This is a genomic window from Nostoc sp. ChiQUE02, assembly GCF_034531305.2.
GTDB lineage: Bacteria > Cyanobacteriota > Cyanobacteriia > Cyanobacteriales > Nostocaceae > Nostoc.
Map to the genome: position 1 here is coordinate 1 of NZ_JAVRBN020000008.1, position 115,343 is coordinate 115,343.

Here is a 115,343-nt window from a genome sequence, read left to right on the forward strand (position 1 = left end):
AAAGCCTTCGGACGGTGCGTTAGCCAGAGGCATAACGCACCCTACGTATATTTCAAAAATCAAATATGAGTCCTATAGTTCAAATCGTTAGAAAGACGCAAAGACACAGAGATGGAATTTAAATGACGATTAGCTTACACAATTGCTTGACATAATAAAGCAAATAACAGCATCCTCTAGTAAATAACTAGTATGAGCGCATCCTTGTTAATTAAAACGGAAATTACCAGACGAGCGCGATTGCAACGTATATACCAACATAAAATATTGTTTTTTGACTGAAATAGTTTCTAAGCAATTGCTTTATGTGTATTTAATATGATAATGTTATATACGCTTGATTTTAAGAAACATCTATGCATCATCAACAAAGCTTTTTCTCAAAATATAAGTAAATTAATGGGTAAAAACTAGTGTATTTTGATAATACTCAAAAAACGAACAAATTTTAAGATCATTTAATAAGTTTTGTAGGTACAGCATGGTTTCTCAGCGCTGCTTCGTTGCATCTGGCTTGATAGTTTTCTTGGCATTTGGCTGTAGTGGTGGGGCAAACTCATCGACAGAAAACACCAAACAAGTTGTGCAAGAAAGTAATGTAACTCAGCTTTTCATAGAAGCGAAGGCTACCCAAAAAGCAGAAGATTTCTTTCATCAAGGTAATAATTTATTAGATGAACAACATTATGAAGATGCCATAAAAGCATACGACAAAGCGATCGCCATCAAAGTTGAGAGTCCTGAAGCTTGGATTAACCGTGGCATAGCCTTAACATCATTGCAACGTTACAAAGATGCTCTCACATCCTACGATACAGCGATCGCGATCAAACCCGACAAATATGAAGCTTGGTATAATCGTGGCATCGCCCTAACATCGTTGCAACGCTACAAAGACGCTCTTGCATCTTACGACAAAGCGATCGCCGTCAAACCAGGCAAATATGAAGCCTTAATTAACCGAGGCATTGCTCTAACCAAGCTACACCGCTACCAAGATGCGATCGCGTCTTATAATAGAGCGATCGCTATTAAGCAAGATTTACACCAAGCATATTACAACAAAGCTTGCTCTTATGCTTTACAAAGCAATCTGGAATTAGCAATTGAGAACCTAGACAAAGCAATCGAGCTTGTTCCTGATAAATACAAGAAATTAGCCAAAACTGACCCTGACTTTAGCAAAGTACGTAGTCAAAAGCAGTTTCAGGAATTACTGCAATAGGATTTTATCACCACCTCTCAGTGTAAAATATAAGCCTGCTGTAGAAAGTATTTTTTCTTGAGCGGTTTACGATTAGACATGAAAAAATTGTTAATCACCGGAGCAAGTGGTTTTTTGGGATGGCATCTTTGCCAGCTTGCCAAACAAGAATGGGATATTTATGGCACTTATTTTTCCCATCCTTTAGAGATTCCTGGCATGAAAATTTTAAAAGCGAACTTAACAAATTTTCAGGAATTGAAACGTATATTTAGTGATGTAAAACCAACAGCAGTTATGCATACTGCCGCACATTCACAACCAAATTTTTGTCAAACCCACCCCGAAGAATCGCACGCAATTAACGTTATAGCATCCTGCAATCTTGCTGGACTTTGCGCGGATAATTCTATTCCTTGTGCTTTTACCTCAACCGACTTAGTTTTTGATGGCTTAAATGCCCCTTATCGAGAAACAGATGCCGTGTGTCCTGTCAATCTTTACGGTGAGCAAAAAGCGCTCGCAGAAGCGGATATGCTAGAAAGATATCCCATGACCGCAGTGTGTCGAATGCCATTAATGTTTGGTGCAGAAACACCTACAGCAAAAAGCTTTATTCAGCCATTTATTCAAACTTTAAAAGCCGAAGAAAAACTAAGTTTATTTATTGATGAATTTCGCACACCAATAAGTGGAACAACTGCCGCCAAAGGACTTTTATTAGCATTGGAAAAAGTTAACGGCATCATTCACTTAGGTGGCAAAGAGCGGATTTCGCGTTATGATTTTGGGCAGCTATTAGTTGAGGTATTTAAACTTCCCACCACCGGACTTAAATCCTGCCGACAACAAGATGTGAAAATGGCAGCACCTAGACCAGCAGATGTTTCTTTGGACAGTTCTAAAGCTTTTGCATTGGGGTATCAGCCTTTATCTTTACGAAAAGAATTGGAAGAGTTAGGAATTAAAACTCCTAACTCCTAACCCTTGTACAGACGCGATTAATGAGCCAGCGCGTTGCGGGGGTTGCCACGCCACTTCCTTCAAGTCGGCAAAGCCGCCCAACGGAGTGGCTCCCCGTTGTAGCGACTGGCGTCGCGTCTCTCCTAACTCCTAACTCTTCACTTCGTACTTAATAAGCATCCATTGGCAGACAAGAGCAAACAAAATTCCTATCGCCAAAGGCTGCATCAATGCGACCAACAGCAGGCCAGAATTTATATTCACGAGTCCAAGGCGCAGGATAAGCAGCTTGTTCGCGAGAATAGGGATGATTCCATTCTCCAGTAATCAGACTTTCGGCAGTGTGGGGTGCGTTCTTCAAAACATTATCTTGGATATCCACCTTGCCAACTTCTATTTGGGCAATTTCTTGACGAATAGAAATCAATGCATCGCAGAAACGATCTAACTCTTGTTTAGATTCACTTTCTGTAGGTTCCACCATGATTGTACCTCCTACAGGCCAAGAGACAGTTGGCGCATGGAAACCGTAGTCCATGAGACGCTTGGCAACATCATCGATTTCGATGCTCGCCGATTTTTTGAGCGATCGCAAATCTAAAATACATTCATGGGCAACTAGACCATTTTTGCCCTGATACAAAACTGGATAGTATGATTCCAGTTTCTTGGCGATGTAGTTAGCGTTGAGAATCGCCACCTTAGTTGCATGGGTTAAACCATCTGCACCCATCATGGCGATGTACATCCAAGAAATCACCAAAATACTTGCACTACCCCAAGGTGCAGCAGCCACAGCACCAATACGTTGGGAATTAGAAATTTTTTCGTGATTGCCCACAACAGGGTGTCCAGGCAAAAAGGGCACGAGATGAGAAGCAACACCAATGGGCCCCATACCAGGGCCACCGCCACCATGAGGAATGCAGAAGGTTTTGTGCAAGTTTAAATGGCAGACATCCGCGCCAATATCTCCAGGACGGCAAATCCCCACTTGGGCATTCATATTCGCCCCATCCATGTAAACCTGTCCACCGTGACTATGGACTACAGCGCAGATTTCCTGAATTGGCTCCTCAAAAACACCATGAGTTGAGGGATATGTCACCATTAAGGCGGCTAGTTCATTGCTGTGTTTTTCTGCCTTACTCTTCAGGTCATCAACGTCAATATTACCTTGTGAGTCACAGGCAACTGCCACCACCTTCATCCCGCACATCACCGCACTCGCAGGGTTCGTCCCGTGTGCAGAGGTGGGAATCAAACAGACATTGCGGTGTGCTTCACCCCGACTTTTGTGATATTGACGAATCACTAAAAGTCCAGCGTATTCGCCCTGAGAACCAGCATTTGGTTGCAGAGAAATTCCGGCAAAACCAGTAATTTCAGCTAACCATGCCTCAAGTTGCTCAAACAGAATTTGATAACCTTGCGTTTGCGACGCAGGGGCAAACGGGTGAATCTTGCTAAATTCCTCCCAACTTACCGGAATCATTTCAGCTGTCGCATTCAACTTCATTGTGCAAGAACCCAAAGGAATCATCGATGTCGTTAGCGACAAGTCCTTGCTTTCCAGCTTGTGCAGATAGCGCAATAACTCAGTTTCAGAGTGATAGCGGTTAAAAACTGGGTGGGTAAGATATGGACTTGTACGGGAGAGGGAGAGATGGGAAAAAGAGGGAAAAGTTAATTCTTTTAGGGTAAAAGGTAAATCATCTGTACCAGCGAAAATCTGCCAGAGGTCGATTAAATCTTCTGGTGTAGTTGTTTCGTCCAAGGAGATGCCAACAGCAGTTGCATCAAAAACCCGCAGGTTAATTTGAAGCTGTTCGCTAGCTGCCAGAATACCTTTTAAATCGCGTGTTCCTAGTTCTACTTGCAGCGTATCAAAGAAAGATTCTGAAACAACCCTGTAACCTAAACGCTTTAGTCCTTCTGCCAGCAACACCGCCAAAGAGTGGATATTTTCGGCAATTTGCTTCAGTCCGGCAGGGCCATGATAAACAGCGTACATACTCGCCATTACCGCCAGCAGCACCTGGGCAGTACAAATATTACTAGTAGCTTTTTCGCGGCGAATGTGCTGTTCGCGGGTTTGCAAGGCGAGACGCAATGCAGGCTTACCTTGGGCATCTTTTGATACTCCTACAATTCGCCCTGGAACCAGCCGCTTATACTCTTCCTTCGTCGCAAAGTATGCCGCATGAGGCCCCCCAAACCCCAACGGAATACCAAACCGTTGAGTGCTACCGACAGCAATATCAGCGCCAAATTCCCCAGGAGGGGTCAGCAAAGTTAAACTTAAAGGATCTGCTGCTACCGTCACCAATGCACCCTTAGCATGGGCTTTTTCTATAAAAGCGCGGTAGTCGTAAATGGTGCCATCACTTGCAGGGTATTGCAGAACAGCCCCAAAAATTGCTCGATCAAAATCAAATGTTTGATGATCGCCGACAATAATCTTAATCCCCAATGGTTGAGCGCGTGTTTGTAACACGTCGATAGTTTGGGGATGGCAATCACGAGACACAAAATAGGCATTTGCCTGATTTTTGGAGACACCATAGCTTAGGCTCATCGCTTCAGCGGCAGCTGTGGCTTCATCAAGTAAGGAAGCATTGGCGATTTCTAAACCTGTGAGGTCGATAATTAGGGTTTGAAAATTCAGCAGCGCTTCTAGTCGCCCTTGGGCAATTTCTGGCTGATAAGGAGTGTAGGCAGTATACCAACCGGGGTTTTCTAGGATATTACGCCCAATCACTGGTGGGGTAATACTGTCGTAATATCCCATACCGATGTATGAGCGGAAAACTTGATTTTTGGCAGCAATTTTTTTTAAGGATGTCAGTGCTGCATACTCACTTTCTGCTTCTGGTAACTTTAGCGGTTGCTTCAGACGAATTGTCTGTGGAACTGTTTGGTCGATTAGGGCATCCAGGCTAGGAAACCCCAAAATCTTAAGCATTTGCTGAATGTCATCAGAGTTTGGGCCAATGTGCCTTGGCGCAAAACTACTTAACTTTTGACTTTTTTCGTCCAGCACTTGCTGCTCATTAGATTTGAGAATAGGGGCGTTCAATACCACAAATTACTCTCCAGATAGTACTATTTCATATTTTGCAATAAATACTCATGATAAGTAGGTGTAACTTTTCATTTCATCTAAATTTCATGACTTATTTTCGGGTGGAGTGGAAAGAGACAGGGGAGCAGAGGGGAATTTGCTGTAAGTCTTTCCCCTCTGCCCCCTATCCCCTCTGCCCGTTTGCCTCTTTCCTACTCTCCTTCTACTTGGGCGCGATACTCATCCGCTGTCAAGGCATCCTCAACTTCGCCAGGGTCATTGACGCGCACTTTCAAAAACCACCCTTCCCCGTAGGGGTCTTCTGATACTTCTTCGGGAGAATTAATCAAGGCTTCATTGCGTTCTATAACTGTGCCTGTTACTGGTGAATTCAGTTCTTCAACGGCTTTTACTGATTCAATTGTGCCAAAGTTTTCTCCCCTAGTAAGAGCGTCGCCAATTTCTGGCAGATCCAAAAAGACGATATCACCCAATTCATGTACGGCAAATTCAGTAATGCCAATAGTGGCAATTTCACCATCTATTCGCACGTATTCATGAGAATCCAGGTATCTGAAATCTTGAGGATATTCAAAAGACATATCACTTCCTCTCCCTTATCAAAAAAATTATTGCCCTAACAGTCATCCAAGCCATATCTGGTAATGAACCTTACTGTAGATTGAGTAACTCACAACACATTATTCCTCAAAAACCTTGGCGCTTGTTAGTTGGTGACACGATTTTTTGACCGGTAAAAGGGACGTTTAACTACAACTGCTGGATAAGCTTTGCCACGAATTTCGATTTCTAGCTGCTGACCAACAGTTGCTAGCTGGGTGGGAACGTAGCCTAAGGCAACGGGATAACCAAGTGTGGGTGACAGAGTACCACTGGTAACTTCTCCCACTACTTTACCTACTGATAACACTTGATAGCCGTGACGGGCAATGTTGCGTCCTTGGGTTTGCAAACCGACCAATCGGCGATGCACTCCAGCAGCTTTTTGCTCTGCCAAAACTTCCCGACCAATAAATTCGCCTTTGGTATCTAAGTGAACTAGCCACCCTAACCCTGCTTCTAAGGGTGTGGTGGTGTCATCGATATCTTGTCCGTAAAGTGCCATCGCCGCTTCTAGCCGCAGAGTATCTCTGGCACCAAGTCCACAGGGCATAACGCCAGCTTTATAGAGACTTCGCCACAATTCTACCCCCACATCTGGGTCTACCATCACCTCAAAGCCATCTTCTCCGGTGTAACCTGTGCGGGCCAGGAAGGCAGGTTTACCCAGTAGGGTTGCTTCTAAATGTCCGAAGGCTTTGATTGGTTGTAAGTCTTCTTGCACTAAGGGCTGGAGATATTTAATCGCTTTTGGCCCTTGGACGGCGATTAAGGCTTTTTCTGGTGAAAGGTCTTGGAATTGCAACTTATCCAGGTCAAGGTGTTGCAATAGCCATGCTTTATCTTTACCAGAGGTTGCCGCATTGACTATGATGAATGCCCTCTGTATACCAGTGGTGTCTTCACCTTGGTAATAGATAATGATGTCGTCAATAATTCCGGCTTGGGGATTTAATAAGACGGTGTATTGTGCTTGACCAGGTTGCAAACGACTCAAGTCGGAAGGCACTAGTGGCTGGAGTTGGGAAATCAGGTTTTTACCTTGGAGGGTAAATTTGCCCATGTGGGAAATATCGAACATTCCGGCTGTATTTCTGACAGCCTCGTGTTCTCGGCTAATGCCACTAAATTGCACAGGCATTTCCCAGCCGCCAAAGCTGGTAAACCGTGCTTTGAGTTCTACACCCAATTGATATAAAGGGGTTCGCGCCAGAGATTGGGCGTTGTCTTCTTGATTAGCCACAGGTAATTTTGCGATCGCACCTCAACATCTATCATCCTACGAGATGCTTTCTGGTTTTACAGTCTTGTGTATCGAATTAGGGTATGGGGCATTGGGCATGGTTATTCTCCTTGTCTCCTTGTCCTCTTCTGTGAGGTTTAATAGTTAATGATGCAAGTGTTGAGATTTATTAAGAAGACATTATGAAATATTGGCGACTTTTAGCTAGCTTTGTTTTAGCTATGGTTCTTTTTTTCTTTCCCCTATCGGCACAAGCTGCAAGTTCTTCCAGTATTACCCGTTCTGTAGGTAATGATGAGCTTAAGGGCAAGGATTACTCTGGTCAAAGTTTAGTTGGCACTGAGTTTACCAATCTCAAATTAGAGAATGCTAATTTTAGCAATGCTGACTTACGTGGTGGCGTGTTTAACGGTACCGTTTTGGAGGGAGTAAATCTGCATGGTGCTAATTTTAGTGAAGGCATAGCCTATCTAACAAGATTTAAGGATGCTGATTTTACTGATGCTGTGTTGGTCGATGCAATGATGCTGCGTTCTACTTTTGATGATGTAAATGTCACAGGTGCTGATTTTACGAATGCAATTTTAGATGGGACGCAAGTGAAAAAACTTTGTGTTAAGGCAAGTGGTGTGAATTCTAAAACTGGTGTGGATACTCGCCAGTCTTTAGGATGTAAGTAGAATGTAACCCCTTCTTCGCTGGTGAAGAAGGGGATATTATTTTAACTAATTCGTAATTCGTAATGACGTTTGTGGACTCGCTACCGCTGCGCTAACGTAATTATTGGGTTAATTCCGCGATCGCTAGTGATATGTTTCTCTTAAAAAGCTGGCATAATTTGCCCGAATCGTCATAGTAGTAGGATGACTTACGCCTAAAGTTTGTTCACAAATTTTCAAAGCTTGCTCAAATAAGGGTTTGGCTTTCCTGTAGCGTCTTGTTTGACGGTAGAGTGCTGCGAGATTGTTCAGGCTAATGGCGACATCCGGATGATTGTCTCCCAGCAGGCGTTGACTCAGTTCTAAAGCTTGCTTGTACAAGGGTTCGGCTTTGCTGTAGCGTCTTGTAGATTCGTAGAGTTGTGCTAAATTGTTCAGGCTAGTGGCGACATCAAGATGGTTTTCTCCCAGCAAGCGTTTTCTCAGTTCTAAAGCTTTTTTAAGCAAGGGTTCGGCTTTGCTGTAGCGTCCTGTATAACAGTACAATGCTGCTAAATTGTTCAAGGTAGTGGCGACATGGGGATGTTCTTCTCCCACTAGGCGTTTCCACAGTGCCAAAGCTTGCTGATATAAAGGTTCGGCTTCGCTATAGCGTCCTGTAGATTCGTAGAGTAATGCTAAATAGCTCAGGGTAGTGGCGACATCGGTATGTTCTTCTCCCAGTAGCCGTTTTCTCAGTTCTAAAGCTTGTTGATACAGCGGTTCGGCTTCGCTGTAACGTCCTGTAGAATCGTAAAGTTGTGCTAAATTATTCAGGCTAGTAGCGACATCAAGATGGTTCTCTCCCAGCAGGCGTTTACTCAGTTCTAAAGCTTGCTGATACAGGGGTTCGGCTTCGCTGTAGCGTCCTGTAGATTCGTAGAGTCGTGCTAAATTGTTCAGACTAGCAGCGACAGGTGAATATTCTAAACCAAGACGATTTTGAGTCAGTTCTACACACTGCTGCAACCAATGTTCTGCTTGCTGATAAAGTTCTTGAGCCTGGTAAAACCAGGCTAATTTGGTATATAGAATAATTAGATTTTCAGCACTGAGATACTGGGATAGGTGGGTTGCAACTTCTGTAATATGCGGAATATGTGGAGTGAGGTTAAGAATATCTTCAGGGTTAGGCTGTTGCGGAATTAGCTTTGCTACTTCTAACATCATCACTGCAAAGTTAGTTTTTGCTTTATCCGCCTCACTTGATTTATCCAACTTCATTTGGAAAAGTTGTCGAATCAGTGGATTTAGACGATAAATTCCTTTACTTTTCTGTTGTAGTAAATGTAGTTCCAGTAAGTCGGCTATAGCTTTCTCATTGAGTTCTTGTTTTTTGTCATCTTGTATTATCTCAACAGATAAGGGAATGTCAGCTAAGGCACACAAACTTAGCAAACAGCCAAAGCTTTGTGCATTTTCATCCAACTGTTCCCAATTTAATTCAAAAGCTTCAGCTACACCCGATTCATAAGGCATCAATGAGTTAGCATCGACTACTGGTTCATGTTCCACTCGTTTCTTCTCTAGCCGCTTCAGCAGTGTTTTCAGAGACAATTCTGGCATTTTATCCAGATATCCTCCCACTAACTCTAACGCTAATGGCAAATATCCCAAAAATTTACAAATTCTTCTCGCAACCCAAGCTTCTTGTTGCAGTCGTTCCCGAACCACCAGCGATTTTAATAATTTCATCGCTGCCAATGGTCTGAGGGCATCCAATTCGCTATTATATTTTGCCCCTAGGTAAGCTTGTAACTTTTCTAGTTCGTCCCGATTGTTGGAAGTTGTGAATTCAGGATAATTCTGGGCAAACTTGTCATATACCTCACTAATCAACTTTTTGAAAGCAGCAACATCAACATTTAATTCGCTGGCAAGTTTAGCTTCACTTTTACCTAAGTTTTCAGTCTTAAAATACTTTGCAAAAGCTGCCGTTTGCTTTAGAGATAAGCCATTCTTAGCAGCTTCTTTGGCTAGAAAATTAGCCCATTGCATAAACAGCTTGTGAAGTTTATTTTTAATTCTACTTTCTCTTTATTTGGAAATCTCCTCTCTCTGGGGTAGAAATACCATTTGCATAGAAACATCTAAAAGCAATGGCTGCCTTTAGGCATTGCCATTTGAAGCCTTTAAAGCAATACGCTTGGGTTATGAGTTATTGGTGTAGATGATTGGTCTTTAAAGACGCGATAAATCGCGTCTCTACATCAGGGTTTTGGGCTTATCTAAACTGTATTGGACTGTAAACCTCAATTTTCGAGTTTTGTACTCAAAATGGCTATGCGATGTCTACGACGGGCTACGCTTACGCTCTATTTTTCAATGTATTTTGGATATGAGGGGCTATTTCTACTACAGATTAGGCTCACGCACGTTGTCAATTAGCATGAGAATCGAACCGCGTCGCGTCTTGCAGAGAAGGACGCAAAAAATCCAAAGGAAGAGAGAAGAGGAAGCGTTAGCGTTCGCGCAGCGTTCCGTAGGAAAGCTTACCGTACCCCTACGGGGAAGCAAGCTACGCGTAGCGTCTCGTAGAGAAGGTATCGCTGTTTGAAGTTACAATTAATGGCGATCGCTATTCTCCTGCTTGTTGTTTGAGTAAATTGACCAAACTATCGGATAACCACAAACCAGCGTCACGTAAAGCTTGAATTCCAGGAGATATGCTTGGGATTAGTCCACGTCTTTTTGCTAATATCAGCAAACCTCCTGTTCCAATAGTAGTAATACCTAAAGCTTGACCACAACGCCGTGCTGCTCTATCGTCAACAATAGCGGCACAGTCGGAATTTTCTAGTGCCAAACTCAATACTTGTGATTCTCCTTTTCCCAAATCCCAAGCTGCGACTTCAGGAACAATAGCATTAACTTCTACTGTTTGTATCCAAGAAATACTGGGTAATTGTGTTGATACCACATCATCTTTTGTTGTGACTTATTCAAAAACACCTAATGGAACTAAAATTTCTGTGAATAATTGTGGAAGTAATTGTGCTTGCTGACTTTTTAAAAGAACAATCAAAGGTGAAGAGTTAATAATTACACAATTAATCGGCATTTGCCAGTTCCTGGGCTAACTCTTGGGCAGTATATTGCATAAAATCTACTTGGTAGCGTGATAAAGCATTAATAAATTCAGCACGAGTTAGCCCAGCAATTTCTGCTGCTTTAGCTTGTGATATGTCGCCTAATTCATACCATTTAACTGCTGCTGCAATTCGCATTTCTTGGATAAATTCTTCAGGATTTTTACGAAGTGCTGAAAATACTGTTTCTGGTAATTGGATTGGTATTGTTCGCATAAATTGATCCTCAATTTATTAGAAAGCATTACTCAGCTTAGAGTCAAGACGCCAAGAACGCCAAGGAAAAGAGAAGAGGGAGTGATCGCTATTTGAAGTTAGAATTGATGGGCGATCGCTCCTAAAATTTAAACTACAACTGTTGTGTGGCATTAATTTGGTGCGATTTTGGGAGAAAGGGTGCGATCGTTAGCGATATGCTTCTTTTAAAAACTTGGCATAATTTCCCCGAACCGTCATTGTAGTGAGATGACCTACACCTAAAGTCTGCTCACTAATTGCCAAGGCTTGCTTATACAAGGGTTCGGCTTTACTGTAGCGTCCTGTATGAAAGTAGAGTTCTGCCAGATTGTTAAAGTTATTGGCGACATCAGGATGTTCTTCTCCCAGCAAACGTTTGCTCAATTCTAAAGCTTGCTGTAACAGTACTTCGGCTTCGCTGTAGCATCCTGTATGAAAGTAGAGTAACGCAAGATTATTCAGGGTAGTACTGACATCGGGATGTTCTTCTCCCAGCAGACGTTTTCTCAATTCTAAAGCTTGCTGATACAAAGGTTCGGCTTCCCCGTAGCGTCCTGTAGAACTGTACAGTCCTGCGAGACTGTCCAAGCTAGTGGCGACATCGGGATGTTCTTCTCCCAGCAGGCGTTTTCTCAATTCTAAAGCTTGCTGATAAAGTGGTTCGGCTTCTCTGTAGCGTCCTGTAGATTTGTAGAGTTCTGCGACATTGTTCAGGCTAGTGGCAACATGAGGATGTTCATCTCCTAGCAAACGTTTGCTCAGTTCTAAAGCTTGCTGATAAAGTGGTTCGGCTTCCCTGTAGCGTCCTGTAGATTTGTAGAGTCCTGCAAGATTGTGTAGACTAACGGCGACAAAGGGATGTTCTTCTCCCAGCAAGCATTTGCTTAGTTCTAAAGCTTGTTGATAAAGTGGTTCGGCTTCCCTGTAGCGTCCTGTAGATTTGTAGAGTCCTGCAAGATTGTGCAGGCTAGCGGCGACAAGGGGATGTTCTTCTCCCAGTAAGCGTTTGCTCAGTTCTAGAGCTTGCTGATACAGCGGTTCAGCTTTCCTGTAGTGTCCTGTAGATTTGTAGAGTCCTGCGAGATTGTTCAGGCTAGTGACGATATGAGGATGTTCTAAACCAAGACGATTTTTAGTCACTTCTACACACTGCTGCAACCAAGGTTCTGCTTGCTGATAAAGTCCTTGACCTTTATAAAACCAGCCTAAGCGTGTGAACGGTGTGATTAAATCCTCGTCGCTAAGATACCGAAATAAATCAGTTGCAAGTTCTGCAAGGTGCGGAATATATAAAGTGAGGTTGAGAATCTCTTCACGGTTAGACTGTTGAGGAATTCGTTTTGCCACCCCTACCGCTTGCGCTGCAAAGGAGGTTTTTACTTCATCTGCCTCACTTGACTCATCCAGCTTCATTTGGAAAAATTGCCGAATCAATGGATGTAACTTATAAATTCCTTTACTTTGTCGTTGTAGCAAATGCAATTCCAGCAAATCGGCTATGGCTTTTTCCCATACTTCTTGTTGTTCATCATCTTCTATCGCCTCAACAGGTAAAGGAATGTCAGCCAACGCAAACAAACTTAATCCACAACCCTTCTTTTGTGAATTCTCATCCAACTGTTCCCAACTCAATGCAAAAGCTTCAGCCACACCGTATTCATAACGCATTAATGGGTTAGCTTTGGCTACTGCTTCGTGTTCCAGTCGCTTTTTCTCTAGCCGCTTTAGCAGTGTTTCCAAAGACAAATCTGGCATTGTATCCAGATATCGCCCCACTAACTCTAACGCCAAAGGCAAATATCCCAAGGATTTACAAATTTCTCTCGCAACCCAAGGTTCGCTTTTCAGTCGTTCTCTATCAACAACCAGCAATTTTAATAATTTCATCGCCGCCAATGGTTTGAGAACACCCAAAGGTAATTGCGGCAAAGTTCTATCAAAGCCCAGGCGCGTTGTTAGCAATACTTTAAACCGGGGTGATTCTGGGGGTAGATTACGCTGAACCTGTGTTTTGTAGTCAGTGACATCATCAAACACCAGCAGTACTTCACCTTGTTGCCAATTATGCCAGCAGTATCTCAGCCTATCTGCTAATTCCCAATCTTCCGGTGCAATGAGTTTAAATTTCAGTTCCGCAAATCTGAGAATCTGAATTCCGACATCTATTCCCTGTGCTGATAACCAACAAACCCCACCTTGATAATTCTGCAAATGCTGTTTGGCGTATTGGGTAGCGAGTTCAGTTTTGCCAACTCCACCCATACCCGCCACAGCTACAATCGCAACTTGGCGAGATGTTTGTAATGAGGAGTGCAGATTTTGTAGTTCCGCTTCACGTCCCACAAATTTTTCAAATGGGACAGCAGGGGGAATATTTTGATGAATTTCTTTAATTGTGAGGTGAACAGCGTTCGACTGAGCGCTCACGCCGAAGTCTTGCCCGCCATTATATTTCGCTGTCAGGTAAGCCCGTAACTTTTCTAACTTACCCCGTTTAGAAGTGGCTAACTCAGGATAACTCTTGGCGAACTTGTCATAAACCTCAGTCATCCGCTTTTTAAAAGCAGCTGCGCCAATTCGCAACTGCTCTTCGTTGGCAAGTTTTGCCTCACTCTTCCCTAAGTTTTCAGTCTTAAAACGCTCTACAAAAGCTGCCGTTTGCTCTGGGGATAAGCTATTAGTAGCAGCTTCGTTAGCTAGAAAATCAGCCCATTGCATAGACAGCTTGTGAGATTTCTTCTCGATTCTACTTAATTTCTACTTTGTCTCCATTTCTAGGGTATCTCCTCTTCTTCTTGCAGAAATACCATTTGCATAGAAACATTTAGAAGAGGTTCAGCCGTGAAAACTGCCTTAATAACTCCAGTCAACGCTAATCAAACCACCCAAACTTTACAATTAATCCCCGCCTCACCAACATTAGTAGAGAATCCATCTACCTGGATGCGAGATGGATATAGTCCCACTGAAATTATTCTTGCCGCGGCAATTTTGACTTCATTGTCCATTGGGGGAATTGCCTCTGTGATTGTTGCAATTACGGGTTTAGTTAAAACTTTAGTGCCTGTAATGGTTCAGCAGACAAGGGAAAATAAGAAGTAGTCAATTTAGAGCCAGGGCGAAAAGTCGGCCTTCGCGGACTAACGAAAAATTGAAGGTTTGAAACCCACGAAGGTGGGTTTTGCCTGTGTAGATGCGGTTTATAACCGCCAATTTAACCCACCATATCAGAGAACAAGAATTCTGCGTAGGCGTAGCCCGTCGTAGACATCGCCACTTGAGCCTCTGAACCTCGACGTTGAGCCTCTGAACCTCAACGTTGAGCCTTTGAACCTCAACGTTTAACCTCTGAACCTCAACGTTGAGCCTTTTAGCCTCGAAGTTGCGCCTTTGAACCTCGAAGTTGCACCTTTTAGCCTTGAAGTTGCACCTTTTAGCTTCAAGTTTGGAATTTAGTACTCAAAACAGCCAGGTAAATACTTTATTCTTCCTGCCTCCTAATACTAAGGTGACTGATTTAACACCCACTTCAACCACTGCCTAAAAGAACTTATAGTATTCAACCTTTGAACTCCAGGCGCACGGGCGGCGGCGAGTCCATCAACGGCCACTAATGCGGCGTACTGCAAGCCCAAGAAACTATCAACTGCTGCATAAGGGCCACCTAAAGTAATAGCCCCAGCAGCATACATTTGACCTCTATCGCTACGCATTTCTACCAATTCAAAATTGTTCGCTACAGTCAATCGCCCCAGGTGATTGACTGGGAGATTGTAATGTTTCACCAAATCTGCCAGCAGGGGATTAGCATCTACCTTGGCATCCAGTCCGGTAGCATCAACAATAAAGTCAGCTAACAATTTCATTTCCCCAAAGCTTTGCTCTCGGATACGGGTAATAGTGCGGTTTTGGGCATCTCGTTCTACATCCAGAACCTCACCGAAGGTAATTTGATACCAGCCTTCGCTTAACCCTTGGGCAGTAATTTGCTGCCAGTCTTGGCGGTCGGCGGTGGTAGTTCCACCCCAGTCTGCTAGTAAACGCTTGCGTTCATCAGGACTGGCTTTTTCTAACATTGCCCGGAGTTCACCGCCCCAACAGGCTTTCGGCCAGTTAAAGGGTTGAAATTCGTAATGATTTTTGACTAGGCGCGTGGCTTTTTGAAATTTGTTACCTTGCGGTTTAGGCGATCGCATTAAATGCAAAACTGCAATATTCCGATTTCGTTTTCTAGCTTCGTAAATCCGCTGCACAATCCGCGAAGCCACAATTCCCCGCCCCCGAATCAATACCGTACCACCATGTTGCTCTAGTTGCTCATAAACATGATCGTGGGCTTCATAAGCATTGACTACAGATTTAAAATCTTGATATTTTTCTCTATAAGCTTGCAAATCTGGGAGAAACTGAATTGCTGGATACCCAGTAGCTAAATGTAAATAACGACTAACTAAAAAAGCATAATTTCCTGGGCCGCGAGAATAGGCTATGCAATACCTGCCATCATCAGTTTTGCGAATTCCCCTAACTCGCCCATAGCGATAAATTTGATTCCAGCCAATGCGCTTCGCTTCCCGGTCTATGGAATCAAAGACATTACCCGCACGGGGAGTATAAGTTTCTGCAAATGTTGGTTCAGCAAACACTTGCCACAAATACTTGAATGCTGACTTCATCTCCCCTTTGCTGCAATCGTGCCAAGCCTCACGCAAGGCATAACTAGGCCAGCCCCAAATGTTATCAGGACAAGAGTCAGAATTAGAACGCAGTCTTTCATATAAGGGAATTTGCGAATTCAGACAGAGGCGCTTGTAACGAGCATAGGGCTGCGCCTCTAATCCCAAAGCCACAATCTTGTCAGCACCCACACCACTAATTCGCAGCAAATCAGCCCAGAAAAAGCTACCCAGTCCCGCCCCGATCGCTAGATAATCAGATTCATCTACTGGCAATCCCGTAGCATGAAGTACTTGCACAGCGACCTTTTGTGCCTGAAATGCTAATGGCGGGAAATTACTTGCCACGGGCGTTAGCGGCTGGACTACAGGCAACCTGGGGTCTGGGAGATTGGTATTTGCGTTGAAATGAATCGTTGAAGGAGGGCTAGTATCTGGTGCAGAGGCGCTAGCAACAAATGTCACCATTATCACATAGGGGCCAATTTGCAACGTATCGCCATTAGCCAGAACACTGCGTGTTTGTGGTTGACCGTTGACACATACACCGTTAACGCTGCCTTGGTCAATCACCACCACATGGTCTTGTTCCCAGTCAATTAGGGCATGGTAGCGAGAAACTTCGTTACTGTTAAGCAGCATCCTAGAAACGCGCACTCCCCTAAGTTCAGCAGGTAAGCGAGCGAATTCTCGACCAAAAGCGATCGGCATATTCAACCTTGGTTCTCGCCGTTCTCCCGTCGCTGGATCGTCCCAACTCAATTGGATTTGTAAGTCATTTGTCATTGGTCATTTGTCATTCGTCAAGAGTTAGAAAATCTTCCCATGCTCCCCCTGCCTCCCCTGCTCCTCAACTACTTGGTGCTACTAACACACTCACAGCCGCAGCTAAAGATGTCCCACACCAATGACAGCCAATTTGTAGATTCTCTCCTGGGGAAACTTTATGACATTTGGGGCATTCTAAGCCATAAACTCCTGGCGGTGGTGCGGGGGGTGTTGATGGATGGTGGTGATGTCCGAGGTTTACTGGTGGATGGGGTGGCAGCAAAATTGTTGCTGGAATGCTACCCGTGGAAACGCTAGTAACGTTGAGTTTTATTTGTCCCAAAGTGATACTAGTGCCCTCAGTTAAAGGCATTTCACCTTGAACTAATTGCCGTCCATCGACAAGGGGGGGATTTTGCGATCGCAAATTCCTGATATAAAAGCGCTGTTGCTGTTGATGAAAAAATATTTCAACGTGTAAACCAGAGACAGTGGGGTGACTCAGAAGAATATCGCACCGGAGTGGGTCGCGACCGATGCGGACAGTGCCAGGATTTTGACTTGGCTGTTGTTCGTAAATGTTCTGAGTTTTATCTTGGCCTGCATCGTGCCACTGTAAAGTTAGTGCGTTCATTGTTCTAACTTCGTAAATCGTATTTAGCTACTTCAACTTCTTCCTGTGCGATTCCTAACATGATTGAGTAGGTGCAAGCAAGTATTTAGAAAAAACTTCAACAAGCTTTATCTATCCGATGCTAATTTATCAGCAATGCGCGTAGTTTCTGGCAGCCGATATTTTGGCGTGCAGCGTAATACATAGTCAATTGCTGTCGGTAAACTAATTCGATGTCCACTGGAGATGTACAGAGGTTTTACTCCTGTGCGCGATCGCAAAACTGCGCCAACTGTTTCACCGTCATATATCAGTGGTTGCGTACTGCCTTTGGTTTCTGGCAATTCCTCATACTTACCTACTAACCTGGATTTGGCTACACCAATTGTCGGCATATCTATAAGTAACCCTAAATGGCTAGCTATACCTAATCTGCGGGGATGAGCAATTCCCTGACCATCACACAGGATGATATCTGGTGTTGTTTTAATCTTCTCTAGGGCATCGAGGACAGCTGGAATTTCCCGAAATGAGAGAAACCCAGGAACATAAGGAAAGGTCGTAGGACGGTGTGCTAGGCTTGTCTCGACTACTTGCAAATCAGGAAAACTCAGTACTGCGACAGCTGCACGGCTAATGGTTCCATCAGCTTCAAAACCCATATCTACTCCAGCAACGTACTGGATAGGTTCTTGCAGTTGATCTTCAGTAATTACTTGATCTCGCAGCTTTTCTTGGATAACTATGGCTTCTTCCAACGTTGAAGGCCAAGCATGATCTCGATAAAACTTCATATTTAAAATTGGAATTAAACTGATTGATATTAATCCTGTTAATTTTGCAAGCACAAAAACAAGAGCTTTTGATGTTGATACAGGGAAAATATATTTTTTGCAAAAGTCTGTGAAAGACTATCTTTATACTAGACATTTTAGCCCAGATTAGCTGATATCTTGCATCATAATGTTACTTAAGGCTGTCAAGAGGGAATCCTGAGAATATAAGTTTATTTTCCTAGATTTTCTCTTTTACTGGTTATGACACAGCCAAATATTCTCAAACTTGCAAAACAGGGAGATACAGAGGCGATCGCATCTCTGATGAACCGCCACCTACACCCCAAAGGGATCGCTGCAAAAGTTGCCTTTCAAGATGCTTGCTTAGAGGTAATACTAGAATCTACTCAAGTACCAAATCAGCAAATTTTAGTTCCATTTATCCGCAAAGGCTTAACTGCTTTAGGGGCTGCATCTGTTGAAATAGTGAAAGTTTATGGACAACAAACTGGTAAAGAGTTTCCAGCTTGGAGTAAAGAGTTTGATTTGGGTATGGCAGAAGCTGAATTAGAAGCACTAGACAATGAACAGTCTTCTAGTAATCTTCAAAACCTAACTATTTATATTAACTTAAGTGGCGATACTGCACAGGGATTAACAAACCAAGATTTCGAATTTATTGCTAATCAAATCAGCGCTGATATTTTATCATCTTGTACTGATGTTTTTATTCAAAAAGTAAGTATTACTAATGGAAGTTCTGTGATTATAAAGGAACGCTAGTGTTTGATTTGTCTCACGTATAAGCGCAGACAAAGAGTTTAAAATCGGGATTTTTGCAATAATTATAATAAATTAAGCTATTTTCAACTTTCGCCCAAAATATGTTAGATTTTGGGCTATTTTTATCGGCTTTTTCTTAACATTCAACACTTCTGGATTTTGACCTATACTGATGGAGTGTGGTGGATCTATGCTTTAGAAGGATACCCACCTAATTCTCCCTAGCTAAAATTTTATAATAAAAGTAATTTCGCTCCCGAAGCCAATCATGACAGAAGGAAAGACGCGGCGTAATTTCCTAATTACCAGCATCGCTGTGACTGGAGGTATTGTGGCAACTAATGCTTTAGAGCAAAATACTACCAACACCGCAACACCGCCAGCAACTATGCCAGAACAGGTGCTGGGACGCACGGAAGTAAATCTGCCTATCTTTGGGTTAGGAGGAGCAGGACAAACGCCGCTATCCTGGGAAGGAAAAGAGGGTGATGCTGCGGCAATTATTCAAAAAGCGCTGGAACTTGGCATTCGCTACTTTGATACAGCCGCTAGTTATGGGCCGAGTGAAGATTATTTAGGCAAAGTGCTACCACCCCATCGCTCAAAGGTGTTTCTAGCAAGCAAGACTGATCAAGGAGCAAGAATTGACAGCGATCGCTCAACGAACTGCTAATATCTGGGAAGATAGTACATTCTTCCGTGCTTGGACTTAGCCAACTTTGCACATATTACAGAGTGTATTCTTACTATTCACGCTGATAATATTGTGCCGCTTGCGACATATTAAATTGTAATAGCTTCTCCTCTGGCAACTTGTATCGGAAACTCGGCTTAAAAGGCGAAATATTCAAATTGCGAATAATTTCCGCCGCCACAGCCTTTGCTAGTAATGGTGGTACAGAGTTACCAACTTGCCGAAATCCGTGCCATTTAGTTACATGAAATCTAAACCAATCTGGGTAAGAATGCAATCTCGCTGCTTCTCTAACTGTGATACAGCGCGGCGTAATTGGATGAATCGGTCTAGGAGATGTGAAAGAACCCCTATACTTGTCTGTTCCGGCTCTTAAAGTATTACAGACACCATCAGGATGCAGCTTATAAAAACGACTAATTTTTTCTCTCTCGCCTTGTTGAGTCTCCTGAAAACGTTTAATAGTTTCCGCTGAATGTTTTGTTCTTAAACTTGAAGAAAGTATTCGCAAATCATATTCACGTTTATAAGAATAATCATCATTTAGGCATTTGATACCCCGAAGCACAAGAGCATAGTTACTAGGCTTTTCGTATTCTGCTACAACCCAATCTGTTGTTAGTAACTCTGGATATTTTTCTATTTCAGGTAAATCTCCAATTGCATCCAATACTGTAGGACTCAATGACACATCAGATATTTTTTTAGAATTTAAATTATTCGGTAATGCTTTTTTAGTAATCGCCTGAGGGTACTTTGGTAAGTCTACATCCTCTCTTGCACCTATGAGAAATAATCTCTCACGGGACTGTGGTACTCCGTAATGTGCGGCGTTGAGAACTTGGTAATTTTCTTCTACTTTATAACCGTAAATTTGAAATTCGCTAATTAAGCTTTGGAGGATTTGTTTGTGTTCGCCAACTGTGATCCCCCGAACATTTTCCATTACAAAAAATTTTGGTTTTAGCTCAAAAACCAGCCGATGAAAGTGAAATACCAAAGAGTTTCGTGGATCATCAACAGCCCGTTTACCAATTAGAGAAAATCCTTGACATGGTGAGCCACAAATTACCACATCTATTTCGCGATCGCCAATTTTAGACCGATTTCTAATTTCTTCCCCGGTTGTATCCACAACACTTTTACATAACACTGAGCAATAAGGAAAGTTAAACTCATGTGTTGCACAGTGGATGGGGTCAATTTCCACAGACGCCAGCACATCAAAACCAGCTTGTTCAAAGCCAAGAGTCATACCGCCCGCGCCCGCGAATAAGTCAACTGCGATCGCTCTTTGTTTTTTCATCTCATAAGCCATGACACCTCTAAAAGGATTGGGTATTGGGTATTGAGTATCGCGTATTAAATATACAAAATTTTCCCAGTCCTCATTCCCTAGCCCCCAGTCTCAGGTAGCATTTGCAAAATTTCTTGAGCAGCGCGATCGCAAACCCCAACTTCTCCTAAACTTTGCCGCATTTCTTCATAATCTAGCAAAGTTTGCTCTCTGCGACTGGGATTGAGTAGCAGTTCCATCGCTGCTTGGGTAATATTTTCTACTGTGGCTTGCTCTTGTAAAAATTCTGGCACAATCGGCTTCATCACGACTAAATTAGGTGGCGATGCGAAGGTTATTGAACCTTTGAGGATTTTACGAGCTATCCACGCAGTCAAACGACTGAGGCGATAAACTACAACTTGCGGCACGTTTAACAGAGCAAGTTCCAGGTTGACAGTACCAGATTTACTAATGGCTAAATCAGCAGCAGCAAAAACTTCCATTTGTTGACCTGATATAATTGTCGCCCGTAAACCGTAACGCTCAATAGCCTGCTCAATCGGCTGTCTATAGATTTCCAGGGATAAAGGTATCCAGAAATGAACTTCAGGTAATTTCGCTTGAATAGTTTGGGCGGCTTGAAAAATTGCTGGTAAAAGATATTTTAGTTCTTGGCGGCGAGAGGCGGGGAGAAGTGCGATCGCAATCTGTTCTGGTGCAATCCCTAATATTGCACGAGCTGCTTCCCTACTAGGAGCATCTTGCATTCGGTCAACCAAAGGATGTCCCACCCAACTAACATTTGCGCCTTTCTCGCGAAAGTAACGCGCTTCTTGTGGAAAGATTGCCAACAGCTTATCTGTAAAACCAACAATCCGGTTAGTTCTACGCAAACTTAATGACCAAGCCCACTCTTGGGGAGCAATATAATACACCACAGGCACATCTGGCAGATGCTGTTTCATATAAGTCCCAATCTCAAGATTCGGAGTCATATAATCGATCAGCACTACCAGGTCAGGTGGATTTTGCTTTAAAGAAGCGATCGCCTGTCGTTGCACCTGGAGAGTCGGCAAAACATAAGGCAACCCTTCTAGAATACCCATTGAGCCAATACTACTGGTATTGCCCAGCAGAATTGCCCCAGCCTCTACCATTTTTTCGCCACCTAGCGCCACAATCTCTAATTCCAACCCAATCGCCACAGCTTGACGCCTCAGCGCTGTAATTAGGAGCGACCCTTGCAAATCGCCAGATACTTCGCCAGTGCTGATAAATATCCGCATTTGATAATTGGTAATTAGTAAAAATTAGGAGTGAGTAGTTAGGAGTTAGGAGTTAGTAGTTAAAAATTTAATTTATAACTCATAATTCATAACTCCTAATTCACATCTCACGATTCATCACTCGCGCCTTTTTTGCCCTTACCGGGAATCAAGCCACGCCTTCCTGGCATCTGAGAAAGTAGCAGGAAGCGGCGCAGATGCTGCAATTCTTCGCTATCCCCTAATAGTTCCAGTTGTTCCAAGGCATCCTTAAAGGACAAATCAGAACGGTAGAGAATGCGGAAGGCTTTTTTCAGCATTTGCAAATCTGCTGAGTCCATACCAGACCGTTTAAGTCCGACAAGGTTGAGGGTTCGTACCCGCGCCGGATTTCCCTCCACTAGCATATATGGGGCCACATCCCGGTCAATACGTGCCATGCCTCCCACCATTGCTTGTCTACCAATATGCACAAATTGATGGACACCTAAAACCCCACTCAGCCTAGCGCGTGACTCTATATGGACATGACCTGCTAACGCCACAGAGTTAGCAATCACTACTTGGTCTTCAATCACGCAGTTATGAGCCACATGGACATAAGCCATCAACAGATTACCATCACCAATTACCGTCGCTTCACCAGCACCGGTAGCGCGGTTAATGGTAACGTACTCACGAATTAAGTTGTTATCACCAATTTTGACCCAGGTTGGCTCTCCCACAAACTTGAGATCCTGGGGTTCCATGCCGATGGCTGCACCTGTAAAAATCTGATTTTGCGCCCCAATTTCACAAGGTCCCTCTAGCACTGCATGAGCGCCGATTATTGTTTCAGGGCCCACTTTGACATGCGCTCCAATCACAGCATAGGCACCGACTTGCACTGTATGGTGGAGTTCCGATTTCGGATGAATTACAGCAGTTGGATGAATTAGCGTTTTCAAGGGTGAATCTCCAGAACTGTCTTGATAAGCCAGCGCCGGGTAGGGTTTCTAAAGCAGTGCGTTACTCTGGTTAAGAGAGTTATACAGACTGCCGTTCCATCGAGGCTACTGGCATTGTTGAGCGTGAAGTATTTCAGTGAACGAAAGTGTCGGGCAAAGCAAGTTAAGTGTGAACGTGAGTGCGTCTCGTAGAGAGGGCGTCGAAAATCAAGAAATTATCAGATGCTGTTGTGGATTTTTTTAACTGCTATCCTTTTTAGGATTCAGTAGGGGCATTTCACGGCTATGCCCATACCACGAAAGCAAACTTTTAGTTAACTAGAGAAAACATTAATTCCCCTTCAGAAGCAAGTTGACCGTCAACTTCAGCACGACCTTGCATCTTACCGAAACGACGTTGTTTTACCCATAACAGTTCCACCGTCATTACTAGTTGATCCCCCGGTACGACCTGGCGACGAAAGCGAACTTTATCGATACCAGCGAAGACGAACAGCCCTCCTTCTACCGAAGACATTTGAGTTAGGACAATGCCCCCAACTTGTGCCATTGCTTCAACAATTAGCACCCCTGGCATCAGTGGACGTCCAGGGAAATGTCCTTGGAAATGGGGTTCGTTGATAGTGACATTTTTAACGCCAACAGCTTTTTTCCCTGGAACGTAGTCAATTATTTTGTCTACAAGTAAAAATGGGTAGCGGTGGGGTAGCAATTCCTGAATTTCTTCAGATGTGAAAGTTGTTTTAATCTCAGAACTGATTGTAGTCTCATTTATCGCCTGTGGTTCGGTAGATGTAGTCGTATCGATGGTATTCACTTCAGTGAGGATTGACATTGGCCGTATGGTTAATTTTTAATCTGAAACTTTAGTAGGCAGGCGTATATCAAAAGCCTTAATAATCCTGGATTTTAAGAATCCAAAATCTAAAATCCAAAATCTAAAATTCTCTGAGCCAGTTGAATGTGTAAATTGTGGCTGGCTTTATACGCTAAGAAATGAGCACGAGGAAAAGTTCCTAGTAAACTTAAATCTCCTACTAAATCCAAGATTTTATGACGGACTGGCTCATTTGCAAATCTTAATGGTGGATTTAGCCAGCCTTCTGATCCACAAACGAGTGCATTATCCAAACTGCCACCTTTAATTAACCCTGTTTTTTGTAAGTGTTCAATTTGATGCAGTAACCCAAAAGTACGGGCGGGAGCAATTTCCGCAGCAAAGCTAGCAGAAGCTTTTCCTAGTTCAGCAGTTGGTGACCAACTATACCATTGATTACCAATAGCAGGCAGGTCAAAATCAATACCATAACTAAAGCGGGTTTCTGGTGCTGGGAGGGCACATACAAAGGCATCCCCTTGATAGACCCATATTGGTTCTGTAACAGCCAAGGGAACTTGGTTGTTAACGGGTTGTGTTACTAAGCCAACTTGGGCAATGTTGGCTGTCCACACACTTGCCGAACCATCTAAAAGTGGAACTTCTAGACCATCAATTTCAATACGGGCATTATCCACACCCATACCAGAAAGCGCTGCCAATAAATGTTCTACTGTGCGAACAGATACCTCATCTTTACCCAACTGAGTTGAGAGAACAGTGTGACTAACTGCCTCAACTTGGGCTGGAATGATTGGCAAATCCGGTAAATCCACCCGCACAAAGTAGCGTCCACTTCCCGCCTCAGCTGGTAGTATCCGCACCTGGGTACTTACACCGCTATGCAGTCCCACCCCTATTTGAGTAATTTGGGCGGCTAGAGTCTGCTGTTGCATAGCCGAAAAGTCAATATATTTCGTTTAGTATTGTTCATCGTTTCTTTTGGTAAAAGCCCTGATATTCTCCTAAAATGTCATTAATCCCTTTATCGGAACAGTATTGAGGTAAATGTAAAAATTAGCAAGCTAATTAGGAAAAGAGAGTTGTCATTAGCCCTTTGTTATTCACCAATGATTAATGACAAATTAAAACCTTTCGCCAATACCGAAATTAATCCGGCTATCACCGTCATCGTTGATACCATAGTCAATCCGAATTGGCCCCAATGGAGACTGGACGCGAACGCCAAGACCATAACCGAAGCCACTGCCATTTTTGTTCAATACTTCAGCGGCCCTAGTACTAGTCCCCAAGTCGCTGCCGAGATCAAAAAATAGTGCGCCACTGACTACAGAAAAAACTGGAAATCGATACTCAACTGATGCTTGCACATAAGAGCGTCCACTACTTAATGCTCCTTCTTCATAACCCCGGACGGAGTTGCTACCCCCAAGGGTAAAAGCTTCGTAGGGAGGCAAGTCACCAAGGACGGTTCCTGCTTGCAGGTTAAATGCTAAGGTTTGTGCCCCTTTGCTGAGGCTAATCAATTGGACGGGTAAATATCGACTGTAACTACCTCGCAATCTGGTAAGGAAAATGTTGCCTAGTCCAATAGGAACCGACTGATCGACCCCGAAACGCAGATAAGAACCGCTAGTGGGTTGCAATGGGTTATTACGGAGATCGCGCTGTAGACCTACTTGCAGCAGTAGTAAATCGTCTTGACCTCCTGGAGATTCGGTCAGTGGAATTGTGATTGGTTGACCATTGCTGGTGGGGTTTCCATTCTCGTCGATGGGAATTCCATCATCATTGAATAGCCCTCCTGTTGGTCTGAGATTGCCATCAGCATCACGGGCAGAAACTCGTTGATACTGTATACCTGCTGAAGCAGTCCAGACGGAAGTTTTGTAAGGATTAGCCGACAGGGGACGGGTAAAGGTGACACCACCGCCTAGGCGGAGAATGCGGGGGCGATCCTGAGAATCTTCATTATTGATATTATTTGGGTTTGGGTCAAAAGTCCTAATATCCTGATCTTTACCATCAAAAATCAACGAAATAGAACTGCGGCGGAAAAGATTGGTTGTGTAGGAAGTCCGGTAAGGATCTCCCGCAATCCAGGGGTCGGTAAACCGCAGGTCAAACAGCAGTTCCCGTTCTCCCACCTGTACTTCTGCCCCCAGTTTTTGGTTCCTACCGTTCAGGTTTTGCTGTTGATAGCTAACTGTTCCAAAAAGCCCGCTAGCAGAACTAATCCCTGCCCCAGCTGCAATAGAACCGCTGCTGCGTTCAGCTACATTCACTACTACATCTACCTTGCTGGGGTCAGTACCAGGGTCAAGGGACACATTCACATCTTCAAACAGTCCCAGTCCATACACGCGCTGTAAGTCTTTTTGCACTGTGTTGCGATTGAATACTTGTCCTGGCTTCAACTCCAATTCTCGTGTAATGATGTAATCCTGTGTCCGTCCCCGAATTGGTTGTCCCTTCTCGTCTGTCTCCTGACCATCTTTATTGCGGAATCGGACTCTAATATTCTCTACTACCCCTTCTGCTACTTGCAAAGTAACAACTCCGTTTTCAGAGACTTGTGGCGCTCCAATCACGTTGGCTAGCACGTAACCTTGGTCTTGATACCGCTTGTTTAACTGCTTGATGCCTTCCTGCAAGTCACGCAAGTTGAGGATTTTGCCATACTGCTCCTTAAATACTTCATCCACAGTATTAGCTGGTAGCACAGAAGCAACACCAGTGCCAGGATTGGCTTGCACTTCTACTTTGCTTAAAACGGGGTTTGGCTGCACCACAAAGCTTACCCGCACTCCCAAGGGGGTATCTTCTGGCGCTGCTTGGACGTTGGAGAAGAAGCCAGTTCCAAAGATGGCGTTAATATCTTCTTGCAGTTGGCTGCGGGTTGTCGTTCGTCCTGGTTGGGTACGAATTACTCTGTAAACTTGGTCTTCCAGTTCTGGTGGTAGTTGCCCAGCCTGCGATCTAACTACTACTTCCGACACCAGTACGCGGGGGTCATTGGCTTCTGGGGCTGCGTTAGGTTGAGTATTTTCCGGAGTTGTCGGCGGGTTAACATTCTGCGGACTGGGAGTAGCACCTGGGCTGGGGGTAGGTGTTCTTTGTTGACTAGCTGGAGGTGAAATGTCTGGAGTGGCAGATGGTTCTGGTGTTGTGGGTAATAAAGGTTCCGTTGTCGGTGGATTGACATTTTCTGGGACTGGAGTGGTCTCAGGAGTTGGCGAAGGCGTTGGTTGTTGAATTTCTGGCGGTGGAATCTCTGGAGCCGGAGACGGCTGTTGAGTAGGGCTGGGATTGATTTGAGGGGTTTGTTGTGCAGTTGTTGGCGTTTTGGAGGTTGGTACTGTTACCTCTGAGGCCGCGTAGGCGTAGCCCGCCGCAGGCACCGCTGCTGGATTGGCAGGGTAAATTGCGACAACGCGGGATTGGAGACGCTCTCCCTCTGTAACTCTTGTGGGATTAGGTTGAGATTCTAGACTTTTACTAGAGTTATCCTGACCAGTATCCTTTTCTGGCTGCTGATTTGTTTCTAGTGTCAAAACTTCTGTTGTCTGTTTTGAACTGTTGGCGGTTTCTGCATTTGCACTCAATGAGCCGCCCAAAGGGACTGCAATTGCTACTGCTGCCAGCAATACGGGAGATAAACGCATTTTACTTAGATTCCTCTTCACGACCACACACACCATCACAAGGCAATAATGCCCTTATGCCAAAGGTAAAACTCAAAACATAATTTTTTTCTTTTGCTTTTTTACTTTACAAGGCAAAAGGCAAAAGGCAAAAGCCAAAGATAATTCCTTCTCACCTTTTAGTTTTTACCTGTTTAATTTATAGTTTCTACTGCTTTTAGCACTCTTTGTAAAACCTCCTGGTAGGCATCCTCTACATTTCCTAAGTCCCGGCGAAAGCGGTCTTTGTCCATTACCCGGCGGTTTGAGTCCTCTTCTGCGGTATCCCACAAACGGCAGGTGTCGGGGCTAATTTCATCTGCCAAGAGCAACTGCTGTTGTGAGTCCAAACCAAACTCTAGTTTGAAGTCTACTAGGGTAATGCCGCACCGCAGCCAAAAGTTCTTAAGAAATTCATTGATTTGCAATGCTAGATGTGTAATTGCGTCTACTTGTTCCGGGGTAGCTAGTTCTAGCAGGTACAGGCGATCGCGTGTCAATAAAGGATCTCCTAACTGATCGTTTTTGTAGTAAAACTCAACCAAAGGCTGTTTCAGAATTGTACCCACTGGTAACCCCGTTTGCTGACACAGACTGCCAGCAGCAATATTTCTGATAACTACTTCTAAGGGTAAAATCTTTACTGCTCTCACCCGCATTTGATTCGGGGCAGGGCTGTCAATAAAGTGAGTCTTTATACCATTTGCCTCCAACTGTTTAAAAAGCTGGCTGGAAATGCTACAATTTATTTTTCCTTTTCCTTGGATGCTGCCACGCTTTTGGGCGTTAAACGCCGTGGCGTCGTCCTTAAAATCAGCCAACAAGACTTCGGGATCGTCCGTTGTATAGAGAATTTTCGCTTTGCCTTCGTATAACTTGGAATTAACAGACATGGTGGCAGGTAAAGTTCTGGGCGATGGACAAAAGTTGTCCTTTGAGGCTTCACCATTTTATCTTTAGTTATTAACTATTAGCCATTGGTGATTATTGAAGGGGAAGCAGGGATAACGATCATTGGGCAGAGGGGCACAGGAAGATAAGGAAGCAGGAAGAGCAGGGGAGCGAAGGAGAGTAATTAATAACCAATGCCCAATGGCCTCTTCTTGGTCACGGAATCAGGAGCCAATTGCCAAGATTCAGAAATGAATATCTAACTTTTAACAGAGGACAATTGGCTTTGATATATAGTATGTTTACCTAAGTAAATTTACATTTGAAATTGTAATTATTTTTGCAAAAAGTTTTTACCAAGACATACGGATATGTTTTAACAGTTTGTAAGTCAGGGTTTCGACTGAAGTTAATTACAATCCGAACTTCATAAATTAAGATGAGATAAATTGACAACCGGAAGGAAAGTCAAACATTCTCTCTAGTAACTTTAGCAGAAACTTGTTTTGTAACATTTACAACAAAAGTATTTCAAGCTTTATCCTCTAGTCTCAAAATCTGAATCAACCAATTCCTGCATCATCAATTGCAAAAAGAGTTGGAGATTTGATTTCGGCCAGTCTGAACAAAAGAAAGATTAGATTAGCTAGTGATTCAGCTTCAAATACCCAAACACAAGGTGAATTGAATAAATGGAGAAAAAAATAGTGAACAAGGATGATTTTCTCTTCCCTCGTGGCCGCTACTACGGTCAGGTAAAGCCAGAAAACTTGGTTTTTAATGCAAATCTACAGGAATTTGCCCAACGTGTAAGCTACATTTGCAATTTAGAAACAGGTGGAAAAGTACCTCCAGGTGCAGCTTACGAACAAATCAAGGATCTGTGGAAACAGTTGAAACGCTCAAAAAAAGAGCTAGGAATTGGCGAAGACCCGTTTCAGGGTGACCAGGGGGAGGCTCAAGGTTGAAGCCAAGACGCGGGGCATTAGGCAGAGGCAGAGGAAGCAGGGAGCAGGGGAAGGATTTCTAACTCTTGACCAATGACCAATGACCAATGACCAATGACCAATGACTACTTAGTAAGCATTGTCCAAACACCATCCCAAGACTCTGGGGGCGGCGTTTGTTGATAATTACGCGCACGTTCTAGGTGAATATTAACAGCTTGGTCTTGGGGTTGAATGCATTTGGCGGCTTCAAAACAAGCGATCGCTTGTGAGAAGTTGCGCGATAAATAAGCAGCGCGTCCAGTGTGATAGTGAAACAAAAACTCTTGGGTTTTGGCATCTAGAGGAGTATTGCGATCGCCAATTAACTCGTAGATATTAACTGCCTGGTGTTTCCCTTTGACTCGGATTTTATCTAACTGGCGCACCCAAATGCGATCGCTGCAAAGCTGGTAAGTAAATTCGCTTAACAGAATATCACAACCATAATCCTTAGTCACCGCTTCCAAGCGCGAACTCAAATTTACACCATCTCCAATTACGGTGTAATCCATTCGTTTACGGGAACCAATATTACCCGAAACCACATCCCCAGAACTAATTCCAATGCCAATATGAATTTGTGGCTGCGCCTGGATAATTCGTCGCTGGTTAAATTCCTCTAGGCGATGTCTCATATCTAACGCTGACTGCACGGCCCTCCAAGCATGATTTTCTGTAAGTGGTAACGGCGCACCAAATACCGCCATTAAGGCATCACCAATAAATTTATCGAGAGTGCCTTCATAGTTAAAAACCGCCTCCACCATCGTTTCAAAATACTGATTGAGCAGCAATACTACCTCAGCTGCACCGAGATTTTCCGTAAGTGTTGTGTAGCCTCGGATATCAGAAAACAAGATAGTTACTTCCTTCCGTTCGCCTACCATTAAAGCATCTTCCCCCAAAGCCATCACTTGTTCAGCTACATGGGGTGTTAGATAGCGGGACATGGTAGTTTTCATCCGTTTTTCCTGACTAATGTCTTCCAACACCACCAAACCACCGCGGACCCCGCCTTCTGGGTTAGTCAGGGGATTAACAGTGAGATTGATACTGCGTTCTAGTGTTTGTACCTCATCAGCGGTGAGAAACTCAGATTGGGGAGTGAGGGGTTGATTCCAGGGAATGAAAATATCGGCATTAGTGCGATCGCGTACTGCTAAGATGGAGTCCTGAGTCCTAAATTTTGATTGTTGAGTCTCACTTTTAACTCCTAACTCCTCACTCTTAACTTGAGAAATTCCCACCATCAAACTTTGCTCTGGCACATAATGTTTAGCTCCAGTTTTTAAACTATCTTCTAGCCGCATTTGGAGATTTTCAATCGGCACAACTTCCCAAACTAGGCGACCAATCAAATTTTGTTCCCACAAAAGCTTGTTGTTCTTACTATTAGCGTCTCCTATCGGGCAACCCAGTAACTCCAAGGCCGCATCATTAATCGTGACAATCTGTCCTGCCATATCTGTAGAAATCACAGCATCTGACAGACTTTGTAAAATATCTTTTTGATACTGTTTTTCTAACAGCACATTTTCAAACAGGCGAGCATTTTCTAAGGCAATTCCTGCTTGATTATTAAAAGCCCGCATAAACTCTTCATCAGAAGCAGTAAAACTGCTTTGTTGCTTATTAATTAATTGTGTAACGCCAATCAATTCATTTGCAGAATTAAATACTGGCAAACACAGGATATTGCGAGTTACATACCCAGTCTTTCTATCTGTAGTTGGGTCAAAGCGGGGGTCTTTGTAGGCATCGGAGATATTTAGGGCTTCACCCGTGGAGGCAACATATCCAGCAATGCCCCGGTTAGCAAGAATGCGGATTTCTATCAAGTTTGTGCCATCTGCCGCAGCGGCCACTTTCGTCCAGAGTTCGCTCATCTCTTTCCGATATAAAAACAGTGTGCTTCGGTCTGCTTGCATTAAAATTCGAGCTTGCTCCATGACTATCTGCAAAGTTGCTTCTAAATCCAGACTTTGCCCCAGTGTCTGAGTTGCCCGCAACAAAGCTGTTGCGCCTCTTTGATTACGAGCGGCTACATAAAAAGATTGGCAGCTTTCCAGGATAATACCAATAGAAGCGGCAAAGTCTCGAAAACGTTCTTCATCATCATGATTAAACGGAATATTCCCGGTTTTATTAGCCAGTTGCACTACCGCTACAGTCTGGTTTTTGCTACTAATAACCGGCATACATAAAATATTGCGGATTTTGTAGCCCATTTGTTTTTCAAGTTCTGGGCTAAATAGGGGGTGGGTATAAGTTTCAGATATATTGAGATATTGACCTGTACTGGCAACATGGCCAGGTATACCCACTGTAATGGGAGTCCGAATTTCTAAGAATTTTTGGGTATTATCTTGAGGAACTTTTGACCACAGTTGACCTTTGTCATAGTCAACTAAAAAAATAGCTGTGTGTTCTGCTTGCAAGATTTGACCAATTTTGAGTGTGATAGCTTCTAGCACCTTCTCCAACATAGTTTCTAGAGCTTCATTATTGATCAGTTCAATAGCTCTAAGAAATTGCTGGAACTCAGCAGTTATGAAGTCGAGTAAGCAAACAAATTCATTAACAGATAAGTCTTTTACGCGACGCAGTAGGGCGTGAGTACGATTAACTTGAGTCAGTTCAGTTAATGTAGCCAAGACGCTGCCAGGATTGGGGAGTGTCATGGTGATTTTAGATTTTGGATTTTAAATTTTGGACATAGGGTATTAAAAAGATGCATCGGGGCGGGGTGCTCTTAGCAGAGGGGAAAACTCTTCTCCCTTGCTCCGTGCCCCCTGCTCCCTTGCTTCTTCCCCACTCCCTACTCCCTACTCCCAGATTTTGCCAACTTTTCAGAAAATATCACCTTTTGATAGTAATCTTGTAGCTGCCTGGTGGCAGCTGCCCAACCCCAACTTTCTGCTTCCTGGCGAGCATTTTGACGAATGATGTCTCGTTGTTGTTTTTGTTCTAAGAGGCGAACAGTAGCAGCTAATGCTCCTTGAACATCTGCTGTTGGCTCGAAAAGATATCCATTTACCCCATCTGTCACAATATCAGGTATTCCCCCCGAACGGGCTGCTACCACCGGACAGCCAGCAGCCATCGCTTCTAGTAGTACCAAACCTAATGTTTCTGTACGGGAAGGAAAGATAAAGGCATCAGCACTCGCAAAGGCAGAACCTAATTCTTGCCCCATGAGATACCCAACAAAATAAGTGTTTGTGCCAGAAAAGTGTTTTTGCAATGCTTGACGGTGGGGCCCATCCCCAACCAATGCCAACCGCGCTTCCGGAATGGCTTCTAAAATTGGTTTGATGCGCTCAATTTCTTTTTCAGCAGAAAGCCGTCCAACGTAAAGTAGCAATGGGCTTTCTGGATGATTTTTTGATAGACGCGATCGCATCTCTACACTAGCTAAATCGGGGTGAAATAATTCCGTATCCACCCCGCGTTGCCATAAATCTACACGTTCAATACCGTGTGCTGTCAGTTCCTCCACCATTGCTGTGGAGGTACACAGATTTAAAGCTGCCTGATTATGAGCGCCTTTCAGTAATTCCCAAAGTAAACCTTCCAGCATCCCCAAGCCGTAATGCTGAAGATATTGGGGTAAATGCGTATGATAAGACGCCACTAAGGGGATTTTAAGGATTTTGCTATAAAATATCCCAGATAAACCCAAAACTGCTGGATTCACGACATGAATAATATCTGGCTTAAACTCTTCTAAAGCGTAACCAATGGCTGGGCGGGGAAGTGCCATTTTCAATTCTGGATACAATGGGAGAGGAAAGCCAGTAACGCCGTAAACTTTAGCGCCTTTGTGTTCAGTGATGCCTCCATCAGGGGCAATTACCAGCACTTGATTACCACTGCGCTGTAGATGGTCAACAGTATGGCGCAGACGCGTTACAATGCCGTCAACCTTGGGTAAAAAGGTTTCGGTAAATAGGGCAATTCTCATAAAAAACTATTCAGTCCAGGCAGATAATCTCAGCTTTGCTTGCGTTTCGGTATCAAACACAGAATAGACCCTCTCCTGTGCTGTAATCAACTCTGCACAGTCAGATTTAATGTTTTGCCTCTGTTTTTGTACAAAGTCCGAGATATCCTCAATGTTGACAATCCAATCTTTGGCGTAACTAGCTAGCACTTGACCACGTAACCCTAACTGAATAGCGCGTCGTTCTAATTTTGTCCCAGATGGGTGATGGTCTGGATCCCATTGCAGGCGGACTTGTGATTGCTTCAGTGCTCTTTGCCATGCACTTTTATTAGGATAAAGTTCTGGAACGTAGCTGGAATGAACAGCCGCTGCTAAAATTTCATCAAAAGCCGAACGCTTAATCCAAATAGCTAACACTACCTCTTGCCCAGTTTTTCTACCCCATCCGGAACGATACATCATCCAGAGGAAGTTAGGTTTGATCCAACTCATGCGGTCAAAACTGAACTCATCACCAAAATAACCGTAGGTAGCGGCGAAGTCACCAATAGCTGGACGATACGCCTGATAAACAACAATTGAATGGTCGTCATATTGTGCTAAGATATAACGACCATTTTTCGGCCAATTACTGACTTGAGTTAAATAAGGTTCTGTTATCAGCCGCACGCAGACTTTTTCCTAATTTCTGTGCCAAGAGACTTTGGGCAGAATTTGTTTGTGATCAACTCGTTTTTGATACTTAATGGCAAAGTTTAATAAAGAATCGAGTAGAGAATCAGAGAGCAAGTGAGGCTGTAAACCTAAATCGAGCAATTTAGTGTTTTTAGCGTTGAAGTAATGTTCTTCTTTCTCGACTCTGGGATTATCTAGGTGATTGATTTCTACGCTCAATCCCATAGCGTTACCAGCTTTTTTCACCATCAATGCCAAGTCGCCGACGCTAAATTGTTCGGTAAATTGGTTAAATACGCGGAATTCACCTGCTTGTGCAGGGTTAGCGATCGCTAATTCCACACATCGTACTGTATCCCGAATATCCAAAAATCCGCGAGTTTGTCCACCTTTACCGTAGACAGTTAACGGATGTCCAATAGCTGCTTGAATGCAAAAACGGTTCAGTGCTGTACCAAACACGCCATCGTAATCCAGCCGATTAATCAATAGTTCGTCCATCCCCGTTTCTTCGGTTAAGACGCCATAAACTACACCCTGATTTAAATCCGTTGCCCGCAATCCCCAAATCCGGCAAGCAAAGTGGATGTTATGACTATCATGGACTTTGCTTAAATGGTACATTGAACCAGGCTGCTTGGGATAAGGTAGGGTATCCTTGCGTCCATTGTGTTCAATGGTGATATACCCTTCTTCGATGTCGATATTAGGTGTACCGTATTCACCCATCGTCCCCAGCTTCACCAAATGACAATCTGGGAAATCTTCCCGCATGGCATACAGTAAGTTCAACGTACCAACGACATTATTGACCTGGGTAAGAACTGCATGTTCGCGGTCAATCATCGAAAATGGAGCCGAACGCTGTTCACCAAAATGCACTAGGGCATTTGGCTGAAATTGATGTAATGTTTTCTGGAGAAACTCGTAATTAGTAATATCGCCGATGAACAGGTCGATAGATTTACCTGTCAAATCTTGCCAGCGCTGGAGGCGTTGCTGAATTAGTGCAATGGGAGTGAGAGTTTCGACACCAAGTTCATTATCCCAGTGCCGCCGCACCAAACTATCTAAAATTCCAACTTCATAACCTCGATTGGAAAGGTAAAGAGCAGTTGCCCAACCGCAATATCCATCACCACCAATAACCAGGACTTTCATCTTCACTAGTTTTTACTCGCTGATAGCTAAATCTATCAGGTTTCTGTCCCCTCTCAATCATCATTCTGGCGGAGATGTGAATTTTGGGCATTTGGGGGAAGATGACGGGAATTCCACTAACTCCTAATTTCTCATTCAGGACTTGGAAATCCGATACTGCTGGGCAATGTAATAAAACAAACGATAGTAATCTTGAAATTCTTGGCTTTTGCTTCGTCCCTGCAAATAGTATTTCACTTGACTCTGGGTTAGTGTCAGTGTCATCGAACCGAGTCGTTGATCAACTTCTACAACCATCACCCCAGATACTCCTTGGGCGGTCTGAAAGTTGGGTTTGATCTTTTTCACGGACTCTTGGTCTGTAACAATTGAATTTGGTAACTCATGACTTGCCCACCCCCGAATTTCCACTGAGTTATCCTGTGGTGAAACAAACGCAATCCCATCATCATTTTCTGGGACCGCTAAAGAAATCCAGTTACTTGGATAGGGAAATTCAAAGCCATAACGGGAGTTGCTATAAGTTTTCCAGGCGATCGCTCCGGCGTTAAAATCATTCGCAGTACAACCCCACAGGATTATTAACAGGGCAATAACTCCGCTAACGCTGGCGGCAAACCGATAAATTCTTCGCCCCAAACTACAGGTTTTATTAGCAGTAGCCATTTAGATTACACGTTTTGCCAAAATCACTGAGTTTTATATAGAGATACCAGAAACTCAGATCAATACCTTCGCCAATTTACGAGTTATTCCCGAATTCGTAAACTGCTGAATAAACTGCACCAAAAGAGCGCTCATTAAAAATTCAATATTTTTTCAGGATATTTACCATTCCCTTTTGAGTTCTCAGTAGAGAAGCTTGTATTTATGTCAGTGTTTATTTACGTAGCCCACCTGGAATTTTGCTGTATATGGGAGGTGTAGTAGCTCTGAATTGGGGTGGGCGCGATAATCGGAAACTGGGATAGGAATTGCTCTATTCATCGCCAGTGGTGTTGTAATCGGCTCTGTGTCCCTTTTTTCTATGCTGGTGTTATTCGCTGGCATCTCCTGTGGATATCAGTTGTTTACCACTGGAAAGGTGTTCAACTTTAATCCGCTTACGCTCCAAATAATTAAAAAATAAGCCAATTCAGACAATCGTTGCTTTATCGTTAATTAGCGATCGCTAATTCCCATTGAGGTTTCAGGTTTTGAGTGCGTAAGTCCTGATTAATTCTGAGAGGTTTGTAGTGAGCGATTTATCACTCAAGAAACAGCATTTCAGCCCTTTATGTAAACAAATGTAACAAAATTGGCGTTAAAACGTTTTGCTGTCTTGACAACCAATAAAAGAACCGATAACTTGATATACATACCCGGGTAAGACCGTTAAAGAGTTATATGCAAACGCAAACTAAGCAAAAGGTCACTTTGTATTTATCGCCAGAGTTGCACAGAAAACTGAAGATTCGTTCAGCAGTCGATTCCGAACCAATGTCAGAACTTGCCGAACGTGCCCTCGTTTTTTACCTATCTAATTCAGAATTGGTTGACGAGGTAGAAGATTCTTCTTATGGGCGGACTCATAGAGTTTATTCATGCCCAACTTGTGATAGCTCACTAGTCTTACATGATGGGGAACTGGTTACTTTAGGCAATCAACCAGGAATAGTTGGTCAAGAACATCTTTCCATTGATGAGATGGATAAAGATGAAACCCATCCCAAGGGTGAGGAAGAGTTAGTTCCTTGCTAGATAGATAGGAATTATGAATTATTCATTCATGATTCGGTTGTCTTTACCAGAAGCAATGTCTCTACTGTCTCTATAAGGTCTCAAGTAGGTCGATGTATGAAAGAAGAGCTCAATATCCTAATTCAAGCTCAATACCCTTTAATCTACCTTGTGACCTCCGAGGAAGAGCGGGCTGAGCAAGCAATTTCCACAATCGCCCAGTTGTTAAAGCCTCAGCGCCGAGTATTTGTTTGGACAGTAACACACGGCATTGTGGAGTATGGTCAACCCCGGAATGTTACCCAACATAATACCGTGTCTCCAGAGGCGGCGATTGAATGGATCATCCGGCAGAAAGAACCAAGTATATTTATTCTTAAAGATTTACATCCATTTATAGATGCGCCTGCAACTAACAGGTCGTTACGTGATGCGATCGCTAGTTTCAAAGGTATGCAGAAGAACATCGTTTTGATGTCCCCGATGCAGCAAGTACCTATAGAACTGGAAAAAGAAGTTGTCGTTCTCGACTTTACATTGCCAGATATGGTTGAGTTGAATAAAGTACTAACTCACCATATAGAGCAAAATCGTGGTCGGCGGCTGACAACAGAAGCCAGAGAAAAACTTCTCAGAGCCGCTTTGGGACTAACTAAAGATGAAGCTGAGAAAGTCTACCGGAAGGCGCAGGTAACTACAGGGCGTTTGACGGAAGATGAAGTAGATATCGTTTTATCTGAGAAAAAGCAACTAATTCGGCGCAATGGCATCTTAGAATACATTGAAGAAGATGAAACCATTGATGCAGTAGGTGGCTTAGAAGAGTTAAAAAGATGGCTCAAACAACGCTCCAACGCTTTTACAGAAAGAGCGAGAGAGTATGGTTTACCTCAACCGAAGGGGATGTTAATTCTAGGAGTTCCCGGTTGCGGTAAGTCATTAATTGCCAAAACTACTTCCCGGCTGTGGGGTTTACCACTGTTGCGGTTGGACATGGGGCGAGTCTACGACGGCTCAATGGTGGGACGAAGTGAGGCAAATCTGCGGAACGCCCTGAAAACAGCAGAATCTATTTCCCCAGCGATTTTGTTTATCGATGAATTAGATAAATCCTTTGCTGGTAGTGGAGGTTCCTCTGATTCTGATGGAGGGACTTCAAGTAGAATCTTCGGTTCTTTCCTCACATGGATGCAAGACAAGAAGTCACCAGTGTTTGTCATGGCAACTGCCAACAGAGTAGAACGCTTACCTGGCGAGTTTTTGAGGAAAGGACGCTTTGATGAAATTTTCTTTGTCGATCTGCCAACACCGGAAGAACGGCAGCAGATTTTTAATATTCATCTGACCAAGCGCCGTGAAGACATCTCTCGATTTGACCTTGAGCAACTAGCTAAGATGTCTGATGGCTTTTCTGGGGCAGAAGTTGAGCAAGCGATCGTTGCGGCAATGTATGAAGCTTTTGCCCAAGATCGGGAGTTCACCCAATTAGATATTATTGCTGCACTGAAGGCAACCTTGCCGCTGTCTCGAACGATGCAAGAACAAGTAACGGCTCTGAGAGATTGGGCCAGACAGCGAGCACGCCCCGCAGCATCCTCCGTTGCTGAATATCAGCGAATGGAGTTTTAAAAGCTTTCCTCTGCCATCCCAGGGGGAAAGGCTAGCTGAAAATGCTAGCAGTTATAAGAAAAAGCCGCATTCTCCTAAGCGCGGCTTCGCCCAAAACAAACCGTTGTCGTTTTTCTCAATCTTCTCATTGGAGGAAACCCAAATGTCTCACTTTAGCACCCTGCGTACCAAGATCACCGATGCCGAAATCCTCAAAGCTTCTTTGCGCGACCTCGGTATCAGCGTAAAGACTGAAGCTGATGTCCGTGGTTATAACGGTCAGCGTGTCCGTTCCGACATCGTTGCCGTGTTGGAAGGCGAATATGACCTCGGCTGGTCTCGCAACAGCGATGGTTCTTTTGACCTAATCGCTGACCTGTGGGGCGTTGCTAAAAAGCACAACCAAACCGAGTTGATCAACTCAATCAACCAAAAGTATGCCGTTAACAAAACCTTGGCTGAAGTAAAACAGCGCGGTCTGCAAAACGCCAACGTGAAGTTGGTATTGCAATAACAATTTCTCTGCGCGTTCCCAAAGCTGCACGGGTTAACCATATAAATAGCGGTTAGCCCGCTTTTTTATCGGGACTGAGAAATAATTCTCAGTCCCGATTTTTATTTTTTTGGGACACATAACTTGAAGCCAGTTCAACTAGATATTCCCTAATTTCTTGAATCGTTTCGTTGAGGAACTTTTCCCATAGTATATTAGGGTTTTCAATGAGGTCTTTCCACAGAAACTTTTGTCTATTCCAATTCAGAGAATCCCAGTCAACTGTGAAATGTTGCCAACCATCCTTAACCATAATTCCTTTATGAAGAAGAATAAGAATGTGCGTTTCAGAATGGACTAGAGCGATGATGGCAAAAAATGGCGAAATAGATAGCTTATTGTTCGGCTGAAACTCTATCCAAATAACCTCATAGAAAAGTGAATGTAAAGCCCTTAAGGAGTAAGGCTTCTGTCTGTGTATTTCTCTTGTATCCTGAGATAAAAAACCTAATAATTGTTTTTCAAACTTAGAAACAGGCACTCGAACTATTGATGATAAATAAAAACTTGGCGTTGTTTTCTATCAATTAACCAAGTTGCGTGCCATTATCTATATACTCTTGCATATTGTCTTGTAAAACTTGCAAGCGATCGCTCCCAGAACGCAATTCAATCACAAACTAGTGCAAACTTTTTTAGCACTGCACCATTAGCCAAAGTAAACCCAGTACTGCTACCAAGCGCTACACCTGTAACATCTTGCTTGTTTCTAGTAATGTGTAGTGTGCGATCGCAGGAGATCCACTTTTACAACCTCATTTTCTTGAAAGCCTTTTTCCATAAAGTGTTTTCGGTAATTTATATCCATACTGATTCAACTCGAACCCCGCAGTGTCCCATCAAGAATAATGGGACAGACCACTAGGCTTTTATCGCCCATCTTAAATAACTTGCGTCGTTCTTCCACACTCAGGGTAACGAGAAAAGGCATCTTTCCTTGGATAGTCGCAAAGGCTGCTTTAATTTCTTGGATATCTTCTGGGGAAAGGGAGCCTGTAATGTTTTGGTAAGCCATTGGTTATTTACTGTGGTAAATCTGTTTGTTATGATTTCCACTGGTAAATGCGATCGCACAGTCTTAAAGAATGGGGAACGGGGAAAAGTGATGCATAAATTTAGACATTCGGTGCGTTAGCCTACGGCGTAACACACCCTACTGGCCTGGCACAGCTAAAATGATGCATTAGATGTAGGTTGGGTTGAGCAACGCGAAACCCAACATTAATAGGAGTGTTGGGTTTCGTTCCTCAACCCAACCTACAAATTTTTTTGCAACAATTTAGCCTTGCCACGCCACTACGTATATTTCAAAAATCAAATATGAGTCCTATATTCCAAAAAGATTACTAAATATTTTTATTTCATCGTTCTCTCAAATTTGCAAATCTTTATATAAGAATAATCTAAATGCATTTACTAGTAATTAAATTAATTTCTGCTGAGAATTCCCTTAAAATATCTAATACTATCTGTTTGATATTGATACTCTTGTTTGAAATTAGCGGCTAAAAGTCAAATTTTTTCTAAAATAAACATAGTCTATTTTAGAAAATAATAGCTATTTTAAATTTCTTCGTCTCTTTTAACTCAATATCCGTGATATTAGTGATATTTTGCCCCGGAAGATCCCCCAACTCCCTTAAAAAGTGAGCTTAATAAGGAAGTTAGAGAAGATCGGGTTTGGATGTCCTTATGTTTGAGGGATCGCTTCTTTATCCTTCTCTATTTCTGGTTCTTGATGCTGTGCTTCATATTCACCAAATTGCTGGATTAGTTTCGCAACTAAACCTGTCCAACCTGTTTGATGACTAGCTCCAATTCCGCTTCCGTTATCACCATGAAAATACTCATGGAATAAAATCAAATTTTGCCAATGTGGATCATTTTGAAACTTTTGTATTCCACCATAAACAGGACGTTGACCAGAGGCATTTTGCAAGAAAATTCTGGTTAACCTTTGAGATAATTCTGATGCAACTTCCCAAAGTGTCATCATTTGACCAGAACCCGTAGGACATTCCACTTTGAAATCGTCTCCTAGATAATAATGAAACTTTTGTAGAGATTCAATGAGGATGAAATTCACCGGAAACCAAACGGGGCCGCGCCAATTAGAATTACCACCAAATAAACCACTACTAGATTCAGCAGGTTCATAATCTACTCGAAATTGTGAACCATTGACATCAAAAATATAAGGATTTTCAGCATGAAATCTAGAAAGTGCCCGAATGCCGTAAGGGCCAAAAAACTCGCTTTCATCCAGCATTTTTTGTAGAATACTTCTGAGCTTATCTCTGGAAACGATCGCCAGTAATCTCCTTGCACCTACTCCTTTTGTTTCCATACAAGCCACATTTTGCCGCAAGTCGGGACGGTTTTGGATAAACCATTCCAATCGCTTTTTAAAAGCGGGAAGCAGTTTTAAAGTTTCTGGTTCAATAGTTTCAATGGCAAATAGAGGAATTAATCCTACAATTGACCTAACTTTTAAAGTAATTTGTCGTTCCGGTAAATGCAGCACATCGTAGTAAAAGCCATCGTAATCATTCCACAAACTGGCTTCCATTTCACCAATTTTATTCATGGCATCAGCAATGTAAAGGAAATGCTCAAAGAACTTAGTAGCAATGTCTTCGTAAACAGGATTAGTCTTTGCTAATTCTAGAGCGATCGCTAACATATTTAAACAATACATTCCCATCCAACTCGTACCATCAGATTGGTCGATATGTCCACCCGTAGGTAGAGTAGCACTACGGTCAAATACTCCAATATTATCTAAACCGAGAAATCCCCCTTGAAAGACGTTGTTACCCTCAGTATCTTTACGATTTACCCACCAAGTGAAATTGAGCATCAGCTTTTGAAACACGCGTTCTAAAAACTGTCGGTCTGCTCGTCCATAAATCTTTTGCTCAATCTTATAAATACGCCAAGTTGCCCAAGCATGAACAGGGGGATTAACATCACCAAATGCCCATTCATAGGCAGGAATTTGCCCATTAGGATGCATATACCATTCCCGTGTTAAAACATCCAACTGATACTTAGCAAAATCGGGGTCAATCATTGCTAAAGGAATAGTATGAAATGCCAAATCCCAAGCTGCAAACCAAGGATATTCCCACTTATCGGGCATAGAAAGAATATCTTTATTGTAGAGATGGAACCATTCCCGATTTCTGCCTTGTTGGCGTTCTGGAGGAGGTGGTGGTGTATTGCGATCGCCCTTCAGCCAATCCCCGATAATATAGTGATAATATTGCTTACTCCACAGCATTCCAGCAAACGCTTGTCGCTGTACATTTCGCATATCTTCACTCAGGGGAAATGGTGTGATCCGGTGATAAAATTTATCTGCTTCTTGTTGTCGTTCCCAGAAAATTTTATCGAACTCTTTGCCAAATGGCTCAACTAAATTAGGTACATCACTCAAGCGCAATTTGACAATTTGTGTTTCACCCGCGCCAACTGTTAACAAATAATCAGCAGATGCTTTAGTACCAACTTTATTTTGATTTACCGCCTCTTTTTTACCCCTAACTATGTAGTCATTAATACCATCTTTGACATAGGGAGATAAATTAGGGGAGCCAAATAATCGCTGATAATTTGTCTCGTTTTCTGTAAAGAGAATCTCGTTTGCTTCCTGACAATACAGCCATCTTTGACCTAAAGTTGAGTGAAACACCTCAACCACATGAAAGCCATTACCCGATTCGATCTCTTTTAAACTAGGTTTACTGGTATCCCCATTCCAAGACCAAGTATTACGAAACCAAAGAGTAGGTAACAGGTATAGTGTCTTTGCTTCTGGGCCTCGGTTGACTACTTTAATTTGGATGAGAATATCTTCAGCAGAATGCTTGGCATATTCAATAAATACATCAAAATAGCGATTTTCATCAAATACACCTGTATCTAGTAATTCAAATTCTGGTTCTTGACGACTTCTGCGTTGATTTTCTGCAACTAATCGGGAGTAGGGAAAGGCTTTGTGAGGATATTTGTAAAGCGCTTTCATGTAGGAATGAGTAGGGGTATTGTCCAGATAAAAGTAATATTCTTTAACATCTTCCCCATGATTTCCTTCACTACCAGTTAGACCAAAAATTCTTTCTTTGAGAATAGAATCTTCGCCATTCCAAAGAGCGATCGCAAAACAAAGCCGTTGATGGTTATCAGAAATGCCAGCAATACCATCTTCACCCCAACGGTAGGCGCGAGAACGAGCTTGATCGTGGGTAAAATAGTCCCAGGCTGTACCATTGGGGCTGTAGTCTTCACGCACTGTTCCCCATTGGCGATCGCTTAAATATGGCCCCCATCTGCGCCAATGAGCTTTGTGAGTTAGGGCTTCTGCTAATCTGATCTCTTCTTGGGTTAGATTTGTCATAATATCACCCTGTGCATATATACACTTTAGTTTAGTTAATTTGCTATCAGGAGTATCCCTTCTTTAACCGAGATGGTACTAAAGCTTTGATTAAAAGTTGATAGAACAATTGGTAAAGTCAAATTTAGGATAAACTTAGGAAAAATTTATATTAGTTTTTATTAGTAATCTCAACTATTTTACTTTGAAATTTGGAGAAGAACGATGTCTTTAAAAAAGCCACTATATATCTATATGTAATCGAATATCAGGTTTTTATAAAATAAAATTTCATAAAAAAATATCCAAAAAATTTGAGCAGAATACCCTATTTAGAGCATAATCACTGGCTGGTAGTGTCTTGTAAAAAAAATGAACAGTATACTTATATTTATAGTTACTCGATTGACACATGGTAGAGATAAAGCTTTCCCTTGAAGGTGAAGAAACTGATATTGCCGCTGAAAAACTGTTTGAAACCACTGGTCTACAAGGTAGTTGGGAGATAGCAGCAAATTCTGTGCCTACTAAGGAAGGTACTTTGGCAGTGATAGGCACTGTGGTCGGGATTGTAGGAGGTACAGTTGCAGTCGCAGAACAAATACGTAAATGGTATCAGGAACACAAACGATCTAATAAGAAGTTTGATGTAGTACTTGTAGCTGACGATGTGCGAGTGGTCTTAGAAAATGCCACCATTGAAGACATCTGTGCAGTCTTAGAAGAGTTGGAGAGTTAATGTGCAAACGCTTTACATCAAATTAGTACCGCTTGAAAAGCATTTTGTAGAATTGCGTTATGCAGTAGGACATCCAGCAAGATATGAAACACAACAGCTTGATGTATCGTCAATTGAAAACTTAATTCAGAAGGCAAAAGGTACCCAGCAACGTCCCTTACGGATTTTATTCATGGCAACATCGCCAGAGGATGTAGCACCAACACTCGATTTTGAGCGGGAAGAGGCTCAAATTTTGACAGCAACAAGAGATATTCCTCTCGATTTACGAGTGGAAGAAAGTGGTTGTATTGCAGAACTAAGCAAACTCTGGGGACGTTATCGTGAACCATTCGACGTTTTTCACCTGACAGGACATGCATCTATTAAGAATGAGCAACCATTTTTTATTACAGAAACTGAAACTGGGGAACTCCGTGCTGCTTACGCATCAGAGATTGCTTCAGCTTTAAGATTTCGCATACCACAACTAGTGTTTTTATCAGGCTGCCGAACAGGTGAAGCGGCAAGTGATGGTGCAGTATCTTCTTTAGCTGAATCATTAATTGAGCAAGGTTGTCGAGCCGTTTTAGGATGGGGACGACCGATCGCAGATGTAGTAGCAACACAAGCCGCAGCATATCTCTACAGCAAACTAGCTGCCGGGTATGAACTTTCGGAGGCACTTGCCAGTACTTATCAATATCTACGAGAGGCTAAGGTAGAGGATTGGCACCTACTTAGGCTTTATATCCGAGGTCAGTGTCCAAAAGCATTGGTTGAACCATTAGGCGATCAGGTATGGTTGCCAGAAGAACCGATTTATGAACAGTTTCTAGATTCGCAGGGAATTGTTCGGGTTGCCACAGCACAGGAGTTTGTAGGAAGACGCAGAACAATGCAACGTAGCTTGAGAGCATTACGGGCAGCAGATAAGTTAGGTGTAATTTTATATGGTTTAGGTGGAGTTGGTAAAAGCACTGTTGCAGCAAGGCTTTTAGAGCGTTTACAAGGCTATGACGAAATTTTTATCTATCAGCAATTAGATCAGGATAAGCTGCTAAGGCAGCTTGCTGAACAATGTCTTTCAGCAACGGGACAGGAAATTTTACAAAGTAATCTGCCACTCACGCAAAAGTTAACCAAATTCTTACGAGAAGGACTGAATGAGCAAGCGCAGAGACTAATCTTTGTTCTTGATGACTTTGAAGCAAACCTAGAATTGAGAACAGACGGTAGCGCAGTCTTAAAGCCTGAAGCTGTAGCAGTCTTGATATCTTTGTTGAAAGCAATAACTCAATCGCGTCTTCCACATCGGATTATTATTACATCCAGATATGATTTTTTACTTCCAGAGCTAAATCAGCGATTCTATCGAGAGCAGTTAGCTGCCTTATCAGGTAGTGATCTACAGAAAAAATGTAACCGTTTAGTATCTTTTGCACCTGGTTCTGAAATCGATGGAGAGTTACAACTCAAAGCTTTGGGAACTTCGGCAGGTAATCCTCGTTTATTGGAGTGGTTAAACAAAGTTTTACAAGTGCAACAAGTTGGTAAAACACAAATACTAGAACAGGTAGAGAAAACCACCCAAGAGTTCCGTGAAAGTATTCTGGCAGAGGAATTACTAAATCGACAACCAATTAAATTGCAACGAATGCTTGGGTTTAGCTTGGTTTATCAGTTACCAGTGCCTCAGTCTGCAATAGAAGTCCTTTGTCCAAAAACTTTCGATGTAAATAGCTATATTTCTAGAGCAGTTGCATTAGGTTTACTTGAGTGTATACATTCTCAACAAGAAACTTTGTACTATGTTCCACGAATTATAGAGCCGCTTCTTGATTTTCCTAAAGATTCCATAGAATTATACAGAACTGCTGCGAAACATTTAGATACAATATGGTTTTTCAAAGGTTTTGAAAAGATTATAGAGGCAGAGGAAAAAGTATCAGAAAGCTCTCTTATTAATGATCCCTTTGAGCAATCTATGCCTACTGATAGGTTGTTTGAGTTGTATCGACTTGCAACAGCAGCTTTGAATCCGGACTTATTAACTAGAGCAAATTGGTTTTTAGTCATGCGGCTCAACCGGCAAGGAAGGTACAGAGAAGTAGCGGCACTATGTAAATTTGTCCGTGACGGAGCGTATGGTTATTTAGGGATTCATATTATCTCTTTTAGACTCCTCTACTATTTAGCAAGAGCGCAAGAACATATTGGTGAAGTAGAAGAAGCTTTGCATAACTATCAAGAAGCAATAAAATTTTGTTCTGATGAATATGAAACTGAAAAAGCTTCAATCCTTCATGATTTAGGCGATTTATACGTTAAGCAAGGTAAATATCATGAGGCGCTGAATATATGTCAGCAGGTTATTAAGATTGATGAGAAAGATAACAATAAGCTCGGCAAAGCTAAGTCTCTTAGTCAAATGGCAGATATCAAGAGAGAATTAGGTGAACCTGAAGAAGCACTCAAGTTATATATGGAAGTACTAGAACTTACTCAAGAAACAGGAGATAAAAATTTTCTCTATACTGTACAAAATAACATTGCTACTCTTCAAGTTGATCTTGGTCAAACTGATGCTTGGGATAATCTATTACCAAGTTTAGTTTCACACAAAACGCAGTCTCAAAACCTTGCGGATACAATTATACTCCTCAGCAATACGGCATCCCTAAGACTACAACAAGGTGAAATAGAAGAGGCAAGAAAGATTTTTGAACACTTAAAAGACTTACTGCCCCAAATTGATAACTCTTGGCTACAAGCACTGCTTTTGCATAATCTAGCCACTTTCCGCTCAGATTGTGGTGATCGAGAGCTTGCTTTAGAGCTTTACAATCAAGCTCTCGAACTGCACAGAAATAATGGCGATCAACCGCGTGAAGCAATGACACTTCAGGAGATAGGTATTCTCTATGAGCGTCAAAATAATATCAGTGAAGCTTTGAAGTTTCTCGAAGATTCTTACGAGTTGGCTTTGAAGATTGGGAATAAAGACACTCAAGCCCATGTTTTGCCACGAATCGCATCAATACTGATTGATCAAGATAATTTAGATGATGCCGAAGAAAAATTAAATACAGCTTTAGCAGTAGTCAATCAATTTAACAATCCAAAACATCATGCCCTTACCCTTAGAGAAATGGGACGGCTTCAAATAAAACAGAAAAAATATGATGCAGGAGCAGATTCTTTAAGGCAAGCTTTAGAAAAATGCAGTTTAGTTGTTGATGTTATTCTTCGAGCTACTATTCTCAAGCTTTTAGGAGAGGTTCTTTCCTTTATTGGTGAAGTAGATGTAGCAATTGAGCATTTAACAGAATCCCTCAATATTTATCAAAAACTAAAATTGACTAAAGATGTCGAAGAACTTAGAGGGCTAATTAAGAATACTCAACTAAAAAAGCCTGTACAGTTGTATCAAGCAGCAGCAACCGAAGCAGAAAAAGGTAATGCGAAAGCGGCGCTTGATTTACTTGAGCAAGCCCTACCTATGATTGAACAACTTGGTGATGAAGAAATGAGGGCACGTATTTTGTTATCAATGGGAAACCTTTTGATACATGAAGGAGACTTTACGGAGGGTGTTAAAAGAGCATCACAAGCGATTGAGATTGCCAAACAGCATAATCTTCCTGAGAGAGAAAAGATAGAAAATATTGCCCTTGCAGTACAGTACGAAAAACTCAGACACCTTTTTGATTCGGCTCAGGAAAAATGCGAAAGCCAAGAATTTGAAGAAGTATTGAATTTAGCTTACCAATGTTTAGAACTTTCAGAAATATTAAAGGATGTTCACTGGTGTTCAGAAGTTTTATCAATGCTTGGTCAAATCAAGGCACATCAGGGCGATTATCAAGGTGGAGTACAAGATTTGGAAAGGGCGGTTTCTTTGGCTCAAGAAAATCAACTTGATGGAGTTGACGAATTACAGGAAATAATTTTCGTAGTAAAGAACAATGAGGCAGTTTGCTTATATGAACAAGCTAATTTTGCTGCTCAACAAGGAAATATAGAAGAGGCAATTGAACTTGCTCGAAAAGCGTATGAATTTCAGTGCAGTATCAATCATAAAAACAGCCAACCTGCTACTTTAGGATTGCTGGGACAACTATTGCTAGCCCAAAATAAATCCGATGAAGGATTAAAGCAGCTACAGCAAGCATTAGATATTGCCCAAGAGCTACAAGCACAAGAAATTATAGATCAGCTTCAAGAGATGATTTCCGTATTTTCCAGGGATATTGAAGACAAAGATATTGGTGGTGAGTAATTATAGAGTTTTATGCGATCGCACCATAACCATTAAACCGCTCTTTAAGTCCTGAGTTATTCCCTAGATGAACTCGCTGTCGCCAACCAAGCACGCAAAACCTCTGCTACTGTCCACGCTTGGGCAATACATCCCCGTGGAGTCATCGGAGCATCACCATCAAAAATTTCGCTGAGACTACCAACACCGTGTGCTTTGAGATGATTAGCCATTGGTTCCAAAAATTGACGAGCCTGCTCAGGATTTTTGTAGACGCGCAGGTGTGCTAAGACGAAGGGCCCCAACAACCAACCCCAAACTGTCCCCTGGTGGTAAGCTCCATCACGTTGATACTGATTGCCACCGTATTTACCTTGATATTGGGGATGGTCAGGGGCTAGCGAACGCAACCCGTGAGAAGTCAGCAGCATTCGCCCGCAAGCTTCCACCACACTCCTTTGCTGGGCAGGTGTTAGTGGGCTTTCTGGTAATGACACAGCAAATATTTGGTTAGGACGCAACGCCGCATCATCACCATCAGGACTGTCTAGAACGTCATAACAATAACCTGTCTGGTCATTCCAGAAGCGAGAGAATCTATACTGAGCACGGTCTGCCATTGCCTCATATTCTTGGTGTGGTTTACCAAGCTGACGGGCAAACTTTGCCATTGTCCGTAAAGCATTATACCAGAGGACATTAACTTCAATCGGTTTGCCAATTCGGGGCGTAACTACCCAATCGTCAACTTTGGCATCCATCCAAGTCAGTTGCACAGCTGCAACACCTGCATAAAGTAAGCCATCGGCTGCATCGAGGTGGATGTTGTAGCGTGTACCGCGACAGTGCCAATTAATGATGTCTGCAAGTATTGGAAAGAGTTCACCAAGCAAATTATCATCGTCTGTAGCGCTGTAGTAGGCGCGGACTGCTTCAAAGTACCAGAGAGTGGCATCGACTGTATTATATTCTGGTTGCTCAGCTGCATCGGGAAAGCGATTTGGTAACATTCCCTGGTCTACGTATCTGGCAAAGGTGCGAAGAATCGAGCGTGCTACCTCTGGGCGACCAGTGGAAATTGTCAAACCAGGTAGACTAATCATGGTGTCGCGTCCCCAGTCGCTAAACCAGTGATAACCAGCGATGATGGTTTTACCGTGGGGGTCTTCTGGCAATGAGCGATCGACAATAAACTGGTCAGCAGCTAGTACTAAGTGGTTGATCCAGCTAGGTAATTCCTTAGTGTTGAGCGATTGATTAGTTTTCCAAAATCCTGTTAGCTTCTGCTCTTGAGCGCGACGTAACTTAAGTGTGGCTTCGCCATTGAGATTTGGTTGTTTTTCTGTGCTGGCTACAAACGCGATCGCTTCCCCAGGATTCAGTGTAACTTCAAAGGTGGCGGCGTGGAGATGGTCTTCTTTATCTCTCAATCCTCGATAGCGTTCAACTGCTAAGTCAAAGCCATAATACCAATTGTGGGCAACAGATGCACTACCGCGCTCGCTCAACAGATACAGTGGTACAGCACCCGCATAAGCAGTTACACAAATCCCCTGCTCCACCTGCTCAACAGACATCTGCCAATCATTGCTTTGAGTGTCGCTGTGATAATCGCGGTAGTTGACCATTGCTTTGAGTGTCAACTTCAGTGGTTGGGTGGCACGACGCAGAGTATATTGGACATAAGTTGTGTTAGCGCCTTGTTGCATCCACACCCGTTTTTCTAATAAGGCATCGGCAACAGCAAAACGCCATACAGGAATTGCACCTTCCAGAGAAAAACGTTCAATATGTTGATAACCGTGGGGACTGACAATACCATCTGCCCAACGATTGGTGTCTAGAGAATAAGAGCGATCGCTATACAATACAGTTTCATCTAGTTTTGCCACCATTAAGGTACGACCCAGAGGTGGTTTCAATGCTGCTACTAGTAATCCGTGATAGCGACGGGTCAATAAACCAGCCACAGTCCCAGAGGCGTAACCACCAATACCGTTAGTAACTAACCACTCCCGCGATTCTGCAATGTCAAGATTGCCGCAAATTTCCCGCCCAAATTCTATACACATAAGTCACGTCGCTTTGCTCTAAATTCAAAATTCAAAATTTCCATAAATTTAATTGCTCTGTATGCTTTTCTGTTTCGGTCAACACTCTCCTTAGAATCAATATCTGGATTATCGATTATGAATTTTCTACTATACGGAAAGTGGTATTAAAAGTTGATAATAGAGCATTCTAATTCCTAAATTTTGTTAGATTGGAGATTGATCCTCAGTTATTTGAGATTCATTCACTAGAGGATTGAGGATGACTTCATTAGCTACACTATCAGGCTTACGGGCACGAATTGCTGGACGCGATCGCCTATAACCGGCTCTTTCAGCTTTTTGGTGTTCGTAATCAATTAATCTGCCATAATATTCATGCTTGCTTAAATTCATCGACAAGAAAATATGCTGGCGGATATTACCAAAACCTTTGCGATTAAAAAACTTTAATGCTGAAGTATTGGTGGGGTCAGTGTCTACCAGCATAAACCGCGCTCCATCTTCAATCATGCGGGCGACAACTTTATCAACCAACTTATCTGCTACTCCCCGACGCTGGAACTTCGGACTAACTCCCAGCCATAAAATGTATCCATAAGTCCAGGATGCTTTGGTGATGATCGTTCCCAAAATGAATCCCGCTAATTCCCCGTCTGTCTCAGCCACAAGACAGTATTCGGGATCGGTGTTGTAAAGTCCAATCACCTCCCATTCGTCCCAGGTACGGTATAAATAAGGATATAAATCGCTGGTAAATAACCCTTCTCCCAAGTGGTAAACGGGAGCAATGTCATCAATTCCTAATTCCCGCACATAAATGGCTTCAGTTTCGTCAAAGCTTGACATAAATTTAGAAGTTGTAATTTATTTACATAGATGATTCCAGAATTTTAGCGATATCAACAAAACATTTATTATAAGAAGATTTATTTTGTCAGCTAACACCACTATGTTAAATTTTAGCGACAAAGAATTTTAAAAGATGTCAATGGAGGATAGAGCATTTGTCACCGAGTTTAGCTCTTTTAATGAAAATGCTTTCAAATGCTTTAGATTTAAAAAAAGGAGTTTATATCACTTTTTGGTTTTCCACAAGAGTCTACAGGTATAAAGAATCTGTTTTAGCAACAAAATCCTGCGGATAAAATCAAAGTGAGACTTCTTGAATGCTGTCAAAATTTGGCAATGAGTCTTTCACTGCTTCTTCAGTAGCTTGTATGCGAGCGCACCGTTTGGCAAACTGACAATAATCACAGATTTTGCTCCCATCCACCACTTGGGGAAACTGCTGGTTATTTTGGTAATTTTCTAGCCAATTAGTTAACTGGCTTAATAGTTGATTAAGTTTCTTTCCTGTTTGTGTGTGTTGAGCAGTATTGTAATCAAATTTAATATTTTGCGGTTTGCCCTCAGATTGGACAAACCAATAAGTCATGGAAATATTTTCTGGCAAATAGTCGCTAGTTTCTGCTAATACATACAGATAAAGCCGTGTTTGCCAGTTGGATTCTAACTTGCGTTTGTTGGGTGGTTTAGGATAAGTTTTCCAGTCGAGAATTTGCGCTTGTTGGTTATCTGCAATCAATAAATCATAGATAACCGTCAGCAAATAGTTCTGAACTTGCAGAGTGCGGTAGTGTTCACTTTCACGGAAAGTTTGATTCTCAGATGTAGTCGTTAAGATTTCTGGGGCTGCATCGGCAAAACCTAGCATCCAGCTTTGCAGTTGAGCATCTGCTTGGAGGAAACTATCAATTGGCAAACCCATTTCTCGCTGCTGCATTAGCAAGTGAAAACGACTACCCAAAGTTTGCCGTTCTTCTTGTTCTGGATTTGAGGGCGAATTGAGTTGTTCTAGGTAAGTATGTTGAAATTTACGCGGACAAGCTTCTAGTAAGTTCAGTTGTCCTTGAGACAGTCGCAGTAATTGAGTGGGAGTTGACAGCATTCTTCTATTTTAGAAGTAAATTATAATCTGCAACTCACCTTTGGCAGACTATCTGTAAAAAACAGGTATTTGGGTATTGCAATAATTCGCGAAAAATTATGACATTTAGTCTGTAAAGTTTAGCTATTCAGGCTAAAGCTATAATCCTGAAACTCGACTTTTGTCACTGTTAAACGGGGTGAAATGAGGTGATTCCGAAAGTTATAGCGGCTGCCAGACTGGTTAGGACAAGTCTGCTATGAACCAATACGGTTCAGTTAAGGAAAATTGTAGGTTGGGTTAAGCAAAGCGCAACCCAACAAAGCCCCGAAAATGTTGGGTTTCGTTCCTCAACCCAACCTACAATTTTCAAGGTTTTTGGCGTTAACTGAACCGTATTGTGCTATGAACGGTAAAATTATGGGATGTCCATAATGGCAAGTACCTTAAAACTTTGCAGAGGGCGAATTGGGTAAGGTCAGTTGCCTTTAGTCCCGATAGTAAAACCCTGATTAGTAGTAGCCAAGATAAGACAATTAAGCTTTGGGATGTATTGACGGGTGAGTGCCTAAAAACACTGCGTAGGCGTAGCCCGTCGTAGTCATCGCCAAGACCCTACGAATGAATATGACTGGGATTACAGGGTTAACCGCAGCGCAGTTAGTGAGGCTAAAAGCTTTAGGGGCAGTGGAAGATGGCGAGGAGAAATAAAAGGTAAAAGAATGAATTTTGCCTTTTTCCTTCATCCTTTTACCTTTTTCATGTACCTGATGCTTATTTCATGTTAGCCCTTGCGTCCTTCACTGCGGCAAAGAAAAATAATCCTGTGAGTGGAATGCTCAATGCCAGGATAATCGCCGTGGCTGTGACACCAAAATCTGGTTGTCCGTAACTGAGTTCAAAAATCGAACCGACAGCTGCGATCGCACTTACACAAGAACCACCCAGAAATAAACCGCTTTTTGGAGTTAAATACACTACTAGTCCCCTATGCTATTGGTTTCACCGCTTGATACGAGAAGCCATTCTTAGATAGCTCCTGGGCTAAAGTCAAGGAGTTTTCTACACGGTCTACAAATACGACACCGTTGAGGTGATCCATCTCGTGCTGAATGCAGCGTCCCAGGAGGTCATTAGCCTTTAATGTCCGGGGACGACCATACTCGTCTTTATAGGCAATTTCCACGACTTCGGGGCGCTTTACGTCTAGGTATACGTTAGGAATGCTCAAGCATCCTTCTTGGGCAACAGAGATGTCGCGGCTGACTTGTTTAATAGTGGGGTTAATCAACACCAAAGGCTGATTAGCTGCATTCTCTGGTTCCAAGTCGATGACAACTAGTTGTTTGTGAATTCCCACTTGGGGTGCAGCCAAACCAATGCCATCTTTGCTATACATAGTTTGCAGCATTTCGCGCACCAGTTGGCGAAGTTCGTCATCAACTTTAGAAATCCGCTTTGCAGCTTGACGCAGCACGCGATCGCCTAAATAATGAAGCTCCAAAGGTGGATTTTTTAACTTTTTTTTCTCTACAGCAATTTCAGAGGGCATGAGTCTCGATGGCTAGGTGGTGAAAATTCGTACTATTTTAATTCTATCAAGCTCCTCACTAGTACAGCACGGCGGAAATCCATACCATCTCAATTAACCAGACAAGTTGATCTGAGCAACTGGTTAAAGCTAGGCAAACTCTGATAATGTTTTTGGCTCTTACCCCATTAAAAGTTTGGGCGTTGCAGAACAGGGGGATGAATTAAGGCAAGCAGGGGAGGCAGGGGGAGAATTTTCGAAGTTGCTAAATCATCCCGCCACTATGCAGCGCCAAAGTTTGCAGTGTCGAGTATAAATGGTGGTGTTATCTCACGCAGAGGCACAGCAAAAAGTCTGAGACGCAGAACTAATTTCCAATAAAATGCTGTGATTGCGTTCTTTCATTTTGAATTTGGAATTACTTATTGGGGTGATTTGTGTTTAAATCTCTGACGAAACTTGACTATCTGCTCAAAGAAACTTTCCTCGGTTTAATGCGCGGAGGTTGGATGAATTGGGCCGCTGTAAGTACTGTGACGGTGTTACTGTTTTTATTCGGCTTGAGTCTGCAAACCTCTTGGCAAGTCGAAAAACTCCTCTATCAGTTTGGTAGCCAGCTAGAAGTATCAGTTTATCTCGAACCGGATACGCAGATTCAAGGCATTGAGCCACTGATCGCAAAAATGCCAGAGGTGGCGGCGATACAATCTATTACCAAAGAGGAAGCTTGGACTAAGTTAGTTAAGGAAATGAGAATTTCTGATATTGAGGGTGCTACCCAGCAGCTAGGTGAGAATCCTCTGGTTGATGAGATGAAGGTGAAAGCGCGTAATTCTCAAGTTGTGCCAAATTTAGCAACGCAGTTAGCTAAATTACCAGGAGTTGAGACGGTGCAGTATGTCGATGAAGCAGTCAAACGTATTGCCCAATTGCACCAAGGTCTGAACTGGATTACTTTAACAATTACGATTATTCTGACTTTAACAGCGATCGCAGTCACTACCACCACAATTCGGCTGATTGTCATGGCGCGACGCCAGGAAATTGAAATTATGCAACTAGTGGGAGCGACTTCTGCTTGGATTTATCTCCCATTTATTTTACAAGGAATTGCTTTTGGGTTAGTTGGTGGTGCGATCGCTTGGAGTTTCATTTCTGTGATTCAACAGTTTCTCGGTAAGTTGCTAGTCAATCAACCTGAGTTTATCCAAGTCATCACCAACAGGGTGCAACTTACTCCAGGAGAAATTTTATTATTGCCCCTGATTCTTTTGAGTTTCGGTGCAGCTGTAGGATTAATGGGAAGCTTATTTGCTGTCCGACGTTTTGCTAAAGGTTAGGCATTGGGCATGGGTGGGTAAAGGACAAAGGGAGAAATTGTTATGAAATCGCAATGGGAATGTTTTTTGCAGAATCTCGGTGTTTGGGAAGGTTCATTTACCAATTTTTCTCCTCAAGGGACACTTCTGAATGATACTCCTAGCCGTCTTGCCCTAGAAGGTTTGAACAATAACCAAACCGTGCGCTTAACTCTGTGCCGTTCGGGACGAGATGATTTAGTCAAAGAATATAGTTCTCTGGGGCGGAGTTTGCTGTTTTTTGAAAATGGTTCATTTTCTGAAGGTGTAATTCAGCTAGGGCCGTTTTCCGAATTCGGTGGAGAACTCGCCTTTGTTCATGAAAATCGCCGCTTGCGTCTGGTGCAACTATTTGATAATACTGGTCAGCTAAAGGAACTCATCTTAATTCGAGAACATCTAGCTGGAACCCCAGCAGCAGAACGTCCACCCTTGCAGATAAATGACTTGTTGGGAGAATGGCAAGGTCAAGCTGTGACAATATATCCAGATTGGCGATCGCCTGATACTTACTCTACAACCTTAAAATTACAACTAGATGATACTGGGCGATTAATTCAAAGTACCTCTTTTGCAGAACGCACAATTACCTCAACTGCTACCATCAAAGGCCCCATCGTTCTTTTTGATCAAGACCCAGAAAAGCAGGTGCAAGTATTACTGTTACCAGATGGCGCTTCTACAACTTCTCCTCTCAAGGTGCAGTTACGTCAACCATTTTTTCTGGAAGTGGGTTGGTTAATTCAGCCAAACCTGCGCCAGCGGATGATTCGCAGTTACAACGAGAAAGGCGAATGGGCTAGTCTGACATTGGTTACTGAAGAAAGGGTGTAATCACAAAGCTGTATTTATGCGTATTCAAATAGCTCTAGTTGCGATCGCAGTAATGTTAGTGGGTGGGGAAAATCCAGAGGCCCTTGCAGACTTGCAATCTTCTATTGAGGATGGCGCTGGTAATATTCTGATGCCAGAAGCTTCGTTACAGACAGAGGGAGGATATGCGAAATATGGTGATTATATAGGATCGACTCCAGGAGAAACCCAGTCTGTCGAGTTTTCCCAGAGAATTGTCAAAGACATCCAGATTCGTTTTACTAATGATAAAGATGAGTTACTCGATGACAAAGGTCAGCCGATCAAAGGGCGTACTCAGAAAGATTTTATCATTGGTCTGCTGAAACTCAAACCTGGCCAGGTATTCCGTGAAGATTTATTGGAAGCAGACTTGCAACGATTGAGGAGATTAGAGTCATTTAATGAAGTCAATGTTTATCGAGAAGAAGATGCCAATAGCGTTAATATCATCTATGAAATCAAAGAGCGTCGCTTCCCTTCTCTAATCTTAGGAGGCGGTGAGAACGAGGATGTTGGGCTATACGGTCAGGTGGGTTATAAAGATGAAAATATCAGCGGTCTTAACGATAAATTAGATACAACTTTGCAAATCAGCGGTAAAGATGTCCAGTTTAATGGTCAGTTTACTAGTCGTTATCGTCTTGACGAACCAAACCGCTTAGGCTACAGCATTAGAGGCTTTCGTAGTCGTAATATATCGGGAACCTTCAACGAAGATATCAGATTGGCTAACGGCGACAAAGTGCGCGAGGGAAGGTTTGGCGGTTCTGTGGGAGTTTTAAAATCTTTTGATGAGTGGGATGCAGCTATAAACCTTAATTACACCAGAATTAGCCTACGCGATCGCGAATATAACGTTGCACAGGTCGATAGATTAGGGAGTCCTTTATCTGTGAGCGGTACTGGCATTGATGACTTATTTACATTATCCTTTGCTGTATCCAGAGATCAACGCGATCGCCGAGAAAATCCAACTCAAGGTTCAATCCTCACCCTCAGTACAGAACAAGCGATTCCCATTGGACTGGGTAATATTTCCAGCAATCGCTTACAGGGAGATTATATTCAGTATTTACCAGTTAGTTGGATAGGTAATGGTAGACCAACCGACAATCCAGAAATGTTGGCGATTAATTTACAAATTGGTACGACTATCGGAAACTTTCCACCAGCCGATGCTTTTAATATTGGTGGACTGGATTCTGTCAGGGGTTATGGTTATGGAAAAGTTGCTAGTGGTCGGAGTTATGGTTTAGCTTCTGTGGAATATCGGTTCCCCATTTTTCAGTCAATCGGAGGAGTTCTTTTTACTGACCTCGCTTCTGATTTCGGGTCTGGCGAAACCGTACTAGGAGAACCAGGAGTGCTGCGAAACAAACCTGGGAGTGGCTTTGGTTACGGCTTAGGATTGCGAGTCAAGTCATCCTTGGGGCTGATTCGAGGCGACTTAGGAATTAGCGACCAAGGAGAAGTTACATTTGAAGTTACTACAGGTCAGCGATTTTAACAGCATGACTAGGGGAACATCCCACTTTTGCAAAATCTAACAATCTTCCGTCATTGCGAGGAACGAAGCAATCCCAGCCATTGCGATTGCTTCGTTCCTCGCAATGACATGTTAAATTTTATTATTTCATCAAAAAATAAAAACTAGGATGCACCTATGACTAGCTTGCAAGTTGTAGACGAAGGGTTTTCACACGTCCCGATTATTGATATCAGCGCCTTGGTTTCTGGAAAAGGCGATCTCTATTCTGTGGCATCACAAATCAGCCAAGCGTGTCAAGAATCAGGTTTTTTCTATATTATCGGGCATGGCGTGGACGAAAATTTGCAGCAACGACTCGAAGAACTCAGTCGCCAGTTTTTCGCCCAGGATTTAGAAACTAAACTGAAAATCCGCATGGCTTTGGCTGGTATTGCATGGCGAGGTTATTTCCCCGTTGGTGGCGAACTGACATCCGGTAAACCCGACTTGAAGGAAGGTATTTACTTTGGTGTCGAATTGGGAGAAGAACACCCACTAGTGCAAGCTGGTACTCCTATGCATGGTTCCAACCTCTTCCCCGCCAACATCCCCCAATTTGGCGAGACAGTGCTTGAATATATGGAGGCGATGACCAACTTGGGACACACTCTGATGACTGGTATTGCCCTGAGTTTGGGATTGGAAGCATCCTATTTTGCTCACCGTTACACCTCAGATCCCTTAGTGTTGTTTCGCATCTTCAATTATCCTCCAAATTTATCACCGTCAGATGGTGAGCCAATATGGGGCGTTGGCGAACATACTGATTATGGCGTTCTGACCATTCTCAAGCAAGACGACTCAGGCGGATTACAAGTTAAATCTAAGTCACGTTGGGTTGCTGCGCCTCCCGTTCCCGGTTCCTTTGTGTGCAACATCGGCGATATGCTAGAGAAGATGACGGCAGGTTTATATCGTTCTACACCTCATCGCGTGCAGAACCAATCCCAAAATCATCGCCTTTCGTTCCCCTTCTTTTTCGATCCCAATTTCGATGTCGAAGTGAAACCGATTGAATTAGATAAAATAGTGGCGAATGATAATATAGGCGATCGCTGGGATAAAGCTAACGTTCATGATTTTCGCGGAACCTATGGTGATTATGTGTTGAGTAAGGTGTCTAAGGTTTTTCCCGAATTGCAGCGATCTTAGCTTGTAGGCAAAGCCACGCTTTGACGCACAATACGCTTGCGGTCGCTTTTCCGAATACCTCCAGCCATCTGATATTCATGGCTATTGTTACCAAATTTATAAGCAATACCACGCAAAATTTTATCAGAGTAGTCTGCCAAATCTTTTTCATTTTCGACGATCTGGGTTAGCAAGACATCGATAGTGGAGAGGGTGGTATTGTATGCTTCTATAGATTTTCGTAGGCTTTCAATTTTTATAGTATAATCTTTCACCGTTAAACCTTCTCCGACATCGAGACTTTGACTGATAGATTTAATGCTTGCTAGACGGACTTCAGCCTTGTCAAGAGCACGTGAATTGCGTTTTTGCCTTGCCATAATTAATACTCATTTCCTGAATTTCTCATATCTCTATGGTGGACAATTGTATAAAAAGTTGTCATACGTAAAATTGTTGATTTTTCAAAAAAATCTAAAACTTAAGTGACTGACAGTAGTTTTTACATCTTTGAACCACATTTATTGTCGGGACACAGCACTGCTGTGCTGCAAAAGCATATTTTATATACGTGAAAATAGGTGTAACGCAAGTATGTTTTTGCTAACGTGAAGACGGGAGCTACTACAGGCTGCGCGAAACACTGAAACGTGAAAACGGGAGCTACTACAGGGAAGACGGGAGCTACTACAGGCTGCGCGTAATACTGAAACGTCAAGGCGGGAGCTACTACAGGGAAGACGGAAGCTCTTGGAAGTAGAGCGTAACGCAATACGGTTCAGTTAGCGCCAAAAACCTTGAAAATTGTAGGTTGGGTTGAGGAACGAAACCCAACATTTTCGGGGCTTTGTTGGGTTGCGCTTTGCTTAACCCAACCTACAATTTTCCTTAACTGAACCGTATTGGAGCGTAACGCACCAAATATTTAAGAATAGAGCGATACCTTCTCTGCGAGACGCTACGCGTAGCTTGCTTCCCCGTAGGGGTACGGTAAGCTACGCTAACGCACCTCAAGTTTTTCTTTTATGGCGATCGCTCCATTTTCACTTAGACTTCTGTTGTAGGGTGCGTTGCGCTTGGCGCAACGCACCGACCCATGATCAACAATACTTTGCGATCGCCCCTCAAGTTTCCCCAAAGTGCGATCGCCTTAGTAGACTTAAACAATTGCCAAATTAGTCAAGCTACCGCTAAACCCGGTAATCTCAATCACCGCATCGCTGTTTTCTTGGAAACCAGCCGTGCCATTATTCAATGCTAGGAAGGTGCGCGTACCAAAGCTAAAGGTGGTAGCGCCATTAGCCACAAAGTTGCTATTAGTCAACAACGCCCCCACACCTGCGGCATCCAGACTGGTCACCGTCCCCAGTTCCTTGAGATTAGCAGCACTGACAGCAGTAGGGCCGTCAATGCGGTCAGTGCCGATTTGCAAGTCGGTGATGCGGTCAAAATTACTTAGCAGCGAATCAGCCAAAGCAAAGCGGAAAGTATCAGATCCATTACCGCCAGTTAGAGTCTCAGCACCAGCACCGCCGATTAACAAGTCATCACCGTTACGACCCAGGAGAATATCATTACCCAATCCACCATTGAGGGTATCTTTGCCATTGCCGCCATCGAGGTAATCAGGCCCGTCATTGCCAGTAAGGCTGTCTGTGCCGTTACCACCAAATTGGCGAGTGCCAACTAGCAGGTTCACAGTGCCTTGGGTGATGCCGCCTTTGCCATCGCTGAGGGTGTATTTAAAGCTACCATTGCCGCTGCTGGTGGGATTAAAGGTGATAAAATCATCAGCAGTGTTGGCAGGCGTGCCGTTATTATTGAATGTGACACTGCCACCCACTGGGCTACTCGCTCCAGTAATCGATAACACATCGCCAGTATCCACATCGCTGTCATTGGCAAGTAGGGTGGTGACAGAAATGTTCAGCGGCCTGCCTTGGGTAGCGAGTAAGGAGTCTGTGCCTGCAACTGGGTTATCGTTGACACCGTTGATGGTGACAGCGATCTCTTGGCTGGCAGTACCGTCAAGAGATTGCACGGTGAAGGTTTCATTTTTAATGACACCTGCACCCAAAAATTGCACTGCACTGTTGGCAACGCTGTAGTTCCAATTTCCAGTATCGGTGATGCTGAGGCTGCCCAGGTTGCCAGTGGCGGAGGTAACGGTGGTTTTAAACTTGTTCTCCCCGGTATCGACATCATCAACGCTTAAGCTGTCTGTGGTGGTGAGGTTGCCGCTGACGACATTCAAATCTTCGGTGACTGCACCTGTGGCTGTACCTATGATGCTGGCGGTGTCATTCACCCCAGTAATCGTCACGGTGATATCCTGGCTGTCTGTACCGTCAACAGATTTCACGGTGAAGGTTTCGGTTTTGGTGACGCCTGCACCCAAGAATTGCACGGCACTGTTGGCAACTGTGTAAGTGAAAGCACCTCCATTTGTGATGCTCAGGCTACCCAAGTTGCCGACAGATGAGGTGACGTTAGTGTTAAATTTGTTTTCACCAGTATCAACATCAGCGACAGTTAATGCACCCGTGGCGGTTAAATTGGGTGTAGTGGCATCTTCGGTGACTGCGCCTGTGGCTGTGCCTGTGATGGTGGCGGTATCATTGACGCCATTAATTGTAATGGTCGCAGTGGCGCTAGCTGTACCACCGTTACCATCGCTGATGGTGTAGCTAAAGGATGCGTCGGCAGTGGCTCCTTGAGGTAAATAATCGTAGCCATCTGTCAGGGCAGTAGTGCCATTGGTGGGGTCAAAGGTAAAAGTGCCGTTGGCATTCACCGTGAGTTTACCATTGCCCAAGTTAATTTGATTACTAACATTAGTAGCACTGCCGTTGACTGCTGTTACCGTCAGGGGGTTGCTATCGGGGTCGCTGTCGGGGGTGGTGGGGTTGGCGGCAAGAACGTTGCCGTTAAGCACAGTGTTTTCACCGATGGTAAAGCTATCGTTGACCGCATTAGGAGGGGTATTGGGTGGTGGGATAAGGTCGTTGCGGAAGAACCGAAGTTGACCTCCAGCCTGTGCTTCAAAAACATCCAGGTCGCCATCGCCATCAATATCAACCAAATTGGGTTCAGGGTAATCGTCAGCACTTAGCCCAAACGGATTGGTTTTCAACGGAGCAAAAGCGGGAGCTTTGGCAGTGCCAATATTCTCGAAATATTTGAGGGATTGATTGGCACTTTCACCGACTAAGAGATCCAGATCTCCATCATTGTCAACATCGCCCAACGTAGGTTTGGTGATGTCTCCAGCATCGGTTAACCCAAAGGGATTGATTACGGCAGAGGCAAAGACGGGATTGCTGGCCGTGCCAATATTTTGGAAGTACCGGAAATTACCATCACCATGCCCACTAAAGAGATCCAGGTCACCATCATTGTCAATATCACCAAAGGTAGGCGTAGCAGCATAATCGTCTCCAGTGCTGGCGATGGCTACCCCAGTCCCAAACGCAGGGGTGCTGGCAGTACCGATGTTTTGGAAGTAATTGATAACACCGTTGGCCACATAGGACTGGAGGAAAACGTCCAGTTTCCCGTCGTTGTTGAGGTCGGCAAGGGCGATCGTGGCAATCAGTCCAATGTCGGGTAGCCCAAAGGGATTGGCTACCGGAGCAGCAAAGACAGGTGCGGTGGCGCTGCCTGTGTTCTGGTAGTATTTGGTGATGCCATCTAAACCATTAGTAAATAGATCGAAATCGCCATCATTGTCAATATCGCCAAAGGCAGCATCGAGATAGATTTGGTCTCCGGGAAAACCAAAGGGGTTAGTAATGGGGGCAGCAAAGTTTGGGTCTGTCATGGTAATTTACTCCAGATGTGATGTTTTAAGGTCAGTTCGGTTGGGCGCACGACCCACATTGGGATTGCTTGTCCCAGGGTTGCCCGCGAATGGCGGCTAGACGAGCACGCTACGACTCGAACAGATGCCAGGTGTCACGGGGCTTAAGCCAACTGGGGGGAAGGGAGGAGGCCTGGCGAATTGCCCTGCACGAGCGCAGTTGGGAGGAATCGTGAGGTTCATGGTTCCCCCACAGGAGTGAGCAGATTCGTGAGATTTTGCTGCGCTGCCGCCAGATTGGGCTTGAGTTGAATTACCCGTCGATCGGCAGCGATCGCTTTCTTTGTCTTCCCCTGAATCTGCCAGATTGTGCCTAGATTGCAGTGTGCTTGGGCAACGTTGGGGTTTATTGCTAGCAGTTTTTGATAGGCTGCGATCGCTTGTTCCATCTGCCCCAACCCCTGCAAGGCATTAATGGCAAATCCCACCATTTCCCCCGCCAGGGATGCCGAGATGCCCACCAATTCACCCCGTTGGGGTTGGGTTTGCCACCTTTGCTGCAAACTGGGAAAAGTAAAGGCATCGTAACCAGCTAGGCTGCTGGCTGTCAGGTGATAGACGCGTTGGTATTTGGAGGGATGGGGGGAATCTTCGGTGTTGGATGGCGATGCTGTGGTATTAGCGTTTTCCCACAATTGGCGAGGCAAGCCAGCGATGGGTGCTTTTCCTGCTGCACTAGGGCGTTTTGCCGTGGGTTTAGTGGTGACAATGCCACCAGAACCGGGAAAGGTGACTAGGCGTTCGATATCCTCTGACTGGAAGTCCAAGCACTGGGGTTGACGCACACTCGGTAGCACTACTACATCAAAGAGTTCTTCAACTACCCCATCTAAGTGCAGCCAATGGACTGTATTCCCAGTGTTGATGTCAATTACCATTAGCCCACACTGGGAAGTCGTGCCTAGAGTAGTCAGCCTCTCTTCTAGAGGTAGTCCGCTAAAGGTAGGCGATCGCAATTTCGATAGCCCCACAATGGCGAAGTTTTGCCAAAATGCCAGCCCCCGCACAAACCCAGGACAGAAGGTATCAGGTACAAATTTGCCATCATCCAGGTATCCGAAATCTCCTGTCCCCGCATTCAACAGCCACAGTTTACCCTGATACCAGCGGGGTGAGTGGGGCATGGATAACCCAGTGGCAATGATGTCGTTGGTTTGCACATCAATTACTACACCACCACCTACTCGGTGGTTACGCCAGCCTGCGGCGGTGTCGGTGGTGCTACAGGCGGTGACGTATCTTGGTTTGCCATCGCGCAACGCTAACCCATTGAGGTGACAACGGTCTTCGGCGGCTAGCTTGGAAATAAACGGCGGTTGCCACAGGGGAACAAAGCTGTAGTCGTTGCTGATGGTAGCCAGGCAACTAAAATCTGTGTTGACAAATACAATCTTTTCTGCATCATCCAGCACGACATCATGAACATTCAAATCGCCAGTGGTGTATGCCGTGCGAGGGATGTAGAGGCGATCGCTTTGTTGATAGATTTCTCCTGGTTTGAGTAAATTTTCAAATCGCCAAATTTGATAACGCGTGCTAACATATATACTGTTGTTTGATGCATACATTCCCATTGGTTTATCAAACAATCGCTCGCGAGCAGCTACTCGCCCTTGCTCATTGCAACCGATGAAAAACAGACGATTAGTTTGATAGGTAGTGAAAGCCAAGCTAACAAACTGCGTTTGCAACCAGGGTATGAAGTGCGGCGAACAGTTTATTTCTAGTTTGGGCGCACTCAATCCAGGGACAGCGTTACTGCCCGGCAAAAAGCTTTCCATACATATTTTTTAATTCATCACTTTTTTTGACAAAGCAAAATCGCCTCCATCACCGCTGAAAAGTAAAGGTATGGAGACAGCACCCGATTGATTGGTAACTTTTATTAAAGACAATTGGTAAATAATACCGCTAAACCTTGGGTATTTGAGGTAACTTCACCAAAAATTAATAGAAACTTAGAAATTTTTGTATAGAGAATTGCAACAATGTCACGTTAATCTGACAGCGATCGCAATGCTAAATCCTTCATACCAATTCTCTATAATTTCCCATTAAACAAGCCTCCGCTACCGAGATTTCCCGCCCATCCTCGCAAGTTCCTAAATAGCTTTAATTGGCAGACTGACAACGAATATCGCCCCCTGTCCAATTCCTGCACTTTCGGCAGAGACTGTGCCACCGTGTAATTCTACCAAGTGACGGACGATCGCTAACCCTAATCCTAGTCCACCATGCGATCGTGTGCTGGAACTGTCAGCTTGACGAAAGCGTTCAAATACATGGGGTAAGAATTCGGCAGCAATTCCCCCTCCCGTATCACTCACCCGAATTTGCACACAGGATTCAATGTGCACTAATTGCACATCAACTTTTCCGCCCTTGGGTGTAAACTTGACAGCGTTGGAGAGCAAATTCCACACAATCTGTTGCAAGCGGTTGGCATCTCCCACAACTACCCCTACTTCCGGGTCGAATCTACAGTTGATGCTAATTTCTTTGGCCTGGGCTGCTGGGTACACAGTATCGATTGCCGCCTCTATAAGTGGTACAAGTTTTATTTGTTGCATACTTAGATGAAGTGTGCCTCTAATAATCCGCGAGACATCTAAAACATCTTCAATCAATTGCGCCAGGGATCTAGTGTTACGCTCAATAGTCTCTAGTGCCCGACCAGTAGTAGCCTCATCAAACTTGCGAGTCCTAAGTAGCTGCGTCCAGCCCAGTATAGCGTTTAGGGGTGTACGGAGTTCGTGGGAGAGTGTGGCAAGAAACTCATCCTTCATGCGGTTTGCAGCTTCTGCATCAGCGCGTGCTGCTTGTTCGCGCTCAAGCAGGTGTTCGCGTTCTTGTTCTGCTTGCTTGCGATCGGTAATGTCAATCATGAATCCATGTAGTAGCTGCGGCCCATTTTCATCCCGCACCACATTCACAATGTCATGCAACCATACAACTCTGCCATCAGCAGCCAACATTCTGTATTCAAATTCGTAATTATTCAGTGATAGAGAAGATTCTTGGCAATACTGGATAGCCCACTCCGCATCTTCTGGATGCATGTGTTTTGCCCAGAAATCATCGATGTACCAGTCTGACAATGGATAGCCAAGAATATCAAAGGTTTGCGGCCCTACATAGGTAAAATTCCCGCTAGTGGCATTTACCTCCCAAGGAATCACCCGGACTTTTTCGGTGAGTATCTTTAACCGTTTCTCACTATGTTTGAGAGCTGCTTCTGCTAACTTGTGAAGTGTAATATCGTTGATTAGAGCAACAAATCCTTCAACTTTCCCTTGCTGACTGAACTGGGGAACGTAAGTGACATTCACGTAATGGTTTGTACCATCTTTATGGGGTAATTGGGTTTCGTAAGTTACTTGCTCTCCTGAAAGTACCGTTTCTACATAAGGAAGAATCGACTGATAAACTGGCTCTCCTAAAATTTCTTTAATGTGTTTACCAGAAATTTCGGAAGCAGGAAGCCCAAACCAGTCTTCATATCCCTTGTTATTAAAGCGATAATGCTGCTGGATATCAACATAGGAAATCTGTACGGGCACAGCATTTGTAATTAGGCGCAGTTCATCTTCTCGTTGGCGCAGTGTTGCTTCTGCTCGCTTGCGTTCTGTGATGTCGCGTTGAGTTCCCCACGCTCCGACTAAAAGACCATTTTCGACAATTCCCACCAGATTATTCAAAAAATATTTGGAATTACCTTGCTTATCTATTTCGTGGGATTCTGCATCAATTAGTCGGTAGTTAGAACGGATAAAATTACGCAGGTATGCAATATTATGTGGATCGGAGGGAATAAGAAAGTCTCCTAGTCTGACACCGATAATTTCTTCGGCACGAGAACAGCCATACATCTGCGCCATAACATTGTTGCATTCTGCTAAGTAAACATATTGGTAAAAATGTTGAATTTGTTCATCTTCGGGACAATCTGCTGAAATTGGTACTTCCAGTTCGATGCACCAAATACCTTCTGAACTCTGCTCTAAAAAAGCGCGGTAGCGTTCTTCGCTTTTGCAAAGGGCAAGCTCTACTTGTTTACGTTTGCTTAAATCCAGTACAAAAGAAATAACATCATCTGGATTATTTTCTAACGAGGCAGAACCTAATAAGATGGGAATGCGGCTGCCATTTTTGCAGATGTATTCGTTCTCAAAGGGCTGACACACGCCTTTAGTGGTGAGTTCTGCGATCGCACTGTTGTTAGCTTCAATATATTCTGGTGGTATCATGTCGCGCCATCGAAGCCCTGCTAGCAAATCCTCCTGCGAATAACCTACCATTCGTAAAAAAGCATCATTTGCCTCTGCGATCGCCCCGTCCAGATTAGCTACAATTACCCCAATGATGTTGGAATCTACCAACCTTCTAAACCTTGCCTCGCTCACCTGTAGCTTCTGCAAACTCATTTGAAGATGTTGTTTGGCAGTGTTTAACTCTGAGTTCAGCAAGCTTATCAGTATTGTCACCAGCACAAACAAGCCTAACCGCACTATGCTGTCTAAATTATCAATAAAGAGCGAAAACACTGGCTCTAAGAAAAAGTAGCTAACGGCTAAAATAGACAAAGCAGTAGCCAGTAACCCTGTTTTCATGCCGCCATACCAGGCACTAACCGCCACGGCAGCAAAAAATAGCAGGAAAATAGTTGGTTCCAGTAGTGGCTGTAGCAGTAGTGTTAGTAGCAATGCGCTACCAACAGCCAATAACGTTACAGCATAGTGCGCTAGAAGGAAACGTGTTCCTTTCAATGTGGCTTCTCCTTTTTGCAGCTAGCTAAAGGATTATTCCCAAAATCAGCTAGACATTGCGTAAGCGTAGCCCGTCGTAGACATCGCTCAACACCTATTATGCATCGGAAAAATACACATTTAAGCAGTTAGTTGCTGCGAATCTATCTAAAGTAGTAAAACTTAGTTTTAGCAAAGGTTAAATAACCTGATAATTGTTGCTCTAATTATATATTTTGTTTTTGAGTCTCTGTCAAAAAGTATAGACTGATTAAAGTTTTAAATTAATTTCCTTTAGTAGTATATAAGTCATCATTTCACCTTTACCTTTAACCTTAATTAAACCTCATTTCTCCAATAAGTACTTATCCTTTAAAAGCTGATAACTTGCTTCACAAACCTGGATACTACCTGCTATACCGTGTGATTCCATTCTACTAGCAGTATTTACTGTATCTCCCCAAAGGTCGTAAGCAAACTTTTTCAGCCCAATCACCCCTGCTACTACTGACCCTGTACTAATGCCAATACGGATGCGAAAGGAAATGTATCCACCATTGGACTGGAATGATTGTAGCCTGAGTGAGAAACATTAGAGTCCAAATATTGCTTTTAGATTATAGATCGTTAAACAGCAAAGATATATGAATTTGAAGAACACAAGTTACAGACCATCCTAAACTCAAAAAAATTAAGTTTAGGATGGTGGCAATCAATAGAAATTTTACATAAAACCCAATAAATAAAATTGATTATTTTTAGTAATAAACCCATCTTAAAAACTGTATCTTGCCTTGTAATTGTAAGATTACGCAAATAGAAAAAGAATCAGAATTAAGAAAATAATTAGCATAATCTGCACCTGCAATTGCAGGCGTTTCAGCAGAAAGCTTTATCTTTGTTCTTTGTAGGATTCGGTAAGGTTATTGTTGGTTTGCCGATCAGACATTCCATGACGAATGAGCACATCTAGTTGGGTTTTATCGGAGTTAGTTGGATGAATCATGCACTTTTTGCGTTATTAGTAATCAAAGGACTAGGGAATGGAGCATAGCGCATGGGGCATGGCGAATGGAAATAATTACCAATGCCCAATGCTCAATGCCCGATGCCCAACACCCAATACCCAATGCCCAATGCCCAATACTCATGGCTCGTACCCCTACACTAAATTTTGATCGTGGCACATTAATTTTGCATCCACCACCACGCGGCAAAGGTTGGATGGACTACGCCACATGGGATGATAGAGTTGAAAAATTCCGCATTCCCGCAATTAGATACCGATCGCTAGTAGAAGCACTACAAGCAGAAGATGTGAGTTTTATCGATGAGGCGAAGGAATTTTATCCCGTAGATTTGGTTCCCAGCCTGGAAATGGAACCCTATCCCCACCAGACTGAGGCGCTAGCGGCTTGGAAACTGGCGGGTAGACAAGGGGTTGTTGTGCTTCCTACGGCGGCGGGAAAGACTTATTTGGCGCAAATGGCGATGCAGTCAACGCCGCGCACGACGCTGATTGTAGTGCCAACTTTGGATTTAATGCATCAGTGGTATGCACACTTGGTGGCGGCTTTCCCCGATGCTGAGGTGGGATTGCTGGGAGGTGGTTCGCGGGATAGAACAGCCATTCTCGTTGCAACTTATGATAGTGCAGCAATTCACGCTGAGACGTTGGGAAATCAATATGCGTTAATGGTTTTTGATGAATGTCATCATTTACCCACAGATTTTAATCGGGTGATTGCTGAATATGCGATCGCACCTTATCGCCTGGGACTCTCCGCGACACCAGAACGCACCGATGGTAAACACGCTGACTTAAATATCCTCATTGGCCAAGAAGTATATCGCAAACGCGCTGAAGATTTGGCGGGGAAGGCGTTAGCAGAACATGAAATTGTCCAAATTAAGGTAAAGTTATCGCAACTTGAGCGGGAAAGATACAACCAGTTAATTCAAACCCGCAACGACTTTTTGAAGCAATCCAAGATTTCTTTAGGGAGTTTGCAAGGTTGGCAAATGTTCGTGCAAATGAGTGCGCGATCGCAATCTGGACGGAGAGCGATGTTAGCGCACCGAGAAGCGAAAGATATCGCTTTGGGTACTGATGGTAAATTGCGAATTCTGGTTAATTTATTGGCAGAACATTATCCGGCAAGAATTTTGATTTTTACTGCTGATAATGCGACAGTTTACCGCATTTCTCAAGAGTTGCTAATTCCGGCAATTACTCATCAAACTCCTGTGAAGGAACGCCATGAGATATTAACAAAGTTTCGAGAGGGTAAATATAATACTTTGGTTGCTTCTCATGTGTTGAATGAGGGGGTTGATGTACCTGCGGCTTCTGTAGCGATTATTTTATCGGGAACAGGTTCGGCTAGGGAGTATACTCAGCGATTGGGTAGGGTTTTGCGGAAGGGGAATATTGAGAATAAACAGGCGATTTTATATGAGGTGGTGGCGGAGGATACAAGTGAAGAAGGCACTTCGGCTAGGCGGAGAGGGGAGAGAAAGGCAGGGAGAACAGGGGAAGAACAAGAGAAGAAAGGGAAGTTACAGGTTGTGTATGGGAGTGGGAAGGAAAGGAGTTTGAAGGCTGCGGAACAGTTAGAAATTAATTATTCAACCGGAAGTTCAAAATCTAAAATCCAAAATTCAGATGTTACCGACAGACTTACTGATGCATCGCCAAAACGGCGAGGAGATCATCCCGAAGAGACTGAAGATTGATCAGAAAACTTCGGAGTTGGCGATTGAGTTAATTAATTATTTTCAATCAGCAGTGGGGAAGACTCAAGGTGTGCTTGAGCGACAACTGACTGATTTTGAAGGAGATTCTACAGATTATCGGGTGAAGCGGGGATTAGCTTATATTCTCAAAAGCAGTTTTTGCACTTTTGAGGTGGTTAGTCCGCTGGAACCACAAATGTTAAGAGAACGGGTGTTTTCGCTAGCTGCAAAGTCTGTTTCTAGTCGAGAATCAACCCAAGTTACTCTGAGTAAAATTGCTGATGAGTTAACTCAAGAACTTGAGCGAGAAGTTTTATTAGAACAGGTTCGTAATGGACTCTATGCTGATTTATCTGAGAATAAGATTTTGACTGTTTTTGATGCACCAACAGCGTCAGATTTGTTAAATCGATATAACTTATCTCAGGTGCAGGGAGTATTTTATAAAGCCAGTCAACTTGTATTAAATGCTCACCGGAATGTTCCAGGTGAATATAAGCTGTTATTTCGCTATTTAAAGTTGTTTCAATTGATGGCTTATATTGAAGGTGATGCTGACCACGGGTTTACAATTACCATTGACGGGCCGACGAGTTTGTTTAATCCTAGTACGCGATATGGGTTAGCGATCGCTAAACTTATTCCCGCTTTACTTCACGTTACTAAATGGAGCCTTTCGTCCATTCTCCAAACCCGTGACGCTTATACAAATACTTGGAAAACTGGACGTTTTACTCTCAATTCCGAATGTGGTTTGGTATCTCACTATCCGCCAGGTAAGCCCTACGATAGTATGCTAGAAGCATCATTTGCTGATAAATGGGATGCTTTAAAAAGTGGTTGGGCGTTAGAGCGAGAAGTTGATTTGATACCAATCCCCGGTAGTGTGATGATTCCGGATTTTCGCTTAGTACATGGTGATGGACGTACCTTCTTATTAGAAATTGTTGGTTATTGGCGACCAGAATATTTACAAAAGAAGTTTTCTCAGGTGCGGCGGGCTGGACGTGATGACTTAATTTTGGCAATTTCCGAGCGACTTAATTTAGAAAAGGCGGGAGTAAAATTAAATGATGTCCCCGCCAGGATTGTTTGGTTTAAAGATAAATTATTGCCGAAAGCTGTATTAGCTGTAATGGATTGATAGTGATGTCTAATATTCAAGAACACGTAAACACTCTCGTTACCAAATTTGTTCCATCTTATAGATTTCTTCGTTTACAAGAACTCACAATTGATAAAAATCATTCCCTCCAAAGAGAAATTAATAGTAACTCAATTAAAGTTCTCAGTTGGAATATTGCTAAACAAAACTATAATAAAACTTGGTTAAAAGATTTTTCAACAATAATTGAAACTTACCAACCTAACCTCATATTTTTACAAGAGTTTTCCCTAAGGCTAGAACCAGATCAATTAAAAAACTGGCTGAAAATGAATTGGAATTTTGCACCTAACTTTGTAGATATTCATCATCAAAGCTATTCGGGAATTTTAACAGCAGCTACAATCAGCCCACTTACAAAAAAAGTTATAACTACTAAACATTATGAGCCGATTGTTAAAACTCCTAAAATTTCTTTAGTTACTGAGTATCTGCTATCTGATAAAAGCACAACTCTTCTGACAATAAATAGTCATCTGATCAATTTTGTAGATTTAAATAAATTTAAAATACAACTAAAAGAATTAGAGCTAGCGTTATCTACACATCGTGGGCCACTAATATTTTCAGGAGATTTCAATACTTGGAGTCAAAAAAGAGCAGTTATCCTCAATCAAGTAACAACTCACTTGGGATTAACGCCAGTAATTTTCGCACCTCACGAAAAGGAGAAAATTAAACGCTTCCTGTTATCACCCCCTTTAGATCATATCTTTTATCGAAATCTCACTGCCAAGAAAGCCAGTGCTAAGGTGCTAGACAAAATTTGTTCATCCGATCACAAACCATTGCTGGCAGAATTTACTTATACCAATACTCAAAAAAATTAAGATGCTTGTAGACGGTGGTGTTCTAGCTATTTTTAGCACAGCTACAGTTTTTATTCATATCGTGGGAGTTGCACATGCAGCCCATGCAGTGATGAATGTGCGTTCTTCCCAAGGGGCAATTGCTTGGAGCATTTCTTTAATTACCTTCCCCTGGCTAGCGATTCCGTTGTATTGGATTTTAGGAAGAACTAAATTTCATGGATATGCTGAAACACTGCGTTCAGTCTATGCACAACATTACAAGCTTGTTCATGAGACTTATAGTGAACTTATTAAATTTCAGGTTGCGCCACCAGATAATCTAGCCGAGTTGCAACCATTAGCGGAGGCTTTTACAGAAATTTCATTCACATCAGGCAATGCTGCCGAATTACTGATTGATGGTCAGCAAACCTATGAAGCAATGCTGAAAAAGATTGCATCGGCGACAACTTATATTCTGTTGCAATCCTATACTGTTAACGATGACCAATCAGGTAATGAGTTTAAAAAAGCATTGATTGCTAAAGCCAAGGAAGGAATAAATATCTACGTTCTCTACGATGAAATTGGTTCAAAGAAACTATCTCGCTCTTATATCCAGTCTCTACAACAGCATGGAATTGCAATAAGTGCATTTAACACCACCCAAGGTCAGGGTAATCGCTTCCAATTTAATTTTCGCAATCATCGGAAAATTCTGGTGGTGGATGGAGAAATAGCATTTGTAGGTGGGCTGAATATTGGTGACGAATATTTAGGAAGAAATCCTCGCTTGAGTCCCTGGCGTGATACCCACATGATGCTCGAAGGCCCAACTGTACAAAGTCTACAAAACTCCTTTGTGCGAGATTGGTATTGGGCGACTCGAAAACTTCTCGAAGTTAACTGGCAGGTAAAGATTAATCGGGAAACTAATCAAACTGCATTCATTCTTCCTACAGGCCCAGCAGATTCGCTACCAGCTTGTAAGCTTTTTTTCGTGGAATTAATTAATCAAGCTCAAACTCACCTCTGGATTGCTAGTCCATATTTTGTGCCGGACGAGGCAACATTGTCAGCCTTAAAACTGGCAGCAATGCGAGGTGTCGATGTGCGAATTATCTTACCAAATCGACCCGATCATTTATTTGTTTATTTATGTTCCTTCTCTTACTACACCGAAATGGAAAGAATCGGTATCAAGTTGTATCGTTACAAAAATGGGTTTATGCACCAGAAAATTATAGCCATTGATGAGAATATAGCAGGGGTAGGAACTGTTAACTTAGATAATCGCTCTTTTTCTCTCAACTTTGAAGTTATGGGTTTTGTTACTGAGCCTGGGTTTGTCCAAAGTGTGAAAAAGATGTTAGAGGATGATTTAGCTGTTTGTGTTGCTGTTGATCTTAATGAGTACGATAAAAAACCTTTTTGGTTCAAGTTAGCTGTAAGAGTCTCTCGATTGCTGACTCCTTTACTTTAATTATTAATAATTGCTTCTAGCTTTAAATTGGGAAATTTCCATATCTGCTAAAAACTTCTCTGCAATGCCACTGACTAACCCCAAACACTTCTGCGTTCCCAATACTCAGATATTTGTAGGTTGGGTTGAACGAAGTGAAACCCAACAAACCACAAAAAATGTTGGGTTTCGTTCCTCAACCCAACCTACGCTGGTTTTGTTTTTTGGCTTTAACCCAAGCGTATTCTTTGCAATGCCACTGACTAACCCCAAACACTTTTGTGTTCCCAATACTGGGCGACTCTTTTTTCCCACTGCTCCCAGTAATCTTTTATGACTGCTGATTCAAACCAAAATACCTCAGCTGGCATTTCTGGAATCGCTACTACCAAGAGAGCGTGCTTTAACTGAATACCATAATCTCCATAATACTCGTTAGCTGCTCCTATGTATGCCGTAAGTTGCAGTGGATGTTCATATAAATGCTCAATTGAGCCTTTGGGTTTGTCTGCTGTTTTCCACTCGCAAATACAGGGAATACCTTGATAGCTAGCAATACAATCAACTTTGCCAGAATAACCCAAATCATGATGAAAAACAGAGCCTTCCACGAGTCTAACAGTGTCGATTTGTTCTAAAACTGGCTTGATACTCTCCCAATAAGGGCGACTGGCTTCGGGACAAACAGGGTTTTGACCAAGGAGGTAGCGCTCAATTTGTTTGTGTGTTTGGGTTCCCCGACGACTAGCAGTTGTAGAAATGCGGGTAGCTTCTTCTGTACCAACACGCGCTTTCCAGTTTAATAATCTGTCTCTGTCTGCTTGTGATTTGGTGGCATTAAGTATTGTAGTCACGCTGGGAAAGCGATTTCCCTTGGCATCTACATAATATTGTTTACCATTTTCTCTCTTGGCTGTGGCATTAATCCGAGGTAGCAGTTGGGTATCATGCATCAGTTGGTGTGTTGACTTTGAGATTCCCTGAAGAAGGAAAGTGAATAAAACCCCATTCCATTGTAAGGAATGGGGCTGCGGGTAAGGGTTTGTTGCAGTGCAAAATGTCACATTTCCCGCTTATTCTTTTAAATCATCCTCCTTTGTCTCCTCTGGTTCCAGCAATTCCCAAATCAGGAATACCAATTCAATGACAAGACCTGAACCTGGCATTAAGCAGTCTGCAATTAGGGGAATTACAAATAACAAAACTGTCACCAGCTTCTCAATGTTGACGGATTTCGTTGCCTTCATTCGCTTCACCTTTAACACTGAAGGAACGATAAATTTGGGGTAGTACGTGCAAGCAAAAGTAGTTGTCTGTTGGCTGTAATGCTTGAATATCTAGTAGTTTGAGTTTGGGGATGATAGATTTAGTTTGGGGATTCCCCAAACTTTGTCGCAAAATTGAGCAATAGTGACCTATGGCGCGTGTTAGCTATGGTGATGATGTCAAAGCGCGAGTCAGGCAGCTGTTAGAGAGGTTTTTGGCTTATGCCGATTACAGTTTAGAAGACAGCCAGAAATTTCAATTTATAAATGAGCCTAACTGGAAGTCAGAAACGGAAGTAATTGTTAGGACAAGTTTGAGAGAATTAGCGGAACTTGGTGGTTTAGAGAAAGAACAAGTTCGAGAAGCGCTAAAAGCACTTATTGAATTTTTGGGTATTCTGGAAGATTTGCGCGAACACAAGCGAGGTTCGGAGGATTGGCACTTTCGGCTAACGCTTTGGTGCGACAAAGGCAACAAAGTAGGAAACTTGCAGAAATTTGATGCAGAATGGCAAGGCTGTAGAGAAAAATTACCAGGCGTGCAACGTCGTAACAATCCAAAACCCAAACCCACGCCTACGCTTTATGAGAATATTCCCCTAAGTGGAGTGGTGAAGTTTGTTGGACGTGAAGATGAACTGCAAATCGTGCATGAGATGTTGCAGGAAAATAATCAGGTGGTAATTGCAGCTATTGCTGGCATGGGTGGACTGGGTAAAACAGAACTGGCCTTACAATATGCAATGGCTCACCGCAAAACTTACAGGGGTGGAATTTGCTGGTTGCTGGCAAAGGCTGGAGATGTAGGAATTCAAGTTGTGCAGTTTGCCAGAACGCAGCTTGACTTAAACCCACCAGAAGATTTTGATATACTCGCCCAAGTGCAATACTGCTTTCGGCTTTGGCACGAAGGTAATGTGCTGCTAGTATTAGACGATGTTGGAGAATATCAACAAGTTAAGCCTTATCTACCTTTGCCATCTTCTCGATTTAAAGTGTTGATTACCACGCGCCAACACTTAGGAGCATCTATTAAGCAATTATCTTTAGATGTCTTGCAAGCAAAAGCAGCGCTGGATTTATTAAAGTCATTTTTTAAAGAAACACCACAGCGAATTGAGCAAGAATTGGCTGTTGCAAATCAGTTGTGTGAGTGGTTAGGATATTTGCCTTTAGGTTTGGAATTAGTCGGGCGATATTTGGCGCGAAAACAAGACCTCTCTTTAACAGAGATGTTGCGGCGGTTGGAGAAAAAGCGACTAGAACAACCCGCCCTTGTTAAACCAGAAGCCGATATGACAGCACAAGGAGGAGTATTAGCTGCCTTTGAGTTGAATTGGCAGGAATTAGAGGATAATGACAAGCAGCTTGGTTGTTTGCTGAGTTTATTTGCCGCCGCACCTATACCTTGGAAGTTGGTGGAACAGTGTTTACCAGATGAAGACGAGGAAGAGTTAGAGGAAATTAGAGATGATACCTTGCTGAAACTGCATTTGCTACAGCGTAAAGGTGAAGGAATTTACCAACTGCATCAGCTGCTAAGAGAGTTTTTTCAATATAAGCTTACAGATTTAGAACAGGCAGAAGAATTAAAGCGATCGCTTTGTCGGGTAATGGTAGCAGTTGCTAATGAGATTCCCTACACTCTTACCCTTCAGCAAATCACTGATGTTACCCCTGCCATACCTCATCTAGCAGAAGTCGCCAACAATCTCATTCAATACGTCAGCGATAAAAATTTAATTTTGCCTTTTATCGGTAACGCTTGGTTTTACAATGGTCAGGGACTGTACGACCAGGCTTTACCTTGGTTAGAGCAGTGTTTAGAAATCAGTAAAAAACGCTTCGGAGAAGAACATTCACATATTGCCACTAGTGTCAACAACCTGGCTACACTATATAATTCCCAAGGAAGATACAGTGAAGCCGAACTCCTGTATTTGCAAGAATTGGAACTAACGCGACGCCTACTGGGAGAGGAACATCCATCTGTTGCCATTAGCCTCAACAACCTGGGGTTAGTCTACTACTTCCAAGGAAAATACAGCGAAGCAGAACCCTTTTTAAAGCGAGCTTTAGAACTATGGCAACGCTTCCTGGGAGGAGAACATCCTAATGTTGCACAAGGTCTCAACAACCTGGCTGCACTATACAACTCCCAAGGAAGATACAGTGAAGCCGAACCCCTGTACTTGCAAGCTTTGGAACTATGGCGACGCCTACTGGGAGAAGAACATCCTAATATTGCACTTAACCTCAACAACCTGGCAGAACTCTACTACTCCCAAGGAAAATACAGCGAAGCCGAACCTCTGTTTCTGCAAGCTTTGGAACTAACGCGACGCCTACTGGGAGAAGAACATCCTAATGTTGCACTTAACCTCAACAACCTGGGGTTACTCTACCACTCCCAAGGAAGATACAGTGAAGCCGAACCTCTGTACTTACAAGCTCTGGAACTATGGCGACGCCTGCTGGGAGAGTCACACCCTAATGTTGCACTTAACCTCAACAACCTGGCTGCACTCTACCGTTCCCAAGAAAGATACAGCGAAGCAGAACCCCTGTCACTACAAGCTTTGGAATTAACGCGAAGCCTGCTGGGAGAGTCACATCCTAATGTTGCCACTAGCCTCCATAACCTGGCAGGACTCTACTGTTCCCAAGAAAGATACAGCGAAGCAGAAACCCTGTACCTACAAGCTTTGGAACTATGGCGACGCCTGTTGGGAGAGTCACATCCTGATGTTGCCACTAGCCTTAACAATCTAGCAGGACTCTACTACTCCCAAGAAAAATATAGTGAAGCCGAACCTTTTTATCTGCAAGCTTTGGATATTTATGAACGACATTTAGGCGTGAATCATCCCAATACTGTTACTACTCGTGAAAATTTAGCATATTTGCGCGTAGGCGAAGCCCGCCGCAGGCATCGCCTCCCCCCAAATCCAGAATAAGCTAGTTTTGTGCAAAGCGTACCGTGATCAAACTGAAAAGTGCGTTAGCGAAGCTTACCGTTCGCGTAGCGTCTCGCAGAGAAGGTATCGCCTAGACTAAAATTCATATTGAACTAAGTAAAAATGCCGGATTACTTACTCAAAATGCCATTTCATTTACTCAAAATGAGCTTTTACTTTCTCAAACTCCAGTTTGCTTACTCATTTTGGTGTTTCCCGCAAGCAAAATGAGCTTTTACTTTCTCAAACCCCAGTTTGCTTACTCATTTTAGTGTTTTCCGCAAGCAAATAGAGCTTTTGCTTTCTCAAACCCCAGTTTGCTTACTCATTTTGGTGTTTTCCGCAAGTAAAATAAGCTTTTACTTTCTCAAACCCCAGTTTGCTTACTCATTTGAGTAATTCACGCATTCATTTTGGTATATCATTGAGCCGAAAGCTGGCGTAGGCGTAGCCCGTCGGAGACATCGCTCTAGAAAAGAAGTGTAAATCTACAAGCGATCGCCTTTGGTGGTTTAGAGATGAATGAGTGCGATCGCTTTTCTTTAGGGAAAGTTGTAGAAGAAGCTATATGACCCTCAGGGTAATCAACCCAATTGATTTTATTTTGGAGGGATGAAATGAAAATTAAGGTTATTGACCAATATAGTTCAGATAATACCAAAACACTTGTAGAGACGGCAATTTATCGCGTCTCGAAAACTCGAAAACCCACAATTTTGTACAATTAGCCCTTAACTGAACCGTATTGGGTTATTGACGAACAACAAAATTTACAAGAAGTGATGCAGGTTTTACTCACCCACTTAGAACCATCGAAGGTAATGAAATTTTGGGCAGCTTGTAAACTAGATGAAGGCGATTATTTACAACTTCAAGAAAAACTGTTTGCAGAAGAAACAGTTGCCAGTTTATATGCCAAAGTCAAAGAATATCAAGATAAAACCTAGTGTTCTCAACTAGAAGGGGCGATCGCCTGGTTTAGAGACAAGCATTACTCAAATAAATCAAATCCCTTTTCGCTTCTCAACTTTCTGTCAAAAGTTACTATAGAACTACAACCAGAATCTTGAGCGATCGCACCAATTAAATAGTCAGATAAATCTGCACTTCCCTGCTTAAATCGCTGTAATGCTTGATAAACTATAGAGCGATTTTCTAACTAAAACACCGAACATTGCAGCATCAAGTCTATGGTATTACTAATTTCTTCCTTACTAAATTTATAAGGGTTCCCGCGCAAAACCCAGACTAATTCACAGAGAACTATATTAGCAACAAAACATTGCTCTCCCCCTTCGATAATTTCAGCAGCTTGCTTCCACTGCTTTTCATCATCTTTTGTCAAGTAACGCACTAAAATATTTGTATCAAGTCCAATCACTTGAACCTTCTTGGATTGCTGCTTCCATTTCTTCTAAAGTTGCACTTTTCATTCCCGGACGATGTAAAATCCCAGACAAGCTTTGGATAGGAACATTCAGGGGAATCAGTTTGACTGTTCCATTTTCATCAATGACAAAATCAACCTTACTACCTATATCCAGATTAAGATAATCCCTAATTTCTTGAGGAATAGTTATTTGTCCTTTGCTCGTGATGGTCGCACTAGCCATTACTCAAGTTCCTTACTTGATTATAATTTCTATATTAAACTATAACGCGATCGCTCGTCGTAGACATGACGTAATTTTGCTTAATAGAGTCCTCACTCAGCAGCATAAACTAAAGTTGCAGACTCAGTTTCTCTTGCAGAAATAACGCTAGCCAAGCCTAAACTCACAGTTAAAATAGCCGCTGTTTAAACTCTCGCTTGTTTTCAGATATTGTCGGAAATATAAACGATATAATTCACACGCAGGAGTACTGCGATCACCTTCTACATTAATTAGCCCTATACTCTGTAATTTACATGCCAATCTTAGCTCTAATGCCACATAATTTGTAGCGTTAATCACTTCATAAAAAGCATTTTCCAATTCTGGCTTATCTTGTAGCGCTAACACATACTGCCTTAAATACTCGTGATAAATTCCGGCTTTTGTGGGTGCTTGTTGCAATAGCTGTTCTAAATCCCGTTCTAATCCCCCTTTACCCACAAGGTGATACAAAGCCAACCTCACTAAAAAAGGATTTCCTCCCACTATTGCCATCAAACTCTCGGCATCTTTCCCATCTGTCCAATCCAACCCGTGACGTTGTGCTAAATCCTGCACCTGCTCTTTCGTAAAAGGAGGTAAATTAATTGTCAAACCAATATTAAACGGCGATTGAGTCAGTTTTATAGTAATAAGTATTTCTGTTGAATAAACCAGAACTAGACGCAGTTTTTGCCAAATTTCTACCCCTTTGGCTCGTTCATGCCACGATCGCACCAATGGTAACAATTCTCCAGCAATTTCTTGATGCTCAAACACCCAATCCACCTCATTCAATACCAAGACAAGGGGAGTTTCCAGCACAGACAGTAAATACTGTTGGAAATAGATAGAGCAACTGACTTTGCTACCAATATCTTCATCCCAATAATCATTGAGTTTTGGTTCTAGCTGTAACTCCCGACTGACATTGGCACAGAACCAGCGCAAAAATTTATCCAAACTCTCAAATACTGCTTTGTCTGCTTGCTGAAAATCCAACGTCACGGTGCGAAAGCCTTGATTGTTAGCGCGTGCAAGCAACCGCAAAATCAGAGAGCTTTTCCCCATCTTCTTGGGTGCTTTGATGCAAATAACACTCCCTGGTTCAACTATTTCTGCGTAGGCGAGTTCTTCAATTGGCGGGCGAGAGATGTAAAATCTGGAATTAAGGGATACTGGTTCACTAGGGAATTCTAAGGATATCGCCGTGGCTACTCGGTTGAATTCCTGAACTAACTGCTGATGCGCTTTACTAAGATGGTGATTTTCTAGAATCTGGCGGAAGTTGGATTTATTTATCGGTTCTTTGCAAAAAGAACTCAGTACTTGCCATAAATGAGCAGCAATTTTCCTGACACATTCTTCGCTGTAGTGCGCTTCACAGGCTATATTGGTGTAGGTTTTTCCTTCCCACGAAGAACGCAATATGATCTCTTGGAGCGTCGTTAAACCGGTTGCTTGACTGGCTTTTAGTAGCAAAACTACTTCATCTATAGTCATTACTCATCGGCTCTAATTAAGCATGAAACTTTCTCACACCATTATGCTTTGGAACTCAATGTAGCCTGCCTTGTATAGATAGCAGCCAGCCCTGACTAAAAAAGGTACAAACAAGTCTTGACAATTTTTTTGTATCCTCAAATATTTGACGTGACTTAATCATAGAATTTTTTTTACAAATTTTTCCGAGTTTTTAGGTAATTGTATGTGATTTGAACTACTTTTTTTAGACTTATCTTAGAATGTAGATGCACACAATGTAGCTATTTTTTCTAAAAAATCGCCATTGCGATCGCAACAGAGGTTACATTCGTCTGTTTACCTTTTTCTAAATTCCATCCAAATTGATGATATGGGCTGATATATCTCTGACCTAAGTTACAGCCCAATAAACCAAGTAGACGATTTGTCCATCACTGGATCGTCAGGGTGCTAAGACAGCGTAGAGAGAGCTACAGGATATCTTCCTCATCGGTACCAGCAGCTATGCATATCCAAGAACCCGCTACCCATGAACCAGAAACTCCACTTGCAGTACAAGATTCCCAGAGTTTCCCAGAACCAGAATTACTGCAAAAAGGACAAAAAGACTTATCTCCAGAAAATTTAGATGCTTGTCAAAGCTCACAAGCGGCCTTACAAATGGCATTAATAGCCAGTGGCTTAGGGTTGTGGGATTGGAATCTGGTAACTGATAAAACTTATTACGATCCCCAGTGGAAAAGCATCGTGGGATATGAAGTAGACGAAATCGACAACGATTATCAATCCTTTGAGCAACTTGTACATCCACAAGATTTACCGAGAATTCGCCAGATATTACACGATTATCTCCAAGGATCCACACCTGTGTTTGAAGTCGAATTCAGAATGTTGACTAAATCCGGTGAGTGGAAGTGGATTCTGGCTTGTGGCAAAGTATTTCAGTGGGATGAATTTGGGAAGCCAATACGAATGGCGGGGACGCACAAGGATATTACTCAGGATAAAGCGATGTCTACGACGGGCTGCGCCTACGCTACTCAACAATACCAACTATTTGAACAACTCCAAACAGAAATTGCCCAACGCCAGTCTAGCGAAGACCAAATTAAGGAAAAATCACAGCAGCTAGAAATTACCCTAGATGAACTCAAATATAGCCAAAAGCAGTTATTACAAAACCAGAAAATGGCTAATCTCGGTCAACTGGTGGCAGATATGGCTAACGAAATTAACAATCCGGTTAGCTTCATCTACGGCAATCTTCATCCTGCCAGTCAATACGCTGAAGACTTAATCAGAATCATTGAACTTTACCAACATTACTATCCCACACCCGCCCCAGTTATTGCCTTACATCTGCAACGCCTCGACCTTGGTTTTGTGAAGACAGACTTTTTAAAATTGCTGTGGTCAATGCGAGCCGGATCTGAGCGCGTCAAAGAAATTGTTTTCGCCTTACGGAATTTTTCAAGCTCTGACGAAGGTCAAATGAAAAAGGTTAACTTGCATGAAGGACTTGATAGTGTTCTGAGGATTTTGCAGCATCGTCTGAAAGAAAAGCCTGATAGAGCCAGGATTGAAGTAATTAAAAACTTTGGTGAATTGCCCTTAATCGAGTGTTACCCTGGTGACCTAAATCAGGTATTCATGAACATCTTGACTAATGCTATTGATGCCTTAGAAGAAAAGATGAAATATGATTATTCCTTTACCCCCAAAATTTTGATTAATACAGAAATCGTTAGCAGTCATTTATCATTGGTCAATAGTAATGAGCCTTGGGTAAATGACAAACGACTAGGGAAAAAACAAAAAGTCATAATTCGCATTTTTGACAATGGTAAAGGCATACTTCTCCATATCCAAAAACATATATTTGAACCATTTTTTACGACTAAACCAGTAGGTAAAGGTAAGGGACTGGGGCTTTCAATTAGTCGAGAAATTATAGTTGAAAAACATCAAGGTAAACTTAAGTGTAATTCTCAATTAGGTCAAGGCACAGAGTTAGTAATTGAGATGAATACAACAGCAAGACAGTATACCGCGATTAGAAAACATGCCAGTTTTTAAATAATTAACCTTAGGCACAAGGTGTTATTTTTTGCAAGCTGAACTGAACTGTATTGTCTTTTTTACACCTAAATTACAGCACAAGCCATGAGTACACTTCCTACAATAATTACTGCGATCGCACTAATTATCGGCGTATACTGCTGAAATGGTTGAACCCATGAAAAACCCTTCAGCCATTGGTGAGCATAGATAATGACTAAACCAATAGTTACTAGTACGATTGCTAATCCCACACTAAATGCACATACCAAGATTAAACCGTATGCAGTTTGATGAAGTGCGATCGCGCTCAACAATAATACCAGTGCTGACGGGCAAGGAACTAGACCACCAGCGATTCCCAGAGTTAAAAGAGACTGTAACGTAACTTGAGAATTTCCAGAATGGTGGCGATCGTTGTGAGTATGATGATGATGAGCAGAATCATTGTGAGTGTGATGATGATGTTCTGGTGTAGGGTTGAGATAGCGATCGAGTAACCAAAAACCAACACTACAGACCATCAATCCGCTCAGTAGACTGAGAAATGGATACAATTGCTCTGGTAAAATATATTGAGATAATAATAAGGCTAAAATACCCAGTGCAAAAACGCTGATTGTGTGGGTAACGGTTGTCACAAGCCCTAGCACAACTGCTTGCCCAGGAGTACCCCGCGAACCAACGAGATATGCTGCTACCATCGTTTTTCCGTGTCCAGGTGAAAGAGCGTGTCCGGCTCCAGCCACCAGGGCGATGCCGATTCCACTGAACATTAAGGATGGAGAGAGGGTCATCTGAGCCAGGTTTTGCATCAGAAAGCTACCATGTCCAATGTGAGCCACAGCTGATTGACTCGGCAGAAAACTAATTAGCAATGCTAAACCGAAAACCAGGATTAACCTGTTCATAAACTATTCGCTTCTGACTTAGAAGCGCGGTACAAGCCATAGCCAATCAACGCCAAAATAACACTGACTGTTGCAACAGCAACGTTAGGATAAATGGGAATACCTCCTATAATTGGTGGAGGTTCTTTAAGATCAGCTTGCAAACTGGTTCCAGGAATTACTAGCGTCACAAAGAAAAAGGGTGACCAGAAGATCACAGGTACTAACATTGCCACGGTGTAACCGATATCAGGTTCAGTTGTTCGTCGCCATAGTAACCACAGCGCCACAATACTCATGCCACTCAGTAACCACAGCATTACTGCATCATGAAATTTAGCATGGGGATGCCATTCGGAGTTAAAGAGGTGAGTCGCGTTCCAATCTACCGCTACGGAAACTACAGCAGTGCTGACGAGAACGATAGAAAGCAAAATCCGACTAATTCTTCTCATAAAATTTTTTGGTGTACCCTTAATTGATCGCTTTCACTGGTGTGTGTTCATCAGTCGTAGATCCCACAAATGAAGGTACAATGTACTACTGGATAAACGATAGACTTTTCTTGCTACATATAATCATGATTTAGGTCATTCTTGCGATGCCTACGGCGGGTAACGATCGCAGCATTCAACAAGCGTGCGATACGGGTATGGCAGAAATTGGGATTCCAGTATCAGCAATCATTTGAGCGAGGAAGTGATGGAATGCAATTTATTGTTTTATTGCGAACAGACTACTGTAACAGTAATCAGTAAAGGAGTACTGACTAATTTAGAACTTCCCAAATCAGATGTACCCATTCTAATTTTTCTTTAAAAACATCCTGGGTGTGACTCCGACATATTTTTTAAAATGTCTTGTAAAGCGGCTTTGATCTGCACAACCAACAAGGAGAGCAATTTCTGCGATCGCATATTTTCTTTGTTGCAATAGTTCTTTAGCTTTTTCCATTCGTTGCCCAAGTACATATTGATAAGGTGCTACACCCATTGACTGCTTAAATAATCGGCAAAAATAATATTGACTCATACCCGCAATTTCTGCTAATTCAGCTAGATGTAGCGGTCGATCCAAATAGCTGTGAATGTATTCCAACACCGACTGGAGTCGATTATTAGGCATTCCTCCCACATCGGGCTGCATTTTTAGTGAAAATGCACAGTATTGTCGCAGCAAGTGAACGAGCAACACCTGTACTAGCGATTCGGCATAAAGATGGCCACCGATTCCACCCGTGTCAAATTCTGCTTGAAACAAACGAGCGATCGCTTCAATCTGTGGATCGTGGGCACTTACCCTAGTGAGCAATTCAACCTTGTTTTCATTCAGCCCACCAACTTCTTCTGCCGTTCGAGCCAAAAACAGTGGATCAATCACAAACATCAGCGATTCATCGGTACTCTCCCATGCCCAAAGCCCCGACATTTTTGCAGGACAAATCCAGAAATCCCTTTTGGCTTGAGGTTTTTCTGATTCTTGTTCACCGATGCGAGTGATTTTTTGTTGATTATGATCGCTTAACAAGATACAAAGCAGATGATAGTTGCATCCCGTGAATTCAAGCTCATTCGGTGCTGAGATATGACGATCAATAGTTAATCCAGGTAGTTGAATCATGCGGCGCTCAGAAATCCATGTTTCCTTCATAATCAGTCCAATTAGCGATCGCCGCTAGAGCTACACTGGATAGAATATCTTTGATCGTAGGCACTAAAACAGGGTACAGCATCTTAGCAACGCTACCCAATAGCCCATCGTAGATATCGCCCAATTTTGAAAATTTAACTTAAAACAACTTTAGCCACACCTAAACTGACATTTAAAACAGCAGATGGTAGACCATCAATGTCAGAATACTGAGTCAGAGGATGGGAAAATAAAGGTGAGTAATGTCCACCCCCAAATTTGCTGGACTATTTACCCAAGACAGATAAACAACAAATTTTATCAGTCAAAATCTATGACTTCGACCTCCTCTCAAACTCGAAAGCTACCCAATCAACCAATAGGAGCCAAAATTTTCCACTGGTGTAACATCATTAGTCTATTTATTATGCTTACCAGTGGATTACAAATTTACAACGCCAACCCTGTTTTTGGTGGACGTGCAGGTTTGCACATTCCTCCAATATTTACTTTAGGAGGTTGGCTTGCAGGAGGTAGACACTGGCATTTTGCAGCAATGTGGCTATTCTCGCTAAATCTCTTGTGGTATGGAATTTACATTTTAATCACCCGACGTTGGCGACATCGGTTTGTCGGTGCTAATGACTTCAAAGCATTACAAAAAAGTCAAAATTCCAAACGTCTAATTTATGCTTGGCATCGGATTGCTTATACGGCAATCATTCCTATTTTGCTGCTGGCGTTATTAACAGGAATAGGAATGTATAAACCTGCTCAATTTCCGTGGATTGTTGATTTATTTGGCGATTGGCAAGCATTGCGAATTGTTCACTTTTCCTCAGTGCCAATGGTTATCTTATTTGCTGTAATTCACTCTCGATTAGGGCAGAAAGCTGGTGGTACTGAATTAACAGAATCAATGTTTTGATAAACAATCTTTTTTTAAACTAAAAAAATGAACTTTTTTGATAAATTGAATCGCAATATTTTGCAAAATCAAAGCTTACTATTTGTAGGACTTGATCCAAATCCAGAGATGATGCCTGTGCGTTATGATACTGAAGAACTCATGGCTGGTTTGGAGAAATGGTTACAATTCATTATTGCTGAAACTTCTGATTTCGTTTGTGCTTATAAACCGACACTTGGCTTTTACGAAGCGCTAGGTATTCCCGGTTTAGAACTGCTGTACAAAACTTTAGCAGCTATTCCAGCTCATATCCCAGTTATTTTAGATGCCAAACACAGTGACTTAAATACTAGTACCATCGTTGCCCAGACTGTGTTTACAGAATGGCAAGTGGATGCAATCACTCTGAGTCCCTATACAGGGCAAGATCATGTAGCACCTTTTTTGGTCTATCCTGATAAAGCGGTATTTATTTTATGCTGTACTTCTAATCCAGGTGCAGAAGCTTTACAGCAATATCCTACAAACGAATCACCCCTTTATTTACAGGTGGTAAAAGAATCAAAAACCTGGGGAACTCCAGAACAATTGGGTTTGGAAGTGGGAACTACAAATCCTGAAGTTTTAGCACTTATTCGAGCAATTGCGCCTGAACGAATTATTATGGCGCGTAGCATCTGGGCGGAAGGCCAGAACCTGAAGCAAATTTTAGAAGCAGGTTTAAATGCTAACGGTGATGGTTTACTAATTCCTGTTCCTCAAGATATGTTGGTAAACACACAGTTATCTGAGGAAGTCCAGTCTCTACGCCAAGAAATTAATCAAATCAAAGCTGAAATTATTCACGAAAATTCCACATGTTCTGTGTGGTTTTCTAATGTTTGTTTGCTAAATCAGCACCCCCAACAGGATTTGATTTTACAACTTTATGATATTGACTGTATTATGTTTGGCAGCTTTGTCCAAGCATCAGGAGCTATATTTCCTTATTACATTGACTTACGCAAAATTATTTCCAACCCCCAAGTTTTTAATCAAGTTCTCACCGCTTATGAGGATATTTTGAAGAACCTGAATTTTGATAGATTAGCAGGTATTCCCTATGGTTCTTTACCTACTGCGACTGGTTTAGCTTTGCGCCTTCATTGTCCAATGATTTTTCCTCGTAAAGAGGTTAAGGCACATGGAACTCGGAGAGTAATTGAGGGTAACTTTCATCCTGGTGAAACAGTTGTGGTGGTTGATGATATTCTCATCAGCGGCAAAAGTGTCATGGAAGGGGCAGGAAAGTTGGAATCAGCAGGATTAAATGTTAATGACATTGTGGTATTTATTGACCATGAACAAGGGGTGAAAGATAGGTTACAGCAAAATGGTTATCGCGGTCATGCAGTTTTAACTATTTCGGAAATTACTAATACTCTATATCAAGCAGGGCGAATAAATGAAGAGCAATTTTTAGCTTTTACTGAAACTTAGTACTCAAAATAATTGGGAGTAGGGAATGGGGGGAAATTTTTATCATCCATTTCCTCCTGAGCATATTTAATTACCCGGTTCAATCTAGTAACTAGAATAATTTGGATTTTTAAATTAATTATGAATTTTTCACTCAATCAACTACTTAAATGGTTAATTTTTACGCTGCTATTTCCTCTGGTCTTTCTCAATGCTTGGCTAGCGTTTTTGCTGGTTAAAAATCTTCAACCTGTGGTAACAATTCTTGTCTTGGCTACTTTGCTTGCATTTGTTTTAAACTACCCTGTTTCGATTCTGCAACAGCGGGGAGTTAAACGCAGCTACGCAGTAGCAATAGTTTTTATATTAGCATTGTTAATTGTGATTGCTCTAGGTATTACTTTAGTACCCATTGTGTTAGAGCAATTTAATGAGATGGTTAAAGTCTTTCCCCAATGGATTGATTCTAGCGAAGAAAAACTTCAGATTTTAAATGATTGGTTTTTTAGGCACAAATTAAATGTGAATTTAAGTCAGCTATTAACACGAATTACTGAGCAACTACCGAATGAATTAGAGTTTGTATCTGATAAACTTTTAAGTATTATTATAGATACAATTGATAGTATTTCTGAAGCATTAATTACGGTAGTGCTGACTTTTTATCTATTGTTAGATGGACCAAGAATTTGGCAGGGAATATTTAAGAGATTACCTGGAAGTTTTCCTCAAAAGGTAAGTCAATCTATTCAGCAAAACTTCCAAAATTACTTGATTGGTCAGGTAAGTTTAGCTTTGCTGATGGGATTTTCAATAACATTATTGTTTTTAGGTTTTCAAGTCCAGTTTGCTTTACTCTTTGGCTTGGGAGTTGGGCTTTTGAGCTTAGTTCCCTTTGGTGATGTCGTCAGTCTTGTTCTAATAACTTTAATAATAGCGTCACATGACTTTTGGCTAGCAGTGAAGGTTTTTGCGGTAGCTGTTGTCATTGACCAGTTAATCGATCAGGCGATCGCACCACGTCTTTTAGGTAAATTTACTGGTATTAGACCAATATGGGTGTTAATTGCTTTGCTTGTAGGAACCAATGTTGGTGGAGTTTTAGGTTTGCTAGTCGCGGTACCTGTAGCTGGTTTTATCAAAGATGTAGCAGATGGGTTTTCTAAATCTGGTGATTCCGATAATGTAGTTGAAAGTGAAGCAGCATCAGAATTGTTGGCAGAGGAATCAATATCCCAATAAGTTGTTGATTTGTGGAGAATACAAAGTGTTCGTAGAGTAACACAGCTGCATCCAAAAGAATATTGCATAAAAAAAAGCCCCCAGTATTTATACTAGGGGTGAAAGATATAATACCATTTCACTTGATGTTTGTCGGAGATGCCCCTGGTTGTGCCTCTACTTAGATAAGAGGCTAGGTGTTTCTCAAATAGTACAGCAAAAAGCGATCGGGTATAAAATTAGCCAACATTTGCCAAGAGCAATTCTCGTTTTTCTGATTTTTGTACTCTCACCTGAGAGTCATCATCAACATCGATCAGCGCTGTGTCTCCATCTGTAATTTGACCAGACAGCATTGCTTCGGCGAGAGAATCTTCTAAAAGGCGCATAATTGCCCGACGTAATGGTCTAGCGCCGTAGCTGGGGTTATAGCCTTCTTGTACCACAAGTTCTTTGAAGCGATCGCTAACTTCTAAGATAATTCCCTTTTCCGTCAAGCGATTAGCAACATCGCGGAGCATAATTTCAGCGATTTGCTTAACTTCATCCTTGGAAAGCTGGGTGAAGACGATGATCTCATCGAGACGGTTGAGGAACTCAGGACGGAAGTAAGCTTTCAATTCTTCATTTACCAAGGTGCGGATGCGGTTATAACTAGCGTCGGCTTGAGTGTCGAAGTCAAAGCCTAAACCACTACCACCTTTTTCAATCACCTTGGAACCGATGTTGGAAGTCAAAATGATCAGCGTGTTCTTGAAGTCAACTTTCCGACCTTTGGCATCGGTAAGGTGACCGTCATCCAAGAGTTGTAGCAGCATATTGAATACATCGGGGTGTGCTTTTTCGATTTCGTCGAATAGCAGCACTGTGTAAGGTTTCCGCCGTACGGCTTCTGTAAGCTGTCCGCCTTCGTCGTATCCTACATAACCAGGAGGCGAACCAATTAGCTTGGCGACGGTGTGGCTTTCCATGTATTCGGACATATCTAGGCGAATCATCGAGTCTTCCGAACCGAAGAAGTAGGCAGCTAATGCCTTCGCCAATTCTGTTTTACCGACTCCAGTTGGACCAGAGAAGATAAAGCTCGCAATGGGACGATTGGGATTTTTCAGTCCGACGCGAGCGCGACGGATGCCGCGAGATACAGCCGAGACTGCTTGCTCTTGACCGATGAGCCGTTGGTGCAGAGTGTCTTCTAGGTGCAGGAGCAACTCTGACTCAGATTCAGTGAGCTTGTTGACTGGTACGCCAGTCCAAGAGGCAACGATTTGGGCGATGTCTTCTTCGTCAACTACAGTCGAGTTGACAGGTTGATCGTTTTGTGTAAACGTTGCTTGCAGTTGTTCTGCGAGTTTTAACTCTTGGTCGCGCAGTTGTGTAGCTTTGTCAAAATCTTGGACTCTGACTGCTGCTTCTTTTTCTTTGGTAACGCCAGCGAGTTCACGCTTCAGTTCTTTATTGGGAGAACTTTGAGAGTTCCGCAGACGAACGCGAGAACCAGCTTCATCAATCAAGTCTATTGCCTTATCTGGCAAGAAGCGATCGCTAATATAGCGGTCTGATAATTGTGCTGCTGCTACAAGTGCCGAATCCAAAATTGTGACTTTGTGGTGCTGTTCGTAAGCGCCGCGCAAGCCGTAAAGAATTTGTACGGTTTCTTCTACCGAGGGTTCACCAACCTGAATCGGTTGGAAACGACGCTCTAGGGCGGCATCACGCTCAATATGCTTCCGATACTCATCGAGGGTAGTTGCGCCGATGCACTGGAGTTCACCTCGTGCTAAGGCAGGTTTAAGGATGTTGGCTGCATCCAAGCCACCTTCTGTACCACCAGCACCAACCAAGGTGTGAATCTCATCAATCACCAAGATGATATTGCCCACAGTGCGGACTTCTTCCACAACTTTTTTGATGCGTTCTTCAAAATCGCCACGGAAGCGAGTTCCAGCTACCAATGACCCCATATCGAGGCTGATAACTTGCTTGTCTTGCAAACTTTCAGGAACATCCTGGTTGATAATTCGTTGAGCTAGACCTTCTGCGATCGCAGTTTTACCAACTCCTGGTTCTCCAATCAACACTGGGTTATTCTTAGTGCGGCGACCGAGAATTTGGATCGCCCGTTCAATTTCTTTCTGGCGACCGACTACGGGGTCAAGTCTGCCTTCTTGGGCTAATTTGGTTAAATTCCTGCCAAACTCTTCCATAGTTAGCGGTTGGGTACGCTTTTGATTACCACTCCCAGCGAAAGCTGGTGCATTTTCACCCAAACGGCGAACTATGGCACTGCGGACACTCTTGAAGTCTACACCTAGATTTTGCAATACTTTGGCGGCGACACCTTCACCAGCCTCAGTTAATCCTAAGAGTAAGTGTTCAGTGTTAATGTAATTCTGTCCTAGACTATGAGCTTCTTTAAACGATTGCTCGAAGAGGCTTTTAACCTTAGGAGTAAAAGGAATTTCTGGTGGTACAAAGCCAGAACCCCTACCAATAATTTTTTCTACCTCGCGACGTGCATCTTTGAGGGTAACGCCTAATTCGGCCAGCACTTTAGCAGCAACCCCAGTTCCTTCTCCCATCAAACCCAGGAGAATTTGTTCAGTTCCTACAAAATTGTGTCCCAGGCGACGTGCTTCCTCCTGAGCTAACATAATTACTCTAATGGCTTCGGAAGTGAAGTGTTCAAACATAATGGGTTCTTGCTCCCTCGCTGCTTGGACTTTGGGTGAGATAAATTCACCCTCATCTAAAGTTTTTTGTATTTTCTTAAGGACTAATGTAACTTTATTTAAAGTTAACTAGCAGTGGTGAGAGCCGTAAGACCTCAGGTGTAGTTGCCGTCTAATAGGAGTGCTGAGTGCTAAATTAGAGTACGGTGAAAGTAAAAAGCTACAAAATTGACAGTTAGCTGTTCAGTATTTGACAATTTTGTTGTGCCTGTCCTGCGCTTCTCTTTCAGCTAAACTTAAAACTCAGGACGGGCTGAATCCCCGCTACCGCTAACAGCACTCGACACTCAGGACAGACGATGACTGAAGCAACGGCTGGTAAAGACCAACAACATCCTCTTTATAACCGCGATCGCCCCCTTATTGATATTTTACTCGCTCAAGAGGCGACAGACTATAACTTAGCAGAATTGGCTAGACTGCGAATGCGTTATCAAGGGTTTCCAGGGGCCAGAGACATTCAAAAAGACCTGGATAAAGTTTTGCAACAGTGGGGTTTGACCGAAGCCGAGCTTTTTGAGAAAACTCGTCAAATTCATGATTTGGGGGGAATTTACAAAAGTCGGGGTAAGAAAGAGGAACAGGATTGGAATTAAGGGATTGGGCATTGGGGCATTAGTTATTTCCTCCCACTCAGCACTGGAATGGCTTCTGCTAATTCTGTGCCTTTGCCTAACTTCAAATCTCCACTTTTTTTAAGTGTCAACAACTATCAATTAATTTTGCAGCCTGAAACCCTTGCTGTGCAAACAATCGACACCAGTCAACGAAATTATGCGGTTTTCAAGGTTCTGGCGAATGGTGTCGATGAACATTAACATCTTACTTAAAATTGTCAGCTTGTACTGCCTCTTTCCCCGTCTCCAGTTCCTCCCGTTGCTTGCCATACTCCCGCAGCTGCTTCAAGAGGCCTTCTTGAGATGAGTTAGGGATAGACGGACTGGGGGTTGGTTGCAGGATGGTGTCGGTACTTCCCAAATTAGCAGGTGAGGGATTAATTACGTAGACGGGTAGGGACTTGTCATGAAACATCGCCTGTTGGGTTGGTGCTGGGGGAGGAATTAGATTATTTGGTTTGCTTACAGCAGCTTTTACCGAATCTAAAGTATTAGCAACTTGTACTTGTTGCTGCATCTGTTGTGTAGAAGATACTAAACCACTTAAACCATTCACCAATTGCCGCAGATTTTGGCGGAAATTAGGATCGCCTGTCAATTCATCCAAATCGGATGTAATTTTTTGGGTATTTTCAAACGTTACTCGTGCTGAATCTAAAGTTTGTTGCAGCAACACCGCATTCTTTGGATCGTTTAAGGTTTTAGAAGCATCGCGTAAATTAGCTGAGGCTTGTGCTGCATTTGCTGAAAGAGCTTCTAAATTGTTGAGTAATTCTCCTTGAGTCAATCGATTGACAGATGGTGATAGGCTACTGACTGTAACACGCAGTTGGTTGCTGGTTTCGGTGATATTGTTCAAAGCACCAACCAGTGACGAACGATTTGTTGTCAACAGATTATCGAGGTTGTTCAACAAACGATTTGCTTGAGTTGCAGTTGCACCGAATTTATTTACAGTTTGAGTCGTAGATGCATTAAGTTGGTTTGTCGCCCGTTGCACTGAATTAGCCGTGGCTGAAAAGGTACTAAGTTGTTGTTGTAAGCTTTTGGTCAAACCTTGTAAATCCTGACTTAGCTCAGTAAAACTGGATGCTGCACCTGTGGTGGTTTCTAGAACCCGATTGACATTTCTATAAAATTTTGGGTCATTGTATACAGCAGCTAGCTCAGTTGAACTGCGAATTAGTGCATCAACACTGATGCCAACCTGACCTTTTAACCGAGAACCATTACAGACTATGAGACTGGGATCGCAACTTTTATCTAGGGGTTTAGCAAGCACAACCCCAGCAGGTAAGGTTGTTTTTGGTGTGATGTCGATAATACTTTCGCTAATTAATCCGCTTTGATTAGCTTCCACCACTAAATTACGGGGGATAATCAGGTCAGTTTGGGCAATTTCAATCTCTACATCAATAGCATTTGGCCCTGGTCGAACCTGGGAAATAGTTCCTACTTTAACTCCACGATACCGAACTGCTGCTCCCTTTTGCATCCCGCCAGCATTAGCAAATTCCACAATAATTTTGTATGAACGGCCAGCAGCACTGAATCGATTTAACCATAGAAATAGTAATCCAAATACCCCTAGTCCTAGCAGGAGTAACAACCCCACAGAGCCTTCTCTAAATGTTCGCCCAGACGCGAAGCGGCTTGTCATAAGACCTCGCATTTTTTTGCCTCCAACAACAACCAATTAGGAGTTAGGAGTGAGGAGTTATAAGTTGAATTTAACTCATAACTCCTCAGTTTATAACTCTTCGCTTTTAAGTTTCTAGCCGACAACTTGAATCGGTCCTTGCACACTTCCACTAATAAATTGTCTGATTAACGGATGTTCTGTGTTGTATATTTCACTAACTGTGCCTTGCCACTGGACTCTACCTTCATAGAGAAATATCAGTCTATCAGCTGTACGGCGGATAGTGCTGTCTTGGTGAGTAACAACGGCATAGGTACTACAAACTCCATGTAAACATTGCAAATGGCGGATTAAATCTTCGATTACTGTTGAGGCAATGGGATCAAGTCCGGCTGTTGGTTCGTCGTATAGTAGAACTTCTGGCCCTTCATTGGGATTATCAGGGTTAGACATAATTGCACGGGCAAAACTTACCCGTTTTCGCATTCCCCCGGAAAGTTCGGCTGGGTAGAGGTGGCTTATTGCTGGCAAACCTACCATCTCCAATTTTTCTTTTACCAAATCTCGGATGCGCGATCGCGGCAGCTTTGAATTTTGATAAAGTAAAAATCCTACATTTTCCTCCACTGTCAGCGAATCAAATAGCGCCGCCTGCTGAAACACCATACCAATGCCAACCTGCTGGCCACCATCCTCAATCAAACCGTCTCGCCGCAATCCTTGCACATAAATTTCTCCTTCATCGGGAGTAAGTAACCCCGCCATTATCCGTAAAATTGTTGATTTACCAGTCCCTGATGGACCAATAATCCCCAGTGCTTCTCCCCGGTAAATGGTCAAGTCTACATTATCTAGAACTTTATGGCTACCAAAGGACTTAGAAACACCTTTCAGTTCAATCAATGGTTCAGTCATTAGTTATTAGTCATTGGTCATTGGTGAGCCAGTGCCTTGGACGGGTTCCCCAACTTGTACTCTTTCCTCACGGGACGCGCTGCTTTGCCAATGAAAAAGTAACTGGTGTTAGCGACGTATGTGCCCCTACAGAGAAGTAAGCTACACGTAGGTAGCATATGCACCAGAAGAAGCGTCACCTGGAGAGTCATTAGTCAGTCAGTAGAAAATAAACAAATGACTACTGACAAACGACAAATATGCCCAATAGTGATGTCATAGTTATTGGTAGAGCATTGCATAGTACATTATAAGTACATGATTAGCATTCTGATTAGCAAACTTTATTTTTTTAGCATAATATTTAGTTATTTGCGATGTTTCACGTCCCAAAATACCCTCAACGCAAGGCTAACGAAGACACCGTAGTAATTTTACCGTCTCAGTGATGGTAAACAAATACTCCAGTTTTATGTGGACATCAGCAAAGTCATTACAATAGTATAAATATACTAATTATTTTGATAACTACTTCAGAGAAAAGCTACGACAATAAAGCTAATTAATAGGTTGATGCAATATATAGCAATTATATTTTATTAGTAAAAATGAAAATTTTCAGATTCCTCATTTCTGAGATAACTTGGAAAGCTTGTGTTTCGCGAATGATTAAGTATAGCTATAAAAACATTTAGTTTCCTACCATTGAAAGTTATTGTAATTAACAGAGGTATTGGATAATTTTAGAAGTTAATAGCATCCCTTGTCAATCTGGGAGTTGGCAATTGCCAAAAATCTTTACTATTATTGTAATAATTACTGTTAAAAATCAAAGTAGAAATTATGAGTAGCAACTTAGAACAGTTTGCAAGTGATAATTCATCTGGTATATGTCCTGAAGCATTGGAATATATGATTAGGGCAAATCAAGGGAGTGTTCCAGCCTATGGAAATGATGAATGGACTCAAAAAGCCACAGATTATTTTAGGGAACTCTTTGAAATTGATTGTGAAGTATTTTTTACCTTTAATGGTACAGCCGCAAATTCTTTGTCTTTAGCTGCACTTTGTCAGTCATATCACAGCGTTATTTGTCATGAAACATCTCACATAGAAACAGATGAATGTGGCGCACCTGAATTTGCATCTAATGGCTCTAAACTGTTACTTGCTCAAGGTAAAAATGGCAAATTAACATCAGAGGCTATAGAGACAATTGTAACTAAACGTACTGATATTCATTATCCCAAACCGAAAGTTATTAGTGTTACACAATCAACTGAATTAGGAACTATATATTCTATTGAAGAACTTTTAAGTATTAAAGAAGTTGCGAAAAAGTATAACTTAAAAATTCACATGGATGGCGCTCGTTTTGCAAATGCAGTTGCCGCTATGAATAAAAGCCCTGCTGAAATTACTTGGAAAACTGGAGTAGATGTATTATGCTTTTGTGGTACAAAGAATGGAATGGCATTAGGTGAAGCCATACTTTTCTTCAACAAAGCGCTAGCAGAGGATTTTGATTATCGATGCAAGCAAGCAGGTCAGCTAGCCTCAAAAATGCGGTTTATTTCTGCTCCCTGGTTGGGTTTATTAGAAACTGGTGCTTGGCTAAAAAATGCCAGACATGCCAATCAATGTGCTGAATATTTAGAAAATGAACTATTAAATATAGAAGGCATTGACTTGATGTTTCCTAGAGAAGCCAACGCTGTATTTGTTAAATTACCTGAGCAAGTGATTCACGCCTTAAAAGCAAATAATTGGCAATTTTATACATTTATTGGTGTGGGAGGAGTACGTTTTATGTGTTCTTGGAACACAACAAAATCAAGAATTGATGAATTGATTGGTGATATTAAAAATGCAACTATTTCGAAAAATTAAATATGAAAAATCTAAAAGAATGAAAGTAAGTATAGCAATCGTAAAACTGCCCTAATTTAGGCGATGTCTAGCTTAAAATAACAGAGCAGCGGCTTCTGCTGCTCTAACTTTTTGCTATAACGGACTACACCCACGCAATTAGTCATAACTGACAATGCAAGTGCTTACTTAGCATGGAACTTTAACTGCACTTTTGGTTGCTGCCACAATCCCAAGTGCTTATTTTTAGCATTAGCTTCTGCGATTAAAAATTGGGTTTTGCTCTCGTAGCAATTTTGTAAAGATTGTCGGTCAACTACGGCATTACCTGACTCCACTAAAAGGAGATTTACTGACCGATTATTCACAAACACTTCACCAGCTGTGCGACCACTTTTGATTTGTTCTGTGCTTCTAATCACAACAGGAGTTTGAGGTGGTAGTAGCTGTTTTAACTTTTGTGTTGCTGCTAAACTATATGGCTGGCCAGTCGCATCTGGTGCATTAATACACGCTAGCTTCATTGTAGTTGTTTGTCCTGCATTATCTTTAACCAAAATTGTGTTACCGTCTGCAACACCAACTACTGTAGCTAGCACCAACATTAGTTCAAGTAATTCCATCATTTTGTCTATAATATTTTATGCATAAATATAATGCTATCTCAGTGCTTAGGCTGCTAGTGTGATTTAACTCACAAGTTTTAAGTAAAAGTAATAGATATCACCTGTAGTGCTAAGATAGATATGCAAAGCGAATGCGATCGCATAACCGCCTACCGTAAGCATCGCTACAATTTAAATCTATTGATTACGCTAACAACAAAAGTGTATTTTGCCCTTTAAAGTCTATCTATTTGATAAACACTTTGTAATCTTCAATTAACTTTGCCAAGCGTGAAGCAAGAAATGGACTTGCATCCTGTAAAGCTTCATAAATCTGAATACCTTCTTCTCGATATCGAATAATTTTGTCTTGAGTCCAATAATGTGGTGGTGCTTGTAGATTGCTGATTCTATCTGCTAATTTCACCATCCATATTTCTTGCGGTTGCTTCTTAATCCTTTGTAAACTATCTGCCATTTGAAGATGTTTTGCTAAACTTTCATCTTTGGTTAGTGCAAGTACACCATTAGCTACTGATTCACCAAATTCAGTTTTTATTTCCTTAAATGTTGTATCAGTATCTTCGATTGTGTCATGTAAAATAGCACATTGAATAGCAAGGTTTCCGTCATGTTCTGTTTCTACACTTAGAGCTGCAATTACTTCCATACTTACAAAATTCAAGTGCACGATGTAAGGTATTTCAGAACCTGGAATTTTCTGACCTTGATGTGCGTGTGCTGCTTTATTGAAAGCTTTGATGTAAGTTTCTTGTGACCAGTTTTTTGGGCTGAGTTGATAGTTTTCCATTTTTTTATGAACTGATGCAATTTTGTATACAGTAATCCTAAATTGTTGGTGAATGTTCATTAAGCAACTACTGGTAATTCAACACTTACAGTAGTACCTGTCAAGAAGTCAGAAGAAATTAACAGTTCCCCATTGTGAGCATTAACGATGCGTTTGGTAATAGCAAGTCCTAGCCCAGTGCCACAAGGTTTTGTGGAGAAGAATGGCTGAGAAAGCTTAGTGAGAACTTCTGATGGAATTGGCTCGCCACGATTGTGGACATTAATGCAGACTTTATCTGTGTGCGAACAGTCTACTTTCCACTTCACAACATCTCCTGGTACAACTGCCTCGCAAGCATTGCGGACAATGTTGATAAATACTTGTTTAAGTTTGTCCTTATCCCCTAAAATTTTTACCGTAGACAGCACCGGAATAAATTCAATTTTTCGTTCCAGAGCTTCTGGCATTTCACAAATGCATACCAGCAACTCATGAATGAATTCATTCACATCTAATTCACAAAGCTGCAACACTTGGGGCTTGGCGTAGAGCAAAATTTCACTCAGCAGACGTTCCAGACGGCTAGCTTCGCTTAGGGCCAATGCTAATCGCTCTTGAGCAGATTCAGTCAGAATGGTTTTTCGGAAATACTTTAATCCCATAATCATTGTAGTTAGGGGATTACGAATTTCATGCACAATAATGGCAGCAAATTCACCAATAGCCGCCAATCGTTCCTGTTCTAAAAGTTTGGCTTGGGCTGCTCGTAATTCTGCTGTACGTTTTTCAACCTCAGCTTCCAAAATATGATTAAATCGGCACTGTTGTTGATAAAGATGATAATTGTCAATTGCTGTTGCAGCTCGTTCAGCAAACAATTCCACAACTTGAATGTCTTCTTTTAGAAAATTACGTGGTTGGTGATTAAAAGAACAGATAGTACCAATCACTTCATTTTCAGCAGTCCGCAATGGTATCCCTAAATATGCACAATAACCTTCTGGAGCCTGTCCATACTCTGGGTATTTTTGAGCATCTTCCACTGCTAATGAGTGACCCATTTGGATAACAGTGCCAGTTAGTAAACCATGTAGTGAATAAACATGTTCCCCCTCGCCCATTTCGAGACTACTTGCTAGAACAGTTTCAAACCCCTCTTGGCAAAAGGTAACAACTGTCCAATCAACTCCAATAAGTTCGCTAACTCCGCAGGCAATATTGTGCAAATAGCTACTCAGTCCGCCAGTTCGATAGTTCAAAGAAGACAAACGTGCTATGATTTGCCGCTCACGCTGCCAAGTTTGATTGTGCAATAATATATCATCTTCACTGGTTTTGGTCATGGATGCCTATTACATGGGTTATAAAAATAATTTCAAAAATCAACTGGATAGTTATTTCCCTTACATTGCACTAGTTTGTTAGAAAGATTCTACTAGAGAGTTATGCTATTTGGATACAACAAAATTATGAAATCATACTTAAATTATTTTAAATTTATACAACAATTTTACAGGTAGAAATAAGTGATGTCATTGTAAGTAAAGTTAAATAATCCCAGAGCATTGTGCTTGCTTGACTTTAGTCTGTTATGTTCACGATAATATAGTGATGTTTATTTATACCTAAATACTTACAGGCTGAAAATTTAGATTTTGCTGATAAATCTATAAGAATTTTCTAAATAAAATATCAGCTTTCTATATATTATTCCTTAGATATCCATAATCTTTAGACTAATTATTTAAGCAATAATTACTTCAAACTTAAAGTTAAAAGCCATAAAATTGATTTATATATTGAGGAATTTAAATTAGGAAAATTAGAAATTTATTAATACTAAGTTTGTGCTCTTTTTTCATAATTAGCTGTGTACGAGAAGCATCAAACAATAAATCTAATAAAAGTGCGATCGCTGTGAATACATCTCTTCCTACATCTTCAACTCCAGCGAAGTATTTAGCCTCATCCCTCTCAGCACAATCTCAGGATTCAACTGCTATGAAGTCAGGCAATTTTGTTTCTGGAGAACATACAACTCAAGGAACAGTAAGTATTACAACTAAAGATGGTAAATTATTTTTAGAGCTTGAGCAGTCGTTTAAAACCTCTGAATCAGGACCGGATTTAGTAGTAAGTTTGCATCGTTCAGATAACGTAATTGGTTCAACTAAGCCACCATCTTGTCCTTTAAAAACTGGAGAATATATCATTCTTGCTCACTTAAATAAATATAATGGCGCTCAAATATATTCCATTCCTAACAATATAAATTTAGCAGATTACAAATCTGCTGCTATCTGGTGCCGCCAGTTTAATGCTACTTTTGGCGCAGCTAAGTTGAGTAGTTAAAAATTGATCAAAAAATAAATAACAAGGAGAAAATCTAATTATTAATTATGAATGAGTATTTATTCGGTCACCCAGAAGTAGATAATAGGCAATGGCTATTGAGCGACAAATTACTTAATTTCTAGAACACATCTTAAAAGAAAATCATCATGACAGTGAATCTACAAGGAATATTACAGCAACCAGGACAAGGTTCTTCATACTGGGTACTTGGGGATTTGTATACCTTTAAGGCGGTAGGTGAAGAAACTGGTCAAGCTTATGCTCTGATTGAGATTACCGTTCAACCACAAAACGGCACACCTCCCCACATTCATAGTCACGAAGATGAAGCTTTCTATATTCAAGAGGGAGAATTAGAATTTCAGCTTGATGAGCAGATTATCTTAGCAATTCCTGGAACTTTTCTTCACTCTCCTAAAGGTCAACTTCATAGGTTTTCAAATATCGGTACAAAGCCAGCAAAATTACTTTGCTGGTTCACACCAGCAGGGTTAGAGAAGTTTTTTATGGAAGTAGGTGTGCCAGTCTCAGAGAGGACGCAATTACCTAGCGTTAGTCCCGCAGACATCGAGAAAGCTTTGGCTGCTGCTTCAAAATATGGTCTTGAAATTATTCCACCGTCTGCTGAATCTTCGCAAGTATAGCAATTCGATTTGATTTTTGAATCTACTCGTAGGATTAGGGAGTAGGGAAGAAGGAGGGTTGAAGTTTACTGAGTTTTTTCAATAAAATAGGAGTCATATAGTACGATGATATTTAAGTCGTAGGATTTGAGTTGCTTGACTTTGTCGAGATATTTCTACTTCTGTATTAGTAATCTTCAAGGCCTTAACACATCCTTAGATTTTAAAAGTTTTAACTCCTACCTCCTAACTTTGTTTGTATGCCAGAGCAACAGCAGTGGACTATAACAGCAACTGAACAACCACCAGAGTGGTTTATGCAAGTAGTGAAACAGTATACACCCGCATCAAGTGGACGGTATGCAGCGCAATTGTTATGGCAACGGGGAATTAAGGAGGATCAACAATTAACAGCTTTTATCAACCACAAAGCTTATCAACCAGCAAGTCCCTTTGAGTTTGGGCAAGAAATGCATCTGGCGATCGCACGGTTGCAACAAGCACGCAATAATAGAGAAAAAATTGCCATCTGGGGAGACTTCGATGCCGATGGCATTACCGCCACATCTGTACTTTGGGATGGATTAGGGCAGTTTTTTGCTCAAAATACCCAGTTAATTTTCTATATTCCCAATCGCCTGAAAGAATCCCACGGACTTAATAATCAAGGGATTGATAACTTAGCAAAACAAGATTGCAAATTAATAGTTACTTGTGACACAGGTAGCACCAACGTTGAGGAAATTATCTATGCCAAACAGCTAGGCATAGATGTAATAGTTACAGACCATCACACATTACCCGCCGAACGCCCACCCGTCGCAGCGATTATCAATCCCCGCTATTTGCCAAGGGAACATCAGCTCTTCAATCTTTCTGGAGTGGCGGTAGCTTATAAGTTGGTGGAAGCACTATATCAAACCCTGCCTAATGTTGCAAAACATCCGTTAGAGGATTTATTAGATTTAGTAGCAGTCGGATTAATTGCCGACTTAGTGCAGTTAAGTGGAGATTGCCGCTACTTGGCACAGATGGGAATTCAACGACTCCAAGAAGATTTTAAACAGCCAGCAGCAGCGCGGCGGCGTCCAGGGGTAGGGCGATTATTAGAATTGTGTCAGAAAAGTGGCGATCGCCCCACAGATATTTCCTTTGGTTTGGGGCCAAGAATTAACGCCGTCAGCCGCATCCAAGGTGATGCCAGTTTCTGTGTTGAATTATTAACCAGTCGCGATGTCAAACGTTGTAACGAGCTAGCCGAAGTTACAGAACTCGCAAATGCCCGCCGCAAATCTTTACAAAAAGATGTGCAAGCACAAGTAGCACAAAAACTTACTCAATTAGACTTATCAACCACTAGCGTCATTGTCCTAGAAGATGCCCAATGGCCTGCGGGTGTATTGGGCTTAGTCGCCGGACAGGTAGCACAAGAAACAGGTCGCCCGACGATTTTGTTAAGTACGGAAGGAGCAGGGGAGCAGGGGAGCAGGGGAGAAGGGGAGCAAGAGAGCAATTCTTCTCCTCTGCCCCTTTGCCCCTCTGCCCCTCTGCTTGCAAGGGGTTCTGCCCGTTCGGTGAATTCTGTCGATTTATACCAACTGGTGAAAGACCAAGCACATTTGTTACATCGCTTTGGGGGACATCCCTTTGCAGCGGGTTTGAGTTTGCTGGTGGAGAACATTCCTTTATTTACAGCGGCGATTAATCAGCAGTTGCGGCGATCTTTAGGTAGTACAACCCTAACGCCAACTGTGCAAGCAGACTTGACGGTAACAGTTGCAGACTTGGGGAAAGAGTTATTTTTGGAACTGAAACTATTAGAACCTTGTGGAATGGGTAATCCTGTTCCGAAATTGCTAATTCAAAACTGCTGGTTTGAAAATGCTTGGCATCGCAATCAGCAGGATTGGCAAGGGAAAAAGGTACAGTACATAAAAACTGAGTTTGACATTCGGGATGATTCCAGCAGAAGTGCTTTTCCTGGTATATGGTGGGGACACTACAAAGATGAATTGCCCATAGGAAGGTGTGATTGCATAGCAGAACTAGATTACAACACCTTCAAAAAACGTTATGAAATCAGATTGATTGCCGTGCGTTCTTCTGTGAACTCAGCACTCAACACTCGGAACTCACCCCTTATCTTAGACTTACGGAATCAGGAACACTCAGCACTGACTCAACGCCCCACTACCGCTAACAGCACTCAGAACTCAGCACTGATTATTGAAGACTGTCCCACAAATTGGGATGATTTACGCACGTGGTTGCGGCGATGTCTAACAGCAAGCCGTGCATCTACGCTTGACAATCAGCAACAACTAGCGATCGCCTGGTCTAAACCCAATCACCAACCACCCAATCAAATTTGGCTGACTCTTGTAGGAATTGCCAAATATCTCAGTCGCACAAATCAACTAGTTACCCGCGTACAACTTTTAGAGAAAATCGGCATCAGCGACCAAACCTTACTTGTCGGAATCAAAGCTTTAAAATATTTAGGGTTCACAGTCAAACGACAAGACCGTTATTTGCAAATCACCTGGCATCCAAGCGATGGTGCAGAAAACTTTGCTGACGCAGCAGTTGCACGATTTTTAGCTGCTGTCCGAGAAGAACAATTTCAGCAACAGTATTTTGCCGAAGTGCCTTTATCTACTATTGTTGCGATCGCAAGCTATGACAATTAAGTAGGTCGGCATAAATAATTAAGGTATTGCAGAATAGTGGGATGAATTGAGGCAAGCACGGGAGGCAGGGAGCAGGGGAGAAGAGTTTTCCCCTCTGCTAAGAGCACCCCGCCCCAATGCCTCTTTTCAATACCCAATAGAGAGCGATCTGTTTGATTGCAGACATCAAAGGCGATCGCTCTTTTGATGTGGATTTTAAAACGCCTTCTCGTACCGCATTGCAATCGAAATCATTTCCTCGTAATCAACCCCCTAGATTGCTCTACCAGGCGAATAAACTCACCCCGATAGCCCTCCTGGTCTTCCCCCTTCCCTTGGGTTGCCAATTTCATCACCAAATCATAATTAGCATTCCCCTTATACTCAGAGTCACGGAGCACCATTCCAAAGGTAGCTACCGCAGCAGCAAATCTCAGGTTTGTGGAGGGTATCTGGTCAGTTCTCAAATCATCATCTTGAATGGTTTGGGTAATTAGTTGACTGGTGCTGTCTTGGGGCAGTTTATAGCGTAGTTTCACCTGCATCAACTCATTACCGGCAGCATCCAGAGCAGTTTCACCAGAACGCTGATATCGCAAGGGGTCTACCTCCGGCAGTTTCACATCGCTCTTCGTACCTGTGGGAATTATTTCATAAAGCGCTGTCACAGAATGACCAGCCCCAATATCCCCTGCATCTTTCTTATCGTCATTGAAATCCTGGTTTTGCAGCAAGCGGTTTTCGTAGCCAATCAAGCGATATGCCTGAACTTTCGCCGGATTAAATTCCACCTGAATTTTCACATCCTTGGCAATAGTAAACAGAGTTCCCCTCAGATCGTTAACTAAAACTTTTTTGGCTTCCAATAGGGTATCGATATAAGCGTAGTTGCCGTTACCCTTATCAGCCAGTTGCTCCATCTTTCCGTCTTTATAGTTGCCAGTGCCAAATCCCAACACCGTCAGGAAAATTCCCTGATCTCGTTTCTGTTCAATTAATCGCGTCAGGTCGGCATCGCTGGAAACCCCGACATTAAAGTCTCCATCGGTAGCTAAAATTACTCTATTATTACCAGACTTCAGGAAGCTTTGTTTGGCTATCTTGTAGGCGAGTTCAATGCCCTGACCACCAGCAGTAGAGCCTCCAGCCTCCAAGCGGTCAATCGCCGCCAGAATTTTTGATTTCTGACTACCAGGAGTAGTAGGTAACACCAATCCAGCATTCCCAGCATAGACTACCAAACTTACCCGGTCTTCAGGACGCAGTTTATTCACCAGCAATTTTAGGGACTGTTGCACCAAGGGTAATTTGTTGGGGTCATCCATAGAACCGGAGACATCAATCAAAAATACTAGGTTGCTGGGTGGCAAGGTTTCGCTCTCTAGGCGTTTACCTTGCAAACCCACTTGTACCAGCTTGTGTTGAGAATTCCAGGGAGCAGCAGCAACTTCAGTGGTGACGGAAAAAGGGCGGTCGCCTTTTGGCTGGGGATAATTGTAAGTAAAATAGTTAATCAATTCTTCAATTCGCACTGCATCCTTGGGTGGTAATTCCCCTTGAGTAATAAACCGTCGCACGTTGCTGTAGGATGCCGTATCTACATCAATGGAAAAAGTGGAAAGGGGGTCATTACCGACGCGATGAAAGGGATTATCCTCAATCCGGTTGTAGTTTTCTGTATTGAATCTGCTACCTGTTTGTGGTTCCGGGGCAACCCTTCCAACACTGCTACGAGCTTGGAGTTTAGGACTATTTGCACGGTTAACAACTTGATCCTGGACAGATGAGCCAGACGGAATACTAAGCGGTGGAGCCGTAGGTAAGGGTTGAGTCTTTCGAGTAGACTCGGCTTGAGTACGTTCTCTGGGAGTCTGAGTCGGAGCGATGGGATTACGAGCTTCCAATTCATCTATCTGATTTTTTAGGGTTGCTAACTCTGGTGCGAATTCGGACTGCAAGCGTTGCAGAGTTGTCATATCCGCTTGGGTAACTATCTTGGGGTCAGTCGCTATTAGCTCATTGCTCCGATTCAGACAGGCATTCAAGACTGTGGCAAACTCAGTTCGGGTTACAGGAAGAGTGCCAAAGTTTTGGACGGAGACGACACAACTATACTTTTGTACCAATGCCTGGAGTGCTTGGTAGTCAGGGTGATTGGGTAGAATGGAGGTTGTTGGAATAGAATTGGGAGGAGTCTGATTGGCTGGAACCGCAACCGTAGCAGACTGACGTAAAATCGCAATTCCTACTGACGGTATTAATAATAACAGTGTTACAATACTGACTCGCTGCCACATTTTGGACGGAATCGGGTAAGACATAGCTAAATCCTCACACTAAATATGTGTATTGGTTCAAAACCTCGTGGGATGTGTGGAAGCCCTGTCTTTTTAGACGGAGTTGCTGACATTTGAAGTTTCTACTTACTTAGAATAGTCTTGAGCAGCCTGAGATTTTATAACCGTTGCAGTTTTGGTAACTGTAGCGGATATAACACTAACCATCCCCATCTAGCATCAGGCTCAATAATCCGGGTTAAGTAATTACTCAGTTGCTCAACTCCAGAACACTCAACAGGTTTTCTGACATAGTTGGTATCAAGTTTGGTGAAGTTGTATTAGTTGTAGTTAGGAAACAGAAGAAATCGGGAAACCTGAAAATAAAGCTTGACTCGATAAATAAAATCTAATGGATCAACAGCAACTTAGAAAAGTGCTAATTGGTGATTTTACTTGGCAACGAATTGTTAAATCTTTAATCTTTGTCTATATATTTTTTGCTGGATTTGTATATTTTCGGGCAGATAGCATGATTTTTCTGCCTCAATCTTCTAGCTATCAGGATAATCCAAAAATTCTTAAGTTAAGAAGTGGAAAAAATACTAATATCTCAGCTACATACTTATTTAACAATCAAGCTAAATATACGATTCTTTACTCTCATGGTAATTCTGAAGATTTAGGAGATATCAAACAGATTTTAGAAAAACTACACACATGGGGTTTTAGTGTCTTTGCTTATGATTATCGCGGTTATGGTACAAGTGAAGGAAAGCCTACAGAAAACCACGCGTATGAAGATATCAATAGTGCTTACAATTATTTGACCCAAAATTTAAAAATACCACCTGAAAGAATTCTAGTTTTGGGGCGTTCAGTTGGCGGTGGTTCTGCGGTAAATTTAGCAATGCGGAAACCAGTAGCTGGTTTAATTATTGAAAGTTCGTTTATTTCCGCTTTTCAAGTAATTGTCCCTTTTCGGATTTTACCTTTTGATAAATTTCCCAATCTGGAAAATATTAAAAAAGTCAAATGTCCAATATTGGTAATTCATGGGAAAGCAGATAATATCATTCCTTTTTCTCATGGAGAAAAATTGTTTAATGCTGCAATAGCTCCAAAACTTTATTTGTGGGTTGAAGAGGCAAATCATAATGATTTATTCTGGGTAGCTGAAGAAAAGTATCGTCAAACTTTGCAAGAGTTTACTAACCTTGTAAAGGCAAAACAGCAATTATGAAGTTCTATAACAACTTTGAGTATTATTGCCGTTCGAGGCTTTTGAGCAAATCCAATCCGGTACGTCATTAGTGAAGTATTTGATTAGTATTAGTTGCAATTGTCAAGATAAGTCTGACTCGCTAGGATGGCATTATAAATTTATAGCATTTGAGTATGGCAAAGCAGGACGCTCCACTTACGGGAGACGCGCTGATTAAAGAAGTTTGTCGGCAGATTCGAGTAGCCCGCAGCTATTGGGATGCTCATAACAACGCTGCTTGTCGGGGTGAACGCGATCGCGCCTTAGCCCTTTACAATACCTTGACCAAGGAACAAAAAGAGCAGATTCCGCAAGTGTTGCGCGTATGGTTGCGTTACCGCAGCGAGAAGTACTTTGGCCCACACCGAACGCCGCCAAAGTCAATACGAAAATCAAAATAGTCCAATGCTTTTATCTAAGTAAGTCGGCAGTTATTGGGGGCTAGGCGATCGCATTTCCATTTTGGGGAATACTAGCGATCGAGAGATTGTGATCGCCAAATCTATTGTCACTCACCTGAAGACCAGCGTACAGGCAACAGCGCCCCCAGACTAGAAATCACAGCTAACCCACCCATGCCAAACATCCCCCAAGGTACTAAGCCCTCAAGCGGATTCACCACACGTGCAGTGCTTATCGGTTGTTTAGGGTCGTAACGTACCACCACCATCTGGCCGTTGCTGGAGCGGTAGGACTCATAATTGCCTGCAAAGCGAGTGCGTTCACCGTTGGCTAGAAACTCGATAACTGGCGCATAGGTTTCTTTTTGCTGATTGTTCGTATTGCTGCGATCGCGACGACTGATGCTGTCCACCACCGTGCCTCGTGTTTCGTTTAGCGTTGCACCTTCGTGCGCGACTATGTTACGCACCCAAAAACCGCCCACAATGAACAGCAGTCCAATGGACAGCCCAATACTTGCACTTAGTTTTTCGTCAAAAGTGTTTTGGTGAGGTTTGAAATTCATGGGTTTGGCGATCGCACAAGGGACTTCCCTTCTAAATAAAAAAATAACCAATCGCTGAGTGAGCAGGGGAGGCAGGATAGATAGTTGTCTTAAATGCAGGAATTGGGTAATTTATTTTTTGGAATTTCCCAACAGTAGATTTTATCACAGCATCTCACATTGCCTCAAGTAGCCTAACTACAGCTTACATTTGAAACATTTTTATTTGGCACCACTAACCTTATAACTGCGTCAACTATCTTGCACTTAAATTACTGTATCAGTTTTCCTGATCTAGTAATTTAACGTTTATATGGAATTAAATGTAACCAATTAACCTCATTTACTAAGCAGAAGTAATGACAACTCAGTTTTGGGAAAAAAGCAGACAAATTAATGCGTCTCTAACTAACTTACTATTTAAGTCTATGCACAGATGGCTACTCCTAAGTCTAAGCAAGCTACGCCTAGCGAATCAAGAGACATTGCCTTTGATTCACCAAGGTTGGTGGCTTCTGAGAAAGCGTCTGCTGCCATTATTATGTCTAATATCATTCTGTGCAGTATTGCTACTTAACAGCTTTGCTCCTGCCGTTGCCCAACTACCTCGTCAAGAAATTCGGGGGGTGTGGCTAAGTGGTAACGATTTTAGCGTTTTCAGAAATCGTTCACAGGTGCTTGCAGGCATGAGCCAACTGCGGCAGTTAAACTTTAATACTGTTTATCCCGTAGTCTGGAATGATGGTTATACACAATACCCCAGCGCCACAATGCAAAAAATGGGTATCCCCTTTTTCTTTAAGGGAACAGATGGACAAGATGTAATTGCAGACATTATCACCCAAGCCCGTAGAGAAGGGCTACTAGCAATACCCTGGTTTGAATTTGGTTTCATGGTTCCTCTAACTTCGGAACTCGCATCGGAGCATCCAGATTGGCTAACACAAAAGGGGGATGGCACTCAAACTTCAATTAGTGCTGCGGGTGAAGTAGCGTGGTTGAATCCCTTTCACCCCGAAGTGCAAAAGTTTATCCGCGAACTCGTGATAGAAGTTATCACTCAATACGATGCTGATGGCGTTCAATTTGATGACCACATGAGTTTACCTGTGGATTTTGGTTACGATAAGTATACGATTAGTCTATATACTCAAGAAACAGGGAATCCTCCACCACCCAATCCCCAAGCCCAAGCATGGATAAAATGGCGGGCAGATAAAATTACCGCATTCATGGTAGACCTCTACCAAACTGTGAGAGCTAAAAAACCGAATGCCATCTTCTCAGTTTCTCCCAATTACTATGATTTTGCTTACAAGCTACAACTGCAAGACTGGCTTAACTGGGTACGGTTGGGTATTGTCGATGAGTTGGTTATGCAGGTATACCGTAATGATTTAGAAAGTTTTATCGCCCAAATTACCCGCCCAGAAATTTTAGAAACACAACAAATCATTCCAACTGGTATCGGTATTATGGCGGGGTTACGAAATCGCCCAGTTTCCATAGCACAAATCCAATCCCAGGTAAAAGCAGCGCAACAACGCGGTTTAGGTATCGGCTTTTTCTACTACGAAAGCCTTTGGGATATCGCCCCTGAACCAGCAGCACAACGTCAGTCGGCATTTGCGGCTCTCTTTCCAAATTCAGCGTTGCGCGATATCTCTCAAAATACACCCCGCAAACCAACTTTTAATACCATATCCTTACCTTTATATCCGAAACCTTCCCTCGGTCAACGTGTTCGCGGCTATTTTTTGGAAGTAGCGATCGCAGGTGGTCAGCCAAAACGTATTTTATTAGATACAGGGTCAGCAGGGCTAAGAGTTCCCAAAGAGTTTTTAGGTAATGCTCCAGTCGAAAGAACAGGTCAAAACATCAAGGAGGTATTAAGTGATGGTACTATCCTGGAGGGAGAATTAGTTTATACTAATGTCCGGTTTGGTTTGATTCCCACGGCAGAACCTGTTCCCGTACAGATTGTTACTAGCCGTCAATGTATTGCCCAAAAACCTAATTGTTCAGCAAAGAATGGTGTGCCATTTTCTGGTATTGTTGGTGTCAACTATTTTGAAAAGTCACTTCCCTATAACCCGTTGAGAAAATTACCAGGTAATTTGAGTAACGGATTTATCGTGATTGGAAATGGTGGTAGTAACAACAATGGCAGTCTAATTCTCGGTTTAAATGCTGAGAATCAAGCAGGTTTCAAAATGGTTTCTTGGAGTCAACAACCCGAAATTAATGGTGTACCCGGTAACAGATGGGACTCTCGACTGAGCAAAGTTTGTTTAACTGTTGCTGGGAGTTCTGCTAAAAATTCTTGTAATAGCAGAATGATCGCTGATACTGGAACTATTAATGGTTTGACTGAATTCAAGTCAGCTTCTACAGCAGGTAAACTCAAACCAGGAGTATTAAATTCAGCAAATGCTCTGAAGGTAGCAATGAATGGCATTTTTGATTACAGCCTGAAACCAGGAACCCGCGACGGATTTAATCGCTGGAATTTGAGCATCTCTCCACAGGCAGAACTAGCTATATTTGTAAATCCTGGAATCGCATTTTTTGATAAATACGATGTACTCTTTGACCAAGTTAATGGAAGACAGGGTTTTCGCAGTCGGCGGTAAAGGTATCTGCTATGTTGATCGCGTCCAAAGTGGTCAACAATAGCCAATTAGCGGCTTCACAATTAACTGGTGGATTTTCCTCGTCTGCCAAAATTACTTATATCAGTTTGCTTTTTAAGTGACGTACAAAATGCCGAACTGAAAATCAGACAGAAAGAGTTTCTACCTCCTCCCTCATGCCTGTTTGCACTTCATGCAAAAGAAAACTGCTGTATATCAGCGATCGCTCAAATCATCCACACTCCCTTTAAACACCAAAAACCCTGATGATATTAGCCTAGTGGATAAATAATCGAGATGATTAGGGACTTTCTAATCATGCTTGAATTCCATTTGCGCGAAGTGGTCTTGTAGTAGGAAAATAGATCCAGCGGTAGTGGTCACCAAACTATATTTTTGGAATTATGGTGTTGAATCATTTCTTGTTAAAAGAGCCTACTTCAGTATTTCATCAACACTCAGAGTATATTAATTTACTTTTGTGAACCCGAATCTGCTCTAAAAGAAGCAAAAATCACAGCAAGTAAGGATAAAATGTCATTTATTATGCAACCTTCTGGAACCCTTGCTGATTTGGATATCCTGGTAGTAGAGGATGATGATGACACTCGCTTTTTCATCACTACTGTCTTGGAAATGGATGGAGCAAAAGTTATGGCAGTGATATCAGCCGCGGCGGCACACGAAATATTATCCGAATTGCAACCCGATGTTTTAATTAGTGATATCGGGTTGCCTGGGGAGGATGGCTACACATTCATCTCCAAAATCCGTGCGCTCAATCCAAAGAATGGTGGAAGAGTGCCGGCTATTGCTTTAACAGCCTTTGCTGATAGTGAGGCTCGTATCCGTGCCTTGGAAGCTGGCTTTGACACTCATGTATCTAAACCAGTTGCTCCAGAAGAACTAGTTGAGATAGTGGCTAGTTTGGTTGCTTGCTGTAATTGGTGAATATAAAAAACTATGATGTCAATATTAACACAAATATTTTAAATGTCAAGCAAAAATCTCTAAAAATACTCTAGAGGGAAAAACATAGTAAATCCTAGAGTTTCCTCAGGACAGAAGCACCAAGGAAACCAAACACTGTAATCATTCCAGCAAAATCATCTGCTTGCTCGAAGATTATTTACGTTCATCTAATAAGACATCAAAATGTTTGACCTTAGTTTCTGGTTCAATCAAATACTGGTTGTCTTTGGGTAGAGGGTGTACTTTTTCAATGTCATTGCCAGCAAAGGCACGAATAGCATCGCGTGACTTCCAATAAGAGATTACGGTAAATTCTGTAATCTTGCCATCAGTGCGACGCAGTACTTGCGCCCCTAAATTCCCAGGAATCGACTGAATCTTCTTAATTCCAGCAGCGGTTAGATATTGATAATATTCGTCGGCTTTAGAAGTAAGCGTTTTACCATGCCAAATGCGGGCAACTACTGTTTTAGGTTGGGTCGTGCTGCCATTAATTGGCGAAGGAACTGTAGAAGGCGTAGTCTGTGCAACTGCTAGAAAGGGTAAGGAACCAAGTAATAGTGCCACTCCAAAAAGTATGCCGAAGGATTTTTTTGTTCTCATTGCGAACCTTGTGTTAAAATTAGCGGATTTTAGTGATGATATTTTTTACTCATAAATCGTCAGGCTCAGAAAATAGAATACAAGATATTGGTTATGGTGGCAAAGTCGATTTTAGATTCACTGAGTATAATTTTTTATAGAAAAATTAAGCCTCCAGAATTGCGATCGCACCCTTCGTTACACCTCCCCCTTCTTCATATATGCAGTTCCTCCTATCCATTAATGTCCATCATTAGACCAATGGGGGCGATCGCTAGATAATTTAATCACACCGTAAGAACGGCCTACCTGCCATAAAATAGAATTTTCATAACTCGTTCGTGGCTCACCAATACTAACTGTAGTTCCACTAGCGTTTTTGATATTTAAGCTTCCTGACCAAGTAATTTCCCAATCAATTGCTAATCTTTGAGTATGACGAGAGGTAAGAACAGGTCGAAAAGCAATATTATAAGCAGACACCATTTCTTTCGCAGCTTGGACAGAGGCAGCTCCTGTGTAATGTAGCCAATTAATATCTACATTGGGCATAGGTGGAACATCTTTGGCAGCAATTTCATTATTACTAATACGGAAGGCATAGTGCATTAAATAAGCGCGTTCCGATGGACGAAATACTGAAGCAATATTGATATTAGCTCCAGCATTTTTTAAGGCTTGCTCAAAAGCTTGTACTTTTTGACGGAAGGGAGAAGCCAAATCATCAATTAAGTCGCTCTCTGGGAAAAAATTAATCCAGGCTTTTCCACTAAGTCGTTGTCTTAATCTTTTGGCGTATTCAGTTATGTTGTCTAGAGCCAACTCCAAATCAATGCCAAGCTTGGTTTTTGTTGTATTAGAAAGCTGTTTAGCTAACTCAGCTCGAAAATTGATGTCTCTTTTCTTATAAGTTTCACTTAGTCCCTTGGTACTGTTGGGGCCAAAGTCCCCATCAACTGCTAACGGAGGATTCAAAGGAGCGATCGCTGTTAAACTTTTTTGTAAGTCTTTGACCTCATTCTCGCCAAAGTTAAGATAAGCTAATAACTTTTCTCCACTATCAGTATAAATGGCAAAATAAATGGCAAAACCTTGCTCTAGGGCTTTTTTATAAGTAGCATTATCTACAATTCCCGTTACCGTTAAAGCATTACTAGCCTGATATTCACGAGTTGCTCTATCTGTAATATTACCAAAATCTCCATCAACGGCAGCAATGGGGAAGTTATGATCTAAAAGAAATTTTTGCCAAGCAGTTACAATCAACCCTTCAGACTGTTTCTTGAGAGTAGGAAGTTGCAAAGCTTGAAGTTTAAAGCTCATAGTTTTTATTTATGAAAGAATTGTTTTAAGCTAATTTTTCTGTCATTATTTGTTGGACAATTTCAGTTACAGCCGCGGCCAAATTGGTATCTCTTACTTCATTCAAACCATAAGTGTTACTAGTCACTGTCGAATGGAAACAGTTGTTCGATTTAATATTGCATTAATAGAAAAACAATAGAAAAACTTGCACCCTTACAAACCGGAATCGAATTCAAATGCTCCCATTGCTCCCAGGCGAATTGTTAGAAGTTCAACGTCTGTTATGGCTTTGTGCGGCCCTTGGCGAGTATTGGCTGGGGTAAACCAAAATGTTCCCGCAGAGGATGTTATCCCCCCAGTTTCCACCACCCCAGCAAGTATGTAAACATACTCATCACACCAATGGATGTGAATTGGAATTGTAGTGCCAGCACTCATTTTCAAACGATGAATAGACCCCTGTGGAACAGGTTCAGCTAATGGTAAAAATTGAGCACCGGGAAATTGAGTCAAGTCAATCCACGGCTGATCAATTGTGTTAATAAATATTTGCCCAGGCATAAAATCTATCCATGATGCGATGATGGCGGATAAATGAATAATATTCACTCGCTTTAGATTACCACAACCTTCGGTCTATGGGAAAAACGACGAAACCTACACAACCTCGATATGATGTCCTTGCGCGATACACGGCTTTGTTGGATGCAGGCGAGACATTGCTCTGTCAGGGCTACGAGCAAGCTCAACCTCAACTCATTGCTGATACCGCAGGTGTATCGGTGGGATTGTTTTATCGGCATTTCAGGAGCAAACAAGAATTGCTTACCGCCATCATCGTCAGGCATTTAAACAAGTTACATCTTCAAATTGCTCAAGCTCAGAAAGCCTGTTCTCATCCAAAAGAGGCAATCCACATGGTTGTTTTGCTCACTTTGCGCTATTTCCATCAGCATCAAGGACTAATCAAGCTATTCTTCATGCAAGTCGGTTATGGTGACATGGCAGCAACCGAACAACTTCTGTCAGCGCGACAAAACTATCGCAATATTTTATTGAGCATTATTGAGGATGGTATTGCTCAAGGGATATTTCTCAATTCACCTGCGCTCAATGTTCAAATTGCTATCAACAGCATTATTGGTACGATTAATTGGACTCTCTACGATCTACTCGTTGTCAAGAATGAAAACCTAGAACCTGAAGTCTTTGCCACACTCATATCCTCACACTTGTTGCGAAGCCTCACACACTAGTTTTCGCTCCGCCAAGGGCTGAATACGCCCCTGTACACCGCTCCACTCTCAGATGTACCCTGTCGAGAATTGTCAGGGACAAGCTGATAGTTAATGAACAACAGTCCAGACACAGTAAGCTACTAAGTACCACTACGATTACACAGTACATGACCAATGCCTGTTCTGATGTGTCGAAGGCCTTAAGGGCATAGTACTGCTGCTCACCAAAACGCAGTGGGGAGCGTGGCTCACTTGAATACACTGTGAGTAAAGATTGAGATTATATTCCGGATCACACTGGTGCAAGCAAGTTTATCTATAGAAAAGGGTTGCTTGCAT

General features: G+C 42.4%; 96 protein-coding genes and 2 pseudogenes (1 of these 98 running past the window's edge). 40 read left to right on the forward strand and 58 right to left on the reverse strand.

Going from position 1 to position 115,343, the window contains the following annotated elements:
* Positions 1–481: 481 nt before the first annotated feature.
* Positions 482–1,225 (forward strand): tetratricopeptide repeat protein, encoded by a 744-nt coding sequence (locus tag RM347_RS10535; RefSeq protein ID WP_322721777.1) that lies wholly within the window; start codon positions 482–484, stop codon positions 1,223–1,225.
* 78 nt (positions 1,226–1,303) lie between these two features.
* On the forward strand, positions 1,304–2,188 hold the full coding sequence (locus RM347_RS10540; protein WP_322721778.1) for an SDR family oxidoreductase: 885 nt from the start codon (positions 1,304–1,306) through the stop codon (positions 2,186–2,188).
* Between the two features lie 148 nt (positions 2,189–2,336).
* Here the strand turns inward: RM347_RS10540 and gcvP are convergent, their stop codons facing one another.
* From gcvP to gcvT, 3 genes are all read right to left on the reverse strand, one after another.
* Positions 2,337–5,252 (reverse strand): aminomethyl-transferring glycine dehydrogenase, encoded by a 2,916-nt coding sequence (gcvP, locus tag RM347_RS10545; protein ID WP_322721779.1) that lies wholly within the window; start codon positions 5,250–5,252, stop codon positions 2,337–2,339.
* A gap of 191 nt (positions 5,253–5,443) precedes the next feature.
* Positions 5,444–5,833 (reverse strand): glycine cleavage system protein GcvH, encoded by a 390-nt coding sequence (gcvH, locus tag RM347_RS10550; RefSeq protein WP_322721780.1) that lies wholly within the window; start codon positions 5,831–5,833, stop codon positions 5,444–5,446.
* 125 nt (positions 5,834–5,958) lie between these two features.
* Positions 5,959–7,095 (reverse strand): glycine cleavage system aminomethyltransferase GcvT, encoded by a 1,137-nt coding sequence (gcvT, locus tag RM347_RS10555; RefSeq protein WP_322721781.1) that lies wholly within the window; start codon positions 7,093–7,095, stop codon positions 5,959–5,961.
* 182 nt (positions 7,096–7,277) lie between these two features.
* Between gcvT and RM347_RS10560 the strand changes: the two genes are divergently transcribed.
* Positions 7,278–7,775, forward strand: coding sequence for a pentapeptide repeat-containing protein (locus RM347_RS10560; RefSeq protein WP_322721782.1), 498 nt, complete (start codon positions 7,278–7,280; stop codon positions 7,773–7,775).
* Positions 7,776–7,898: 123 nt separating this feature from the next.
* Here the strand turns inward: RM347_RS10560 and RM347_RS10565 are convergent, their stop codons facing one another.
* Positions 7,899–9,791, reverse strand: coding sequence for a tetratricopeptide repeat protein (locus RM347_RS10565; RefSeq protein WP_322721783.1), 1,893 nt, complete (start codon positions 9,789–9,791; stop codon positions 7,899–7,901).
* Positions 9,792–10,182: 391 nt separating this feature from the next.
* Here RM347_RS10565 and RM347_RS10570 point away from each other — a divergent pair, with 391 nt between their 5' ends.
* The gene (locus RM347_RS10570) at positions 10,183–10,350 is read left to right on the forward strand and encodes a hypothetical protein (protein ID WP_322721784.1); all 168 of its coding nucleotides are present in this window, start codon (positions 10,183–10,185) and stop codon (positions 10,348–10,350) included.
* Between the two features lie 21 nt (positions 10,351–10,371).
* Here RM347_RS10570 and RM347_RS10575 read toward each other — a convergent pair whose 3' ends face one another.
* The 3 genes from RM347_RS10575 to RM347_RS10585 form a co-directional block, all read right to left on the reverse strand.
* A complete protein-coding gene (locus tag RM347_RS10575; protein ID WP_322721785.1) occupies positions 10,372–10,713 on the reverse strand; it encodes a DUF3368 domain-containing protein in 342 nt (113 codons plus the stop codon).
* A gap of 130 nt (positions 10,714–10,843) precedes the next feature.
* Positions 10,844–11,098, reverse strand: coding sequence for a UPF0175 family protein (locus RM347_RS10580; RefSeq protein WP_322721786.1), 255 nt, complete (start codon positions 11,096–11,098; stop codon positions 10,844–10,846).
* 189 nt (positions 11,099–11,287) lie between these two features.
* The gene (locus RM347_RS10585; RefSeq protein ID WP_322721787.1) at positions 11,288–13,837 is read right to left on the reverse strand and encodes a tetratricopeptide repeat protein; all 2,550 of its coding nucleotides are present in this window, start codon (positions 13,835–13,837) and stop codon (positions 11,288–11,290) included.
* 123 nt (positions 13,838–13,960) lie between these two features.
* Here RM347_RS10585 and RM347_RS10590 point away from each other — a divergent pair, with 123 nt between their 5' ends.
* On the forward strand, positions 13,961–14,221 hold the full coding sequence (locus RM347_RS10590) for a hypothetical protein (protein WP_322721788.1): 261 nt from the start codon (positions 13,961–13,963) through the stop codon (positions 14,219–14,221).
* Between the two features lie 401 nt (positions 14,222–14,622).
* Here RM347_RS10590 and RM347_RS10595 read toward each other — a convergent pair whose 3' ends face one another.
* The 3 genes from RM347_RS10595 to nfi all read right to left on the reverse strand — a co-directional run bounded on the left by RM347_RS10595 (position 14,623) and on the right by nfi (position 17,970).
* Positions 14,623–16,581 (reverse strand): FHA domain-containing protein, encoded by a 1,959-nt coding sequence (locus RM347_RS10595; RefSeq protein ID WP_322721789.1) that lies wholly within the window; start codon positions 16,579–16,581, stop codon positions 14,623–14,625.
* A gap of 64 nt (positions 16,582–16,645) precedes the next feature.
* Entirely contained in the window at positions 16,646–17,197 is a 552-nt protein-coding gene (locus RM347_RS10600; protein ID WP_322721790.1) for an FHA domain-containing protein, read from the reverse strand.
* Positions 17,198–17,304: 107 nt separating this feature from the next.
* Positions 17,305–17,970, reverse strand: coding sequence for a deoxyribonuclease V (gene nfi, locus RM347_RS10605; RefSeq protein ID WP_322721791.1), 666 nt, complete (start codon positions 17,968–17,970; stop codon positions 17,305–17,307).
* A 243-nt stretch (positions 17,971–18,213) separates the two neighbouring features.
* Between nfi and RM347_RS10610 the strand changes: the two genes are divergently transcribed.
* Together RM347_RS10610 and RM347_RS10615 are read left to right on the forward strand one after the other, a co-directional pair.
* A complete protein-coding gene (locus RM347_RS10610) occupies positions 18,214–18,735 on the forward strand; it encodes a hypothetical protein (protein WP_322721792.1) in 522 nt (173 codons plus the stop codon).
* 268 nt (positions 18,736–19,003) lie between these two features.
* A pseudogene (locus tag RM347_RS10615) lies at positions 19,004–19,378 on the forward strand (aldo/keto reductase); the annotation flags it as partial.
* A gap of 103 nt (positions 19,379–19,481) precedes the next feature.
* Here the strand turns inward: RM347_RS10615 and RM347_RS10620 are convergent.
* The 7 genes from RM347_RS10620 to purC form a co-directional block, all read right to left on the reverse strand.
* A complete protein-coding gene (locus RM347_RS10620; protein WP_322721793.1) occupies positions 19,482–20,735 on the reverse strand; it encodes a DNA cytosine methyltransferase in 1,254 nt (417 codons plus the stop codon).
* 89 nt (positions 20,736–20,824) lie between these two features.
* The gene (gene lpxB / locus RM347_RS10625; RefSeq protein ID WP_322721794.1) at positions 20,825–21,994 is read right to left on the reverse strand and encodes a lipid-A-disaccharide synthase; all 1,170 of its coding nucleotides are present in this window, start codon (positions 21,992–21,994) and stop codon (positions 20,825–20,827) included.
* A 107-nt stretch (positions 21,995–22,101) separates the two neighbouring features.
* The gene (gene lpxA, locus RM347_RS10630; protein WP_298904437.1) at positions 22,102–22,920 is read right to left on the reverse strand and encodes an acyl-ACP--UDP-N-acetylglucosamine O-acyltransferase; all 819 of its coding nucleotides are present in this window, start codon (positions 22,918–22,920) and stop codon (positions 22,102–22,104) included.
* A 310-nt stretch (positions 22,921–23,230) separates the two neighbouring features.
* Positions 23,231–23,755 (reverse strand): 3-hydroxyacyl-ACP dehydratase FabZ, encoded by a 525-nt coding sequence (fabZ, locus tag RM347_RS10635; protein ID WP_322721795.1) that lies wholly within the window; start codon positions 23,753–23,755, stop codon positions 23,231–23,233.
* Between the two features lie 89 nt (positions 23,756–23,844).
* Positions 23,845–24,693, reverse strand: coding sequence for a UDP-3-O-acyl-N-acetylglucosamine deacetylase (gene lpxC / locus RM347_RS10640; RefSeq protein WP_322721796.1), 849 nt, complete (start codon positions 24,691–24,693; stop codon positions 23,845–23,847).
* Between the two features lie 189 nt (positions 24,694–24,882).
* Positions 24,883–27,423 carry a BamA/TamA family outer membrane protein gene (locus RM347_RS10645; RefSeq protein WP_322721797.1) on the reverse strand — a complete coding sequence of 847 codons (2,541 nt, stop codon included), beginning with the start codon at positions 27,421–27,423 and terminating at the stop codon, positions 24,883–24,885.
* A 173-nt stretch (positions 27,424–27,596) separates the two neighbouring features.
* Positions 27,597–28,334: a phosphoribosylaminoimidazolesuccinocarboxamide synthase gene (purC, locus tag RM347_RS10650; protein WP_322721798.1), complete on the reverse strand. Its 738-nt coding sequence runs from the start codon at positions 28,332–28,334 to the stop codon at positions 27,597–27,599.
* 690 nt (positions 28,335–29,024) lie between these two features.
* Between purC and RM347_RS10655 the strand changes: the two genes are divergently transcribed.
* Positions 29,025–29,300: a DUF7219 family protein gene (locus RM347_RS10655; RefSeq protein WP_322721799.1), complete on the forward strand. Its 276-nt coding sequence runs from the start codon at positions 29,025–29,027 to the stop codon at positions 29,298–29,300.
* 104 nt (positions 29,301–29,404) lie between these two features.
* Here the strand turns inward: RM347_RS10655 and RM347_RS10660 are convergent, their stop codons facing one another.
* The 5 genes from RM347_RS10660 to RM347_RS10680 all read right to left on the reverse strand — a co-directional run bounded on the left by RM347_RS10660 (position 29,405) and on the right by RM347_RS10680 (position 35,769).
* On the reverse strand, positions 29,405–32,002 hold the full coding sequence (locus tag RM347_RS10660; protein WP_322721800.1) for a GAF domain-containing protein: 2,598 nt from the start codon (positions 32,000–32,002) through the stop codon (positions 29,405–29,407).
* Positions 32,003–32,139: 137 nt separating this feature from the next.
* Positions 32,140–33,285, reverse strand: coding sequence for a glycosyltransferase family 4 protein (locus RM347_RS10665; RefSeq protein WP_322721801.1), 1,146 nt, complete (start codon positions 33,283–33,285; stop codon positions 32,140–32,142).
* Positions 33,286–33,291: 6 nt separating this feature from the next.
* The gene (locus RM347_RS10670) at positions 33,292–33,936 is read right to left on the reverse strand and encodes a DUF4291 domain-containing protein (protein ID WP_322721802.1); all 645 of its coding nucleotides are present in this window, start codon (positions 33,934–33,936) and stop codon (positions 33,292–33,294) included.
* Positions 33,937–33,948: 12 nt separating this feature from the next.
* Complete coding sequence (locus tag RM347_RS10675) at positions 33,949–35,103, reverse strand: NAD-dependent epimerase/dehydratase family protein (protein ID WP_322721982.1); 1,155 nt, start codon at positions 35,101–35,103, stop codon at positions 33,949–33,951.
* A 135-nt stretch (positions 35,104–35,238) separates the two neighbouring features.
* Positions 35,239–35,769 (reverse strand): hypothetical protein, encoded by a 531-nt coding sequence (locus tag RM347_RS10680; RefSeq protein WP_322721803.1) that lies wholly within the window; start codon positions 35,767–35,769, stop codon positions 35,239–35,241.
* Between the two features lie 720 nt (positions 35,770–36,489).
* Between RM347_RS10680 and RM347_RS10685 the strand changes: the two genes are divergently transcribed.
* The 3 genes from RM347_RS10685 to RM347_RS10695 all read left to right on the forward strand — a co-directional run bounded on the left by RM347_RS10685 (position 36,490) and on the right by RM347_RS10695 (position 38,944).
* Positions 36,490–36,843: a hypothetical protein gene (locus RM347_RS10685; RefSeq protein WP_322721804.1), complete on the forward strand. Its 354-nt coding sequence runs from the start codon at positions 36,490–36,492 to the stop codon at positions 36,841–36,843.
* 96 nt (positions 36,844–36,939) lie between these two features.
* Complete coding sequence (locus RM347_RS10690; RefSeq protein WP_322721805.1) at positions 36,940–38,451, forward strand: AAA family ATPase; 1,512 nt, start codon at positions 36,940–36,942, stop codon at positions 38,449–38,451.
* A 142-nt stretch (positions 38,452–38,593) separates the two neighbouring features.
* The gene (locus tag RM347_RS10695; RefSeq protein ID WP_015136553.1) at positions 38,594–38,944 is read left to right on the forward strand and encodes a DUF1257 domain-containing protein; all 351 of its coding nucleotides are present in this window, start codon (positions 38,594–38,596) and stop codon (positions 38,942–38,944) included.
* Between the two features lie 88 nt (positions 38,945–39,032).
* Here RM347_RS10695 and RM347_RS10700 read toward each other — a convergent pair whose 3' ends face one another.
* From RM347_RS10700 to RM347_RS10710, 3 genes are all read right to left on the reverse strand, one after another.
* Complete coding sequence (locus RM347_RS10700; protein ID WP_322721806.1) at positions 39,033–39,464, reverse strand: hypothetical protein; 432 nt, start codon at positions 39,462–39,464, stop codon at positions 39,033–39,035.
* 333 nt (positions 39,465–39,797) lie between these two features.
* The gene (locus RM347_RS10705; RefSeq protein ID WP_322721995.1) at positions 39,798–39,998 is read right to left on the reverse strand and encodes a hypothetical protein; all 201 of its coding nucleotides are present in this window, start codon (positions 39,996–39,998) and stop codon (positions 39,798–39,800) included.
* Between the two features lie 675 nt (positions 39,999–40,673).
* Positions 40,674–43,382, reverse strand: coding sequence for an MGH1-like glycoside hydrolase domain-containing protein (locus RM347_RS10710; protein WP_322721807.1), 2,709 nt, complete (start codon positions 43,380–43,382; stop codon positions 40,674–40,676).
* A gap of 391 nt (positions 43,383–43,773) precedes the next feature.
* Between RM347_RS10710 and RM347_RS10715 the strand changes: the two genes are divergently transcribed.
* Positions 43,774–44,100, forward strand: a complete 327-nt coding sequence (locus tag RM347_RS10715) for a hypothetical protein (protein ID WP_322721808.1) — start codon at positions 43,774–43,776, stop codon at positions 44,098–44,100.
* Between the two features lies 1 nt (position 44,101).
* The gene (locus RM347_RS10720) at positions 44,102–48,361 is read left to right on the forward strand and encodes a tetratricopeptide repeat protein (protein ID WP_322721809.1); all 4,260 of its coding nucleotides are present in this window, start codon (positions 44,102–44,104) and stop codon (positions 48,359–48,361) included.
* A gap of 56 nt (positions 48,362–48,417) precedes the next feature.
* Here the strand turns inward: RM347_RS10720 and RM347_RS10725 are convergent, their stop codons facing one another.
* From RM347_RS10725 to RM347_RS10735, 3 genes are all read right to left on the reverse strand, one after another.
* Entirely contained in the window at positions 48,418–50,412 is a 1,995-nt protein-coding gene (locus RM347_RS10725; protein ID WP_322721810.1) for an amylo-alpha-1,6-glucosidase, read from the reverse strand.
* A 186-nt stretch (positions 50,413–50,598) separates the two neighbouring features.
* The gene (locus RM347_RS10730; RefSeq protein ID WP_322721811.1) at positions 50,599–51,240 is read right to left on the reverse strand and encodes a GNAT family N-acetyltransferase; all 642 of its coding nucleotides are present in this window, start codon (positions 51,238–51,240) and stop codon (positions 50,599–50,601) included.
* A gap of 301 nt (positions 51,241–51,541) precedes the next feature.
* Entirely contained in the window at positions 51,542–52,342 is an 801-nt protein-coding gene (locus RM347_RS10735; RefSeq protein ID WP_322721812.1) for a PD-(D/E)XK nuclease family protein, read from the reverse strand.
* A gap of 433 nt (positions 52,343–52,775) precedes the next feature.
* Between RM347_RS10735 and RM347_RS10740 the strand changes: the two genes are divergently transcribed.
* Complete coding sequence (locus tag RM347_RS10740; RefSeq protein WP_322721813.1) at positions 52,776–52,922, forward strand: WD40 repeat domain-containing protein; 147 nt, start codon at positions 52,776–52,778, stop codon at positions 52,920–52,922.
* Here RM347_RS10740 and RM347_RS10745 read toward each other — a convergent pair.
* Genes RM347_RS10745 through def form a run of 3 tightly spaced genes read right to left on the reverse strand, consistent with a single transcriptional unit; the run spans position 52,858 to position 53,873 of the window.
* Complete coding sequence (locus RM347_RS10745) at positions 52,858–53,067, reverse strand: hypothetical protein (RefSeq protein WP_322721996.1); 210 nt, start codon at positions 53,065–53,067, stop codon at positions 52,858–52,860. The genes RM347_RS10740 and RM347_RS10745 overlap by 65 nt on opposite strands.
* 28 nt (positions 53,068–53,095) lie before the next feature.
* Complete coding sequence (locus RM347_RS10750) at positions 53,096–53,299, reverse strand: hypothetical protein (protein WP_196513910.1); 204 nt, start codon at positions 53,297–53,299, stop codon at positions 53,096–53,098.
* Positions 53,300–53,309: 10 nt separating this feature from the next.
* The gene (def, locus tag RM347_RS10755; protein WP_322721814.1) at positions 53,310–53,873 is read right to left on the reverse strand and encodes a peptide deformylase; all 564 of its coding nucleotides are present in this window, start codon (positions 53,871–53,873) and stop codon (positions 53,310–53,312) included.
* Positions 53,874–54,289: 416 nt separating this feature from the next.
* Between def and RM347_RS10760 the strand changes: the two genes are divergently transcribed.
* The 4 genes from RM347_RS10760 to RM347_RS10775 all read left to right on the forward strand — a co-directional run bounded on the left by RM347_RS10760 (position 54,290) and on the right by RM347_RS10775 (position 58,745).
* Positions 54,290–55,192, forward strand: coding sequence for a cell division protein FtsX (locus tag RM347_RS10760; protein ID WP_322721815.1), 903 nt, complete (start codon positions 54,290–54,292; stop codon positions 55,190–55,192).
* Positions 55,193–55,234: 42 nt separating this feature from the next.
* Positions 55,235–56,044 (forward strand): DUF3598 family protein, encoded by an 810-nt coding sequence (locus RM347_RS10765; RefSeq protein ID WP_322721816.1) that lies wholly within the window; start codon positions 55,235–55,237, stop codon positions 56,042–56,044.
* 16 nt (positions 56,045–56,060) lie between these two features.
* Complete coding sequence (locus RM347_RS10770; protein WP_322721817.1) at positions 56,061–57,572, forward strand: BamA/TamA family outer membrane protein; 1,512 nt, start codon at positions 56,061–56,063, stop codon at positions 57,570–57,572.
* Between the two features lie 156 nt (positions 57,573–57,728).
* Positions 57,729–58,745, forward strand: a complete 1,017-nt coding sequence (locus RM347_RS10775; protein ID WP_322721818.1) for an isopenicillin N synthase family dioxygenase — start codon at positions 57,729–57,731, stop codon at positions 58,743–58,745.
* Here the strand turns inward: RM347_RS10775 and RM347_RS10780 are convergent.
* The 6 genes from RM347_RS10780 to RM347_RS10805 all read right to left on the reverse strand — a co-directional run bounded on the left by RM347_RS10780 (position 58,742) and on the right by RM347_RS10805 (position 67,875).
* On the reverse strand, positions 58,742–59,104 hold the full coding sequence (locus tag RM347_RS10780; RefSeq protein ID WP_322721819.1) for a hypothetical protein: 363 nt from the start codon (positions 59,102–59,104) through the stop codon (positions 58,742–58,744). The two genes, RM347_RS10775 and RM347_RS10780, sit on opposite strands and share 4 nt — an antisense overlap.
* 620 nt (positions 59,105–59,724) lie before the next feature.
* On the reverse strand, positions 59,725–59,862 hold the full coding sequence (locus RM347_RS10785; RefSeq protein ID WP_322721820.1) for a hypothetical protein: 138 nt from the start codon (positions 59,860–59,862) through the stop codon (positions 59,725–59,727).
* Between the two features lie 21 nt (positions 59,863–59,883).
* The gene (locus RM347_RS10790) at positions 59,884–62,544 is read right to left on the reverse strand and encodes a VCBS domain-containing protein (RefSeq protein ID WP_322721821.1); all 2,661 of its coding nucleotides are present in this window, start codon (positions 62,542–62,544) and stop codon (positions 59,884–59,886) included.
* 218 nt (positions 62,545–62,762) lie between these two features.
* Positions 62,763–64,364, reverse strand: coding sequence for a TIGR03032 family protein (locus tag RM347_RS10795; RefSeq protein WP_322721822.1), 1,602 nt, complete (start codon positions 64,362–64,364; stop codon positions 62,763–62,765).
* A 321-nt stretch (positions 64,365–64,685) separates the two neighbouring features.
* Positions 64,686–67,349, reverse strand: a complete 2,664-nt coding sequence (locus RM347_RS10800) for a PAS domain-containing sensor histidine kinase (RefSeq protein WP_322721823.1) — start codon at positions 67,347–67,349, stop codon at positions 64,686–64,688.
* Positions 67,350–67,674: 325 nt separating this feature from the next.
* Positions 67,675–67,875: an adenylate/guanylate cyclase domain-containing protein gene (locus RM347_RS10805; RefSeq protein ID WP_322721983.1), complete on the reverse strand. Its 201-nt coding sequence runs from the start codon at positions 67,873–67,875 to the stop codon at positions 67,675–67,677.
* A 602-nt stretch (positions 67,876–68,477) separates the two neighbouring features.
* Here RM347_RS10805 and RM347_RS10810 point away from each other — a divergent pair.
* The 4 genes from RM347_RS10810 to cls are packed head-to-tail and all read left to right on the forward strand — an operon-like array spanning position 68,478 to position 73,503.
* A complete protein-coding gene (locus RM347_RS10810; RefSeq protein WP_322721984.1) occupies positions 68,478–70,064 on the forward strand; it encodes a DEAD/DEAH box helicase in 1,587 nt (528 codons plus the stop codon).
* Positions 69,994–71,208 carry a DUF790 family protein gene (locus tag RM347_RS10815; RefSeq protein ID WP_322721824.1) on the forward strand — a complete coding sequence of 405 codons (1,215 nt, stop codon included), beginning with the start codon at positions 69,994–69,996 and terminating at the stop codon, positions 71,206–71,208. Before RM347_RS10810 ends, RM347_RS10815 begins: the two co-directional genes overlap by 71 nt.
* Before the next feature lie 5 nt (positions 71,209–71,213).
* Entirely contained in the window at positions 71,214–72,059 is an 846-nt protein-coding gene (locus RM347_RS10820) for an endonuclease/exonuclease/phosphatase family protein (protein WP_322721825.1), read from the forward strand.
* 1 nt (position 72,060) lies between these two features.
* Complete coding sequence (gene cls / locus RM347_RS10825; RefSeq protein WP_322721826.1) at positions 72,061–73,503, forward strand: cardiolipin synthase; 1,443 nt, start codon at positions 72,061–72,063, stop codon at positions 73,501–73,503.
* 242 nt (positions 73,504–73,745) lie between these two features.
* Here the strand turns inward: cls and RM347_RS10830 are convergent, their stop codons facing one another.
* The 3 genes from RM347_RS10830 to RM347_RS10840 form a co-directional block, all read right to left on the reverse strand.
* Positions 73,746–74,435 carry a PD-(D/E)XK nuclease family protein gene (locus RM347_RS10830; protein WP_322721827.1) on the reverse strand — a complete coding sequence of 230 codons (690 nt, stop codon included), beginning with the start codon at positions 74,433–74,435 and terminating at the stop codon, positions 73,746–73,748.
* 120 nt (positions 74,436–74,555) lie between these two features.
* A complete protein-coding gene (locus tag RM347_RS10835; protein ID WP_322721828.1) occupies positions 74,556–74,729 on the reverse strand; it encodes a hypothetical protein in 174 nt (57 codons plus the stop codon).
* Positions 74,701–74,868, reverse strand: coding sequence for a hypothetical protein (locus tag RM347_RS10840; RefSeq protein WP_322721829.1), 168 nt, complete (start codon positions 74,866–74,868; stop codon positions 74,701–74,703). Before RM347_RS10840 ends, RM347_RS10835 begins: the two co-directional genes overlap by 29 nt.
* A gap of 31 nt (positions 74,869–74,899) precedes the next feature.
* Here RM347_RS10840 and RM347_RS10845 point away from each other — a divergent pair, with 31 nt between their 5' ends.
* Positions 74,900–77,704 carry a tetratricopeptide repeat protein gene (locus tag RM347_RS10845; RefSeq protein ID WP_322721830.1) on the forward strand — a complete coding sequence of 935 codons (2,805 nt, stop codon included), beginning with the start codon at positions 74,900–74,902 and terminating at the stop codon, positions 77,702–77,704.
* 779 nt (positions 77,705–78,483) lie between these two features.
* The gene (locus tag RM347_RS10850) at positions 78,484–78,651 is read left to right on the forward strand and encodes a hypothetical protein (RefSeq protein ID WP_322721997.1); all 168 of its coding nucleotides are present in this window, start codon (positions 78,484–78,486) and stop codon (positions 78,649–78,651) included.
* Between the two features lie 44 nt (positions 78,652–78,695).
* On the opposite strand, the pseudogene RM347_RS10855 reads toward RM347_RS10850, so the two are convergent.
* The 3 genes and pseudogenes from RM347_RS10855 to RM347_RS10865 all read right to left on the reverse strand — a co-directional run bounded on the left by RM347_RS10855 (position 78,696) and on the right by RM347_RS10865 (position 80,841).
* Positions 78,696–79,085 (reverse strand): annotated as a pseudogene (locus tag RM347_RS10855) (PIN domain-containing protein).
* On the reverse strand, positions 79,072–79,317 hold the full coding sequence (locus tag RM347_RS10860) for an AbrB/MazE/SpoVT family DNA-binding domain-containing protein (protein WP_322721831.1): 246 nt from the start codon (positions 79,315–79,317) through the stop codon (positions 79,072–79,074). Before RM347_RS10860 ends, RM347_RS10855 begins: the two are co-directional and overlap by 14 nt.
* A gap of 147 nt (positions 79,318–79,464) precedes the next feature.
* Positions 79,465–80,841, reverse strand: a complete 1,377-nt coding sequence (locus tag RM347_RS10865; RefSeq protein WP_322721832.1) for an AAA-like domain-containing protein — start codon at positions 80,839–80,841, stop codon at positions 79,465–79,467.
* A 486-nt stretch (positions 80,842–81,327) separates the two neighbouring features.
* On the opposite strand from RM347_RS10865, the gene RM347_RS10870 reads away from it, so the two are divergent.
* Positions 81,328–82,899: a PAS domain-containing sensor histidine kinase gene (locus tag RM347_RS10870; protein ID WP_322721833.1), complete on the forward strand. Its 1,572-nt coding sequence runs from the start codon at positions 81,328–81,330 to the stop codon at positions 82,897–82,899.
* A 68-nt stretch (positions 82,900–82,967) separates the two neighbouring features.
* On the opposite strand, the gene RM347_RS10875 is transcribed toward RM347_RS10870, so the two are convergent.
* From RM347_RS10875 to RM347_RS10890, 4 genes are all read right to left on the reverse strand, one after another.
* A complete protein-coding gene (locus tag RM347_RS10875) occupies positions 82,968–83,792 on the reverse strand; it encodes a nickel/cobalt transporter (protein WP_322721834.1) in 825 nt (274 codons plus the stop codon).
* Positions 83,789–84,226 (reverse strand): DUF6640 family protein, encoded by a 438-nt coding sequence (locus tag RM347_RS10880; RefSeq protein WP_322721835.1) that lies wholly within the window; start codon positions 84,224–84,226, stop codon positions 83,789–83,791. The genes RM347_RS10875 and RM347_RS10880 overlap by 4 nt, the downstream gene beginning before the upstream one ends.
* Before the next feature lie 349 nt (positions 84,227–84,575).
* On the reverse strand, positions 84,576–85,421 hold the full coding sequence (locus tag RM347_RS10885; RefSeq protein ID WP_322721836.1) for a helix-turn-helix transcriptional regulator: 846 nt from the start codon (positions 85,419–85,421) through the stop codon (positions 84,576–84,578).
* On the reverse strand, positions 85,399–85,545 hold the full coding sequence (locus tag RM347_RS10890) for a hypothetical protein (RefSeq protein WP_322721837.1): 147 nt from the start codon (positions 85,543–85,545) through the stop codon (positions 85,399–85,401). The genes RM347_RS10885 and RM347_RS10890 overlap by 23 nt, the downstream gene beginning before the upstream one ends.
* A gap of 189 nt (positions 85,546–85,734) precedes the next feature.
* Between RM347_RS10890 and RM347_RS10895 the strand changes: the two genes are divergently transcribed.
* The 3 genes from RM347_RS10895 (at position 85,735) to RM347_RS10905 (ending at position 89,010) form a co-directional block, all read left to right on the forward strand.
* A complete protein-coding gene (locus tag RM347_RS10895; RefSeq protein WP_322721838.1) occupies positions 85,735–86,328 on the forward strand; it encodes a cytochrome b/b6 domain-containing protein in 594 nt (197 codons plus the stop codon).
* A gap of 27 nt (positions 86,329–86,355) precedes the next feature.
* Positions 86,356–87,789, forward strand: a complete 1,434-nt coding sequence (locus RM347_RS10900; RefSeq protein WP_322721839.1) for a bifunctional orotidine-5'-phosphate decarboxylase/orotate phosphoribosyltransferase — start codon at positions 86,356–86,358, stop codon at positions 87,787–87,789.
* Between the two features lie 120 nt (positions 87,790–87,909).
* Positions 87,910–89,010, forward strand: coding sequence for an AI-2E family transporter (locus RM347_RS10905; protein ID WP_322721840.1), 1,101 nt, complete (start codon positions 87,910–87,912; stop codon positions 89,008–89,010).
* Positions 89,011–89,228: 218 nt separating this feature from the next.
* Here RM347_RS10905 and RM347_RS10910 read toward each other — a convergent pair whose 3' ends face one another.
* A complete protein-coding gene (locus tag RM347_RS10910) occupies positions 89,229–91,682 on the reverse strand; it encodes an ATP-dependent Clp protease ATP-binding subunit (protein WP_322721841.1) in 2,454 nt (817 codons plus the stop codon).
* A gap of 338 nt (positions 91,683–92,020) precedes the next feature.
* Between RM347_RS10910 and RM347_RS10915 the strand changes: the two genes are divergently transcribed.
* Both RM347_RS10915 and RM347_RS10920 read left to right on the forward strand, forming a co-directional pair.
* The gene (locus RM347_RS10915; RefSeq protein WP_322721842.1) at positions 92,021–92,317 is read left to right on the forward strand and encodes a DUF3288 family protein; all 297 of its coding nucleotides are present in this window, start codon (positions 92,021–92,023) and stop codon (positions 92,315–92,317) included.
* A gap of 48 nt (positions 92,318–92,365) precedes the next feature.
* A complete protein-coding gene (locus RM347_RS10920) occupies positions 92,366–92,539 on the forward strand; it encodes a hypothetical protein (protein ID WP_322721843.1) in 174 nt (57 codons plus the stop codon).
* Between the two features lie 4 nt (positions 92,540–92,543).
* On the opposite strand, the gene RM347_RS10925 is transcribed toward RM347_RS10920, so the two are convergent.
* Both RM347_RS10925 and RM347_RS10930 read right to left on the reverse strand, forming a co-directional pair.
* Positions 92,544–94,010 (reverse strand): MlaD family protein, encoded by a 1,467-nt coding sequence (locus RM347_RS10925; RefSeq protein WP_322721844.1) that lies wholly within the window; start codon positions 94,008–94,010, stop codon positions 92,544–92,546.
* A gap of 102 nt (positions 94,011–94,112) precedes the next feature.
* The gene (locus tag RM347_RS10930; protein WP_322721845.1) at positions 94,113–94,895 is read right to left on the reverse strand and encodes an ABC transporter ATP-binding protein; all 783 of its coding nucleotides are present in this window, start codon (positions 94,893–94,895) and stop codon (positions 94,113–94,115) included.
* Positions 94,896–95,717: 822 nt separating this feature from the next.
* Here RM347_RS10930 and RM347_RS10935 point away from each other — a divergent pair.
* Positions 95,718–96,764 carry a low specificity L-threonine aldolase gene (locus RM347_RS10935; RefSeq protein WP_322721846.1) on the forward strand — a complete coding sequence of 349 codons (1,047 nt, stop codon included), beginning with the start codon at positions 95,718–95,720 and terminating at the stop codon, positions 96,762–96,764.
* A 164-nt stretch (positions 96,765–96,928) separates the two neighbouring features.
* Here the strand turns inward: RM347_RS10935 and RM347_RS10940 are convergent, their stop codons facing one another.
* The 3 genes from RM347_RS10940 to RM347_RS10950 all read right to left on the reverse strand — a co-directional run bounded on the left by RM347_RS10940 (position 96,929) and on the right by RM347_RS10950 (position 99,484).
* Entirely contained in the window at positions 96,929–97,369 is a 441-nt protein-coding gene (locus RM347_RS10940; protein WP_322721847.1) for a thermonuclease family protein, read from the reverse strand.
* 226 nt (positions 97,370–97,595) lie between these two features.
* The gene (locus RM347_RS10945) at positions 97,596–98,159 is read right to left on the reverse strand and encodes an HD domain-containing protein (RefSeq protein WP_322721848.1); all 564 of its coding nucleotides are present in this window, start codon (positions 98,157–98,159) and stop codon (positions 97,596–97,598) included.
* Positions 98,160–98,218: 59 nt separating this feature from the next.
* Positions 98,219–99,484 (reverse strand): ATP-binding protein, encoded by a 1,266-nt coding sequence (locus RM347_RS10950; RefSeq protein WP_322721849.1) that lies wholly within the window; start codon positions 99,482–99,484, stop codon positions 98,219–98,221.
* Between the two features lie 469 nt (positions 99,485–99,953).
* On the opposite strand from RM347_RS10950, the gene RM347_RS10955 reads away from it, so the two are divergent.
* From RM347_RS10955 to RM347_RS10965, 3 genes are all read left to right on the forward strand, one after another.
* Positions 99,954–100,493, forward strand: a complete 540-nt coding sequence (locus RM347_RS10955) for a DM13 domain-containing protein (protein WP_416211947.1) — start codon at positions 99,954–99,956, stop codon at positions 100,491–100,493.
* A 149-nt stretch (positions 100,494–100,642) separates the two neighbouring features.
* A complete protein-coding gene (locus RM347_RS10960; protein ID WP_322721851.1) occupies positions 100,643–101,140 on the forward strand; it encodes a quercetin 2,3-dioxygenase in 498 nt (165 codons plus the stop codon).
* A 239-nt stretch (positions 101,141–101,379) separates the two neighbouring features.
* Complete coding sequence (locus RM347_RS10965) at positions 101,380–103,809, forward strand: single-stranded-DNA-specific exonuclease RecJ (protein WP_322721852.1); 2,430 nt, start codon at positions 101,380–101,382, stop codon at positions 103,807–103,809.
* Positions 103,810–104,039: 230 nt separating this feature from the next.
* Here the strand turns inward: RM347_RS10965 and RM347_RS10970 are convergent, their stop codons facing one another.
* Complete coding sequence (locus RM347_RS10970) at positions 104,040–106,109, reverse strand: vWA domain-containing protein (RefSeq protein ID WP_322721853.1); 2,070 nt, start codon at positions 106,107–106,109, stop codon at positions 104,040–104,042.
* Positions 106,110–106,476: 367 nt separating this feature from the next.
* Here RM347_RS10970 and RM347_RS10975 point away from each other — a divergent pair, with 367 nt between their 5' ends.
* Both RM347_RS10975 and RM347_RS10980 read left to right on the forward strand, forming a co-directional pair.
* Positions 106,477–107,307 (forward strand): alpha/beta hydrolase, encoded by an 831-nt coding sequence (locus RM347_RS10975; RefSeq protein ID WP_322721854.1) that lies wholly within the window; start codon positions 106,477–106,479, stop codon positions 107,305–107,307.
* Between the two features lie 155 nt (positions 107,308–107,462).
* Complete coding sequence (locus RM347_RS10980; protein ID WP_322721855.1) at positions 107,463–107,729, forward strand: Precorrin-3B methylase; 267 nt, start codon at positions 107,463–107,465, stop codon at positions 107,727–107,729.
* Between the two features lie 107 nt (positions 107,730–107,836).
* Here RM347_RS10980 and RM347_RS10985 read toward each other — a convergent pair whose 3' ends face one another.
* On the reverse strand, positions 107,837–108,346 hold the full coding sequence (locus RM347_RS10985) for a DUF3592 domain-containing protein (protein WP_322721856.1): 510 nt from the start codon (positions 108,344–108,346) through the stop codon (positions 107,837–107,839).
* A gap of 287 nt (positions 108,347–108,633) precedes the next feature.
* Between RM347_RS10985 and RM347_RS10990 the strand changes: the two genes are divergently transcribed.
* Together RM347_RS10990 and RM347_RS10995 are read left to right on the forward strand one after the other, a co-directional pair.
* Complete coding sequence (locus RM347_RS10990; RefSeq protein ID WP_322721857.1) at positions 108,634–110,907, forward strand: glycoside hydrolase family 10 protein; 2,274 nt, start codon at positions 108,634–108,636, stop codon at positions 110,905–110,907.
* A 546-nt stretch (positions 110,908–111,453) separates the two neighbouring features.
* The gene (locus tag RM347_RS10995; RefSeq protein ID WP_322721985.1) at positions 111,454–111,858 is read left to right on the forward strand and encodes a response regulator; all 405 of its coding nucleotides are present in this window, start codon (positions 111,454–111,456) and stop codon (positions 111,856–111,858) included.
* Positions 111,859–112,032: 174 nt separating this feature from the next.
* Here RM347_RS10995 and RM347_RS11000 read toward each other — a convergent pair whose 3' ends face one another.
* The 3 genes from RM347_RS11000 to RM347_RS11010 form a co-directional block, all read right to left on the reverse strand.
* Positions 112,033–112,482, reverse strand: coding sequence for an antibiotic biosynthesis monooxygenase family protein (locus RM347_RS11000; RefSeq protein ID WP_322721858.1), 450 nt, complete (start codon positions 112,480–112,482; stop codon positions 112,033–112,035).
* A 219-nt stretch (positions 112,483–112,701) separates the two neighbouring features.
* Positions 112,702–113,784: a peptidoglycan-binding domain-containing protein gene (locus tag RM347_RS11005; RefSeq protein WP_322721859.1), complete on the reverse strand. Its 1,083-nt coding sequence runs from the start codon at positions 113,782–113,784 to the stop codon at positions 112,702–112,704.
* Between the two features lie 195 nt (positions 113,785–113,979).
* Positions 113,980–114,375, reverse strand: a complete 396-nt coding sequence (locus RM347_RS11010) for a cupin domain-containing protein (RefSeq protein ID WP_428850542.1) — start codon at positions 114,373–114,375, stop codon at positions 113,980–113,982.
* A 29-nt stretch (positions 114,376–114,404) separates the two neighbouring features.
* Between RM347_RS11010 and RM347_RS11015 the strand changes: the two genes are divergently transcribed.
* Both RM347_RS11015 and RM347_RS11020 read left to right on the forward strand, forming a co-directional pair.
* Positions 114,405–115,022 (forward strand): TetR/AcrR family transcriptional regulator, encoded by a 618-nt coding sequence (locus RM347_RS11015; RefSeq protein WP_322721861.1) that lies wholly within the window; start codon positions 114,405–114,407, stop codon positions 115,020–115,022.
* Between the two features lie 319 nt (positions 115,023–115,341).
* Positions 115,342–115,343 carry a 2-nt sliver of a DUF1392 family protein gene (locus RM347_RS11020; protein WP_322721862.1) on the forward strand. 457 nt of this gene lie beyond the right edge of the window, so just 2 of its 459 coding nucleotides fall inside the window; the start codon is cut by the window's right edge — 2 of its three bases fall inside, at positions 115,342–115,343; its stop codon lies beyond the right edge, outside the window.

What these genes read in the sequence shown, in the direction of transcription:
- RM347_RS10535 (WP_322721777.1), top strand. Translation starts at nt 482, where the DNA reads ATGGTTTCTCAGCGCTGCTTCGTTGCATCTGGCTTGATAGTTTTCTTG.
- RM347_RS10540 (WP_322721778.1), top strand. Translation starts at nt 1,304, where the DNA reads ATGAAAAAATTGTTAATCACCGGAGCAAGTGGTTTTTTGGGATGGCAT.
- gcvH (WP_322721780.1), bottom strand. Translation starts at nt 5,833, where the DNA reads ATGTCTTTTGAATATCCTCAAGATTTCAGATACCTGGATTCTCATGAA.
- RM347_RS10560 (WP_322721782.1), top strand. Translation starts at nt 7,278, where the DNA reads ATGAAATATTGGCGACTTTTAGCTAGCTTTGTTTTAGCTATGGTTCTT.
- RM347_RS10565 (WP_322721783.1), bottom strand. Translation starts at nt 9,791, where the DNA reads ATGCAATGGGCTAATTTTCTAGCCAAAGAAGCTGCTAAGAATGGCTTA.
- RM347_RS10570 (WP_322721784.1), top strand. Translation starts at nt 10,183, where the DNA reads ATGAGAATCGAACCGCGTCGCGTCTTGCAGAGAAGGACGCAAAAAATC.
- RM347_RS10580 (WP_322721786.1), bottom strand. Translation starts at nt 11,098, where the DNA reads ATGCGAACAATACCAATCCAATTACCAGAAACAGTATTTTCAGCACTT.
- RM347_RS10585 (WP_322721787.1), bottom strand. Translation starts at nt 13,837, where the DNA reads ATGCAATGGGCTGATTTTCTAGCTAACGAAGCTGCTACTAATAGCTTA.
- RM347_RS10595 (WP_322721789.1), bottom strand. Translation starts at nt 16,581, where the DNA reads ATGACAAATGACTTACAAATCCAATTGAGTTGGGACGATCCAGCGACG.
- RM347_RS10600 (WP_322721790.1), bottom strand. Translation starts at nt 17,197, where the DNA reads ATGAACGCACTAACTTTACAGTGGCACGATGCAGGCCAAGATAAAACT.
- nfi (WP_322721791.1), bottom strand. Translation starts at nt 17,970, where the DNA reads ATGAAGTTTTATCGAGATCATGCTTGGCCTTCAACGTTGGAAGAAGCC.
- RM347_RS10610 (WP_322721792.1), top strand. Translation starts at nt 18,214, where the DNA reads ATGACACAGCCAAATATTCTCAAACTTGCAAAACAGGGAGATACAGAG.
- RM347_RS10620 (WP_322721793.1), bottom strand. Translation starts at nt 20,735, where the DNA reads ATGAAAAAACAAAGAGCGATCGCAGTTGACTTATTCGCGGGCGCGGGC.
- lpxB (WP_322721794.1), bottom strand. Translation starts at nt 21,994, where the DNA reads ATGCGGATATTTATCAGCACTGGCGAAGTATCTGGCGATTTGCAAGGG.
- fabZ (WP_322721795.1), bottom strand. Translation starts at nt 23,755, where the DNA reads ATGTCAATCCTCACTGAAGTGAATACCATCGATACGACTACATCTACC.
- lpxC (WP_322721796.1), bottom strand. Translation starts at nt 24,693, where the DNA reads ATGCAACAGCAGACTCTAGCCGCCCAAATTACTCAAATAGGGGTGGGA.
- RM347_RS10645 (WP_322721797.1), bottom strand. Translation starts at nt 27,423, where the DNA reads ATGCGTTTATCTCCCGTATTGCTGGCAGCAGTAGCAATTGCAGTCCCT.
- purC (WP_322721798.1), bottom strand. Translation starts at nt 28,334, where the DNA reads ATGTCTGTTAATTCCAAGTTATACGAAGGCAAAGCGAAAATTCTCTAT.
- RM347_RS10655 (WP_322721799.1), top strand. Translation starts at nt 29,025, where the DNA reads ATGGAGAAAAAAATAGTGAACAAGGATGATTTTCTCTTCCCTCGTGGC.
- RM347_RS10660 (WP_322721800.1), bottom strand. Translation starts at nt 32,002, where the DNA reads ATGACACTCCCCAATCCTGGCAGCGTCTTGGCTACATTAACTGAACTG.
- RM347_RS10665 (WP_322721801.1), bottom strand. Translation starts at nt 33,285, where the DNA reads ATGAGAATTGCCCTATTTACCGAAACCTTTTTACCCAAGGTTGACGGC.
- RM347_RS10675 (WP_322721982.1), bottom strand. Translation starts at nt 35,103, where the DNA reads ATGAAAGTCCTGGTTATTGGTGGTGATGGATATTGCGGTTGGGCAACT.
- RM347_RS10680 (WP_322721803.1), bottom strand. Translation starts at nt 35,769, where the DNA reads ATGGCTACTGCTAATAAAACCTGTAGTTTGGGGCGAAGAATTTATCGG.
- RM347_RS10685 (WP_322721804.1), top strand. Translation starts at nt 36,490, where the DNA reads ATGCAAACGCAAACTAAGCAAAAGGTCACTTTGTATTTATCGCCAGAG.
- RM347_RS10690 (WP_322721805.1), top strand. Translation starts at nt 36,940, where the DNA reads ATGAAAGAAGAGCTCAATATCCTAATTCAAGCTCAATACCCTTTAATC.
- RM347_RS10695 (WP_015136553.1), top strand. Translation starts at nt 38,594, where the DNA reads ATGTCTCACTTTAGCACCCTGCGTACCAAGATCACCGATGCCGAAATC.
- RM347_RS10705 (WP_322721995.1), bottom strand. Translation starts at nt 39,998, where the DNA reads ATGGCTTACCAAAACATTACAGGCTCCCTTTCCCCAGAAGATATCCAA.
- RM347_RS10710 (WP_322721807.1), bottom strand. Translation starts at nt 43,382, where the DNA reads ATGACAAATCTAACCCAAGAAGAGATCAGATTAGCAGAAGCCCTAACT.
- RM347_RS10715 (WP_322721808.1), top strand. Translation starts at nt 43,774, where the DNA reads ATGGTAGAGATAAAGCTTTCCCTTGAAGGTGAAGAAACTGATATTGCC.
- RM347_RS10725 (WP_322721810.1), bottom strand. Translation starts at nt 50,412, where the DNA reads ATGTGTATAGAATTTGGGCGGGAAATTTGCGGCAATCTTGACATTGCA.
- RM347_RS10730 (WP_322721811.1), bottom strand. Translation starts at nt 51,240, where the DNA reads ATGTCAAGCTTTGACGAAACTGAAGCCATTTATGTGCGGGAATTAGGA.
- RM347_RS10735 (WP_322721812.1), bottom strand. Translation starts at nt 52,342, where the DNA reads ATGCTGTCAACTCCCACTCAATTACTGCGACTGTCTCAAGGACAACTG.
- RM347_RS10745 (WP_322721996.1), bottom strand. Translation starts at nt 53,067, where the DNA reads ATGAAGGAAAAAGGCAAAATTCATTCTTTTACCTTTTATTTCTCCTCG.
- def (WP_322721814.1), bottom strand. Translation starts at nt 53,873, where the DNA reads ATGCCCTCTGAAATTGCTGTAGAGAAAAAAAAGTTAAAAAATCCACCT.
- RM347_RS10765 (WP_322721816.1), top strand. Translation starts at nt 55,235, where the DNA reads ATGAAATCGCAATGGGAATGTTTTTTGCAGAATCTCGGTGTTTGGGAA.
- RM347_RS10770 (WP_322721817.1), top strand. Translation starts at nt 56,061, where the DNA reads ATGCGTATTCAAATAGCTCTAGTTGCGATCGCAGTAATGTTAGTGGGT.
- RM347_RS10775 (WP_322721818.1), top strand. Translation starts at nt 57,729, where the DNA reads ATGACTAGCTTGCAAGTTGTAGACGAAGGGTTTTCACACGTCCCGATT.
- RM347_RS10780 (WP_322721819.1), bottom strand. Translation starts at nt 59,104, where the DNA reads ATGGCAAGGCAAAAACGCAATTCACGTGCTCTTGACAAGGCTGAAGTC.
- RM347_RS10790 (WP_322721821.1), bottom strand. Translation starts at nt 62,544, where the DNA reads ATGACAGACCCAAACTTTGCTGCCCCCATTACTAACCCCTTTGGTTTT.
- RM347_RS10795 (WP_322721822.1), bottom strand. Translation starts at nt 64,364, where the DNA reads ATGGAAAGCTTTTTGCCGGGCAGTAACGCTGTCCCTGGATTGAGTGCG.
- RM347_RS10810 (WP_322721984.1), top strand. Translation starts at nt 68,478, where the DNA reads ATGGCTCGTACCCCTACACTAAATTTTGATCGTGGCACATTAATTTTG.
- RM347_RS10815 (WP_322721824.1), top strand. Translation starts at nt 69,994, where the DNA reads ATGTTACCGACAGACTTACTGATGCATCGCCAAAACGGCGAGGAGATC.
- RM347_RS10820 (WP_322721825.1), top strand. Translation starts at nt 71,214, where the DNA reads ATGTCTAATATTCAAGAACACGTAAACACTCTCGTTACCAAATTTGTT.
- cls (WP_322721826.1), top strand. Translation starts at nt 72,061, where the DNA reads ATGCTTGTAGACGGTGGTGTTCTAGCTATTTTTAGCACAGCTACAGTT.
- RM347_RS10830 (WP_322721827.1), bottom strand. Translation starts at nt 74,435, where the DNA reads ATGCATGATACCCAACTGCTACCTCGGATTAATGCCACAGCCAAGAGA.
- RM347_RS10835 (WP_322721828.1), bottom strand. Translation starts at nt 74,729, where the DNA reads ATGAAGGCAACGAAATCCGTCAACATTGAGAAGCTGGTGACAGTTTTG.
- RM347_RS10845 (WP_322721830.1), top strand. Translation starts at nt 74,900, where the DNA reads ATGGCGCGTGTTAGCTATGGTGATGATGTCAAAGCGCGAGTCAGGCAG.
- RM347_RS10860 (WP_322721831.1), bottom strand. Translation starts at nt 79,317, where the DNA reads ATGGCTAGTGCGACCATCACGAGCAAAGGACAAATAACTATTCCTCAA.
- RM347_RS10865 (WP_322721832.1), bottom strand. Translation starts at nt 80,841, where the DNA reads ATGACTATAGATGAAGTAGTTTTGCTACTAAAAGCCAGTCAAGCAACC.
- RM347_RS10870 (WP_322721833.1), top strand. Translation starts at nt 81,328, where the DNA reads ATGCATATCCAAGAACCCGCTACCCATGAACCAGAAACTCCACTTGCA.
- RM347_RS10875 (WP_322721834.1), bottom strand. Translation starts at nt 83,792, where the DNA reads ATGAACAGGTTAATCCTGGTTTTCGGTTTAGCATTGCTAATTAGTTTT.
- RM347_RS10880 (WP_322721835.1), bottom strand. Translation starts at nt 84,226, where the DNA reads ATGAGAAGAATTAGTCGGATTTTGCTTTCTATCGTTCTCGTCAGCACT.
- RM347_RS10885 (WP_322721836.1), bottom strand. Translation starts at nt 85,421, where the DNA reads ATGAAGGAAACATGGATTTCTGAGCGCCGCATGATTCAACTACCTGGA.
- RM347_RS10895 (WP_322721838.1), top strand. Translation starts at nt 85,735, where the DNA reads ATGACTTCGACCTCCTCTCAAACTCGAAAGCTACCCAATCAACCAATA.
- RM347_RS10900 (WP_322721839.1), top strand. Translation starts at nt 86,356, where the DNA reads ATGAACTTTTTTGATAAATTGAATCGCAATATTTTGCAAAATCAAAGC.
- RM347_RS10905 (WP_322721840.1), top strand. Translation starts at nt 87,910, where the DNA reads ATGAATTTTTCACTCAATCAACTACTTAAATGGTTAATTTTTACGCTG.
- RM347_RS10910 (WP_322721841.1), bottom strand. Translation starts at nt 91,682, where the DNA reads ATGTTTGAACACTTCACTTCCGAAGCCATTAGAGTAATTATGTTAGCT.
- RM347_RS10915 (WP_322721842.1), top strand. Translation starts at nt 92,021, where the DNA reads ATGACTGAAGCAACGGCTGGTAAAGACCAACAACATCCTCTTTATAAC.
- RM347_RS10920 (WP_322721843.1), top strand. Translation starts at nt 92,366, where the DNA reads ATGGCTTCTGCTAATTCTGTGCCTTTGCCTAACTTCAAATCTCCACTT.
- RM347_RS10925 (WP_322721844.1), bottom strand. Translation starts at nt 94,010, where the DNA reads ATGCGAGGTCTTATGACAAGCCGCTTCGCGTCTGGGCGAACATTTAGA.
- RM347_RS10930 (WP_322721845.1), bottom strand. Translation starts at nt 94,895, where the DNA reads ATGACTGAACCATTGATTGAACTGAAAGGTGTTTCTAAGTCCTTTGGT.
- RM347_RS10935 (WP_322721846.1), top strand. Translation starts at nt 95,718, where the DNA reads ATGAGTAGCAACTTAGAACAGTTTGCAAGTGATAATTCATCTGGTATA.
- RM347_RS10940 (WP_322721847.1), bottom strand. Translation starts at nt 97,369, where the DNA reads ATGATGGAATTACTTGAACTAATGTTGGTGCTAGCTACAGTAGTTGGT.
- RM347_RS10945 (WP_322721848.1), bottom strand. Translation starts at nt 98,159, where the DNA reads ATGGAAAACTATCAACTCAGCCCAAAAAACTGGTCACAAGAAACTTAC.
- RM347_RS10950 (WP_322721849.1), bottom strand. Translation starts at nt 99,484, where the DNA reads ATGACCAAAACCAGTGAAGATGATATATTATTGCACAATCAAACTTGG.
- RM347_RS10960 (WP_322721851.1), top strand. Translation starts at nt 100,643, where the DNA reads ATGACAGTGAATCTACAAGGAATATTACAGCAACCAGGACAAGGTTCT.
- RM347_RS10965 (WP_322721852.1), top strand. Translation starts at nt 101,380, where the DNA reads ATGCCAGAGCAACAGCAGTGGACTATAACAGCAACTGAACAACCACCA.
- RM347_RS10970 (WP_322721853.1), bottom strand. Translation starts at nt 106,109, where the DNA reads ATGTCTTACCCGATTCCGTCCAAAATGTGGCAGCGAGTCAGTATTGTA.
- RM347_RS10975 (WP_322721854.1), top strand. Translation starts at nt 106,477, where the DNA reads ATGGATCAACAGCAACTTAGAAAAGTGCTAATTGGTGATTTTACTTGG.
- RM347_RS10980 (WP_322721855.1), top strand. Translation starts at nt 107,463, where the DNA reads ATGGCAAAGCAGGACGCTCCACTTACGGGAGACGCGCTGATTAAAGAA.
- RM347_RS10990 (WP_322721857.1), top strand. Translation starts at nt 108,634, where the DNA reads ATGACAACTCAGTTTTGGGAAAAAAGCAGACAAATTAATGCGTCTCTA.
- RM347_RS10995 (WP_322721985.1), top strand. Translation starts at nt 111,454, where the DNA reads ATGCAACCTTCTGGAACCCTTGCTGATTTGGATATCCTGGTAGTAGAG.
- RM347_RS11000 (WP_322721858.1), bottom strand. Translation starts at nt 112,482, where the DNA reads ATGAGAACAAAAAAATCCTTCGGCATACTTTTTGGAGTGGCACTATTA.
- RM347_RS11005 (WP_322721859.1), bottom strand. Translation starts at nt 113,784, where the DNA reads ATGAGCTTTAAACTTCAAGCTTTGCAACTTCCTACTCTCAAGAAACAG.
- RM347_RS11015 (WP_322721861.1), top strand. Translation starts at nt 114,405, where the DNA reads ATGGGAAAAACGACGAAACCTACACAACCTCGATATGATGTCCTTGCG.